Raw genomic sequence first — 115,343 nt, 5'->3', positions numbered from 1 at the left:
GAATTCACGGATTTCTCCTGTTCGCCAGCCCTCAGTTTTTAACAATGGTATTATTTCTGTACGCTTAAATGCTTGAATAATTGTTGGTAAATTTTCAATAATCTCGCCATCAATGTCAATATTGTTTTGTACATGCTGAAGGGCCGGTTGTGTCGCCGTACAAAGAACCGCCGTCGTATTACATGTTTGTGTTAAGAAATTCAGTGCCTCATTAAATAATGACACACAATGAGTAGGCACAGATTGAACCTCGTCAAAAATAACTATGCTATTGACTAAATTATGTAATCGCCGTGCATTACGCGATTTTCCACTATAAAATGTTTCTAAAAACTGCACCATTGTTGTAAAAATAATGGGAACATCCCAATCGTCCTTTGCTGCATTTAGCCTTCTTGCTGCTTGATACGCATTAAAAGATAAATTTTCATCATGCTCTGAATCCTCGATTAAATTACTGTGATGTTCAAGTAAGTAATCCTCGGCCTGTAAAACTTCTCGCACTTCTTGCGCATTTTGTTCAATAATAGTCGTGTACGGTACTATGTAAATAATGCGTTGCTTTTGATGAAACTGTGCATGTCGCAAAGCAAAACGCAGGCTCGCTAATGTTTTCCCTCCACCAGTTGGAATTGACAATGTATAAATGCCTGTTGGAACTGCCGCTTTATCGAAACAATTTGCTGACATTTGCTTACGTAGACGTGTTATTTCATTTGGCAATGCATCTTGCTGCTTATTCTCTAAATCCTGATTGAGACGCTGTTCAAATGTTTGCCAGAGTGGTTGCACCTCAAAATGTGTGATTTCTTCCTGTTCCTCAAAGGCGCGTGAATTGCGACGATCTGCATCAATTAGTGCACTGAAAATATACATCGTCACAAAGCTCGTTGCTTTTTGTATCGCAATAGCCGCTTCGCCATTTGTTTTCACACTTTTCAGTTTACTTTCGAGATATGTTTGCATTTCTGCTTCCGCTTGCTTCATATAGTCCGTCATATAAGTTAAATTATACATTTCTTGAAAAAAGCGTTGTTGCACTGCCACAAAGTCAATTTCCTTTTCTGATGTAGCTCGCCCCATAAATGGCGACTGCCCCTCTTTGTCCACCATATCAAGTAGCTGCCCATGATGTGAAAAAATCGAATTCGCTACACATTCCACTAAAAAAGGTGCAGTTGAACTAACTCGTTGAAACTGCTCCATCAAAAATCTCCCACCTGCTGTCGAATGATCGACACTACCACGTTTCGGTGGATCATCAGGATTTGCAACCGCCTCGCGGATGTATTCCTGAAAAGCATCACTGAATTTGCCCATATCATGTAGCATCCCCGCTAACCCAGTTACATGTTTCAACCCAATTTTCTCTCCAATTTCCTCCGCAATGTGTTGTACTTCTTTTAAATGCTCTACCAACAACTGCTCTGCTCCATCACTTGTACGAATATGTGCAATAAATTCCTTCTTCATTTTTCATATCTTTCCTTTCTAATTCTAACTACACTATCTACACTTCTAACACAATAAAAATTAATAGTCCTACAGTTCACTATTTCAATACCAAACCACTCTCCTCATACGAGAAGAGACCACACTACACATTTTTTATCGATTACGTATTACTATTTCAATCCACTCTCCTCATACGAGAAGAGACGCTAGATAACGACCTTCTTTGCCGCGATGCTTTAATTTCAATCCACTCTCCTCATACGAGAAGAGACCATACGCTAAGTTAGGTAAACTAAGGTATAGCAACATTTCAATCCACTCTCCTCATACGAGAAGAGACTCTCCCTTTAGATACATTTCATGGAACAGTTCTATTTCAATCCACTCTCCTCATACGAGAAGAGACACCGCTAACTAAAGTCGGTCGTATCCATAAACTATTTCAATCCACTCTCCTCATACGAGAAGAGACCCACCTCCTAAAGACGTAAAAAAGCGCCTATTCCATTTCAATCCACTCTCCTCATACGAGAAGAGACCGCACTTTGTAACTTTTCTCGGGCTAGATCCAGATTTCAATCCACTCTCCTCATACGAGAAGAGACTTAAATTTTATTTTCAAGTCTTATTAATACAAATTTCAATCCACTCTCCTCATACGAGAAGAGACGTTATGTATGGGGCGCTATGTCCGAATATGTCCTATTTCAATCCACTCTCCTCATACGAGAAGAGACCGCATTTTCCGATGAAATAATGACACTTATAAGTCATTATTAGTAAATTACTCATTCTTTATAGTCCTTAAGAAACAACTTACCATATTTTATACTATCAAAATACACAAAATCTGGTGCGAATCGATTAACGAAATTATGTTTGCTTACGATTCGCACTTTTCCTATATTATAACAAACCCTATATATGATTAGTTCAATTATTTTACAAATTTTGAGTGAAATCTACATTTAAAACCATTTATTAATTTCCATTTCTTTTTTCACCAAATCATCGAATCATTGCTTTCTGGGTCAGTTTCTATATAATTACTCTATGTGAGTATATTTCGATATAGATTTTTCCATATTAATATATAAGAATGATGTTTTATCATTAATCATCGTAAGATAGATTATTTCCGCCGGTAGCAGTGGAATTACGCCACTACATATCGCCGATGGAGTCTACAGTTGCGCCGATAGAATAACAATTGTCGCTTATATTTCTTTAATATTGGTTCTATTTTAAAGTGAATTGGCTCATTATAAAGAGAGAACACGAAATAAGGCGCATTCTGCTACAAGGAATTATGTCCGTTATTACAAAGGAGCACATATGAAAATTCAAACTGAGTTACCCGAAAACTACCTAGATTTAAAAAAAGCTGCCAACTATACATCAAGCTGGCGTGAACGCTTGGCTGCTGTGCAGACACTAAGTAGCTATAAACATGAAAAAGTCATTGACTTATTACACAATCGTGTAAAGGCAGATACGGTGTTTGCTGTTCAGCAAGCGGCATTTGAAGCATTAACGAAATTTGGTGAAGATGTAACACAGCCTGTCCGCCGTAAATTCGAGCTGATCAAAGGTGCTGAAAAAGTATTTATACGCGTAAAGAAAAGCTTACCCGCAGACCATACATTGTCAGACTTCGCTGATAAGTTAAAGCGTACACGACTCGATGTCTACGATGCCTACGAAGGTGATCAAGGTGAGAGCTTCCTTTCATGGCTAGAAGCGAAATGGCAAACTGTCTAAGTAAGGGAATTAAATAAAAATTTCCATTGAAAAAACCAGCAATATTTACGATTTCCTCGTAAATTGCTGGTTTTTATATCGTCACTATTATTTTTTTCGCTTCCAGAAAGCAATGCCCATAATAACGGCTAGTAATGCACCAACTGCGACCATCCATAAAGTGCTTGAGCTTGACGATGTTGTGTCAGCCGCTTCACTTGATAGCTGTTGATCTCTGGGTGTAGCGTTTGCAATTGGCTGTTCTTGTTTGGTTTCTTCTGTCGCTGCCTGTGTAGTCGTTCCAAGTTGAATGTATTGTAACGTAGGCGCAGTCGTCGTCGTTGTCTGTGTTTCATGACCATGATGATGACCAGCACTTGTAGTTAAAATGGACTGTTCTAATTTTTGACCAACCCAGCTTTGTGCCTCGTTAGAATCTGCAAAAATTCGTGGATGACCTGAAAGCATATATGTTTTACCATCAATAACAAGACCTGTTTCATCACCTGTTACAACATCTTCAATTGTACCTGTTGGGCCATATGAAAATCCACCCATTTGAAGTAGTGTATGACCACCCATATCGACATCTATGTTTTCTGTTAAAAAGGAAATATATTCGTCCTTTGTTAACGTTGCGTCTGGTTTATCAAATTCCAGTTTATTATGAAATAACGCCGTATTGATTTCTTTATACGTAATATCGCCTTCTAATGTAGATACATAATCCTCATTTTTTGCAGCTTGAGCCAGTTCATCAACTGTTGAACCTTCAAGTCCGAAGAAGCCTCCTACCCAGCCTGCAAAATCCTGACGTGATAAATTTTCAGTTGGATTTAATGCCATATCAGTACCATTATAGCCAATAAGCCCGATACTATGGAGTACCATGATTTCCTGTAAATCTGGCGTTGTTGCAGGAACATCCGTATAGAGCATACTTTTATCCATTGTATGCGCATAAGCCTTTGGCGCAAGAAGTAGTGTACTCATCAGTACCATTAGTATATATTTTCTCAAAATTATCCCACCTTCTAATGCACTAGTATACCTGCTAAATGTGATGGAAGTATGAAATGCGCTAGGTTAAATTCGTTCGTCTATAATTTAAATTTACGGATTTGTTCGTTTAAATTTTCTGCCATTTCTGCCAAATTGACCGAACTATTGTTGATTTCGTCCATCGAGCTTGCCGCTTGTTCGATTGTAGCAGACGTTTCTTGAATGCCTGCAGCAGATTGTTCGGAAACAGCTGCGATTTCGTCGACAGATTTATTGATATTGAGGGTATTTTGGACGACTTCCTCTAGTTTCGAAGACATCGTTACAATGCTAGTTGACATCGACTGAACTGCATCTGCAATATGATTAAATGTTTCATTTGTAGAAGCAATCTGCGTGGTACCTTTTTCAACCTCACCGTATCCACTTTCGAGTGATGTTGTAACCATCACCGAATCATGTTGAATTTTTTGAACGATGCTTGTAATATCATCAACGGATACGGATACTTGTTCTGCAAGTTTACGCACTTCATCTGCTACAACAGCAAAACCTTTACCTTGCTCACCAGCACGTGCTGCTTCAATGGCTGCGTTGAGTGCCAATAAGTTCGTTTGATCTGCAATAGCATGAATGGCAGCCACTATTTTAGAAATTTCTTGTGTTTGTTTACTTAAGTTATCCACTTTATTAACCGCATCTTTAACTATATGGTCAATTGTAGTCATTTGCTGTGTGGAAGCTTCCATTAACTCCTTCCCCTCTTTGGTTAAGAGCATCACTTCTTGTGAATATTGATTGACTTCCTTACTGCTCATATTTACGTCTGTCACCTGTGTTGTAAATTCTGACATTGTTGTAGCCACATCAGAAGCGTTACTTGCCTGAATTTCTGTACCACTCGCTATTTCAGCTACGGTGTCTACAATTTGCTCTGTGCCAACCTTAACTTCTGTAGCGGACTGCATCAATTCCTCACTATGTGAGGCAACATCATTTGCAACTGTTTGAATATGCTTTAACAAACGATTTAAGATTTCAGCCATCTTATTTGTCGCTGTTGTCAATTGTCCAAGCTCATCTCTCGTTCTCACATCGAGCGCAGGCTCACTTAAATCACCATCAGTTATTCGCTGCATGCGTTTTGTCAAGATAATGATTGGTTTTGAAATCCTTCTCGCACAAATTAAAGCCGTAATAATGGCAATTACAACGATAACTATTCCAACGATGATACTTGTTATTTGCTTACTTTCGCCTGCTGAAATCATATCTGTGCCAATAGCATTAATAGATTGTTTACGATGTTCTGCCAAGCCTTCATAGCCCGCACGAATTTCAGTAGCTTTATCATCCATCGCAGCTAGATTTTTCGTTGCCAATTCGACATTGCCCTGATCGTATATATCAAACACATCTTTTTGAACATAGCTACTCCATTCTTTCGCCATCTCCGAATACTTCTGAAATTCTGTTGAATGAGAAATCGCTAAACGTTTCTTCTCATTGTCAAGAGCCCGTTCCACGTTATGCGCATAAATGTCCTTATATTTTTCTTCTCCAGATAATACATAACCCCTAGCAGCCGCAATTCTTACTGCAATTGTTGAGGCTAGTTCGTAATCTGTAATTAATAATTGCAATTCTTCATCAACAATTTGTTCTGTCGCTCTGTTACTTTGAGTAACCGCATACACATTGTACCCGATATATAAAACGATGACTGCCACGACGATACTAAATGCAAAAATGATTCTCGTGCTGATTGATTTAAAGTTCATTTCTCAGATTCTCCTTATTTCCCTTATAAAATTCGAATTCCTACTTACAAAATCCCTAAATTATGTCTCAACCTATTTCCTACATATAATCTCATTCATTTCAAAAGAATTTTATTTTTAACCATGAAAAACAGCAGCAAAACTGCAAAAAATTTAACTATATTGTACAATATTAGTAATTTACCATTTATAAATCTATTTAGGATGATTAAAAAATTTAATCTATATTTAGATTAATAATTAAGTGTTTTTTGTGTGTTTATAAGCTATTTTTGTTTTTAAAGTGCATTAGATTTATGGAGCATCATGCAAAGGATAGGTCGTAGGCTTCAAAAAGGTTTTTAAACAAAGGAAGATAGACAAGGTATTTTTGCTGAAATTTAAAATCTTACAAAAGGCTAAGTATTATTTGCTAGAATACTACTCTGAAAGAAAAAGAGATGACAAGCCTTCCATGTTTACACAATAAGAAAATCTCCAATTTCGTCTAAATAACGGAATTGGAGATTTTTAGCTACAAAGAGTGGAAAGCATAGGCTTAAAAGGTGCGTCTTTCGCAACTGCTAGTGAAATTAATCCCAATAATTAAACATAACATCCCCTAATGTCTCACTTTTAAAATAGGCTGCATAGTTCCATTCCACATCAGATAAGCTATGCAGCACCCTATCTTGTGTAAGCAAACTGTTTAACACTTCAGCCTCTAGGCATTTGCGCATTGGGAAGTATTTATGTAGGTTGGGTTTTGTTAAAAATCGAAAAGTCAGTTCTTTATCGCTCATGGCAAATGCCACATACGGCATGAGTCGATGATGAAGAATTGTCAATTGCTCATTGTCTAGCTGGATGTCTGCCTGCATATAAACAAAATGAGGATCATCCATAAATTGCAAAACTTTCGAACGTTGTTCACTCGTTACAAGATGATAGACCATAGATTGAAATGACCGCATATCCTGTTCAATCAAATGCTCTGCGTCAAAGCCTGAAATTCCTTTTGTTAAACGCAACTAATCACCCCTTTTATATCTTTCTATCTATGTCTTTCGCTATCATGCTGGCATAGTCCTGCAGTCATTTATTAATTGTTCGTTCTATTTGATAGTCAATTTGCAAAAATGGCATTCCAAAAATGCGTATCGTATGAACGGCTGTTAAATTTCTATCATTTGTTGCCGTAATAATGAAATGCTCATGCAATGGTAGCTTAAACATATAATCTTTGAATGCTAAATAGATTCCGGCATCCCCTTCATGGGCACTCGTTAAATGCAATTGACCATGTTCTTCATATAAATATAAAACCCCTATCATTGTAGAAAAAGGTAGCGGTAGCGCAATATTCATATACGTAGTTTGAGCTGTAGTATGCTTGGCATAAATCGCTACAAAGGTCGTTTGCTGACCAATTTTACGTATCCATGCCCTTGGTGCATGACGCCCATCTTGTTCGGCATCTACTTTGGCAATGATACCTGTCATCTCGATTTGTTTACTAGTGAAGGGCAAATTCAGTTGTTGCATCCAACGACTTATGCCCTGATATAGGAACGCAAAAGGTTTAAACCATGTACGCCATTGCACAGATGCCAGCAATCGATAAGCATTTGTTTGCTCATAGAAATGGGAAATGGCCGATGGTAGCTTTGTTGTATTTGTAAAATCACTTAGTGCATCAACTAAGCCAGGATGTGCATCTCCTGACCCATGTAATTTCCCTCGAATTCGACTAATTGGAAATGTGAATTTGTGATGTGTAGTTTTTGGAACTTCTATTGCCCAAGCTACCACGCCAATCCCCCCAAAAATGAGAGAATTCATCAATCCATGAAATTTCAACATTTCAGGTATCCCCAGCTCCCATAAAATTACCTAATGCGTAAAGTAAGACCATAAAATCGTTATACGCTTTGCCAAGGAACATCAATTGTCTATTGGGGATACATTAATGGCTGGTACATATGATGTACCCCTTCAACAAGCAGTACCGATTGGTGAAGTACAAGTTATTGGTATCGCTCCTAATCATTATTTTAATATTGATTTTTATGTAGATTGGTCATCTTTCGTAGTAGCTTTAGATTCACCTGTTATAACTGACATTATGTTAGAAGCAACGGATTCGGAGCAGGCTTTAGCGGAGCTTGCATATTTAGAGGAACGATGGCCAGCTCTAAAATTTACCGATAAAGCAACAATTATTGAACAGTCCAAAGAAATGACCTTCCAGCGTTGGAGCCTATTTGTAGGTGTATTTGTCATACTAATCGCCGCTACTTGCCTAGGCGCTTTACAAACACTACTTCACTCGATTTACGCAAAACGTGGCGATTACGCGATCCAACGACTAATTGGTCTTTCACCAAATGGATTGATGAAACTCATTTTGACGCAAGTATTGTCATTTGTTCTTTACGGACTGACTGTTGGCACTCTCCTTGGTATTCTTCTAACAAGAATGCTTGGCTTTATTGACGAGGGCTCACCAATGGTTTATGATTCCTTCACGTTAGGCATCACTAGTCTCGTCTTTTTAGTCGCAACACTCGTAGTGTTCACATTACAAGGTTACTGGATTAGTCGTAAAAAATTAGCAAACGAAATTGTAGATATGTAAGTAGAAAAGTTTCATTAGACCCTCTTTAACGAGGGTCTTTTTTAGTTATCGAATATGTTTTCAAATTTATCGCTACATTTTCTATATTTATCACTCAACTTTTATTATTTATCACCCAACTTCTGCGATTTATCGTCTATCATGCGCCTACAAATAACACAGCCTGTCCAATGGCAATAAAAAAGGCTTCATGCTGAATTGGACTAGCTTCTTCAATCTGAAGCGTAATATCGAAATGGGTATCCCGAAAAATTGCTTGCCAGCGGGCGATTGGTTGTTCATTTAGTGAAAAGACTGACCAGTCCTCCATCTCTTTATTAAGTGTTATTTTTTGCTCACCGTCGGTAATGATTAAATCCGGAATCATAATTTGCCAGCCATCATAGGCAATCATGTAGTCCTTTCCAGTTACTAGATCCTTTCCTCGAAAATGTACACGTCCACGACGAGACATTTTTTTACATGTAAAAAGAGGCTGTCCATCGACTGAACTTGCATCAAAACGCACAAAATATCGGTAATCCATCGTACGATCAAATGCTTTTTTTAGAACATTAGAGTAAATCCGTTGAACAGTGGACGATACAGCACCCGCTTCATTTAAAATCTGTATAGCCTCTAAAGATTCAATTGCTGTAGGTTGTTTGTATGTAAAAGTTTTCAATACTTTCGCTCCTTCAAAAACACTTGCTTCTAGTTATAGTTACCTCTTTTAAACTAACACAAAATAAACGCCAAATACAATTCGCCCCTACGAAAGATTATTGGGATATCCTTAGTAGCAGTTGTATTTGACGCTATATTATGCCGATTTAATGATTAACATGCGATGGCACTTCGACTGTAAATGGTTGGAATTTAACCTCTTTCAGAGTTGTTTTATCAAATGGAATTTTCGTTTCTTCCCCATTCGGTTGAACTTGCATACCAGATCCATCTGTTGGGAGCATTAAATAAGGTGTAATAATTAATTTTGAAACATCTGCTGAAATTGGGTCAAAGGTGTTATTACCACCGAAGACCCATACACCGTCATAGAATTGCCCTGCTGTGCCTCCTGAATGTGAGGGTATTTCCTTACCAGATTGATCCGTTATACGGAATTCAATATTAGAAGCCCCTATTTGAGGATTTTCAATATTTCCAGTTTCAGACGCCTCAAATGAAAGTCCTACACCAGAAGGACTTAATGATACTCTTGAAACATTAAGCTGAATCCCTTCCGCTTGCTGTTGATGATTCACTGGTAGATGTACGATATCGACAATCTTTTTAATAGGTGTTGAGAACTCCCATTTCTCGCCCTCTTGGCCTTCTAAAGTTAAGCCCAATTCAAAAGAACTTGGCATATTGTCCGTGACATTATAAGTTGTAATACCTGTACGAACTGTCGGGCTTAAATTCTCTTCACCATAGCTTCCCGATCCGCTAAGAAATTTTCCATTCATCTTCAAATCCATGCCTGCACCGAAGTACTCATTGCTTAATTCTTTGTCCGATTCAATTTTAAAACCAACAGTAATATTTGTGTCATCATAAAGTACTTCATCGACAGTAACAGAAATACCATTGATTGTTTGCTTTTCTCCAACCGTTTTTGTTAATCCTTGTTCACTAGCCTGTTTTAGCCCAAGCAAGCCAGAGTCACCAAACACGGACCCCACTATCGGCAGTTGTGCCAAAGTGCTAGCAAATGTTGGCGATACATATGCTGAGCCTATCATAATCCCACACGCTGCTACCGCACTAGCCACATATACTAATGGCTTTCGTTTACTTTTTCGTGTTATTTGTAATGGTGCATTGTTCATATTTGCTTGCTCCTCTGCTTGTTGAATACCTTTTGCAATAGCTTTTCGTACCTCGTCTCTCGGGAATTCTGGAAGGCTACTATTGTGATTAAATGACTTTTTCATTGTACGTTGCACTCCTTTCTAATTCTCGTTTTAAATGTTTCTTTCCACGATGTAAATACGTTTTGATTGTGCTCGAAGGCTTATCCATCAATTGTGAAATTTGTTTAATGGGTAAATCATGATAATAATATAAAATAAGTGCCATTTGATGGTCGTGGCTCAACTGCTGTAAGGCTTCCGATAGATCAATGGGGTTCTCGATTTCATTGGGCTGATGATTTACCCGCTTTAATAGTTCACTTTCTTCATAAGGAACGATTCTTTGCCCTTTTTTCAGCAAACGATAACACTCATGTATTAATATACGAAACAACCATGTCGAAAAAAATTCTGGATGCTTTAGCTGTTTAACAGTTAAATAAGCCTTACATGCTGTTTCTTGAATAGCATCTAGTGCATCCTCTTTTTGCCCTACATAAGAAAGTGCTGTATAGTATAACTTTTCTTCCTCTAAACGAAGGAGCTGTTCAAAAGCTTCCTTGTTTCCTGCAATCGCTTGATGCACGATAGATAAATCATGTTCCATGCTGTGTTCCCCCCCTCCTTTCAATACTTAGAGTCTTTAACCCAAGCAAAAGGTTTCACTTTGCATTTTTTCTTTTTGCCATATCGTTGTGAAACAGAAAAGTAGACTACTGCTTTAACAGTAGCCTACTAAATTTCACTTTACCTCGCATTAACGGTCAGAACGCTCACCCTAGATGAAAGATGACAACAGGTAGGTGGCGCGATCCACTGACCGTAAAAGCCGATTGGTTCGGGGCAACAGATGTTTTATGTGCGAAAGCGAAGCGGCAGCAACAGGATGTTTTATGTGCGAAAGCGAAGCGGCAGCAACAGGATGTTTTATGTGCGAAAGCGAAGCGGCAGCGACAGGATGTTGGTCACACAAGCTTTTTCACAGGATGTGAAGGTTTTAGCTTTTGTTCCTCTATTTATTGTGGGGGATGAAGTAAACCCCACTGATTGAAGTTTCACTTTATTTATCTAATTTAAAGGTAACATCGCCAAGGCCCATTTCTGAATTTACCTCTAGCACAACATCTGCATTGTCATATGCCTCATTTACATAAATGCCTTTCCCTTTTGAAATAAAGCCTTCTATATTCGAAGACCCTATTCCTTTTTCAGTTGTAAGCTTTACGCCTACTTTTGATGGTAATATGACCGTTGTTTGGCCAACACCCGTTTCAATGTTCGTTTCAAAGCTTTTTTTCCAATCTCCACCCAAATTTACAGTAAGTTCGCCTACACCTGTTTCAATATCTAATTTTTCAAGATTCAATCCCTGTAAATTAAGATTTGCCATTGATGCACCTGTTTCAACGGAAAGATTCATTGGAATATCGTCATTAAGCTCTATATTCCATTCATTTTTTATATTCGAAATACCAAGTTTAGTGGAGCCTTTATGTTCAATCGTCACTTCTCCAGTTTGCCCATGCAGTTCGTAGCTCACTTTTGGTGCCAATTTTTTATTGTTAAACTGTGCATTCCCCTCTACCCATTCCTTCGCTCCTTTTGAAACCGTTATTTCCCCTATGCCAAGATTTAATTCCACATCTAATTCCTCTGCTTTGTCCTTTTCTACTAAAATTGTTTCATCTTTGATTTTACTTGGGATGACTGAGTAACACCCCGATAGTACAAGCAATGATGTACTCATAACCAAACCAATACCAATAAATTTCTTCAAATTAATTCCCTCCAAATATATAATCTTCCAATAAATCCATTTTATCGAAATATCAAATTAATTAAAACGACCCTCCGCTTTAATTTCATCTAAGACCTCAGACGTAGTAAGTGCATGTTTTAGATTTAATCTTTATATTCATCCTTTCATTGATATGCAATCATACAAAAAAACTGAACCCCCAACGATTGGCGTTCAGTGATAGTTGCTGTTTTCAATTATCAGGATAAGTGAAAATGTTTGACGGTTCATAAAGCTTGAAGACATTCCCTTCATGATCAGCAGCTTGAACGGTAATTTCCAAATCATTCGCTTCTGTCTCATAAGGTACTACCACTAATTGTGCACGATTAGCATCAATTGCTACCTCAATACACTCTGTATTAATCTGTATCATCAGTTTCTCATAAGCATGTTCGACAAGTAGTGGAATAATAATCCGCCGAATATCAGGTACATGAATGGATTGTATATTATGCTGTGTGCTAAGATCAGCGTGCTCTAATTTAAAGCCTTTACCATCATGTTGAAATATAGCAATACCTCGAATGTCACCGGTTGTAAAATAACTCATTCGGTATTGATGGATAGTGATTGTGTCGTTTAAAAGAATATCGTCAGCGTTTCCTATTGGTAATACACCAGACTGCATTGTCTTAATTATGTCGGCTTCATTCTTTACGTAAAAATGATAACCGATTCGTTCAGACATATTGCCTAAAATTGCAATAATGATGATACCACACAGCAATATACGCCACAACCACTTCTTCGTCAAAGCATATAGTGCGAAGACAAATAACACAACTGGAATACCTATTATCCCTACAATCATCCATGGTTGCATAAGCACTGAAAAATCTTTTACCTTTCCAGATTTTTCAGGATAAAGATCTGAATCTACCACAGTAGCTGTATGTAATTGAAAGATGTTGTCAATGTCATGTTGAAAAAGAAGCATATTTAGTCCTAATAGCAAACACGCTGATAATAATACAGTTAGTAGGATAGGTGTTAAGGGAGGTTTTCTTTTTTGTTGAATATTTTGAAAGACCTTCGCTCGATTTTCATCTGAAAATTTGCCCGTTTTATAGATATTATTGATAGCATTACGAATCTGATCCATATTCAAATCCCTCCTCCTGAAGTGTTACACCAATCATTTGACGTGCTCGTCTTAACCTTGTTTTAACCGTGTTTTCTGGCATCTTTAACGTTTCTGAAACTTCCTTTAACGATAACTCCGCAAAGTGGTATAGAAGTAATACATCCTTGTACTTCGTTGGAAGCTTTTCAATAGCCAAAACCAACATGACATCAGACTCGCTTGCAATCACTTTATGAACTGGATCAACAGCATGGCCGATTAATTTGTGCCAGTAATCAATTACTTGCAGCTTTTTATATCGCCAACTTGCCAGATAGCTATGGCAGTTATTTATCGCTATTCGATACAAATATGTTTTTACGGATGATTGTTCACGAAATTGCTCCATTTTTTCATAGTACTTTACGAATGTATCTTGCACCATATCTTCGGCTATGGCCCAGTCTTGCACATATGTGTAACAAACACGCACTAAATAATCTCCATAAAGTGCCATTGCGTTTGATAAGCAAGCATCCTTGTGCTCTTTCATCAATTTGCTCGCCTCCTTATTAATTCCCTCGGCGTAATACTGATTCAGTCGACATCCACAGCCAACTGAATAAACTGCTTGTGCTTTCTTCTTCGACTAAAACCCTTTTACCAAAATCAAACCAATGACAAAGCATTTGTAGTTAGACCAATAAACAATAAAAAAGTTTCATGAAAAAATAAACATTTTCCCATGAAACTTAAATTGTTGAACGAATATACTATTATTCACGATTTTTCATTACACATAAGGTATTTCATTTCCCTCTAACAAAGCCTTTAAATTGGCGAGCGATGCCTCATAACCGCCCATGTTAAAAGCCACTGTTGTGCCATCCATTTCCTCTACCAAAGAAATGGCTATTAGGGTTTCTGGTATTTCTAAGTAAAGTGAAAACTCCTGATGAAAATTTACATTTTTTATCGTTAAGGTCATCGGTAATTTTTCAGTCAATTGATTATGAACATTCGGCATTAACGTAAAAATAATCTGTTCACCTGCTTCTAAACGAGGGATTTCCCATGTTGAACCTGGTGTATACCACTTCGTTAGCTGCTGGGCATCCGTGATAGCGTGCCAAACCGTTTCAAGACTTGCATCAATCCAAATTGAACTGTTATCTTCTTGGTACTCCATCATTGATTCCTCCGTTAGCGAGAATACACGCTGTTTCAGATTAATGGTCATGTACATTTATATTATAAGCATATTCTGACAAAAACCCAATAACATCCTAAATTGCACCTAAAACAAAATGTGCTTGTTATTAATTTTTGTAGCTCTGTATAAATTCAGCGCCCCTAGTGCTACAGCGATTGCAACAATATCCAGTGCCAGCTGATAGCTATGTGATACATTGACCATGAAACCATAAAAAGTTGGTGCAATAACAATAAAAATTTGATTTAAAGTTAAAGCAGCACTTACTGTTAAGCCTACGTAACTGGGGTTGGATTGCTCAGTTACACAAGCTATAAACAATGAATACCAGCCAATTACGACGAAGCCTAAGAAGAAACAAAATAAGAGCATCACCATCTCCAGTTGCATGACAAATGGCAACATTATGGTAAAAATAACTGTCAAAATCATTACAACGAACAATAATTTTTCCCTATCGTGCTCAAAGAATTGATCACTCACCCATGCAATGACTACTCTTCCTATCATACCGCCAATTAATACTAAGCTTAAATACATACCTGCATCAGTTAATGAATAACCACCTTCTTGATGCAAATAACTCATGAAATGAGCAATGAGGATCATTTGTAATGACATCATTGTGATGCCTACTATATATATTGGGTACAATCCTTTATTATTTTTGATGGATGTCATTTTCTCTTTAAATGACACTGTTTTAGATTCGATAGCCTTGCTACGCTGTGGTTCTTGATACGCTAATAAGAAAAGTACGCCTCCTGCTATGGCAACAATGCCTTGTACAAGATGTACTGACGACAACTCAAAATGATGATACGTATAAGTGAGGATGACCGAGGCTAAAGCCCCTCCTATTGGAATTCCCGTCTGTCGGATGCCCATAGCAAGCCCTCGATGTTTGTCTGGAAACCATTTTACGATGGCCGTACTTCCACCAGTTTGCGCGCTTCCATACCAGATTCCTACGACTAATAATAAAAATAACAACATTGAATAATTATTTACCATCATAAGTGTTAATGCCGAGATCCCTAATAGAATAGACCCCCAACCGATAATTTGTTTTTCTCCTCTTTTATCCATTAGATGACCAAACACTAGCATGGAAAACAGCGGTCCAATATTCACAGCTGAAACGATAAATCCACTTTGTAATGAAGTTAAATTCCATTCAATTTGATAAAATGTGGCGATTGGTCCCATCCCATAAGTAACAAAAGTTGCTGCTGTTTGAGAAAGTGTAGCTACCAATACGATTAACCATCTATAATAAGTATTCATCCAAGCTCCTCCAGTATCTATCCACTACACCGATTTATTTGTTCGGTATAATTTAAGTTAACTAGAGTTTACGCTGGCTACGACAAAGCGTAAAATGGAGGAAAATGATAGGACCCATAGAAAATTTTAATAGGGTGTGTGACATACTAAATGAACATCGAAGAAATTGCATTAAAAATCGAATTATTACAACGTCAAAATTTAAGTAAATCCGCTGAAATCACTAATTATACGCAATCTGCCCTTACATCTAAAGTGAAAAAAATGGAGGCAGAAATCGGCCAAGCTGTTTTTAAACGTACACCCCAAGGCTTAAAAATTACTGACGTTGGCATGCAATATAAAAACTTTTTACAGCTTATTACGCAGGAGTATGAAGACTTTTTACAAACCATTAGTTTAGAGGAATTGACAACAAAAGTGAACTGTGGAACATCCCATACAACTATCAAGATTTACGGTGCGTCCATCGTCCATGCCTTGAATATGAATAACATTCCATTGGATGTTGATTTCACTGTTGAATCTAGTAATTCTTTAAATGAAAAAGTACATAATGCAGAAATGAATTGTGCACTCACTAGTAAGCCGATTAAAATCTATCCTGATCTTAACTATGACAATATAGCTACTGAAACGTTCGAAGTGATTTCAAACGACAAACATATTATTAATTTTGATGAGCGTCCAATGATTACGCTGCTTGTATTGAGTAAAGGCTGTATGTATACGCGTACAATCGTCGAATGGCTAAAAAATAACCAAATTCCTTATAACATGAAAGAAATAAAATCCGTTAGTAGTATTCTAGATTTTCTGCAAATAGACAATTCCCTTGCTGTGTTAAATACAAAGCTAATTGACCTTTATAATTATTCAAATATACATTCTTACAGATTGCAACAGTTAGAAAATGTCATTAACACCGTTTTCATTTACAAAAAGAACGAAAGTGATGATCCAACTATTTTGCAACTAAAAAAGGTCATTGAATCGATTCTTGAACCCACTAGAGAAGTACGATGATCGATGATCGAATAGTTGCTATGGAAGACATAACGACAAAGGAAAAGTGTGTTTTGAAAGAAAAACAATCAAAACACACTTTTGTTAGATTGGATTATATAAACAACTTTTCACTTACATTGTTTGGGGATTGCTATTCTAACAACGCCAAAAATTAGATGAAAAAAACCAACGGTGTTGTATGCATGCCGTTGGTAACTGCTATTAACCACATCGTCATTTTCTTTACGACTTTGAAGATTTTTTTCATAGAATTCTCCTTTCAACTTATAACGAAAGGATAAACGATAAAAATAAATTTCTAATTAATTTTTCTGTATTTGAAGAAATCGTACTCACAAGTATACGTAATTTAAGCCCATGATCAGAAAAAGCCGACACCAAAATCGTGGCAGCTTACTTGATGTTCCTGAATCATTGGGGTTCACTAGGAATCAAATTACTTTGATGCTAGATAAACTTCTGCTTACTAGAGGTCTTACCTGATTTATTTTATATAGGGCCATCTTAGTAATCATAGATTTCGACATAGTAACTTTTTCTCCGCCATACACTTAGTGCGAGGCCCTTTCAATCATTAGACGAGTTCCAAATGTAAGAAGTTTGCAAATAAAAACAACCACTCATCAATTTTTGATAAATGATTGTTCTTTTGCACTTATGCGCGTTCTATAAGCTGTTGAATTTGATTTAATATTAACAATTTTTCTATGTTCTATTTTTTAAATTCAGCCACTCTACTCAGCCATTCGCTAATATGAGCATTTAGCAAATCAGCTTGCTCAATTTGCAAGTTATGACCGGCCCGATCTAGCACCGCAAATGTCGCACGTGGAAATTTGTCTAGAATGGCAAAAGCATCTTTATATCCAACGATTGAATCTTGTTTTCCTAGCAAAAATACACAAGGTTTATCGAACACCAATTCATCGATGCTAAAAGAAAAACCATAATGTTTCTGAACCTTATCTAAAAATTGATGATTGGCTACTTTACAGCCTGCTAACACTTCATGCAAGTAGCGATTCCAGTTATATTCATCAAGCACTACTTGATTTGAAGTGAAATCATCTCGTTCCTCTTTTGTTAGTTTAGTCAAAAATTCATCATCAGAAAATATATTTGTATGCTTAGGAAGTGTCCTATGTTGTTTTTCTGGAATAATCATAGGACAAATAAATGCAGCACCCATCACTTGATCTTTCTGTTGCTTGATGACACCTCTTGTGATGTAACCACCATAAGATTCCCCCACCATTAAATAAGGTTGATTTGGAATGATAGCGTTTATGAAATCTACAACTGCTTCTAACATTTCATCGGAATTACTTATTTGTTCATAGTCCTTTGTTTGACCCATTCCTGGAAGATCGATATAGATTCGTCTCCACCCAGCTTGCTCTACAAAAATAGGCTCCATACAGCCTTTCATTAGTCGATGGTCTGGAGAAAAACCATGAAGTATAATTATTGGGATCCCTACACCTATGTCCTCATAGTAAATATTTGCTTTATTAACGTTACAATATGGCATATTCATTACCTCCAGCTTGGATTTATAGCTATGACACGCTTTGTTGAATAAAAGTTCAGCCTAAAAAACTAATTCAAGCCTATTTTGTAAATCACAATTCCACACTCTCTAGCAGCAATTTCTGTTGTAAGTTACTATATATCCCTTGTTTTTGCATCAGCTGTTGATGGTTGCCTTGTTCCGCAATTTCACCCTGCTGAATGACGAGAATTTGATCAGCATTCTCGATTGTTTTCAAACGGTGTGCGATGACAAAACTTGTGCGTCCTTGCATTAAATGCAGGAGCCCTTTTTGTATATCGACTTCCGTTTGTGTATCAACACTAGATGTGGCCTCATCTAAAATTAAAATATCCGCATTTTCTAAAATTGCGCGTGCAATGGCCAGTAACTGACGTTGGCCCTGACTTAAATTTGCTCCGCCTGCTTGTACAAGTGTATCGTATTGCGCTGGCAAATACTTAATAAAGTTATGGGCATTGGCAATTTTCGCGGCTTCTTCCACCTCTGCATCTGTAGCATCTAGCTTGCCAAAACGAATATTTTCACGAATTGTCCCTGAAAATAAATACGTATCCTGCAAAACAACACCAACTCTTTGACGAATTGTCGCCATTTTGTAATCCTCTATATTATGGCCATCGATTAAAATTTCACCTGTATCCACATCGTAAAAACGAGTGAGTAAATTAATAATCGTCGTTTTTCCTGAACCCGTCGGTCCGACAAGTGCAATTGTGTCTCCAGCCTTTGCTTGGAAGCTTAAGTTTTTTAGTACTTGCTTATCAGCCGTATAGCTAAATGACACCTGATTAAATGTCACATCACCTATTAATCGCTCACAGTCGAGTGCATTCTTTTTGTCAGCCACTTCTGACGGTTCATCTACTATTTCAAAAACACGTTCCGCTCCGGCAATGGCTGACTGAAGTGTATTCAATAAATTCGATAGCTGATTGAGTGGACGGAAAAATTGCCGTGTGTACGTAACAAATGCGGCGATAATGCCGACAGAAACAAGTCCTTTCACTGCCAAAAATGCACCTGTCCCTATTACAACAGCCAATCCTAAATTATTCATAAAGTTATTGATTGGACCAAGCAAACCTGATGTAATCTCCGCACGCTGAGCTGAACTGCGTAGTTGCTCGTTTTGTTGATGGAATGATTCAATTGTCTGCTGTTCTCTGCCAAAAAGTGTGACAACCTCTGCTCCTGTAATCATTTCCTCAATATACCCGTTGAGATTCCCTAAATCACGCTGACGTGCCGCATAGTTTTTTCCACTTCGTTTGACAATTTGTTTCGTTGTATAAACGATTAGCGGAATAATAATAAGGGTCACAATCGCTAGCTGCCAACTAAGTGAGAACATTGCTATGCTGACACCAATAACGGTTAAAATCGAAGATACAATTTGTGTGACACTTTGTGCCAGTGCTGTATTTAAATTATCAATATCATTGGTTACACGGCTCATTAAATCACCGAGTGCACGCTGATCGAAAAATTTCAGTGTACATGATTGAAGTTTTTTAAAGAGCTCTAGTCGTAATGTACGTATCGTTTTCATAGCCACATGGATCATGACATACGTTTGTAACCATGTAAAAATAGACGCTACAGTAAAAATAACTGCGAGCACAATACCTAGACGAATTGTGCCTTCAATGTCTTTTTTCATGATATATTCATCAACGATATGACCGATAAGATAGGGGCCAGCTAAGCTTAATATCGTGGAGGCAATGACAAAAAATATCGAAAAAAACAGCCCTACTTTTTGCTGCTTCACATATTGCCAAACACGTAAAATCGTTGCTTGTTGATTGGCTGCTTTTTCAACTGGACCACCTGTACGTGGTCCACGTCCAAAATTCATTTGCTTTGGTTGACTTTGACTCATTGTTGTTCACCAACCTTTTGTTGCGAAGCGTAAATCGCTTGATAGTGTTTATTTTCCTGTAATAATTGTTGGTGTGTGCCTTGACCGACAATTTCGCCATCCTCCAACACTAAAATGAGATCCGCCTGTTGAATGGAGGTAATCTTAGACGCAACAATAAATGTTGTTGTATCTTGGTAATTGTCGTTAATCGCCTGTTGTACATGCTTTTCAGAAGCACTATCGAGGGCAGATGTTGTATCATCTAATACTAAAATGGATGGCTGTCGTACGAACGCACGCGTCAACGCTAATCGTTGTTTTTGCCCTCCAGATAAATTCGTCGCTCCTTGTGAAAGTTGGTGAGCCATGCCTTTTTCAAGTTTGTCCACAAACTCGGACGCACAAGCAGCATTGAGTGCTAACTGTAAGTCATCTGGCGTCGCTTGCTCTTTACCTAGACGTATGTTTTTTTCAATTGCTCCTGAAAAGAGCACTGCTTTTTGAGAGGTAAAACCTATATGTTCACGTAAAGCGGTCAACGCATAATTTTTTAACGGTTGGCCATCTACTAATATTTGCCCACCAGTAGGGTCAAAAAGCCGTGGAAGTAGTTTTACTAAGGTTGATTTACCGCTCCCCGTTTTACCGATTATACCTACCATTTGCCCAGCCTTCACAGAAAACGTGATGTTTTTCAGTACATCCTCTGCTGTTTCATAATAACGATAGCTTACATTTTCGAAAGCAATTTCCCCATGAATATGTGTATTCAGTGCTAGTTCCACTTCCTTAACCGCTACCTCTTTATTCAACACATCCACAATGCGCTCGCCAGATGGAAGTGCACGTGCAATTTGCATAAGCACCATACTCGATGACATGAGTCCATTTAAGATGATTGTCAAATAGTTAATAAAAGCCAGAATGACACCTACTTGCAATGTGCCCGCTTCGACTTTTATAGCCCCAAGCCAAAGTGCTGCTACAATTCCCAAGTTAACGACGAACATCGTAAGCGGCACAAGTACACCAACAATTTGTTCCGCTGTAATAAAGCGCTTTGTAAGCGTATCATTCAGCACGCCGAACTGCGCAACCTGTTGCTGCTCACGACGAAACGCCTTGACCACGCGTATCCCCGCTAAATTCTCTTGAAGTTTTGTATTGACACCGTCAATGGCCTCTTGTACCTTACGATATAACACGCCTGAATATTTTGTAAAAAAATACATGGCAACGATTAAAATAGGCACAATCACAAGTAAGATTGAAAAAAGCTCGCGTGCTGTCACGAAAACGATAACAATCGCACCTATAAACAATAACGGTCCCCGCACAAAAATACGCAACGTCATCATAAATGCACGCTGCACGCTTTCCACATCACTCGTTAAAATCGTAATAAGTTTACCAGTCGAAAACGCATCCCGTTCTTTCGCTGAATAGGTCATCATCTTTTCATATAGCTTCTCTCGTACATCCGATGCAAAGTTAATGGCTGCCTTTGAGCTATAGTAAGAACAACCAATCCCCCCAACAAGCCCTAGTACAGCACTCATAATCATCCAAACGAACATCTTTAGTACGTACGGATTGTCGCCATTCGCAATACCTGTATCAATCATATGTTGCATGATTGTCGGCTGAATTAAATCCATTGTCACTTCAAGCACCATTAATAGTGGTGCAATGAGCGTAAAAAATTTATAAGGCGCCAAAAACTGCCCTAATTGTTTAACTGCTTGCATATATTCGTCTCCGTTCCTTATGTATCCATTCGGTGTTAATTATAACTGAAAATCATTCCCATTTGCGAAAGTTTTTTCGTGACACGTAATATATAAGAATACCTAATAAATTTTTTAGGCGAGCAGTAAGTTATTTGCTTATGGGAAATGATACTGGGCTGAGCGTTTCTTTGGCTAACCCGAGCGTTTCCTCGGCTGACCCGAGCGTTTCTTTGCCTAACCCGAGCGTTTCTTGGCCTAACCCGAGCGTTTCTTTACCTAACCCGAGCGTTTCTTTACCTAACCCGAGCGTTTCTTGGCCTAACCCGAGCGTTTCTTGGCCTAACCCGAGCGTTTCTTGGCCTAACCCGAGCGTTTCTTGGCCTAACCCGAGCGTTTACACGGCTAATCTGAGCCTTTCTATTATTCATCTAGCTAAGCTGAAGTCATGAAAAAACCACGCAAGCTGTTGCCTGCGTGGTAGCCTTTTACAAATCATCAAAGCCATTATCTTCTACATTGACCTTCACATATTGGCGTGAACGTTGCTCAAAGAAATCAGTTTTACCTAAATCAACATCCTCATAAGCCTTGATCCATTTCAATGGATTTTTGCGATAACCCTCGAATGGACGCTCCACGCCTAGCTGATTGCAACGTACATTGGCATAGAAATGAACATAGTCATGGACATCATCCACGTCAAGACCTTCAATCTTATCACCAATTACTTCATTGGCCCAATCGATTTCAAGTTGCACCGCCTCGCGGAAAATAGCTTGCACACGCGCTGCTCTTTCTGGCGTATCATATGCAGGATATTCTTCTAATAATTCCTGATAAATTTTCACGAAAAGATCAACGTGAAGCTGTTCATCACGGTTAATATAATTAATCATCGTCGATGAAGCGACCATTTTTTGATTGCGTGCTAAATGATAGAAGAATGCAAAGCCTGAGTAGAAGAAGAGTCCTTCTAAAATCACATCATAGACAATTGCTTCAAGCATATTTTCAACGGTTGCTTCCTCAGAAAAGGCTTGGTAGCCCTTAATGACAAAATCATTGCGGCGTTCCAGTACGGGCTCTGTGCGCCAAAAGTCGAATGTGCGATCCTGTTCATCTTTATTTACGATACTTGAAAGCACATATGAATAGGAATGATTATGAATAACCTCCTGTTGCGCTAAAATAATCATCAGGGCATTCAGACTTGAATCCGTTAAATAATCTGCTACTTTGCCTGCAAAATCTGTTTGCACACTGTCTAAAAGAGCAAGTAAACCGATAATTTTCAGAAATGACTCCTGCTCATCCACAGACAACGCAGGAAATTGTTTCACATCATTACTCATATTGATTTCAAATGGTGTCCAAAAGTTGCCCAGCATTTTTTTATATTTTGGGTACGCCCAATTAAAGCGTACGTCATCCCAGTTTAAAATGTTTGAAGAACGCCCGTTAACAATCGCTGTCGAACGGTTTGGCGCCTCTTTATCCATAATTTGTCGTTTAGTAATTGTTGTCATCTATTATTCCTCCTAGCTTGCACAAGACTCACATTCTAGCAACTCTACAGATGTCGAGCGCACATAATAAGTAGTTTTCACGCCACTTGCCCAAGCATTTAAATGCAATGCGAGTAAATCTTTCGCTTTAATGGTATTTTGAACATATAAATTAAGAGAAATCCCTTGGTCAATATGACGCGCTCGCGCAGCATTTTGCTTAATTGTCCAATTTTGGTCAATAAAATAAGCAGACTTGTAATACCAAGTTGTTACTGGCGTTAAATCTGGTACGGTTACAGGGATTTTGTAGTCTTTTTTCTCCTCTGAGTAACTCTTTTGGAAAATAGGATCAATGGTTGCGGTACTACCAGCTAATATTGATGTCGATGAATTAGGTGCAACCGCCATCACATAGCCATTACGCATACCAGTCGTTGCCACATCTGCACGTAATGCTTGCCACTTGTCACTACTATAACCACGTTTCTCAAAGTACGCCCCCGTTTGCCAGTCCGAGCCTTCAAACAATGGATATGCTCCTTTTTCACGTGCCAATTCATTGGATGCACGTATCGTTAAATAGGCAATTTGTTCATAAAGCTTGTCTGCATAATCGACTGCCTTGTCTGATTCCCATTGAATTTCCTTCAAAGCAAGTAAATGATGCCAGCCAAATGTACCGAGCCCAATTCCACGATAACGTGCATTTGTACGCTCTGCTTGTTTAACTGGAATCGTATTTAATGCGATGACATTATCGAGCATACGGACTTGAATTGGAATCAAACGTTCTAATACTTCAGCCGGTACAGCCTTGCCTAAATTCACAGAAGATAAATTGCACACCACGAAATCCCCAGGCTTTCGACGTGTAACGATGACATCATCCTCTAATGTAATCGACTCAAATTCAGTAGCAGACATATTTTGGAATATCTCCGTACACAGATTCGAACTATAAATCATCCCTTCATGCTTATTTGGGTTCATACGATTCACTTCATCACGGTAAAACATAAACGGCACACCTGTTTCCAACTGCGAACGCATAATACGTTTCATAATATCGATTGCTTGCACAACTTCACGGCTCAGTAGCGGATTCGCTATACATGCCGCATATTTCTCTCGGAACGAGCCATCGCCCTTCTTCTCATCATAAAAATCTTCTAAGGAGAAGCCCATTACTTCACGTACTTCATGTGGGTCAAATAAATGCCAATCCTCTCGTGCCTCAACCGCTTCCATAAATAAATCTGGTAAACAAAGCCCCGTGAAAATATCATGTGCTCGCAGTCGCTCATCTCCGTTATTCAAGCGCAAATCTAAAAACGTAAAGACATCCTTATGCCAAACATCTAAATACACCGCAATTGCTCCTTGTCGTTGTCCTAACTGATCTACCGACACAGCTGTATTATTGAGCTGTTTAATCCAAGGCAACACGCCACTTGAAGCACCTTTAAATCCTTTAATGGATGAGCCACGACTACGGATTTTACCCATATAGACGCCAATACCTCCACCATACTTCGATAATGTTGCGACATCTGTATTCGTATCATAAATACTTTGCAAGCTATCATCTACCGTATCGATAAAGCAACTAGAAAGTTGACCATGTGTTTTCCCGGCGTTGGATAAAGTAGGCGTTGCAACGGTCATATATAAATTACTCATTGCCCAATAGGCTTCACGAACCTTATCTAAGCGATTTTCAGTTTCATCTTGCATGAGCGTCATCGCGATGACCATCCATCGCTCCTGCGGTAGCTCCACTGGTGTTTTCGTATAATCACGTACGACATAGCGATCCATTAATGTCTTTAACCCGATGTACGTAAACAACTCATCTCGGCTTTGTTGTAAATAGGACGCTAGTTCAATTAGCTCCTGCTCACTATACTTCGTTGTTAAACATTGGTGATAAAGTCCAGCTTCTGTATATCTTGCGAGCTGTGCTGGAAATACCTGATAGACATCTTCCACAGCAACGCCGCGACGCATGGCAAATTGATCGTATAATTTCTCCAAATATATTTGCGCAGCAACAAATGTCCAGAAGGGCTCTTCTTCGTCAATAAGACTAAGCGTTTGTAAAATCATCGCATCCGCCCATGCTTCAAACGTGGCACTTTCGTTTTTGCGTAGCCATCGATCCGATAACCTTACAAAACTTTCTAGTTCATCCTCCGAATAATTAAACTTTAACTTAGCTATTTGCTGTTCGATTTGAATTGTCATTTATACATTCTCTCCCTTTCACCTTCAGCCAACACAAAAAGCGATCCTACAACATGTATCTGTTGCGGGATCGCTGTAAAATCGGAAATGGAAATGAAGGACATGTACACATCAAAGTGGACAAATCTCTCGCCTCCACTTCTCAATCCCCGAAGAATGTGTTGCTGTCTTGAACAAATCGGCAGGTCTCCTGGCTCATGCTTCCTCCAAATGATTGCCTTCCCATCAGTTACAGTGGCATTTTAATCATTTGTCAGCACTTACAGTTGCGGGGACAGCTTCGGCTTAAGATTGCTCTATTTCCGAATTCCCTTTTAAACCAATATGGTACCGTTCGTCCAAATACTATATATAGTGTTTTAACTCCTAAACAAATCTAACATATTGTGTTTCTTGTTGCAATAGGCGTTTTGAATCTTGCATTTAATAAATCTATATTTTTGCTGGAAGCAAGCCCTATTACCAAGCAGTTCTACGCAGTTTTTCAAAATTTCTAGTGAAATTTTTTTGTGCAAGTTGCTCTTTTTCAGGATGTACACCGAGTAAAATAACGGCACATGGACCTGCAGTTTTCTCAACATCTAACGAACTTTGCACCCGCTGATCTCCAAAAAGTCGGGTGAATTCTACTTGTAGACCCTTTGACCCTACTGGCCAAACTTGCTGCACAATTTCATCGCGCCAAGCATTAAAAATGGGCTGAAGTTGCGCAACATCGTCAGGCTGAGCAAGCACTTCATTTCCAACAAGTGGCAGGCCGTATGTGTACCAAATAAGCTTGTCACGCTCATACAGCGTACGACTTTGTTGCGCGCCTAGCATTGTCAAAGATAAAGCTGATTGTAAAGTTGGCATATTGGATTCTGAGCTACCGCCTATCTGTGGGCAAACAAGACCAATTTCATCAAATACCTGCTGAATGCCAGAGACATAGCGAGACCAAGCAGCATCCCCTGAAAAATTAGCAAGTATTATATGCACAGGTATCGCATTCGCCGCAAGCTGTTCTAAAAAAGTAACACGAGCTGTTAAGTATGCGGTTAGATGATCTGACGTAGCCACAACATCTTGTGATTTCTCGCCAATCGCCGCGGCATTATCGGTTGTGGCAATCAAATCACCAACTTTTACTGCATTTCTCAATGCGCTCGCCCTTCTTTACGTACAAACACTTTTGAAAGAATCGGCATTACAACAGCGACGATTACTAAGTTAATAACGGTTGCCATGAAAATACTTACTAATGTTCCCCAATAAAATGCAGGGCTAATGATAAAGTAAAACGGCAGAGGTGCAACAACACCGTTTAAAACAAGCGCTACTGGCCATTTCCAGAAATGTAGGCCTTTTTTATGCATAACACCGAATACCCAAACTACAATAAACATTTCGACTGCGATAATAATATGCAGAGGTCCAAGTGGAAAACCAGATGTTAATGCTGTTATAAAATGTCCTATTAAACCCGCCGCACCTGCTAAGACAGGTGATAAAAACACAACACTTAAAAATGCAGGTGCTGAGTCGAGTGCCGCCGTCGATACAAACGATGGGATTTTAATGACTGCCCCAACTGCACAAATAGCCGCAACCATCGCAGTTAACGACAAGCTCATTAATTTTTGTCGATCCATTCCATTTCCTCTTTTCTTTTCATGTTTTGATATGCTTACAGGTAAATCCGCAAAGACTGTACAATGCATACCCAGTGACACAACACTTCCTAAATCATTTGATCTGTTCAGCGATGCCGTACCAAATACGAACGACTCGTTCAGCTTCAGTAAATAACGCCTGGTACAAACGTCCGCATGTGTCACGTAATAATCGTGCCTGTTTTTCCATCGGCACAACGCCACGCCCCATATCGGTCACAATTATAAACAATGCGCAATTTTCTTCAAGGGCCTTTAGTCGTGTCAAAAGTTGAGCGACAATCATGTCATCTGCCTCAAGATTTTGTGTCACAAGCCATTTTTCTAAGTTTTTTATAACGACTACATCACAACTCGGTGCATAATCAGGGAAAACTCCATCCACAACAGCAACCTTTTGTCCTTCAAGCTCACGCATTACATAGTCGGTTTTTCCGTTATAGGCACCTCCGATAAAGACATGCATCTCGCCCCCTCCTTCCATGCATCTTGCGCAAACCTTAAAGTAAACATTTTGTCGTGTGGCACATTATACGTCCAAAAGGGTTTTTCTATTGGCGCAAATGCCACTAGTAAAGCTCGAATCACCCCACCGTGCACGACAAGAACCGTTTCCTCCACCTCTTTTGGCAACGCTTTGAAGCCTTCAATGACACGTGCACAAAATATGTCAAAGCCTTCCCCGTTTGGCGGCGTAGTTTGAATTGGATCATCTAGCCATGCACAATAACGACTATCCGACTTTAATTCATCGTAGGTTTTTCCTTCAAAGTCTCCAAAATTAGACTCTCGAAATCGTACATCCGCACTATAGCTTGCTTGTGGAAAATAGCGTGCAGCCGTTTCTCTACAACGCAGTAAATCACTACCATACACTTTTTCTACAGCTGTATCTACAGTTGGAAGCACTGAAGGATCTGCCAAGGACGAATCTGTCCAGCCAATATAGCGCTTCTCTAGATTTTCCCTTGTCGGCGCATGTCGCATTAAGCGCACAGTAACAACGTCACCCATAGCACGACCTCCATTCCTTCAATTGATGCCCCCAACAAATCACCCGATACGCCGCCGAAATTGCGCAAGGTAAACTGTCGAAACACCACAAACGCAATGGCCAATACAGCAACAAGTATAAGCGGGACAAGTGAAAAGCCTGTCACATAGAATATCCCACTAAGCGCAATTGCTAGCGTTACAAACATTAAGCAAGTTAACACCCCATGCTTAATACGCGTTTTGAAAAAGTACGCAAGCCCTTTTTCCTTTGAACAGTTCAGAGACATAAAGTAAAAGCTCATACCTACCCTTGTCAATAATGGAATAAAAACGAGCATCCAAAGCGATAGCTTTTCTTGCAAAAATAGTTCATGGAGCACAACGATTTTCCCGAGTATTAAAAACAGAATCGATAGGACACCAAACGCCCCAACACGTGGATCATCCAAAATTTCAAGCCGCTTCTCACGATCTCGATACGAAAAATAAGCATCCCCCATATCAATAAAACCGTCTAAATGTAATCCTCCAGTAAATAACGCGAATAATCCGACAATGACAAAGGCGAGTAACACATCACTACTTGCCGTCCACTGCGTTAAACTATAAATAGTTGCTGCCACCACGGTTCCCATGAGCGCCCCTATCCATGGTAAACAGGCAAACATGCCTGTAATTGTCACTTTTGACAATGGAATTTCTTTATGTACAGGCAAAACTGTAAAAAATTGAAATGCGAGCAGTATGCTGTGCCATATATTTTTCATCGCCTTGCCTTCTTTCTTTTTTGATTCAAATAACGTTTGCTTTCATTAAAAAGCCACTTTATCATTTCCATTTCTTTACGATACCATAATTAATTTCATATGCCTCATTTGCGACAGAAACGAACCATTGATGTAATTTCCCGAGCATTTGTCGATACAATTCGACCTCCTCACTGGTATACGGAGGCTCATCAAATAGTTCATTGGACACGACAAAAAGCGTCACCCTTTTGTCAAGTAACGTCAATACTGCCTTCTTCAAGGATTGTAGCTTTTTTTCTAAACAACCAGGCTTTTCCACACACATTCTCCCCGAGTCAAAGCCCTCATAAAATGCATTTGTCAGCCATGTCGTTACACAGTCCCAAAGTACCACATCTCCATCACACAGCCCGTCGAAAGCTTCCACTATCTGATAAGGTGCTTCTATAGTGTGCCATACAGTATCTTGAGCTTGTCGGTCTACCTGATGCCGCAAAATACGTTTCTCCATTTCGCTATCCATCGCTACACCAGATGCAATATATATGAGCCGTCTAGCCATTAACGACTCGTTTTGATAGTGACGAATTGCAGCTTTTTCAGCAAAATGTGACTTACCACTGCGTACTCCACCTGTTATGAACATAAGTGGCATGGAATCGCCTCCCTATCGTAAATGTTTCGTACTGCCAATATCCTTTACCACCCATTGCCGATCAAGTCGTTCAATAATTGTCACACTTGTCCCCTCAATAATAGGTGCTGACCAAAGCTGATTCATGCCGCGTTCTAGTATTACATTGATGATGCACTTAATTGTTACACCATGCGACACAATTAAAATATTATCATGTGGATACTTTTCTGCAATATTTTTAAGTGTGTACATCGCACGTTCCGTTACCGCACCAAAACTTTCAGTATGGGTTGCAATGAATTGTGCAGGATAGTCAGTATACAGCTCATAGTCGAAACGATTTGTTACGAGGATATCTTCTATCGTTTTCCCTTGCCACTTCCCTAAAAAAATCTCCCGTAGATCATCCTCAAAATAACGATCGAGTTCTCTATTTGTTATTAAAAACTGCAATGTTTCTTTGGCACGACCACTTGAGCTACTATAAGCGGCAGCAAATTGAATGTCCTTTAATTGTTCCCCTAGCTTTTTAGCATGTTGAATGCCCTGTTCTGATAAGGGGGAATCAAGCCATCCTTGTAATCGTTGTTCCTTATTCCATACTGTCTCACCATGTCTAACTAGAAAAAAAGTTGTCATTTTTCTCACCCCTTATACATTTTAAACCACGCTTGTAAACAGTTTTGTAAGTAGGTCATAGCCGACATATCCTTTATGCCAATTCGGAACCATTCGCCATTTAAACCCAAGAAATTTTTCGTATGGCGTAGTACTACACCCTTTGCTAGACAATGAGAGAAAAATAATTCTGCTTGCTGATTTTGGGGCAATGCAAAACAGACATAATTTGTCACGCTATTCGTCACCTGACAGCCATTTTTTCGTAAAAAACTTTGCAGCCACTCCCGCTGAGTTTGTGCATAAGCTATTGCCTGCTGGCAATATTCCTGTTCATCTAAACAATCGGCGCCAATAACAAGCGCAAAAGCATTAAGATTCCAATGAGATAGCATGGTCTTAAGCACAGAGACGATGGTGTCACTTGCTACTAAGTAGCCTAGTCGCAGTCCCGGGATTGCATACATTTTTGTCATGGACCGAACGACGATGACATGTGGATGTGAAGAGACATAACCGATCAATGAGTAGTCTTCACTTACCCAGTCTATAAACGCTTCGTCTAATACTAGCTCACAGTTTACTTGCGCTCCATAAGCCATTATTTGTAGAAGCTCCTCTTTCTTTGGTAACACACCCGTTGGATTATTGGGTGTGCACATATAAAGGGCATCTGCGTTAGTCATTTCTCGTAGCAAATGATCCATTGGCAACGTGTACTGGACAATATCCTCCACAATAATTGGGACAATGACCGCACCCGCTGCTTGTAACGTCCGTTCGTATTCAGAAAATGTAGGATGCACGATAATCACACGCTTATTTACATAACGTCTTGCAAGGACACTCAATAACTCGGACGCTCCGTTTCCAAGAAGCACTGCATTTTTCTCAACTTGATGAAACTTTGCCACCTTTGATAAAAATGGCTCTCCATCTGGATCAGGATAGCGTTGAATTAACGGATAATACGTCTGCCAGCGCGCCTCTACAAACAGAGGAGGCCCAGCAGCGTTGACGTTTTCACTAAAATCATATACTTCCGCGGGCATCGTAAGCCCTAATTGATGGTAGACATTTTGCGGATTTGCTCCATGATTAGGCAATTGCAAAAATCAACACCTCCATAGCTAACATGACAAGTGTAAAGAGCAACGTGGCAATACGCATATGAATAACCGACGTTGCGATATGTTCCTTCGTTAATGGAACTAACTTCTCACCCATCGTCGCTCGAAATGAAGGTACACCTTGATATGTATTTTTCCCACCCAGCTGTACACCAAGCTGAACGGCTGTTGCCGCTTCCAAATAACCACTATTTGGACTTGGATGCTTTTTAGCATCCTGTGCCCAACGTTTTAAACGCTGTCCAAGTGACACAGTCGTTTCATTTTTCGTCCCGAGTACCATCAGTAAACCTGTTAAACGACTTGGAATAAAATTCACGACATCATCAAGTTTTGCCGCAAACATGCCAAAGTCTTGGTACTTATCGTTTTTATAGCCAATCATTGAGTCAAGCGTATTAACCGCCTTATAGCCCCATAAACCGACAGCTCCAAATAAAAAGGCATAAAATAGCGGGGCGGTTACCCCATCGCTTGTATTTTCAGAAACTGTTTCTACGACCCCACGTACAATCTCGTCTTCATCTAGCTTTTCTGTATCACGTCCGACAATCCATGATAGTTTAACACGAGCCTCTGCAAAATCTCCTTTTACAAGTGGTTCATATACGGCCATCGCTGCTTCTTTCAAGCTTCGTTGTGCAAGCCCAATACCAATCAATAGACCTTCTACGAGTATGCCGAATATTAAACTAACCTGATAGCAAAGTAGTAAAATAGCCGTGACAACAAACATGGTCGTGCCCACAACAGCTAGTGACATCACCATACCACGCGTTTTGCGCATTTTGCCTTTATTCCATAATGCTGTTTGAGATTGAATAAGCTTTCCTATCCAGCGAACAGGATGTGGCATTTTAGGAGGATCCCCTACAGCTAAATCAAATACGAGCCCGATGATACAGGCAATAATCAGTACAATCATAGCGGATTCTCCTCTTTATCTTTTTTATATTTTTGAATGGCCTCACGCATCGTTTCGTAGACGCCATGTCCAATCACTTTACCAAGCATTGTAATTGGCCCCGCATATTGATGGTAGTCTCCTTCTTCTGTCGATGCAATCAACAAGCTATCCGTAGAAGTACCTGTTGCCTGTGTGCCTGTTGTAGGGTCTGTAATATTTTCATCAATGAGTGCCTTCACCTTTGCTTCCGTTGTTGAAATCATTGCTTGAAACAATGCCTCGTCCGACAATTTGCCGTTTATTAGCACCCAGGTATTAATCGTTCCAGCGTGATACTGCTCCTGACGATGAAAGGCGCGGGTAATATCGACGGCATTACCTAGTCCTGCTGTTATCATGATAACAAGATGTATGCCTTCATATGTAAACTCACGTATCGTTGCATAGCGTGCATATACAGCAGTCATCATAGCCACAGTATTCGCAGCAGGAAAGCCCTCAGACTCTAAAAACCGCTGTAATTCGTGGTGTGGTTGTCGTTCATCATAGGTATAGGGTACCGAGCGATTCATGACATGTGTATAATAGCCAAAACCCGGATTATGCATAGCTGAAGAAACAACCTTCATAGGTGATGCTGTCTGAATGGCAACATAATGTTCGAATATCTGAATATCTTCCTTGCGTAACACTGCCAACATCTCGCCCCCAATAAATTGAACCTAACTTTACGTCGTTGTGAACTTCCATTTTTGTTGAATGTGAAGTTTTTGCACTCGTTCGTCCAAGTTAAATAAAAAAACAAATTCTTACAAAGAAGAATTTGTACTGTTCATTCTTTAATTATGAATACACTGCAAATTTGAACCTTCTGAATTTTTTTATAGTACAGAGCAACAACTTCACAATACTCTAATAATTTATTTTCTTTGAAATTGTATCATAATTTTGCGTTTTATAATACTTCAATTTCATGGATAGTTCTTTATTATTTCTGTTTTAGATTTTTAAAGCGAACGATAGAACCTGCAATAATAAATACCCAACCAATACCAATATAGACAAACTTTGAAGTTTTTGTTGATGACGGTAAAATATCCATAATTGTTAAGCATACAAATAATATTCCAATGACTGAAAGCAACATACCTATTGATAGATTTTTCAAGATAAATTCCTCCTAACTATGTACGTCCTCGATTTTACCGCATTCTAGCAAAAAAGAAAACACTAATCCAAGCAGCAATCGCTTGAATTAGTGTTCGTCACTTACGCTTGCACATGGGCAAAGAATTCTCCATAAAGTGCTTGTAAAATTTGGTTTTCAAAGTCTTGTAAAACACCAAATACTAGACTTACCTCAGAGGAACCTTGGTTAATCATTTCAATGTTCGCACCTGTTTTTGAAATCGCTGTTGCTGCACGAGCCGCAAGACCCGTGTTATTACGCATCCCTTCCCCTACAATAACAATCATAGAGAAACCATGACGCATTTGTACATCATCTGCAAATAATTCGTTTTTCACACGAGCTAGAATACGCGCTTCATTTTCTGCTGTTAGTTGATTTGAACGCATGATAACCGAAATATCATCTAATCCAGATGGTGTGTGTTCATATGAAATATTTTCATCTTCTAAAATCTGTAGAAGCTTACGACCAAACCCTACTTCACGATTCATTAAATATTTAGATACATATAAAGTTGAAAAGCCACTGTCTGCCGAGATACCTGTTACCGGACGACCTGTTGCAGGACGATTCGGTACAATACGAGTACCTGGGGCTGTTGGATTATTTGTATTTTTTATGTTAACTGGCACCCCAATCTTATAAACAGGCATTAACGCTTCATCGTGGAACACTGAAAAGCCTGCATAGGATAATTCGCGCATTTCGCGATACGTAATTTCTTTAATTTCGACAGGATCATTCACGACTTTCGGATTCGCAGAGAACACACAATCTACATCCGTAAAGTTTTCATAAAGCTCGGCTTCAACAGCTGCTGCTAAAATAGAGCCTGTAATATCAGAGCCACCGCGATCAAAGGTACGCAGTATGCCCGCTTTAGTGTAACCGAAGAAACCTGGGAACACAATAATTTCTTTAGTGTCTTTTAGTGGAGCTAAATTGGCATATGCTTCGGGCAAAGCGAATGTACGTTCCGGTAAATCATTTACGACCAATCCTTCTTTTGGACTTACATAACGGGCCGGCATATCGATTGAGTTGAAATAGGCTGCAATTAGCTTTGCATTATTATCCTCACCAGATGCTTTTAAGTTATCGATAAATAATTCTTCGTTGGATTTATCGCCCTGTAGACGTTCACGCAAGTCGTCAGCTATGACATCACAAATCGTATAATCCAACTCTAAACCATCTGCAATCGCCTGATAGCGATTCACGACTTTTTGTAATTTTTCTTCTATGTCATCATTATTTAATGCTGCATTCGATAAATCAATTAGTAAATCAGTTACTTTAATATCATCACTAGAGCGTTTCCCTGGAGCTGATACGGCTACGATTTTACGTGCCGGATGAGATTTTACAATATTTGCCACTTTTCGAATTTGTTCAGCGCTTGCTACAGATGTTCCACCAAATTTACATACGATCATATCCATCAAATCCTAACTTTTTAAATTAAATGTATTCCTCCAAAAAACAATTGAATGTACACAGTGTACAAATTATCATTCACCACGTCAATACAATTTAAAAAATTCACGCAATTTAGTGATGGAATATGGACAATTTTCGCACTGTTTGATTTATTATACGGATTTCGAAGCAAATAGTTAAGGTTTTTGCAAATTTTTTTCGTCTAGTTTACATATTCGGGCAAAACTTCGCCTGAACTAGCAATACCGATTATGGATAGCTGCAATAATTTCTATATTGCGCATAAAAAAAAACGAGCCTGCTTAGCCCGCCTCCAGCGCTAAATGGCTTAGCATCAACCATTTAATTCTTTTTTACTTACATTTAGAAACCGTTACTCGTGATTTCCTTCTATTAATAATAAAGAAAACGCTTACTTTCATTATTATGATATGCACAAAAAATCGGTGTGTTTGTACTATAGGATGAATCACAGTTGTCACATCATGCATAAGCATAATGAATTATACAAGTATAATGATTTTACTAAAAGCAAAATTTTAAGCGCTAGTGAAAGTTATTAACGTTTAGAATAGGATAAAGGTCTTTTGTTTGTGCTGGAGCTGTTTAAACAAGGCTTATGTGTAAATTCTTTGTCATTTACAGCGGTTTTACATGCACGTCAGGCACTGGTCTTGGCGAACCACTTGAGCAATCTTCATCATTTCAAGTGAATATTGCTTGTACCTGAGCGAGTAATAGCCGAGCTTTATCGCGGTTGACTTGAGCGAATGTTGCTTGAAGCCGAGCGTTCCTGCCGTTGACCCGAGCGATTATTACTTGAAGCCGAGCGTTCCTGCCGTTGACCCGAGCGATTGTTGCTTGAAGCTGAGCGTTCCTGCGGTTGACCCGAGCGGTTGTTACTTGAAGCCGAGCGTTCCTGCGGTTGACCCGAGCGATTATTGCTTGAAGCCGAGCGTTCCTGTGGTTGACCCGAGCGAATGTTGGTTGAAGCTGAGCGTTCCTGCGGTTGACTTGAGCGAATGTTGGTTGCAGCTGAGCGTTCCTGCGGTTGACCCGAGCGGTTGTTACTTGAAGCCGAGCGTTTCTGCGGTTGACCCGAGCGATTGTTGCTTGAAGCTGAGCGTTCCTGCGGCTGACCCGAGCGGTTGTTGCTTGAACCTGAAACATTATGGCGGTTGACCCGAACAAAGCGAGGGAAGCAGCTCGACACCGCCCGCGAAAAGCGTCCGCCGTAGCAGAAATCAACGGGGTCATATAGATACCTCTATTTTAAAAGAAATAAACTGTAAACAAACCAATTTTTTGAGTTTGTCTACAGTCTGAAACGAGCCTCATTAGCTCGCTTGTTCTTTTAATAATTGTTTGATCAGTTTTTCAACCCTTCTTTGCTCACTTCTTGACAGTGCCTGACCATGTCTTTCTTCTATATAATAAAGCAAGCGCTTACTTCCGTTGTCTTTGACCGAAAAAATGGGTGTCGATGAATGGGGAGCGACATCAATCCTTACTGCATTATTGGCAAAATAAACAGCACCTTGTATCCAGTAATCTACACCATGTTGGTATAAATAACGGTGCAAGCGATATGTATGTGTGGCAACCTGCTTTACAGGATTATAAATCGTTTTCTTGTGCCCGTCATGCTTGATTTGCAGTAGTTCTCGCTCATTCACATTCCCCTCAATTACGCCAGAATGATTTTTCACTTCTACTACATAAATACCAGTCGGTCCAACAATAATTGTGTCTAATTGACTTGTCCGTCCATCAACCACAATCTGTATATCAGGAAAAATCGAATAACTTGCGGGAAGATCACTTAGCACGTGAAGAGCCCTATCTTCTCCAGCAAGACCAGCTGCCACCTTCCCAAGCTTATTACTTAAAGAGCTTTGACTTATGATATATAGCCCTACAATTGCCACAGCAACAAGTATCAGTACTAACAGTTGATACTGCCAAACGATAAGAATAATAACACATAGACCAACTGTACTTAACAGTCGGTATAAAACTTTTCTTTGCTTTAAATGCTGTAAATCTCTTTCTAGTTGTCGTTCATGATGATAAATTTTAGCCATTTAAGCCCTTTCCATTCGGCATTGTCTTAGCAAAGACAAATGATATCTTGCCGTTTTCTAATTTTAATTTTGCCTTGCCCTTCTTCCCGCTTTTCCATGTAAAGCGAATGTCACGCGTTTCCTTCCCTTGCAATAATTTTTTCTTGTCTGTCGGCGTGATCTTGTCCATCATAATAGACTGCAATAAAAAACTTACATGTCTTATTCGTGCAACTATAGCTTTTAAAACCTTCCACAACATCATGACCACATTACACGCAACGACCAACCTTGATAATTTCCTTATCCGCTACAGTTGGGTCTCATATAAAGAGGTGAACCCCTTCTCTATGACCATATTGCCGCTTGCCTTTAACCACTCACCGTTCGAGGATAAAAACATCACCGATTTATCTAATACATAAGGCGGCAAGAAAAGGCTAGTAGCCTCTTCACTATTAAATGATAAATTTTCTGTTCAACAGCCGAAAGTTTTTCAAGCTTTGGAACCGTATGTGTCACCGTAATGGCATGGTGATCCGTCAATTTTTTATCATCTACGTAGCGCTTAGCGTGCATGATTTTTTGAATATGTGCACATTCAAGCTGTGTATAGTTAGGTATTGATGAAAGTGCCTGCAAATGCTGTTGAATACCTGCAGAAAAATTTGTTGGCAAGTGCTTTGACTCTGTACGTTATCTAAATAAAAATGGACTTAATTATTTTGGACATAATTAAAACATATAAAAGCTCAGTTTATAAGTCAACAAAAATAGATTTCCTAAAAATAGATGGACATAATTATTGGTATAACCGTTATACTGAAAATTAATTTATAATCATTAAATAAGAAGTTGTAATTATTATTAATAGGAGAAGGATATATGAAAATAGTAATCGCAGAAAAACCAGACCAAGCAGCAAAATTAGCTGCTCCCTTTTCTTTTACTAAAAAAGCAGGTTATTTTGAAGTAAAACCAAACACATACTTTCCAGATGGGGCACTTATCACATGGGCGATAGGACATCTATGTGAATTAAAAGCTCCAGAAGAATATAATCCCAAGTGGAAAAAATGGACGTTAGAAACATTGCCGATTATTCCAGATCGATTCGAATATAAAGTTACGAAATCAAAATATAAACAATTCAATGTAATCAAAGGTTTAGTAAAAAGATCTGATATTCGAGAAATCATAATTGGTGGGGATGCGGGTCGTGAAGGTGAATTAATAATTCGCACCATTTTAAAAGTATGCGGAGTTAATAAACCAATGAAACGTTTATGGATATCATCTTTAACTGAAAACGCTGTAAAAAACGGTTTTTCTAACTTACTTCCAGAAGATAAAACGAGAGATATTTATTTCGAAGCATTAAGTCGTTCTTGTGCTGACTGGTTAATTGGCATTAATACATCTAGACTATATACTGTTCTACTCAAACAAAATGGTGTAAAAGATGTGTTTTCAATTGGTCGTGTGCAAACACCTACACTTGCGCTAATCGTTAAACGCGAGCATGAAATAGCAAATTTTAAGTCTGAACCTTTTTGGGAAGTTGATGCAGAATTTAATTTTGATGGGAAAATGTTAAAAGCGAAATGGCATAAAAATAATATTTCAAGAGTTCAAGAGGAAAAACAAGCAATTGCAATCGCTAATTTCTGTATCAATAAAAATGTAGAAATTACTAATATAAAAAAAGAAACAAAGGAATACGCTCCTCCTTTGTTGTTCAACCTATCTGCATTACAAGCAACTGCAAATAAGGCATATAAATTCTCACCACAAAATACGCTAGATATTTTGCAAAAACTCTATTTGAAGGGCTTGGTTTCATATCCAAGATCTGATTCACAATTTTTGACGATCGAAGAAGCAAAAACACTACCAATTATATTAGAAAATTTGAGTAAAATTGATAAGTATAAAAACCTTCTTCCACCGCCAAAAAATTCAATTATGAATAATAAAAGATTTGTAAACGAAAAAAAAGTTACCGATCACCATGCGATTATTATTACTGAGCAGTTACCTAAATTTTCTAAGCTTAGCTCGGAAGAAGAAAAAATATATGATTTAGTCGTTCGACAAGTCATTGCAGCTCATTATAACAATGCAATTTTTTCTTACACGACAATTCATTCACTTGTAGAAAAACGTGCAGAGTTCATTTCTAAGGGCAAAGTGCAAATTGAAGAAGGTTGGCGTAAAGTAATTTATCATTCTAAAGACACTTTATCTACAGAAGAAGATGAATTGCTTCCCCTACTTTCAGAAAATGAACTTGGGATAGTTGCAAAAACTAAAGTGAAAAAAGGTGAAACACAGCCACCCAATCGATATTCTGAAGGAAATTTAATTACAGTAATGAAAACAGCTGGTAAACATTTAGAAGATGCTAAATTAGAAAAGGTTTTATCTAAAACTGAAGGTTTAGGTACTGAAGCCACACGCGCTGGAATTATTGGCACACTTAAAGATCGAAACTATATCGAAGTTAAGAAAAACCAAGTCTTTGCAACAACTAAAGGCATGTTACTTATCGAGGCACTAGGTGAAAGCATATTAACGTCTCCTTCAATGACAGGTAAATGGGAGCAACGACTAACTGAAATCGGTGAAGGCAACGCTTCTCCAAAAGCATTTATGGAACAAGTAAAAAAGCTTGCTGACAAATTGATTTCAGATGCTAACGAGCGTGAAAAGGAATGGGCATTTAATCAAAATGCAGTCGATAAAATCACTGCAAATAATCCGTATAATAAAAAATATAAAAAAGAAAAAACAGTTGTTGGGAAATGTATCCTTTGCGAGGGGTCAATCATAGATCATGGCACTTTTTACGGTTGCTCAAATTATAAAGCTGCTAACTGTAAATTCTCTGTTTCTAAGAAAATCCTGAGAAGAACCATTACACAAGCTAATATAAAAAAGCTCCTAGCCTCTGGTGAAACGGATTTGATTAAAGGGTTTAAAAAAGGCGAGAAAACTTTTAATGCTCACCTTATTTGGGATGAAAAAGAGCGTAAAATTAATTTTAAATTCCCGCAATAATCATTAACATTCAAAGTAGTGTTTCCATTTAAGTTCACTTCTTATAATATTAAATTTTCCCTACATTGGATGGTTATCCAACTAAAGCATTTGCATAAAAAAAAACGGATTTGGAAGATAAACAGTTCCAAATCCGTTTCATTGTTTATAAAAGGTTCTTTTGATGGCAATCGGTATACCGAAAGCTCTTTATTACATACGTAAGTACTAATAATATATGTGCATGTATTGGACGCAATGAATAATCCATATTTCCACTCATTTTCGACCCTAAAAATATACCGATTATTCCAAAAATAGCTGCAAAACGAATTAATCGGATTGATCATTTCTTTTCCATAATGTTAGCTCCTTCTAATTGGTAATTTAATTTCAAATGTACTTCCTTTCCCGATTTTACTTGTTACATTTACTTGTCCACCATGTAACTCCACAACTTTCTTGCAATAAAAAGCTGTGTAGACAATATTCAAAGGAAAATCCAAGAAATGTTGGTTTAACAGCATTTCTTGGATTTCGGTTTCATTCCAAACTTTCATTTGAGAACGGTATTAACGTTTACTAGTGTATAAAAATAATTAATTTTGAGATAGGTGGAACCAATTGAGTTAACCAAAGGGACTTTTTAACATATGTCTTCGTTGAAGAAGTATCAGTTAAATGAAATGATTTAACTACTTTTTAACATTTATCACTTTGTATCCAACAAATAAGATTAAAAACCAAACTGGTGCGACATATAGGGCAACACGCATATCTGGAATAAACGCCATTAACACAATAACCATTAATAAGAATGCAATGGCAATGTACGTAGAAAGTGGATAAAGCGGAATTTTGAATTTCAGTTCGGCTACTTCCTCTTTCGTTTTTGACTTTCTAAATTTCAATTGTGCTAATAAAATAATCATCCAGCTTGTAATGACTGCAACAGTCGCAACAGCAGAAATATAGATGAACACTTTTTCAGGTACTACATAATTTAAGACAACCGCAATTAATAACACCGCTGAAGAAAATAAAATCCCTCTACGCGGACTACCGTTTTTACTTACTGTTTTAAAATATTTTGGAGCATTTTTTTGTACCGATAAGTTGTGTAGCATACGTCCTGAACCGTATAAACCACTATTAAACGCAGACATAGCTGCTGTAATTACAACAAAGTTAATAATGTGAGCCGCAGCAGGGATGCCGACGTAATCGAAAATTTGAACGAACGGGCTACCTTCTGAACCAACTTCGTTCCAAGGATAAATAACCATCATAACGCCTAATGCACCAATGTAGAAAATTAAAATACGCCAAACGATGTTGTTAATAGCTGAAGGAATTGACTTGCTAGGATTTTTTGCTTCTCCTGCAGAAATACCAACTAATTCAACCCCACCGAATGAGAACATAACTAATACTAGTGACATTAAAATACCATGGAAACCGTTTGGCATGAAGCCACCGTGTGCCCATAAATTATCTAAGCCAATTGCTTCACCGTGGTTGCCAACACCGAAGAAAATAATGGCTAATCCTAGAACGATCATACCGATAATCGCAACAACTTTAATCATCGCAAACCAGAATTCGAATTCTCCGTAAGCTTTTACATTTGCTAAGTTTACAAGCATCATCATAACAAGTACTACAAGGGCAGTTACCCATTGTGGAATATCAGGGAACCAGTAGTTAATATATACACCGACTACTGTTAATTCTGCCATGCCAACGACAATCCACATGAACCAATACGTCCAACCAGATAAGAACCCAGCAAAGCGTCCTAAATATTTATTCGCGTACGTACTGAACGAGCCTGATACAGGTTCCTCTACTGCCATTTCGCCTAATGCACGCATAATTGTGAAAATAACTAATCCGCCAATTAAATAAGCTAGTAAAATAGATGGCCCAGCCATTTGAATTGTTGAACTAGAGCCATAAAATAAACCGACCCCAATGGATCCGCCAAGTGCAATTAGTTGCATGTGACGAGTACTTAATCCGCGCTTTAGCTGTGAATCTTGATGATTGTCTTTCATAATGTCTTACTCCTAATACGTTTAGATTTTCAAATACTTTGCTCAAAAAAGGAATAAAAAAAAACGCCCTTTTGGACTAACCAAAAGGACGATTCAACTCGTGTTACCACCTTTAATTTATAAGCAATTCACATTACTTACCTTAAGAAGTACGGTCATTTGACGATACTCTCGCACATGATTACGGGTGCTTACCGGTGTAGCCTACTTAGAATGATCTTTTCGGTACACGGCTCCAAGATGAATTCTCAATCGTTTTACATGCACCTCTCATCAATCGGTAACTTTCTGTTCGTAAAAATAATTGATACTATTTCTTTTCATAGCCTTTGTTCTATACAAATATTTTTGAATTGTTTTTCATTTTACAGAAAAAAATTATTTTGTCAATATAATTTTCAAATTTTCTTCATAACCCACTTAATTTATATATGACAACACGCGTGTTGATTAACCAAAATCATCCAGTATTCTCTTCGTGAAGCTTCCGGTAAAACGCCAAAGTTTTGTTAATGTACAAGCGCCATTCAAAAGGCAAGGCAGCACAAAGAAACAGGCGTGTAAAACCTGCGAATGACAGGGATTTTGGGCCTTTTTTCTTTTGACCTTGCTTGTGTAAAAAATTCAATAAAACATACGCAATCAATGCAGCGAATAGTTGATTAAATACCGCATTGGGCGTTGTGCCGAAAAAAGTCGGCACGTTCAAATTTTGTTTAATCCAGCGGAAAAATGATTCGATTGCCCAGCGTGATTTGTATATGTCCGCAATCTCTTCTGGTGTGATGTTCCTCAAACTAGTCACGACACGCATCGATTTGCCTTCGTAATCGATAAATTCCACGACCCGATGGCGTTTTTCCGTTTGTTTTTGCGAGGTACCCATTGTACACGTGAAATCAGCTGTAACGTGGGAATCCTTACTTGGCGTATATTTCAATGTTTTTTTCTGATTCAAGTGAAGGTTATCTTTTAAACGAATGACAAAATCCTGTTTTTCTTTCACATAGCGATCGACTTTATCAATCGAAAAATACGCACGGTCACCAATCAGAATAAATCGTTTGTCTTCTAGGCTTTCGCCGATTGGACCATCATGTTTTAAGCCAGTTGTTTCCACGACTTTTAAAGGCATGGCGCTTTCATTAGTGAAACTGACATGGAGTTTGATTCCTGAACGCTCGCCGTGATAAAGTGCCCAGGGTAATCGATTTTTCCCCACCGTAATCGTTGTCGAATCGACAGCTAACAGTTCTTTTTTCATGGAAAGAGAACGTTTCGCAGACCGATTGAGCTTGCCACTGACCACATCGAAAATGCGTTTCATGATGTGGTAATCCAGGTCTTTAAATCGTTTCGATAGCGAAGAATGATCGACCGAAACGAGCCCAATACTCGGTGCGACATCCGCTGCGTGACGCAAGCTTTTCCATTCGTGGGTCGCAGCGCCAACTAAATAGGAAATGAGTGTCGAAACGGTACATTTTCGCGCCGTATTAACGAAACCGAACTCCGCTAAAATCGCTTGAAGCTCGGTTTCCGGAAGAAAGTTTTGAAGTAGCGTAAAAATCGTGTTATTCTTGGGCAAGAGAGATTCCTCATTTCGTAAACAGTTGTTGTGGTGACTACTATTTTACATGAGAATCTCTCTTTTTCTATGCGATTTTATTGGAAGAAACTAGATAATCAACAGGCGTGGCTTTTTAACTTTCTTTTATCTTCTTCTGAGTCCAAAGAATGCATTTTATCCTCCAGCGAAGTGAATAGATTCATAATGATAACTGAGCCATAATCTAATTTGGCAAGATTGTTTATGACGTACATTGTTGTTTGGTCTTGCACAATTTCATCTGTCTGACCCCCTCCAATCACTCCTTTTACTGCCCTCCTAATTTTCTATAAGCAACTACACCACCGACTGTATCTATAACTGCTGCCTTGATAGGATTAATTGAAAAAATTAATGAATTACTGTAAGTCATTTCTCGTTTGAAAGTTCTACTTTTTTATTCAATTACTAGGAATATAGATTTAATCTATATTTCATAAATTGATACTAATTATCAATATTTCAGAATATTTAAATATTCCGATTCTCGAATTAGTTCCATTGTGTTAAATTGGAAATATCACACTAAACTGAAAAAGTGTGACAATTAAAGAAAGAGGAGGAAATGAGATTTGAAAAATTTTAAGTTTATGAAGTTCTTAAGTAGTATTCTAGTTTTCGTTATGGTGCTTTCTCTATTGGTTCCATTGTCGAGTGCTAGTGCTGAAGAATCGAAACCATTCAAGCAGGATAGTCAAAGCGAAAGTATAATTCAACTAAAGGCGGATATTGCTGAACAGCTAAGTTTGTCTAAAGATGGTCCAACTCTCCACGAAAGCTTACAAAATGTATCAGGCAATCAAGAGAATGGCAACGGTAACGGTAATGGCAACGATAATGGTAATGGCAATGGCAATGGCAATGGCAATGGTAATGGTAATGGTAATGGTAATGGCAACGGTAATGGCAACGATAATGGCAATGGTAATGGCAACGGTAATGGTAACGGTAATGGCAACGGTAATGGCAACGGTAATGGTAATGGTAACGGTAATGGTAATGGTAATGGTAATGGCAATGGCAACGGTAATGGCAACGGCAATGGCAACGGTAACGGTAACGGTAATGGCAACGGTAATGGCAATGGCAACGGTAATGGCAACGGTAATGGCAATGGCAACGGTAATGGCAATGGCAATGGCAATGGCAATGGCAATGGCAACGGTAATGGTAACGGTAATGGTAATGGTAATGGCAATGGCAATGGCAATGGCAATGGCAATGGCAATGGCAATGGTAATGGTAATGGCAATGGCAACGGTAATGGCAACGGAAACGGAAACGGTAATGGCAATGGCAACGGTAATGGCAATGGCAATGGCAACGGTAATGGTAATGGCAATGGCAACGGGCAATGGCAATGGCAATGGCAACGGGCAATGGCAATGAAATAATAATGAAGTTACCGAGGATGATTTATAATTAATTTCAGTTCAAGCAAAAAGAGAAATTGCACAGCGCAATTTCTCTTTTTGGTATTTATTATAAAGCAATCCCTTTAAAAAGATTATCTCCTACTTAACTAACTGTGACATATACTTACTGATTTTCTTGCCATATTTGATACAAATCAGTTCCTCTCTATCTCTCCCAAATCAACGTCATTTGGTGTAAAAGCGCTTCCCATGTTTGCTTTTTTTCTTTCGTTACTTTGTCAAAAAGATGCATAATAAAACCGCACTTACTTATGATAAGGTTCACCTTTATTTGTCTAAGTGCGGTTTCCCAGGATTTGCTGTGAGAAGCTTTAAAATTTTATACTGCACTGGTGTCAAATGAACCTCTTGTTTATCAACGGTAATGACTTTCTGTTCATCATCAATCATGAGCCCGCCCGTTTGCAATACATAACTACTCACCTCAAGACTCCCAAATGTCGTATACCTTCTTAGCTGCGATTTCACTCTAGCCACAAGTTCTAATGGATTAAACGGCTTGGCCATATAATCATCTGCTCCGATATTTAATCCGAGTATTTTGTCATAATCCTCCGACTTAGCAGAAAGCATAATTAACGGAATCATATTATCTTGCCGAATCTTCATCGTCGCCGTAATCCCATTCATTTTTGGCATCATAATATCCATAATAATTAGGTGAATAACGTGATCTCGAATAAGATCGATTGCCTCTATACCATTGAAAGCTTTGAATACTTGATATCCCTCATTTTCTAAATAAATGCTAATCGCCCTTACAATTTCTTTATCATCATCACAAATCAAAATGTTCATGTTGCTTTGAAATAAAGTTTGAGCAAAAATACCTCGCAAACCCTCATTTTACGATAAATAAGAAGAATCCCTTTTGAAAAAAGATTGATCAAAAGGGATTCCTCTTTAGCAGTTTTAAGTTAGGTTATTATAAAAAAGTTTGATTATTTTCGACCTGTGTTGCTCCACAATCGCGCCCGATTGCTGAAGATTTCTATTAGCTACTTTTTCGAGGTTATCTAGAAAACAAGTCACATCCATGAATTATTTCATCAGTGGTAGCCAAAGTTGCTTCATATATCGTCTTATTATGCCTTTTCATATAGGACTGAACAGCCTTGTATCCTACTGCATAACCAGCACAGAAAGGAAGCCCTACAGGTTGATACCCTTCTTGTGCAGCAATTTCATCACCAAACATATAGCTACTCACTTCAGCAAACCCTTTAACGTCAAGGGCTTCTCCTATAACTTCGGTTGAGTACTCTAATTCTTCTTTATCCATGCTAGTAACCCAAGGTCCTAATTGCTCTATTCCGTATAATTCTTTTGCAAATGAATCAGCCAAACCTTCTATAACAAGATAGTCTCCTACTGTTACATTACCATGATCCCAATCAAAATAAGAAAAACGAATGTTGTGATGAAACTCATGAGCAATGACTGCGGGAAGTTTCGGTAAATTATAATCATTGGGATAGATATTCACAGTAATAAACCCAGGAATACCTCCAAACCCTGAAAATCCTTTATGTAGCTTCAATTTATCAGGATCTGCAACATACAATCCAAACTTTATTTCATCAGCATTTACTTTCACCCCCGACTTACCAGCGTTTTCTATACAGTTTTTAATTGTATTTACGACTACGTTATATACGTTATTTTCTTCTAAGATGTATAACCCCTGTTGGATTTGTTTACCGTTAGAAACATCTGCATACCCAAGCATTTTTGTAGCCATTAAAACATCATAACCATTTTCTTGTTTCGCTTTTATAGGAACATTGATTAAATTCCACATTTCTTCAAATGGTTTCATCATTGTATAACGGAAATAATTTTTTCTTTCTTCTAAATTTGTAATCGCAAGTAACTCTTGATATTGATCTAATGTGTTGATTACTTTATAAGTCATACCCATTTAATCACCTTTTTCGCAAATATTTAACATTATAGTTTTGAAGCAACTTTATGCTCTCCATAAGATTCTCCTCAGAATTGGTAAGATCTAAATGAATTGATATGTTTTCTAAGTTTGCAATCATTTGTGTTAGGTCATTTTTAATAAAGCCTAATGAAGGCTGTCGGTCAATTAAATCTTTAAGTTTATGACCTGTTATCTTCGCTGAAAGAATTAGTACAATTTTTTCTATGTCTGATTTTAATAAAACTAACTGGCCGTTATCATTCTTCTCTGCTTTTAATAAACCCAAATTAGAATAATATCGTATAGAGCGTTCAGTAATCCCTGTTCTTTTGTAAAGCTCTCCCGTTGTAAACAGCGTAATTCACCTCCATTTATTAAAACTAAGGTATTACGCTACGTTAGTGTCAATAGTATTTACGAAAAAGAAAACTGAAATTTATTTTATTCCTCGGCTTAAACTGCTACTTATTCAACAATCTGGCCCTATAACAAAAGACACCCAGTTTCTACATGAGTGTCTTAATTGAAACTAAAGTTTATTTATTTAAATTCAAAAGTATTTACTGTAAAAATCATGTCTTAGCTTTCCGCTTAGCTGAGCGTATATCTTTGTAGTCTCACTCTTTTCATGACCCAGTAAACTTTGAATGACATCAATTGGCGCACCGTTATTAATCATATGCGTTGCATAGCTGTGTCGTAATTGATGCGGATGTATATTCTTTTTTATACCAGCTCGATTTGATATGCGCTTGATAATATATCTTAAATTATCAATGCTCATCCGCCTTTTCGGCCTTCTGTCCGTAATAAACAAACAAGGTTCCTTATCCTCTCGTTCATCTAAATACCTTTTTAACCAAATGGAACAGCGGGTATTAAAGTACACTTCCCTTTCTTTATCACCTTGCCCTTGTACAATAACTGAATGCGTTTGAAAATCGATATCTTCGCGATTTAATTTTACAACTTCACCAATACGGCAGCCGGTTGAATACATAAACTCAAATAGTGCATTCTCCATCGTTGTTTGACAAGCCTTCCCTTAAATGTTCTATCTCTAATTCTGAGGGAAACTTAGGAATCCTTTTACCTAATTTCGGCTCTTTTAATTTAGCTGCAGGATTTTTTTGAATATAGCCCTCTTCATGTGACCATCTAAATAGTGATTAGGCTTTAAGTGATCTCCTGATCGTATTAAATATTCTTTTAATTTATCTGTATTAAATTCGTTCATATCAATATCACAAAAAAATCGTAATAATAGATTATATTGAAACCAATATGTTTTTAATGTAAGTGATGAATATCCCTCGATTTTTTTATCCTGTTGATACTTTTTCCACGCTTCGGATATAATAACATGTGTCTTTCACTCTCCCACCTATAAATCTATTAATTCTAAATTCTATTATGTTCAATGAAAGACTTTTTCATACGAGGATATTCAAAAACCTAAAAATATTGATAGTTTCAAACTCTAATTAATCTAAAAAGGCACTTCCCGTGTTTCCAGGAAAGTGTGCCTGATTGCGGTATAAATATTATATTTTTGCTAGAACAGAGCTAACAAAATCGGTGTTTCTTCTGGATATTTGTGTTTATTATGGGTCAAGACGTAATAGCTTACATTTCTTTCTGAGAGATCCTATTCTACTAAGGATTTTGTTATTTTCCCATCTAGATTTTTAATCGCCAACATCGAGTTATCCTGAATGATGCCTGTATCTACAAAACCAAATGAAGCGTATAATGTTTTAGCTTTGACATTACTTGTATGATAAAAGAGGGTTACATATTCTGCTTCCCCATATGGCATATTTTCAATATCCATCAACATTTTTTCAAAAGTAAGTTTGCCATATCCTTTTCCTTGGTAACTTTTATCAATCATATTATGCCAAATAAAATAACTCTTCTTGCCATAGAAAACTTCATTTTCAAATGATTCATGATCCATCGTATCGTAAATATACATCAAAAACCCAACCATAGTATCATCAGCATAAATGGCTAGTGGAGTCGCTGGTATACCATCTGTGTTCAACATGTGAGCATCTGCAAAGCATCTGAGGTTAGTAGTTTCTAATATAAATTCTTTCTGGTTTTCTTCAACTTCAAGTGCTATTAATTCATCTATGTTATCCCCGGTTATCTTTCGTAATTCAATCATTTTTTATCTCCTCTCCTAAGACAAGCCACTTCCACACCTAGTCTAGAACATTATAAACACAATTTCCATAATTATCAAAATAGGGTATATAAATATTCACCCATGCTAACTCTTTTTCCCCTGTGATTTCTAATCCTTGTTCCGCAAAATGGCCCTTTCCATGAATAAAGACTCTTTCCTTATTATGGAAAAACACCCTATAATGGAATAACTGAAACATGATATCAATCTCAAAATTAATTAATTCTTCTTTCTCTAAAGCTCTCTTTAGTTGAAGAAGAATCACTATTTAGTTAGAGGGAAGATATTTCCTCCATTCTTTCCAGGCTTCCATATAATCATTTAAATCATGCGGATGAACTTTAATACATACTCCAATACGTGTATATAACTGAAAAAGAACTTCATCCATAAGCCGTTCCTTATTAAAAGAATCATTATCCCACAACGAAAATAATGACAAAAGCGTACTTAAATTTAGACTATCAGGCGAAGAACAAAAAGAATAAGTAAAATCGTATATTTTCGGACCGATTAATGGCGATGGGTCGATGACTCCTGTTAATTTGTTGTCCAAATATACAAAATTATGTACACCAGTATCTCCATGTAGATAATACTTCTCTTCTTGATCATGATATGATTTTAATTTATTTACCAAAATCTCTATCCTTTTATGGTCTTCACTTGGAAATAAATCTCCTATATTCCTTAGGGCAGACTCCAAACTACTTTGGTTAAATTCTGACCAAGAATTTCTATGTATTCCATCGATTCTACCCCAAGGTGTGTCTTTATCCACTTTTTTGTACTTATTGAATAACTCTTTAATTAAAAGTGTCATCCATTCTATTTTAGAACCTCTATTAAAATGGGTCTCTCCAGAAATATAAGAGTAGGCAATAAATTCTTTTTCATCGTCTGTATAAAGAACATCTGGAAACAACCCTACATCATTATATGCCACAAGAAAATCCTTAGTTGCAGTGATAATCTCAGGGGTATCTATTTTCATCACATAGGTCGGTATCTCATTATAATGGAGAGTATATAAAACACCATTAGTTGTACCACTTTTTAACCTCTTCACTTCCAAACCATCATTTATTATCAAACCTTTATTAATTAGAATATCAATATTTTCATTAATTTTTTTCATCTGTTAATCCTCGCCGTGCTGGTGTAATAGCTGCTCGACCTCTGCTCTTACATTTGTTTTTATTTTCGCTTTTCCTTTTTATACGCCATTTTGCGCCTTGAATACCCCTTCAATCTCGTAAAAGTTTTCGGGCTTAAAGTTTTCAATTTCTTGCAGTCTTTTATAAATTAAGTAAACCGTTGGTGATTGCACACGACCTATTGAAATACTACCTTTAAAGCCTTTTTGTTGTAGCAGTAACGTATATAATCGGCTGCAGTTCATCCCGACGAGCCAGTTACTATTTTGACGCGTGTTTGCTTCTTGATACATAAGCAAGTCTCGTTCATTGCTTTGCATATTATTAAAGCCTTTTCGAATTTCATCAATCTCTAATGAATTGATCCATAAGCGTTTTACAGGCTTCTTTACTTTCGTCATTTTTAAAAAGTGAGTACAAGATATTTGAGCCCTCACGTTCACTATCGCAGCAGTTATAAATCATTGTTACTTGCGGATCACTAAAAATTTTTTTCACTGCATTAAATTGTGAATACATTTTAGAGACAACTTTATCTTCAAATTTTTTTGTGGAATGATAGGTAATGAACCAAGCGACCATTTCTCCCATTCCTTTTGATATTCTTTAGGTTCCTTTAATTCTACAAGATGGCCAACAGCCCATGTAATAATTGCTCCTTCGGGAAATGTAGAACAAGGCTCTATTTCAATAAATGTCTTCTGTTTTTGTTTAATTTTATATGCTTCTGCATAAGCTCTTGCCTGAGATGGTTTTTCAGCAAAAATAGCGATTTTCCCCATAAAATTCATCACATCTTTATAAAATATTTTATTACCTTAAAAACGCAAAACTCAACTAATCATATTAGTTGAGTTTATTATGAAATACTTAATTCTATTTTACTTTATACAATTTAAAATATCACGTACTAAAATCTTTGTGCCCGCTGCGCCCTTTAAGTATTTCAATTCCTCTATAGCAAGCCAATCGATTTCGTCTAGATTCATTAAAATTTGAGCAATTTTGACTGAATCAGGTTGTTGAGATTTAACTAAGTAATTATCATTTATTACCTTGTTACCAACAATCGCTAATGCATGTAATATAAATGATTCGATAAAGTTTTGGGCTGTTGGATACGCTAATAGACCTTTCTACCATTTTCCCATTCATTGTTTGTTAATAAAAAGAACCTTCTACTAGTTGATAGTAGAGATAGTTTTAATTTAGGTTGAATCAAATGCTCTCATATATGTTTCAAACAACCTTACATTATATTTGCACCAACTGCAACGCCTTCTTAACCTCCTGAACATCTTTTGCTAATACGCGCTTCACATTCGATCCGAACCATTCCAATGACGCATCTACCTCCGCGATTGAAAGTACTCCTGCTAGGAATTCATCATAATCAATTGCACCTTCAAACAATGGAACCATCCCCTCTCTAGACCCTGATGCAGCATAAACATTGTTTGGAGAAAAAACACCAAGTTGTGCACGTGAGGCAATATTTTTAAAGTGAAAATGTGAGATATAAGGACGAAGTTGCTTCATGGCGACAAGAGGGTTTATCCCTGATTCCCATATATGCAAAACGTCAAAGTTCACTCGTAGGCTTGAGTGATTCGTTTCTTCGAGTAACTGCATCGTTGAAGGTAGATTATCTGTCAATGTGTTCGGATGAGTTTCAACAAGCAAATATTGTCCTTTTGACTCAAGATAATCACAGAGCATTCTAAGCCTGGAAATAAGTTCTTCCCTTTCTTTCTTACTCGTGTCTGAACTGCCCTGTTTTCCTACAAATGTACGAATCTTATTCGTTCCCCAGCGCTTTGCAAGTGAGGATAACTTCTCTGTTTCAGCCATCATCTCAGAAACTGGTGCTTCTAATGGCAAATAATCACTAAGCATGCTCGTTTCCAAACCGTAGGAGCTTAACCAATCTGCTCCATAATGAAGTTCATCTGCTAAGTTCTTTGCATGAACACCCCATAGCTCGATACCTTGAAAACCTTGCGTTTTTGCAAAGTGAGCTAATTGATCAATCGAGTGGAGATGGTGCCGAAACGAGATTGTACAGATAGATAGTTTCATAACATGACCTCTTTCTTGTGCTGTAATGTTAACCATGCTTGAAAACATTCTTGTAATCCTTGCTTAATCTTGAACTCAAGGAGATTTTGTTCTTCTAACTTCACAAAAATATCTTCAGCTAATAACAAATCTTGCGTCATCGCAAGCTTCATCGCTCGATACTGAATCGTTGTATAACCATTCACTAGACGCTCAATTTCATCACACCATGTTTCAAAGCCTTTCTCATCGCGGCCAAGAGCTTCCCAAAAAAATGCAAACGCATGTTCATATGCATACTTTCTAATCGCTATAACCGGCAATTGTTTTAATGCAGTCGGAAGTTTTGACATACGTTCTTTTTCTTTTCCTTCAATATACTCTTTTATAATTTCGGTAATTGCATCTGTTAACGGATTACAATGAAGCTTTATACATGTATTAAAATAGGCTTCAACCGTCTCTGTAGTTGGCGCAATAATCGTCTCAGAATCAAAGTAATAGCCACCTCCGACAGTTGGCTCTTGGATTGCAACTAAAATCCTCTCCTTCGGCAAAATCCCTTCCCAGCGAAAATCAGGGTCATACATAAACCACTCTGCTTCATTTTCTGTCGATTCAAGCATCACATAATGTGGAAATGGACGTTGATGAAATTTATTCTCTCGCTCTGGAAGCATCGATAAATCCAGCATCACCATCACATGTTGATGTGGAGATTTATTTTCTAATAACCTTAGCAGCTTGTTTATATTTTCTTGTTTTGATTGTTCTTCGTCATACCATTTGTAAAGCTTGATTCCATAGAGCATTTCATACCATGTTTGAAAGAAATGATGATCAATTCGATCTGAGTGGTATGCTAGCACGCCATTATCGAGCACATCAAAATCTGCGTCCCATACCCCAAAATAGTAGGGCCTATGATCAACGCCTTTCGTTTTCTTAATAACTTCACAAACACAGCTTACAAAGCAATGAACTTTTATCATTTTCCCCCTCCGATTTCTACTTTTTGCTGTTTTTCTAAAAAGCTTGCTAGTGTTCCTACTGTTTTGAAATCTTTAGGAACGAGAATTTCATCGGGAATGGAAATGCCAAGATCCAACTCTACATGAAGAATCAGTTGAAGGACCATAATTGAATCCATATACAAATCCTCATTTAACCGGGCATCTTCACTAAAAGAAGACAGTGTCTGCAACTCTAATGAATTTTCCATAATATCATAGATGCTCTTGATTAATTGTTGTCTCGTCATACTGGTATGCCTCCAAGTTTTTTTCTACTTACTTTTCCATTTGGCAGCTTCTCAATTTCATGAACAAACACAAACTCCATCGGAATTTGATGTGGCGCGAGGAATTTCCGGCACCATTCTCTAAGCTCCATATGATCGATCGGTTCAGTAGACACGTATAGTGCGCATACTCGCTCTCCTGATAGGTTGTCTTGTTTTTTATAGACGACTGCTTCGACGATTCTTGGGTCATCCATTAACACGGTTTCAACTTCTTGCGGATACACATTCAAGCCTGCTACATTAATCGTGTCATCCATTCTTGCAAGAAAAGAAAGAACATTATCTTCTATATAGCCAAGATCTTTTGTGTAAATCGTTTGTGTAGACAATTCAATGATAATTTCGCTCGGTGTTTGTTTGTCACCAGCTGTCACCTTCACATGAGGAAGAGGGTAGCCCATTTCTTTCGGATCTTCCACATTAGGGTGAATCGCAACACACCCGGATTCAGAGCATCCATACTGCTGTAATACTTGGCGAGATTTCTCTCTTAATAATGTCAACCAGCTATGCGGCATTACAGTTCCTGACGTCATCACACGATCAAATTGTTGATCAATAGGCAATAATCGACTTAATGTATAAAGTAACGCTGGGGCCGAATAGAGTATGTGCTTAGGATATTCTTTTAGCTTTTTCAAAATATATTTAGGATTACTATTCGTAAGAATAACCGGCTTTGCTCCCCTTCTTATGCAAGCCAAGACACCACAAATGAATCCATAAGAATGAGTAACCGGACAAGCGACAACAGAATTTGTCAAGGAATCGACAGGTAACGTCTTCACATAGCTTTCAATCTCTTCTTCCACTGAACTCCACGTTCGTTCAATACATTTCGGAGCTCCTGTTGTACCTGAACTCATTTGAACTAATACTCCTTCTTGGTGATTGGCATGATTTGATAGTTCGATGAAAGAATCGATCGATTGGAACAACAAAAGATGACTACCTGCAGTAGAAGCAAGCCGCACAGATCCCTCTTTTGGCGTCGCTGGATGGATCGGGACGACTGATCCACCTTTTTGGCGAATATATAAACAAAGAGCTATATATTGAAAAATATCATCCGTACAAATAGCTAGTCTGCGATTGTTACATTCTCTTAGATGAGATAAGCTTTCATATATTTCATATTGCTTCTCGATATCTTCTACTGTATAAAATTGATCATTGACATAAAACATCATCATTTCCCCTTTTCATCCGCTTGCGCCAACGTATTGCTGACGATATGTCGAAAATTACCTTCTTCTTGATTTTGAAGTTTCTTTGTTAGCAAAGATTCAACATAAATATGTGTGCTAGTATGATGAAGCTGTTCATTTCTTGAGCATAATGATGGAAAACGTTCAAAGTGCTTCTGTATTCCGTCCCTAATTTGACGCCAAAAACGTGTTTCTGCAAATCCATACTGCTCTTCTAGCAAATAAGATAGTTCACTTAAATGAAACACGAATAATGTATCCATAACTAACTCTCGTAAAGCCTCTACAGAAGACATCCAATAATAATGATCGACAGGTGCATCTTTAAAACGTTCGTGTATCGTTTCAAAGTCTGGAACGAGGCTTCTGTCTGCAATAAATTCTTCAATATATTCGATACTGTCATGGAAATCCCTCAGTACAACCCGAGTCGGCCAGCCATTTTGATGTAATAAAATCATATTCTGCGCATGGGCCTCAACAGCAATACCGTGAGCGACAAGCAAGTGCCACACAGGAATAACACTCACTTCGATCAAGCGCTTTACCCACTCCTCCGTTCCATATCGAATAAGCCAATCATCTATAAACGGGCGCCCATCTTTCTCCATCATCATTAGCACCGTAAACGGTACCGCTTCCTCATCATCCTTCATATACGAGCGCACACTTTCTCGCCATATTGAACCAAGCTGACCTTCTAGTTTTCTGCTATGCTTTTTTGCATTCGGTTCAAAAATAATCCCTGCATATTCTTCCAGTACAATAAGAGACGCTTCCTTTTGTAAATAGGAGTCTAATTGAATCACCTGTTTAAGCCATGCTGAAATACGAGGAGCGGCACAAACAGCATGACAATGTAACTTTCGTAATGAAGAGGTATTCACCATATTCATCGAGCATTTTAATTGCGCCTTTTCAGGATTTGAAAAATTCCATAATGTTCGCACCGATTGGGTTGCCCGATAGTCATCTCCTTTCACATCTAGAGGAATTAGATCTTTTTGCTCCATTAATCCAGCTAGTTCATGTTTCATGTTATGCCACTGCCAAGGATGAACTGGTAAAAACGTATATTCTTCATATGTTCCATCTAATATCGCAAGCTTTGCAAGAAGGTCTCCCCACATCAAATGCCCTAGCTCTCTTTTCCAAAAGCTCTCTTCCTCTTCAAGAACAGTGATTCGTACGTAGCTTCTTCTCACTGCAACCCATTGAAGGGTAAATGATTGCTTTGCCTCAGGGCCATAGTCTTTATGGTCGTCGATCGTAAAACCGGTTCTTGATTTAAAACAAGGGTGATATGGATGTCCTTCAACGATTTCTGATTCTAATTCTTCATAACTCGAATTTCTTCTCGACATTGGCATTTGGAGATAACGATCATTCCATTCACAAAGCTCACTCGTTAAATGAAGTTCTTCCAGTAATCGAACTTTGTCTCTAACAGTCGAAAGTAATTCATCTACTAGACCCTCAAGTGTTGCCTCTAGTAACGTTTCATCTTTTCCTACTAGAAAAATACTATCTCCCTTTATTCGGATGCGATCAAATGCCATTCTTGTCCCTTCACAACGATAGGTGCACTTCTGTCCAACAAGAGTAAGGATTGAAGTCCATTTATCTAGACGAGTTTCTTCATATTTGATTAGTCCTTCAAAAATCATTGCTTCCACAAGCTGCCGCCTTACACGTAGCTCTCCTTGTTTAGAAGCTAAAGGCTGTAGCTGCTGCATATTTTGCCTCCTCATACTGAAGAACAAACGGATTTGGAATTTTCGTGTATACCGCTTGCTCAAGTTCGGCTTCTAGTTCATCTACATCATGAAACCTTGTTAATAAATTTGCTTTGAACGCAAGCTTTTCTTGTTTTAGAATGTTACGAACAAATGCCTTCCCGAGACCTGTAAATTCTTTTTCTAATAAGTGCAGTTGATCGATAGACCACTTCAAAAGAATTTTTTCATCGATGAGCTGATCTGCTCCAAATCGGGAAATAACGGGAAACAATTGATTCACAAACAAATAATATGTAAATCTATCATGAATAAGGGCATCTTCGTAAAAAAGCTCTTCTGTTTCATGTAAAGAAGGCTCTATTGAAAGAAGTTCTTCTTTATATGTTTTTGATAAGTAATAACCTTGGTTATCACGATAATAATAAGTAGTTGGATAACCTGAAGAAATGTTTAACACACTATTTTGCTGATGTGCTTCGAGAGCTATCCCATACTCATCGTATAACCTTAATAATGATTCAATAGCACATTTCCAATAGACTTTAAACCAATCTAAACTTACGCTTTCTAATGAGCGGCATTCTGATTGAGAGATTTTCATGATGAGCTGACACAGTCTCGATTTTTCTTTTGGCAGAGGCTCTTGAACAAGAGCAGCGATCATGCAAATTCCTTCATCATGTCCTTTAGGAAATACGTTTGAGCGAAAAATAACCTCAAACCCTGTTTCCGTCTGATTTGGAAACTCTACAGTCATATAGGCAGGGTCATCAATCATCCGAAAAGATGAATGGTTCTGTAAGAAATCAATCTTATTCATTAACCGAGCCATAACAATTCCAGCTTTTAGTTCATGCGTTCGATTTACCCTCAATGAATTCGTTATTTGGACTGGAATTGAAAACTTATACATCATTTCTTCATTTGCGCTATATACCGTTCTTATCGAAGAGGTTGCTGTATAAAATGCCCCAAGCGCACCTTCGTATTTTATCAATCCTTCAGCAAGCGCCTGTTTTACATACTGTTGCTGTAAAAGCCACTGTGCTTGAAGCGGGTGCATCGGAATGAAGCAATCCTTCTCTGACATAACAAAATCAGGTTGTGATTTTGTTAAAGACTGAGAAATGAGTTCACTCGCACTTTTTTCTAATACAGAGGACTCTTTCACAATTTTTCGGTCGACACGAAAATAGTGAAGTTGGAAAGAACCTTGTAGCTCTGGAGCAAAACTCGTTTGTTGCCAATTTGCCATCCCTTGTCTGCTTTTAGGTGTCGGATGAAGCCAATGTCCAAATAAGAGAGACTGCTCAGCTTCAATAAACGTATCGTTAGCTCCATTTTGTTTCTTATCTTCCAAACTCTTTTCAATATAATTTGCCATCGTTTGATAGCTCTCAATTATGCGAAGAATGAGTTCATCAAAATGAGAAGAAAGTCCAGGACATCCATCCGCCTTAGCCATTAAATGTAGTTCTTGAATGAGCGTGATGAGTATCGTTAGTTTATCTTCAGGAAGCCATTGTTTTTGATTCGTACAGTACTTCAGCGAGACACCAAATAAATGTCTTCCAACATGAGATTTGTACTCCACACCAAATGCAAAACGGGTGTTTAGTATGGGCAACTCAAGCTCTATCATATGTGCCTCTGTAATCAGGATAGATAGTCGCTGTTCTTTTATCCACTCCTCCTTTTTGACCCAATGTCCGCTACTCACTTCTCGGATATAACAATTCATAAACGCCTGAAACGTTGCATTTTCTGCAATCTGTTTAGCAATCTGTTGCATGTAATTAACCATCCTTTCACAGAGCCTCCCTCTCATTAAGTGATAATGATTATCATTTAATGTTAAAAAAATTAGTCTTCCTAATTAGAAAGACTCATAATAAGAAGTAAATGGAAACAAATGTCTTGCAGACAAATGAAATAATACACCTCCCTGGTAATTAAAAGAAAATTGAAAATTTATAGGATGGTAGTAGATTAATAGCTATACATTTCAGTTGATAATGATTATCATTTTCAACCATAATTACATATTACAGTAAAAATGGAAATGGCTCAACTGGTCTAAGGACCTATTGAACCATGAACAGATCACTTACCTTTAAAGTTTTTTATCAATAATTAATAAAAAAATGTTGCGTGATGGTTCATCTAACTTGTCACCAAATATATTATTTTGGTATTCAATTGCTTTTCTAATATCCGAAAAATCTATATCTGTAGTTCGCTCAGATTTTTCTATATATACTTATCGCAGCTAAAAGGTTATCTTGCATTTTCCTTTTATTCACAAACTCGAAGCGCTGTGGCACCATTGGTAATAAGGCTAAATCCCATTTTTTCCACTAAAAAAGTCAGCAGGAAATGACTCCCTACTGACTCTAGTAAATAATTATTTTTCTGTACTATATTGTGGTACGCCTTGTGCCACTTTTGCACGTTTAAACATTTTATTATTTAAACGGAACATTAGCTCGATTCCTTTCAATTGACTAATGACAAATGGAATCATAATGAGGAAGTGAGCAATTGAATACTTTTCAACAATACCTGTTTGTACAAGCCCCCAACCAATAAAGAACATACCTAATACAGTGAAGGCTACAAACGGACAAATGAGCGTGAAGCTTGCAGCACTTTTTTCATTTCCATATACATAATCTTTGAAATAATCAATCTTTTTCATAACCGAATAACCCACAACCCCAAAAACAATTTGGAGTGATAAGAATGCAGCTAATACTAAGAAAATAATGAATGGATTTGCCTTTGTACTGAAAAAGTTATGACTGACTCCATTAAATAATCGAACAAATGTTATGCCTAAAAGCGTTAAGATCGGAATCATAATCCATAAGCTTGGTGCAGTTTCTTTCGCAATTCCATTTTGGAACATCGAATATAATCCAAATATCGTTTTAATCATAATTAATGTCACAGCAATGATGCCGAAGAAAATGGATAGAAACATCGCAACACTTGAAGTATAAATAATTTCACTCAATGCTGCTGGCGCTGCTAATCCTACTGCAACCATAGCAAATGCAAAGACGGCAATTAGCTGACTTAAGTTATTATTTTTAATGAAATCAAAATCGCCCTTAATAATGAAACGAGAAAAATAACTTACGAAAATTTTAAGTGCCAGTAAACCAACTGCAAGGAATGCTAAAATAGCGAACGGGAATAAATACTCTATCACACTTCTTAAATTCGGAACAAATATCATCCCTAAAATGAATAATCCGTTAATACTCATCCCTAATGTTAAAGGGATTGCCATTAATGTTACTTCCGCATTACTATTTCGTAATTGTACATAGGCATTCGTCTCTTTAAACTTATAAAACTCACTAATATTCCAAAGTAACAAACGGAAATGCTTAAAAATAAAATACACAATTATTAATAATACAAGAATTACTAAGCCAGCGACAAATAAATTATCTCCCACAATATACGGATAAATATGTTCAAATGCAGACATACCGAAATCTGGGTGAGGAATTAAAAACATTAAGTACATAAAGAACGAAACACCCATCCCACCGGCACCTAAAGAAGCTAGAAAGTATAACGGACTATATTTATCTTTTAGATTTTTAACCATCTTCATCAAACTCCTACTTTTTTATTTTTTAATCTCATTAGTAAAAACTGTCGTTAACTTTTGATTAAAAAACGAACTGTATCCACTACAAATTTTACCTTAGTACTATTAATTTCTTAGCATTCATAATTCGATTCGGATTGAAACCAAGAATCCACTGACCATTAACTTCTGTTTGAGGAACACCCTAATTGCCCCGTTTTGTTAACAAGTTGTATCATCATTTCTGGATGTGCCCCTACGTCTACCTCTATCAATTATGCCTCGGCATAATTGCGTCCGGATTCGGCTTTGTGCTTGCACAAAGAACTCCTTTCCGATTCCGTGACATCCGCCGGAGGCTTTAACTTCTTTCAGCGGATGCTTGGACACCCGCTGAAAAGTGACTTAAACTCGCATTCATCTCACCACCTATAGAGGTGGGAGACTTCTGTATCTGCCGCTACGCTTTCGATACAAAAAACATTTGCTGAAAGAAGTTAAAAGGTACATTTTTTTTCACTAAGAAATTTTTCAACATCACACCATACGAGCCGCTCAATGTTGTATATACTGTTCCTGATTTCTTAACCATCTCTCCGCTAATTATCCATACCCTATACCGTATATGGTATATCGATATAAAAATGTCAACAAATTAATTAACCATCTTCATCAAACTTATTACTTTATTGTTTTTTAATCTCATTAGCGAAAACTGTCGTTTGCCTTTAATTAAAAAACGAACAGTATCCATCGACCATTAACTTCTGTTTAAAATCACCTAATTGCCCCGTTTTGTTGACAAGTTGCATCATCATTTCTTAACGCGCCCCTACGTCTACCTCTTTAAAAGGTACATTGTTTTGCACTAAGAGATTTTTCAACATCACACAATACGACAGCTCAATGTTGTATACACTGTTACTAATTTCTGAACCACCTCTCCGTTAATTATATATACCCCATACCGTATATTATATGAGCAATTTAAAAAATGTCAACAAATTAATTTTTTTGACATCCTAGAATTATTGGAAATGGAGAGTTTCCATCATTTCAGCTGAATCCCTCTCATTTTATAAGGTTTAAATTCCTCTTTGTAATAAAGAACACATAATTGATAGGCTCGAACGCGTCGATCTTCACCTTTCTTAAACTTGACTTCTTTGCTTGGTAAGAGATGATTGGATTTAACAAAATATACAGTATTTCATTTTCTTCTAAGCATTGAATAATTGGTGTATGATAATGACTTGTTGATTCCAAAATCACAACAGGTATACTCTCTGTTATCGATTTAATCTCCGCAATACCCCTGATACGCAAACCTTCCCCCTTTACAGAACAAACGTTACCTTTGCTATAGCTTAAAGTGCTACAGTATTCTATCTAACAAAATAAAAGTCCAAAATAGAAAATATTATATTAAGCTAGCAAAAATCAGGTTAATGATGATAATATATTGTTATAAAGGGGGATGAATACATGGGGAAACTAAGCAAACGTAATATACTATGGATTATACCAATTGGCATATTAGGGGTGTTTTGGTATTTTTACGGTCCACAAAAGGATATTACGGATAATGAATATATTACATATGTTAAAAGCTATTCTATCGAAAATAGTAACCAAACATTCGATACAGCCTTTTCCTCAGCATGTAAAAATCCATATTGGGTCTATTTCGAAACTCAAAAGGGACAAGATGTTGTTGAATTCGAAGGGGAATGTCCAGTCAATAACAAAGAATCTAAAGTAAACGTCCAATTTTTAGTTAATCGTGACATGACAAATGTGCAGTATGGCGCTATGCTTGTGGATAGTAAAATGCAAGAGGAAGCCGATCGAGATAAGCTTCTTCTTGCATTAGCTAACGACTAAAAATACGTCATTACCTCGACAATAAAAAATCATGCACTGAACAAAAAAATTTGTTCAGTGCATGATTTTTTTATATTATTTTGTAGTAACAGTATTGTTTGGGATACTGCCCGATGGATCTACGGCCAATAGTATATTGCGTTCAAGAACACGAATTTCCTTATTCAATTTACGAATTGCCACTTCCAGTTGTTCATAGTTACCCAGTTGGCTTTCGTTAATAGTATGTCTTGGCATTGTTTTTTTAAGCGCTTCCTGCCCAGCATATAAACTTGCTAGTAAATCAAGCTTCTGAAAGTAAACTGTACTATTCAGAATTTCCATTTTCTCGATACCTCCAAACCATTACTTTTTAATCATCAACACGATGAAAATTTTCCTCTAGCACTATAACCGGAATGTACAATCCTAAAACTTTATCTAAATAATCACTTATTATCCATATATAGGGATTACTTGGGTACAGAAAGAAATACCGTATGCTTCCAGTGCTGTACCTCAATTATATCCCTAATCTTCAGGACTATATGCATGTGATATTATTCACTTCTACATTCCATGTATGAAAAATACAACTTCTATAAATTGTATATCTTATAAGAATTACAAACTTAATCTTTTATAAATTGGTAAAAAATCTTATAATTAGATTATCTATGCACTCCTACTGAAAGTTAAAAAAGGTAAATTACTCATGACACCCTATCAACGTATACTTATAATGGTCCCGCCGTTTCCCTAGCTAGGGTCTAATTATTTTTAGTAATTAGACCATGCTTGTAGGAGGGCAAAGAAATTGAATAAATATACTGCACCATCTTTACTTTTAATGATTGTTCTTGTCGCTTTTCCACAAATTAGCGAGACAATCTATACACCATCATTACCAGATATAGCTGTTGCACTCGGTACTTCAAACAGTTCCGTACAGTTAACCTTAAGTATTTATTTTATTGGGTTCGCGCTTGGGGTTTTTTGCTGGGGCTGGCTTTCTGATTTCATCGGAAGAAGACCTGCAATGTTAGGCGGCTTACTATTTTACGGAATTGGCAGTTTAATGTGTTTTTACGCTGAATCTATTACTTTCCTGCTAGTGAGCAGGTTCATTCAAGCTTTTGGCGCTGCTACTGGTTCCGTCATTACACAAACTATTTTGCGTGAAAGTCTAACAGGCACTAAAAGACATGCCATGTTTGCACAAATATCAGCAGTGATTGCCTTTACCCCTGCTGTAGGTCCACTTATTGGCGGTTGGGTCGATCAAGTCCTTGGTTTCAAAGCTGTTTTCTGTGTACTGATAATCATGAGTATGTTGTTGTTTATATATACTTATTGCAAGTTGCCTGAAACGACAAACGTTTCAACTAGAAAACGAATTGCTATTTTACCAGTAATGAAGCGAATAATTTCATCCCCACGGGTTGTCGTTTTTGGACTACTCATTGGAGGAATAAATGGGATTTTATTCAGTTATTACGCTGAGGCACCCTTTATATTTATAGAACACTTTCATATTTCTCCAGGGCTCTATGGTTTCTTAGGAATCGTTGTGGCACTGGCATCTATTTTTGGTGCTATGATTTCTAAAAAACTCGTATCTTTATGGCAACCAGAAAAAGTTATTCACCTTGGCTGTTGCGTGATGTTTGGTGGCTCTTTCTTACTAACACTAGTAAGTACTGTTGCAATACTGCCAAATATTGTGTTAATAATGAGTATATTAACGTCAATGTTTATCCTGTTATTGGGGGCTGGCATTGCTTTGCCAAACTGTTTAAGTCTTGCTCTTGTAAATTTTCAAGATGTAATCGGAACAGCTGGTGCTATTTTCAGTTTAGGTTATTACTTGTTAGTAAGTTTAGTCACATTAGGTATGAGTTTTCTTCATAATGGTACATTGAACACAATGCCACTGTATTTCTTGCTATTGACCATCAGCATGTGGGCATTTGGGAAAAAATATATTTTAACATAAACTATACCCTTTACTAACTACACGCCACCCTATTTTTTAAAAATGGGGTGGCTTTCCATTGTATCGAATTTCTGATATAAGCATAAATTCGAGGATTCAACATATCGATTCCTTCATCATGCTATATTTGTGCATAAAAAAACCTCCACATCGATGCTATGGGAGGTATAGGATTAATTAAAATAATAGTTCACGACTTCTTCTGCTGAATAGAAAGTCACATTATTTTGGCTCTTATAAATAAGATTTGCTATGCGACTCGCATCCTGAAGATTCTTAGCATTATTCAACTTTTCACTCATTTGCTGTAAAAATTCAGAAAAACCATCTTCATGATTTGCATTTTTTTGTGCATTGTTATTGTGTTTGATCTCTAGAATAATTGAAAGTCTATCTTCCGCATAATTATTAAAATTTATAAAAAAACATTCTTCCAAGTCTTTTGAATGTTTGTCGATATTGACAACAGCCTCTTTATAATTTGCCAATAAACCGGTAGGCGTCACTGTAACAGTAAAGCCCTGTTCAACTAAACGCTTATTTATAGCATCAAATAACTTTTCCACTTCCGCATTCATTTTAGGCGTAACAATCGTCTTATTTAACTCTTTGCAGTTTTGATAAATTGCATCAATTTCCTCTTGTTTATCAATCAGTAATTTTAAATTTGAAACTGTATACACAGTAAATCTCCCCTTTTTAATAAGTTCGACAAAAGGAAAGATTTTTAATCAAAAAAGAGTGAAACCTTATCATTAGACTGCTTCTCTCCCCGACTTTCTCACTTGTTCTTTTCAGTAAAAATCTGTTTTCGTAAGTGGTGTTCCATATGTTCAAGATAATCTTGAACAAGCCACTCGACTGTCTTGTATTGATTATCACCAATATCACATAAATACTGTAGTTTTTCATCGGGTATCCTTGCAATAACAGCTATCATTTTTTTATTGAGGTGACACCATAAATTTACTATTTCTTGAATTGAAATGTCTTGATATCCCTGAATTTCTACCCATTGAACTTGATTATATGGCGTTAGTACAAATGGTTGTTTTTCATATTGTACTTTAATAAATCTTTCCAGATTATTAATAGCAGAATCACATAAATGCCCTAATATTTCTTTTTTTGACCACTTTTCAGGCAAAGGTTTTTGAGAAACTTCTAATTCAGACATAAGCGTGAACTCTTCAGGGACCTTCATGATCCAATAAGTTAAATTATCAATGACATTTTGCATAGTTTACCCCTCTCGGCTATCAGCTACCACTCACTTTATGCATTTAGATCCGTGATTGCTGGTACGTGAATCTCTTTGACGCAAGACACTTTGGACAAATTCACAATGCATTTGACGATGGCAACAATATCTTGAACTGGAATACGGGTACCATTATATTCAGTTATGGCTTTTTCAGGACCCTCCTCATATGGAATTTCTGCTGCTAGTTCACCCGGATTAATACAAGTAACAGCGATTTTATCTTTTCGAACATGTTCTCGTAAAGCATTTGTAATCCCGCGAATGCCAAATTTCGATGCCACAAAAGATACTTGATTGTTATTCGTATGATCCAATCCTGCAGTTGACCCTATCAAAATTATTTTACCATTTTCCGACCTTCTTAGATTTGGTAGTAACGCCTGAATATAAGTGATCGTAGATGTAATATTAATATTAATGATATTAGCGATATCTGCTGGGTCATCCTGTTCGAAGTCATAGTCATCTTCAAAGCCTTTTTCCTCCCACACACCAACGTTATAAATCAAGACATCCACACATTCATTTTTTAGCTGTTCACTAATTTTATTATTTTGTTGTGATAAGTCCGCTTCTAGCCATACTCTTTGAACACCATCGTTTAAATCTAAGCTTTTTGGTCTACTTCTAGAGACAATCCACACTTTGTCCCCTGTTTCAGGTAACCCCTTAACAAAAGCATCACCCAACCCTTTGCTAGCACCAAAGATCATATAATTTTTTACCATATGTATGACACCTCTTCTTTCTAATTCTTACAACCAAATGTTACCATTTATCGCAAATAAATTACAATTTATCTGTTTCTCTACGCATAGCTAGTGAAGATGAAATCTAATAACAGCGATAAAAAGGCAATGAGAAAAGCGACCAGGTTCACATGTACCTGGTCATCTCTATTTCTTTATAAAAATTACAAAACAAAGCAGGGTGCACTTATTTTTTCAACATTGTTATAAATCGTGTTGCTTGGTGTTTGAATTCTAGTTTTTTTTCAAAGTCTAATTTTTCATATAGATGAATAGCTCTTGCATTAAATGTTGCAACTGTTAAGCGAAGAGGTGCATGCTCTTCTCGTTGCAACTGGCTTAGAATAAATGAAAAGAACACTGTACCGAAACCTTTTCCTGTGAGGTCCGGTTTCATGCCAATTCCGATATCAATACAATTGTCCAAATACGCACTAACAGTATGTCCACTCGGTACTTGAGCCGATATTCCAGTACAGAAATAACCGACTAACTGTTCATTGTCATTGACAATTGCCTGATAGGGATTGTCGAGTATTTCTTTTAGGGTTTCAGTAGTGAACTCGTTATTATAAAAATCATATGGCGCATTATACGTCCACTGTAGCAGCTCAGTTGCAAATCTTTTATTCATCTCTCTAACAAATAATTGCAATTTCCAACCCTCCATACCTATGAATGCGATGTTATTGGCAAGAAAAAATGTCTTGTTTCCATATTTACTAACGGACGAACAAACAATGGATCATCACTATTTGTGATAATTCTGTCTGGATGTTTGTACAATCAAAATCGGGTGTAAAATAAAAATTAATGATCTTTAGGATTGTTATTGTATTTTTATTTCGTCTCAGCACACTTAATCCTTAAATGATAGTCCCTTTTCAGCTAACGAAGCCCTAAGATTAGGCAAAGAAGCTGGTCCGATACCATGCAATTGCAAAATTTCTTTTTCACTATACATTGAAAGCTGTTCTACAGTAATTATTCCGTTATGTTCTAATGCTCTTCTGGCAGGGGCAGAAAGCTGTGAAAGAAATCCATTTTCAGGTTTACGCTCTTGCTCACACTTTGGGCAACTTGGACAATCACTACTCTTATAGTATTCGTGTCCTTTGTCACATACCCTTAAATTTCTTCTCGAAGTTGTCATTTGATAGTGATTCCCCTCTTTCAATGCAAATCGTTACCTTCATTTTACTACCTTTCGATAATCTAAGAAATCAATTTGTTTAAGCGGGAATGACTACCGCTTGGAAACATATATATATTTTATATAAATTAATAAGTATTTATATATTATGCATATTAATAAGCGATATTTATAATGAAAATATCACTTTTTGAAGGAGGCAATAGCAATGGAGTTTAGGAAACTTGGCAATAGTGGATTAGCGGTCAGTAAAATTGCCTATGGTAACTGGATTAATCATGGAGGAAAAGTGGATGAGAATACCGCAATAGCATGTGTAAAAACAGCATTGGATGTTGGCATAACAACATTTGATACTGCCGATGTGTATTCAGAAACTAAAGCTGAGGAAATACTTGGCCGATCTTTGCAGGGTGTAAGACGGGAGAGTATTGAGTTATGTACAAAGGTGTGTCATCCTACTGGGAACGGCCAAAATGATAGGGGTTTATCACGTAAGCATATTTTCGAAAATTGTCATGCATCGTTACGGCGATTACAAACTGATTATATCGATGTTTATTATGCCCACCGATTTGACCCATCTACCCCGCTTGAAGAAACAATGTTAGCTTTTGCAGACCTTGTTCGACAAGGTAAAGTCTTATATTTAGGTGTAAGTGAGTGGACAGCAGAACAAATCACCCGTGGGGCTGCGCTAGCACGTGAATTAAAAATCCCACTCATCGCTAGTCAACCTCAGTACTCGATGTTATGGCGTGTTATCGAAACTGACGTAATACCAACATGTCAACGTGAAGGACTTGGACAGGTTGTTTGGTCACCTGTCGCACAAGGTATTCTTACTGGTAAATATTTACCCGGCAAACCACTACCAGCTCAATCACGTGCTAATTCCGCTGCTGGCAAACCATTTTTTAATAATCTAGTGCGTCGTTGGATGAACGACGATGTACTTACTTCTATACAGAAGCTAGAACCGATTGCACGTGATAATGACCTTACTTTAGCTCAACTCGCAGTAGCATGGGTATTGCAAAATGACAATGTTTCTTCAGCAATTATAGGTGCCTCAAATCCGCAACAGGTAAGAGAAAATGTATACGCTGCTGACGTCAAATTGCAACCTGAAATAATGAATCAAATTGATGAAGTATTACATGGTTTCATTGAATACGATCCTAGCAAAACAGGTTAAGTTTTTAATTCACTGTGAAATTTCAATCAGTGGGGGGTTTTCCTAATCCCCCACTTCAGGTGGTCGTCTTACTGACCGTAGATGCGGGATCAAAAATCTTCATAGTTTTAAGTTAGAAAGATTAGAATTTACTACCAATTCGTTAATGAATGGGTAGTATTACTTTAATCAGATTGATAGGTCGCATATACTTCTCGAACTATCGTTAAAAAATGGTTTATCACTGTAGATTTTTCATCCTGCCTCCATCCAACATATAGATTTATCTTAGGAGAGGTTTCTTTAAAATTTTTAAAGATAACTCCATTTTGTTTATAAGTTTCAACCGAGGATGGAACAACAGAAATCCCCATTCCTATTGCAACTAAATTAACAATAGTTTGCATTTGTATGGCTTCCTGAACAACATTTAAACTGATACCTTGTTCGCTAAAGTAGCTAGTAATAAAATCATAAAAATTTGGACCTAAATGACGCGGAAACAAAATAAATGGCTCGTCAACTAATAATTGAAGGGGAACTTCAGGTAAAGAGGCAAGCGGATGATTTTGAGGTAAAGCCAATTTTAGAGTTTCCTCAGAACAAATTTCAGAAGCTAATATGCCATTATTTTGTTTAGTACGAAAAAATCCAATCTGTAATTGTTTCTCATGAAGGGCTGTTATCTGTTGCTCGGTGGTCATTTCATGTAATACAAGTTGAATTTTAGGAAATCGCTCTCTAAAATTTTTTAAAATCTCGATAACAATTTCAGTAGAATCGACAAAACCGACTGTTAATTGTCCTATTTTCCCTTCATTTGCAAGTTGTGTTTCTCTAATAGTTTTATCAACTTGAAACATAATTTGCTGAACTCCATCAAGAAATATTTTTCCGGCGTTTGTAAGCTCTACCTTCCTTTTTGTACGATGGAAAAGTTGAACGCCCAATTCTTCTTCTAGTTTACGGATTTCTTGGCTTAAAGGCGGTTGTGCCATTCTTAATCGTTCCGCTGCTCGACTAAAATTCAACTCTTCTGCCACTGTTATGAAATAGCGCATTTTTCGAATATCTAACATCATAACCTTCCCTTCTATTTACTTAGGAGAAGTTTCTATCGTGTCGCCATAACACCCCTAGACATTTTTTACAAAAATTGAATATTCACTAGGATTATCAAAACCCAATTTTTCAGCTAGCCTTATTGATGACGCATTACTGATGTCACAATCCCAGCGAGGCTTAATACCATTTTCAAGACAGTGATTTATAAACGCTTTGGCCACAATTAAACCTAGCCCTTGTCCTCGATAATCTTTGTGGGTTTCAATATCAATTTCTGAAAATTGAAGTGAAGCAAAAATCGAAGTGCATTCACAAATCACTTCCCCTCTATGTAGCATACAGTAACCGAAACCCTTTGCTGTAAAATTGGCAACAGAGCCCCAATACTCATTGTAATAATCTTCATTAAATTCCGAGCTACTTGCTATTAATTCTTCACTTATTTTTCTTATAGAATATTCGTTTGCAATTAGTTTCTTGTCATGTGATTGTTTCTTATCATATATATAAGAATACCTGTTTATCTGCTTTAAATTATCTTTAAATAGCTCATGAATGATACGATCCCAGTACTCATTTGAAGAAAATAAAGTAAATCTTAGCTCCTTGTTTTTTCTTTGATTGTATAATTCACAAAGAAATTCGTTAAATTCTTGATTATTTTCTTTTCCTGCTACGAAATAAATACCCGATTCAGTTCCAATGAGAATTGTTTCAGGATTTTTAGAATCCGCATAAACAACGCCACTCATGTAATTATTCAACACTGAATAGGCAAAGGTAGGAACTGTTTTCACGTTATTCTCTATTAAATTTATTGTTTTATCAAAATCATTTTTACTAAGTATTATCATTATAGTAGCCCTCTCCCTATTTACTGTATAGAATACTTGAACATTCCGTTGCAATTACTGTCTGATTGCATGTGGTGATAGGATATTAAAAGTGAATGCATTAAATCATTTGTACCCCTCGCCCTCACACTTTACAAATGCGGGATATACAGCTTTGTCAAATTCCCTATCATTAGTCCCTTTTCTTTGTAAAACCTATCCAATATCAAATACTATTTTTTAGTATACATGACATTTTATGAAATTACTTTTTGAATCTGATCATTAATATTTTCCTTACTTAATCCTCCGTGGTAACAAACCACCGATTCAATGTCGAGGTCTAGGTATTTCTTTAATGAAAGGTGAGCTTCATTAATATCCAGTACTGTCGGAGCATGAATTCCCTTTATTATTCCATTTTCACTGTACATGGAGTCACCCGCAATCAGTATTTTACTTTTTTTCAAATAAAGGCTGATATGACCAGGGGTATGCCCTGGCGTATGGATGATACAAATTCCACCACAATACGGCAATTCTTGACCGTCTTTCAAGGTTTCGTCCACTTTACCCTTCGGAGGATTCTCTAGGTGCCCGTCTTTCAAAAGAGTTAAATTCCCTTGTATATAAGGTTTATCCAGATCGTGCGCATATACTTTAATAGTACTCCCACACACCTGTAATATCTCCGGAAGACTCCCTATATGATCTATATCCTGATGCGTTAAAATGAGTACTTTTAGTTTGTCGAACGACACCCCTACCTTTTCCATTGCCACACGTAAATCTTCAAACTGTCCAGGGAATCCTGCGTCTATTAAAACAGCCATTTCTTGATTCCATAAAAGAGTTGGATGAATAATATTCCCATGAAATTCAAGTTGGAGCATTTCTACGCCTTTTGATATTTCCATAACTTTGGTCTCCTTCATAATTAAATTTTATTTGTTGGATAAATAGCTTTGGTTACACAAGAAGTTTTGAAAGGATAAAGCTAGTTTTGTAACTATAATAATATGATTACAGCGTATAAATAATTATTTTCTATCACAATAACCTACAAATTCATTGAATAACACAAACTTACTATTCATTTCAGCTTACTTCTCAAAAATCCCTGCTAATCTTCAACAATATGTAAACTCACATTCACAATCTCCTTTATTTCTTTTTCAAATATTCTGTCCCTTGATTAAGGACTACGCCTTAAATTTTGCCAAACATAAGCTATCATAAGTATATCCTTTATGCTTTCACAACATGAATGGGTCTTTCCAAAATTGACTCAGCAGCTTCCATTGTAATCTCACCTAATGTGGGGTGGGCATGGATTGTTAATGCGATATCTTCTGCAGTCATACCCGCCTCGATTGCAAGACCCATTTCAGCAATCATATCAGAGGCACCTACACCTACGATTTGAGCACCGATTAATATGCCATCTATTTTACGTACAACAAGTTTCACAAAACCTTCTGCTGCGTTTAAAGTTAATGTACGTCCGTTTGCTGCGAATGGGAATTTCGCTACTTTCACCTCGATACCTTCTGCTTTAGCTTGCTCTTCATTGTAACCAACAGTCGCAAGTTCCGGATCTGTGAAGCATACAGCTGGGATTGCTAAGTAATCAACGATGGATTTTTCACCAGCGATTGCTTGTGCAGCTACTTTACCTTCATAAGATGCTTTATGTGCAAGTTGTGGACCAGATACGATATCACCAATTGCATAAATATTTGGGACTGACGTACGGCATTGTTTGTCTACTTTTAGTAAACCTCGTTCTTCGAATTCAATACCTACTGCTTCAAGGCCCATTTCATCTGTATTGGGACGACGACCTACAGTGACTAAGACATAGTTTGCTTCAACTGTTTTTTCTTCTCCACTAGCTTCATACGTTACAACTACGCCGTTTTCATGTTCTTTCACACCTTTAGCGGATGCGCCTACTATAACTTCTACCCCTTTTTTCTTTAAGCTTTTTTTCACAAGTTGTGTCATTTGCTTTTCGAAACCAGCTAAAATGTCTGTGCCGCCTTCAATGATTGTTACTTGAGCACCTAAGCTAGCATAAGCAGAACCTAACTCCGTACCGATGTAACCACCACCAATGACAACTAATTTTTCCGGTACACCAGGTAAAGAAAGCGCACCAGTTGAGTTGATGACACGGTCAGTGAATTTGAATGTCGGAATTTCAATTGGCCGAGAACCTGTTGCAAGGATTGCATTTTTGAATGTGTAAGATTGTACGTTGTCGCCATCGATTACACGTACAGTATGTGCATCTACGAAGTAGGCTTCACCATTCACGATGTCGATTTTGTTGCCTTTTAATAGACCTTCAACACCGCCTACTAATTTAGAAACTACGCCTTTTTTAAATTCTTGCACTCTTGCCCAGTCAAGCTTTACTTCTTGTACAACAACACCCATATCATCTGAATACTTTGCTTGCTCGAAACGGTGACCTACTGAAATCAGCACTTTTGATGGAATACAACCGACGTTTGAGCAAACTCCACCTAAAAACGCTCTTTCTACAATCGTTACGTTTTGCCCCATTTGACTAGCACGAATAGCCGCCACATATCCTCCTGGACCTGCACCAATCACAAGCGTATCAATATTCTTCATCTACTATTTCCCCCTTATTATTTGCTATAAAATGAAAAACGTTATCCCAAAAAAATTTATCTTTTACACAATTATGGTGACCCTTTGTGACAACTTTAATGACTTGTTTAAAGTTGCTATCATTTTGTAGGACCTCCACATTTGAAATCGGTACTTTTTTATCCTGAATAGAGTGTATAGCTAGAGCTGGGGACTGTTGGTTTTTTAATATTTTTTCTAGACGCCATTCTCTTCTAGCTTTAATAAAAACACCTCCTCGTAATAAAAACCAACTAACAAATAGCCAGCCAAAAGGAATATATGGAATTGTTACTTTGTCAGTCATAGATTCACTAATACTTTTTAATGATGTAGGCATTGAATCGGTAATAAGTGCTTGGAGCCTCAAATCTGTGGCATTGACTATACTTGCAGCTATCCCTCCCATTGAATGCCCTAAAACATAGATTGCATTACTATTAACATCTTGCCTCTCACATACATAATCAATTGTTGATGTTATACTTTGGACAAACGAAGCAATACTCACTTGTTTTTGTGTAGACGCACTTTGTCCATGACCAAGAACATCCACCATAATCACATCATAGCCGTTAGCCAATAGGGGATCGGCATATCGTAACATGTCTGGTTTATTAGAGCCCCACCCATGTATCAGTAGAAAGCAACCTCTAGCCTGCTCACTTTTAATAAGCCATCCTTGAATAGTCCCAGTTTCCACCTCTATTTCAATGTTTTCATAAGTCGAATTGGGATATTTTTTTCCCTCTTTCATTTTCGGTGTAAAAATATGAAGTATGATATAGCTCCTCAAAAATAAAATAATTGCTATGAAAGCAACAAATAATAAATATTTCATCATAACTCCCCCTCGAAAGATACCAAACAGTCTCTTTTTAACTGTAAAAAAGACGGCTTTACTGCCGCTCAGTTGCAATCATTGAAATATATTGTCTCAAATTTTTTATGAGGATTTCCGTTAATTGCCCATCTTTCTTTAATCGATCTAATACGAGTCCGCCTTCGAGTGTTGACACAATATATATGGCCGTGTCGTATGGCTGTACGGACTGCTTCAATTCCTGTTGCCTAATTCCATCCTCTATAATTTTTACCAACCATTTTATCATCATATCCATTGCTTCATTAATGGAAGGGAGTAACGCATTTTCTTCTAAATCATCCATTTCTATGGCCGCGTTAAAAATCGGACACCCACCTACTATCGGTTTTCCTTCACTTAATTGTAAAAAGGCCTCCACAAATGCGATTAATTTATCCTTTGCATGCCCGTGTTGTGAAACACTCGTCATTAAATGATTTTGCATTATTTCGGTAGAAAAATGAAAAGACTCGACCATCAGTTGCTCCTTATCCTTAAAGTGACGATATATCCCTCCTTTTTGAATATTCGTTTCTTGAATAATGTCGCTCATCGTTGTAGTCATATAACCTTTTCTGTTAAAAATTGCAGCCGATTTTCGAATAATATTACGTCTTGTTAATTCGCCTTTTTTCATTTTAACCTCCACAAAAAGATACCTTTCAGTCTCTTTTAATATAAAGGAAATTGGATACAAACTCAAGTGCTATTTAACAGAAATTTATTTCAAGGCTAAAGCCGAACAGACAAGTCTGCATTACAAATATTGTAGAGTACTGCTTGATACTAGGCGGTGCAATATTATTAATGACTTATTTTTACATTGAACTATCAATTGTGGACAACCATCACCTTCTCTAAGTCTATGTAGAAAGGCACTGGATGCTATCTGTAAATTTTGTCCTCTACAAATGTAAATGAATATCTTCATACACTTAGACTACATAAGTAAAACCACCCATCATCGGAGTGGTCCTCTTATGGTTTATTCAACTAAAGCACTCGTAATTTAAGTTCATTTAATCACATTTATAAATAAATAATACACCCTTTTTCTTCTAATTCACCTAACCACTTTGGTATGTTTAATTGGTGGTTCCATCTGAGATCCAGACGTTCTAACCCCTCAATTTCTAGCAATGATTTTGGTAATTCCGTTAGAAGATTACTTCTTAGATCAATTTCTAATAAATTCTTCAATTGTCCAATCTCTTCAGGCAATGTGGTCAATTGATTATGTCTCAAATTTAATCGTCTCAACCTTAAACATTTATGTAACGATTGAGGTATATCTTTTAATTGATTATCTTCCATATCTAAAACACGTAATAATGACAATTCCCCTATATTTACTGGCAGAGTTGTGATTTGATTATTTTTTAAATGTAATTCCTTCAAGTTTCTTAATCCACTAATACTGGACGGCAACTCTTTTAATTGATTATTCATTACACGCAGTTCTACAATATTGGTCAAATGTCCAAGTTCATCAGGTAATTTTATTAATCGATTATCACTTAGATTTAAATATTTCACTTTGACCAGCTTAGAGATTTCAGGTGGAATGGATTGTAATTTATTATTATGAAGGTATAAATAATCCTCCATATTATGAAGAGAGCCAATTTCAGGAGGAATAACGTCAATTTCATTATGCCCTGCATCTAACATTCTAAGTTCTGTTAAATTCTCTATCTCAGCAGGCATTTTACTGATCTTATTAACAGATATATTCAAAATTTTTAATCTGTTCATTTTATAAATTTCTGAAGGTATCGTTGTTAATTTATTATCAAAAAGGTTTAAATTTGTTATTTCTTTTATGGGTACATCTAAGTTAGGTAAAGAGTCTAATTTCATATGAGGAAAATTTAATTTCATCTGTCTGCCTCCTTTTTTGAAAATACAATCTTAACATAATTCAATGCTCTTTACACAATTTTAATATCTTTGCAGCTCTGTAAGCTTAAAAATACATCATAAAAAAGTTATATGATTTTTGGTCACTTGCTCCATTATTCAACTTAAAATCGAGAGCACAATTCTTTATAATTACAGCCCTTACATCGCCATTCGTCTAAGGTTTTCTCAAAGTCCTCAGAATCAACTGGCTCGTTGGTGAAAATATCAGCTTGGTACTTTTTCATTTCCAGCACACTCCGTTGAAAAGTGTGCAAGATATTATCGATATCAAACGTTGTATAGGTATATTTTTTTCGTTGTCCCGTCAATAAGTATTCATTGTAAACATCAATTTGTTCAAGAGCTACACCATATTTTTGTTGAATATAATAGGCATAGAGCGCTAATTGTTGGCGGTCATCCTCTGATTCCCCACCGGTTTTCCAGTCAATTATGACCCACTTATCTTCCATATCGTCATAATAGTGAAAGTCCATCACGACAAAAACTTGTGTCTCCTCGATCTTCATGGAACGAAATTGTTCAGGTTCACCAATTCGTAAAGAGCCTATGTCTGCAGTGATTTGCTGCAACGTCTCACTTTGTAGAAAGTTTTCAAATACTGCTTCCAAGCGTTCCTTATAGTCATGTACTAGCTCTGGATTAAGTCTTCCATCATAATAGATTTCCTGCATCATATAAAATTTATTAGGCTTTTGTCTCCATAAATCTACATGCCTTGTAGAATCGATAAATGCTGCATTAAGCTGACCGCGAGCACGGTTTACTAGTTCAGCAACAGACGCGACCTGACCAGTTTGGATATAACTAGTGATCGTCTGTTCAATCAAATGGTGGACAATTTGCCCAAATAAAATCGGCATCGACTGTAGTTTTTTTAAACGGTAGACATGCTGATGGAACGGCTCCACGTTATAGCTTAGCCAACCATTATGTGCAAAGTAATATTCATAGCCATATTTTTTCTTACAGCTCGTTAACGTTTTATGACGTGAAAACGACCACGAAAAAGATGGATACGGTGACATTTCAAACATACTACCCCTCCTATAACTGTGTAAAGAAATCATAAACAAGCTGTAGAATAAGCACAATTGTCACAACGCGCAGTAGGATTTTTACTTGGTTTGCTTTTACCTTCCTTGCAAGGACAATGCCAATTTGTGCACCAATAATAGACCCGACCATTAACACAAGTGTCAGTGACCATTCAATTTTACCCGTCGCAATATAGGTAATCGCTGCACCTGAGCACATGGCAAAAACGCCAACACGAGATAAGCCAACCGCTTTCATGTACGTAACTTTTTGATGTGCATATGTATACAGCGCCAAGGTACTACTACCAGGACCAAATAGTCCATCGTAGAAGCCAACACCTAGCAGTATGGGGCCATTTATTCGATTCATCGTAAAGTTTTCCTTATCTCCAAAATCAGCCCCACCAATAAAGGACATAACAAGCGCAAAGCCAAGCAGAACAATCGCAATCAGTGTCAATGTTTGACTACTCATAAACGAAGCAAATACACCACCTAGTGAGCCTCCGACTAATGACACTAGTAACACGGAACGCATCTCCGCCCATGATAATTCCTTTCTTCTAAAAATCGTATAAAAGCTAGAAAATGCACTGACCATATTGGACACCTTATTTGCACCAATCGCTGAGTGCACCGGTACCCCCATCAGCATCATAGTTGGTAATGTAATTAATCCACCACCTCCGACTAATGTGCCAATCACGTTACCCGCAATGCCAATCAATAAAAATAACAAGTATTCCATGTAATCCTTCTTCCTGCTACGCACATGATGTAAATCTTATGTTACAGTATAACAGAATGCTATTTTAAAAGACGAGATTTACGAGGTGACATCATGCACAAACAACAAAAAACACCTACACCACGTTTCTGTAACCAGCTGACCTTGATTGTCACAACTATTTTTATCGCTGGCCTTACAGCAACGCTATTTCAATATGGTAAACTGCCCACTTCTATTCCAATTTTACAAAGCTTTACGAGTAATCAAGCACAGTTTGGACCGAAAATTGCTATCTTTTACTTACCATTTGTAGCTTTGATGCTGTTTTTACTTTTACACTATTTAGAAGTAAAAGCTGCTTATCCTGTGCAACGTAAAAATAAGCCTGTGCTTTCTCATGTACAGAGACAAAATGGCATTCTCACATTCTGCTTAATAAAAAATAGTATACTGCTCTATTTTACGTATTCACTCTTGAATGACTTAATGATTGCTTTTGGGCACAACCGTATTTTGCAACAATGGCAAGCCTATGTTTTCCTTGTTCTGTTATTTATTATTTTTATTTCGGGCATCTTTCGTGGACTTTTACTCGATAAAAAAGTAAAAAGCTAGTGGTACAGAGGTTCTGCACACTAGCTTTTTGTTATATCCGTTTTCATTTGCTCAAAGGTATGTATTAAGGCATATTTTTGTACACCACGTGCGGCATCAATACTGTATCCAGCGAATCGTTCGAATTCACGCTGATCTTTTTGCTGATGCGCATAAGCTGCTTCAATCGCTGGCTGCATCCACATTTGCGTTAGCTTATCACTATGCATATTTGCAGTCCGCCCCTCAAGTGCAGCAATATAACAGGCACTATAGGTTTTAAAAGGTTCCTTAACAATATGCTTTGCCGCTTCCTTTGCAGCTTCTAAATTGTCCTCCAACAGAGCCTTATTAAACAAATAATTATATTTTATCGTTGGCTGTTTAAATTTTCCTGCCACTTCTCCCAGTACACTTATTTGATCTGCTCTCGTCCCATAGGCAATCGCATAAATATGAGCAAAAAATGGCTGCTTTTGACGGTCCCTTACAAATTTATCTACCTGCTGCATATTATTCGTTCGATATAAAATATGTATATGTCTGTATATCATTGCTGCTATAATCAGTGCAAAAAAAACGAGTGCCACTGACATGCGCACACCTGCCAGAGATAATGCCATCGCTAAAGCGATAATGACAAGATAAAATACAGTTAACTTAACAATTCTCATAAAAACCTCCTACTGTAACTTCTTGCGCATTTTCCGTGAGAAAATATAGCCTGCCCCAATAAAGAAAACGAGTGCCATAAACTTCATAAGGGGAATCACAAATAACTTGCTTATTACAAAAACAACAATGATATAATAGACCACCATTGCGAGTAAAAATAAGGACAGTTTATTCACTAGCATTCCTACTTTCTTTCAGTTCCTTCTCAATCGCAGCTAACGCTTTAGGCCCCATCCCATGTAAATCCTTTAATGTTGTTAAATCGACCTGTTCAAGCTGCTTCAATTCTGTATAACCCGCCGCATTTAAAGCTCGTATTGCTGGCTTTGCTACACCCTTCGGCCATTCTGTCATTTACGCTCTTCCCTTCTTTTTTCGAACATTTAATAGCTCAGTTCCAATTATGCCGATTATTAGTATAACGAGGGAGACGACATGATAATCTGTAAAAAATGTCGGGAAATCAACTTCAAAGTACGTGCAGATTGTTGTTACTAGACGTCCTGCCAACATGACGAAACCAACAATCAAGCATCCTGTTATTGCTTTCTCTATAAAATTCACTGCTAAACACCTCTCGCTTTATTATGCAAGGGAGAATGATGAAATGCAAATCGGGCTATTACAACCACAATGAAATTAGTAAAAGATATTAAACATTGCCATAAAAGAAGCAGTAATATTTGCAATGCTATGTATCATCCAACTTGAGATAATGGATCCATTTGATTTTTGCTCATTGATCCAGCCCATTAAATAACCTGCAACTGAAGTAGCAATGACGATTAATAGCACACCTACTACATGAGTTGAAGAAAAAAACATGAACCCATGAATGCTACCAAACATTAAGCTTTGCATGACATTCCCTTGATAAAAACCAAATTTATTTATCAATCTTTTCGTTAAAAACCCTCTAAAAAATAGCTCCTCAGACAAACCTGTTTGAAGAATTGCATAGATTAGCGCAGGAATCATCGCAGAAAAACCAAGATCCGTAAAACGATTTGAAGCTAATAATGAGCTATCCACAAAATAGTAGATAATCATATTGATAGGCACAACTAATAAGACAATCGTCACTAGAAATATTCCGTAATAATTCCGTTTGTTTTCAATAATTGGCTTTTTCAAACCAATCCATGCTAAAAATGAGCGTTCCTTTCTTGCCGAGAAGACCCACCAAACAAACGGTATTGCTGAAAATATTACTACCTGAACCACTGCATTTATTAAACTTTCCATCATTTTCGAATTCCCCCTACGTTGAAATTTCCCCTACAACTTCTGCTCTATTATTGGCTGTATCGCCGGTAGTATCGTGAATATCGCCGGTAGAATTAATATTATCGCTGGTTGCACTCCCAACATCACCGGTTGAATACCACCCCTCATTAATTTGGCATCACAAGTTACAATTAGCATATTAAACACCCGCTTTAAAAGCAAGAGATTTTTAATGATTATCATTAAAAATATATTATTATTCATTAATTATTATATGTTTCACAATCGTTATTTAACATCAAAAAAGCGACTAGTTATAAACTAGCCGCTTTACATTTTTCATGTTCGATTCGGATTTCGTTCAATAAATTCGGTAATGTCTTCTTTTAATCTATACACCAAATCAAAATAGTGGTGTTCGTTCATAGCACCCTTCTCTCGCCACTTTTGCATTTCTTGATAATGGAATGATACGAAATGCGCTTCTAAATCGTGTCTTGCTATGCCCTGCTTCTCTGCCATTTCAGCAATTGAAAGTCCATTTCCCCAATATTGATCATAGATTTTTTGATCAATGCCTAGCAACTTGTAAATGGCATCATAATTGTATTTAATATGATATACGAGCTGTCCTTCCTGTCCATTTGTATGCTCCTGAATTACATTATTTGCATAAGTGATCGATGAAAAACTCAACATAAAAATACTTAAGAGAAACAATCTTTTCACTGTTGAATTCAACCAAGTACCTCCTTTTTATTTCCCTTAGTGTGTGAGGTTTTCCTATCGTTATGTCCATGAATGCAAAATTTGAAATGCGCGGAAAAAGCAACTCTGTAGTTCACGCCGTTATTGATCTATTAGCAATGATTTTCGAAAAGAATAGCACCATTTTTCATATCCTAGTCTTTCTTCATAAAAGCGATGGGCATCGCTTCTTTGGATGCCAGATTCTAAAGAAATATAATGAGCCCCATTTTCTTTCCCCAACTGTTGAATAGCTGTTAATAATTTTTCACCATAGCCGCAGGAACGATACGTTTCATCGGTTACTAAATCATAGACAAAAATATGACGTTCACTATAAAAATTCACCCGCCAACTTATACCTGCTACTGCAACAATTTGCTTGTTCTTAAAGAAGGCATATAGGGTATAACCATCTTTTCTCATATCCGCAAGTAATATCAGATACCTCTCAAGCGTTAATTCTGGTCGTAGCTGATGCATGATAGGAAATGCTTCTACCCATTCCTCATAAGTTGTTAATTCCTGTATCTTTTCTGTCATCATCATCACCGTCTTTTCGTATCACTATCATGTCCAATACTTGATGTAATGAAGCACTTCGTTATCTATTCTCATCCCGATCTTGTCATATAATTTTTGTGCCCGTAAGTTGCTCGTAGCTGTTTCTAAAGAGATATAACGCGCATCATGTTGTTCGCAATAAGCATAACACTGCTCGATTAAACACTGTGCTACACCTCGTTTTCGTGCATGTTCCGCTACATATAAATCGTTTAAAATAAATGCTTTTTTCATTACAACGGATGAAAATGTAGGATAAAGCTGTACAAAGCCTACAGCTTGCTCATCCAAATAGGCTAAAAATAAAATAGATTCTTTTTTAGTAAAGCGCTCTGTTAAAAATCGTTCAGCTTCTTGGTCATTTTTTTGCTGTCCATAAAACAGGCGATATGCACTAAATAAAGGCACAGCATCCACAATTGTTTCTGGTGTTAAGAGACAAATTTTCATCATCATTTCCTCATTCCCTTTCATCTGTTATTCATGTACTATAATAAAAAAGAATCTGACATATAGAAAGTAACAATTCCAAACTTTCTAACATGTCAAAGGGGTGTTTTAATGAATGACTTTATCTTTCCATTTACAAATGAAGAAGCAAAATATAAACAGATTTATCAGCAAATCAAGGCGTTAATCGAGCAAGGAAACTTGAAATCCAACGATTCTCTCCCCTCTATTCGAAAACTAGCCGAAACCCTACAAGTTAGTCGGAATACCACATTAACTGCGTATGAACAGCTAGTTGCTGAGGGCTATATCCGTGGTGAAGGACGGAAAGGCTATTTTGTAAATGCCTTTGAGCGGGTCTTTTTGCAGGAAGAAGCGATGCCCTATCAAACAGGAAAAAAAGTGCAACAAGCAGTCATCGTAGATTTTCGAGCAGGCGCTGTCGATCAACAATATTTTCCCTTGAAAACTTGGCGACAGATAGCCAATCAAATATTACAACTGCCGGAAAGTTATGTTTATGGAAATCCTTTTGGGGAACCACGATTAAAAGAGCAGCTCGTTCATTACTTGCTGCAAGCACGTGGGGTAAAGATCAATGAGGAAGATATTATTATCGGTAGTAGTACACAGCAATTACTCGTTTATCTTGGTTTTCTACTAAAACAAGATTTTGACAGCATGATTGTGGAGAATCCAGGTTATATCGGTGCCCGGGAAGCATTTAAGCTTCACGATTTCACTATAGTGCCATTAGCTGTTCACGCAACTGGCACGCAACTTCAACAATTAGATCACCTGCAATCTCGCTTAATGTATGTCACACCCTCCCATCATTTCCCTTATGGTGTATCCATGTCGATTCAACAACGACAATCCTTAATCCATTGGGCAAAGAAAGTAGATGGCTATATTATTGAGGATGATTACGACAGTGAATTTCGTTATGCACAGCAACCGTTTCCTGCTCTCGCTTCTATTGAAAAATCGCGTGTCATATATGTCGGGACATTTTCAAAGTCTTTTTTACCAGGCATTCGTTTAAGCTATATGGTACTACCGCAATCACTTATTGCCCGTTATAAGACACATTTTGCTCATTTTGAACAGAATGCTTCGTCCCTTCATCAGTTAACGATGGCGACATTCATGGAAAAAGGGGAATGGACACGTCATATTAAAAGAATGCGCATCATTTATAAACATAAAATAAGCTATTTGATAGAAACGTTAAAAATACATTTCGGTGACCACATCACGATAATAGGCGAGCATTCAGGACTTTATGTATTGATTAAGTTACATACACATCTTACAGAACAGCAACTTATTCATTCTGCCCTCGAATATGGCGTAAAAGTATATCCTACAAGCCCATACTTTCTACAACAGCCAAGTCATGAACCAATCATACAATTAGGTTTTAGTAATTTAAAGATGGATGAAATTCAACTTGGCGTACAGCTTTTAAAAAATGCTTGGTATAAAATATAACAATTTATCAACGAAATGGAGGTATTTGGTATTCCCTCATTTTCCTCGAATGTAAGGCATAGCGAAAATGAGGCGATAATTTACTTGTGAAATAGTTTTTATGTATGCAGATACTTTCTCGCCACAAACCAATTGATTTGATTATAAATAATGAAAGCCTTCACCCATAACAATGTGAAGGCCTTTATATGTATTATTTTCGTGCGTATTTTTGCATATGCTCTGGTACTGCTCGTAAATCCATTAAAAAGTAAATAGCCACCCCTCTTGCTACTGAAGAACTCTTCACTTCATCATCAAAAACATATGGCATTGTGATAGACGGAATCAATCCATTCACTAATTGTGTCCTCATTACTAGCAGTGAAACGCTTATTTTATGGCACATAAAAAAGGAACCTACACATGAACCTTGTTGTGCAAATTCCTTCCATAATGTACCACCCATTAAAAATAATCGATAAACGTTGGAATCCCTACAGGTAGCACAGCCTCGAGCAACGCTATTTCAACTGCATTACCGTGTAAACGTTCGATTTTTTCCAAATAGTAAGGTCGTTTATAACCTAACAGCATTGTTGCAAGGGTTTGTACCGTTAGTTGAACTGCATTTTCGGACAATAGCTCACTCAACTTTTCAACCGATACTTCGCCATCCTTTACCGTTACAATAAACGTTCCATTGTTCCAAGCCACAATGCGATCACTTACGGCTAAGCGAAGCTGAAAGTTATTACCTATAAATGGATATCGTAGTAAAAACTCCTTTACATCCACTATACGAGCCATAAAATACGGTGATACTTTTTGAATAATCTCGCTATCCTCTAGTAAAAAAGCTACTGCTTCGTTCCCCGTCGTTTTGCCGTATACATTGTAAACCATCGAGCTGTGAGCAGAGACAAAATTCCATAAACCTTTACGGGCCTCTTCCTGCAAATATACGATTTCGTCAATATAATAATTTTCTTCCATGATGCGGTAAAACAAATACCCTTGTGGATCATCGTCTTCATCGTAATAGACGGCAGCCTGTAGTTTCACATCACTATCAATGAACTTTTCCTCCCAGAAATCCTCTTGGAATTTTTCATTCCAAGCAATACTATTACGTACCATTACACCATGTGTTTTTTTCGCATAGCGAGCATAAATCGTTACGACATCTTCATGTTTTGGGTCGACACGACGAATTTTACCATTTAGCCCTGGATAATGTGGTAGCTGCGTGTCCTTCACTTGAAATTCCACAATATCGCTCATAATTTCCCAGCCCTTTTTACGATAATACGGTATAGAATATGGAAATAAATAGGATACATATCGTTGTTCATTACGCATTTGTTGTAGGCACTCCATAATGAGACTTTCCATTAAACCATGTCCCGAATACTCTGGATACGTTCCAACCGCTGTAATACCGCCCATTTCATAAAGCTTGCCATGAACATTTACTTGAAATGGTAGATTTAATATTTGTGACACTAGCTGGGTGCCATCAAACCAACCAATTGCATGCCCTTCATCGAACTGCTTACTTTTCGCATTCACAAAACGACGATCCTTATTAATAGACATTGACATTTGAAACACATAATTAAGTAAATCAATCGACTGTGCCATTTCATCTACACGAATTTCTCTCATGACTAAGCCTTTACGTTGATTCATGATTCTCTCTCCTCATCAAATAACTCAGCAAATATTGTTTCTGGAGCATTTAAAAACCGCTTCGTTACAACATAATGAATCGTGTCTTCGTAGCGAATCGATTCAATTCCCCCATCATCAAAACTATAGATTGTAGCATTTGGATAGCCTAATAAAATCGGTGAATGTGTGGCAATAATAAACTGTGCCTTATTTTCTAAATCCTTCATAATTTTAAGTAGACTCAGCTGCCTTGTCGGTGACAATGCGGCTTCCGGCTCATCCAGTAAATAAATGGATTTATCTTTGAATCGGTTCATAAACAAGGATAAAAACGACTCGCCGTGTGACTGATGGTGTAAAGACTTGCCGCCGTATGCAGCATATTTATTCGGGTGTTCTAACAAATCAATATGACTAGCAAATTGATAAAACGTCTCTGCTCTTAAGAAAAAACCGTTTGAAACTTTTGGCAACCAAGATAAACGAATGTATTCCCCAAGTGCCGATTCTGCCTTATGTACATCATACAAATTCTGTCGTCCGCCACCAGCTGTATTAAAATCACAACGGTCCGCTATAGCTTCCAGTAAAGTTGATTTGCCAGAGCCATTTTCCCCAACAAAGAACGTCACATTCGTCGGAAACTCTAGCTCTTGTAAATCCTGCAAACTCGGTATATTAAACGGATATCCATGTTTTCCATCCATTTCATCTTTTAATACTTTACAAGATTTTAAATACATCCAGTTTTCACTCCCCTTGCTTCTATTATAACGCTCGCACACGCTCTGAAACCGTTCATTTCTCCAAATTCAAAGTAAATGCTTCGAAAATCAATAAAGGCTAATGCCGATAAGCGAAATATGCGACCAAGTAAGTCTTACAATGAGAAACCGAATTAAAAGTAAGAATATTACGACAACGCATAAAATCATCATCATTCTAAATATCGAGCAATACTGAATGCCTAAGCTCAAATAATTCTTTAAAAGCACAAATACTACCACCACAACAGCTATTATCTACTTAATATTTCCCGAGAAATAACCTTAAAAACACAAGTGATTTCTAAAATCAACCATAAAATTATGCTATAATAACGATGCATCAAAATCATAGGTGTCTTCCCTTGCGCTTCTCTTTCTTCTTTGAATATCTCATGTAAGGAACTGTCTCAATTCCGCACTACCACATACACCTAAACAGTGTACGAAGGTTAATTCCTCATCAATTTGTCTAAAAAAGTTCTCACTAAGAATCGCCCTTATTAAAATTATTCATGCAAATTATGCACCATTTGCCACATAATCCAGCTTACACACAGTATCGATTTCTTGGAAATGACTACGAAAATAAACTCAAAACAGCACTAATTGCCAACTCGAGTAAGCTTACAATCGCAGCTCTACTTATTTTAACGCGAAATAAAGCCCATAAATGCAACATCCATTTGCCAACAAGCACAAATATTCCTTGCCACTGCTTCCTCTGTTTAGATTTACGTGCAATACAAGAAACAGAGACAGCTGATTAAAAAACAAATGCCCCGTAAATCATACTGTCGGAGCCTACTACATCTGTTTCACCGAAAGATCATAATTGTAGTCTTAGGTAAAAAACAGAACTGCCTATACAAATGCACAGAATCGTTCTATTTCAACTAACTTCTACTTACCATATTAAACTGTTTCTTACTAGAAATCTTTCATTGAAGCGGATCGGCACACCCGCTCTCACGTTATTCTTAAAAGCTAAAAATATCGGTTACGCATGAATAATGCCTTGCCACTCCGTGTTTAACTCTTATACGAATGGAATAGAAAAAAGTTCCTGAAAATAAATCTGCTTCGATTTACAAGAAACTCAACAAAAAGAGCGTTAATCCTTTTAGATCAACGCACTTGATTTACGCTATTAGAAAAAGTGAAAACTCTTGTTTGCTGGCTTCTCTACTGTCGAGAAATAATCGAAGATAGAAACCAATGCATTTGTCGGAAACAAATAATACCAACTGAAAACAAAGTATAAGTTCGTTTTTAGTTGATATTATTTAATGTATCATTTTTAATTATTCACTATATTTAGGCACCAAGCGAAATTATCCCAAGCTGAATACCAACCGTTGAAAATTTCGGACGAATCATCCCAACGGACTTCGAATTTCTTCTGACCGTTTACATCCACTAAATATAAAACAAGGGTCTCATCCGCCTTAGAGACAACTAACTTCATACCGTTTTGAAGTTCTTCTTCCGTGAATGGAACGTCTGAAACCGAACGTACCTGTGCCTGTTCAAATACTTGTTTGTTAATAATTTTATAATTCATAATAAACCTCCAATAAAACTTTCTATTAAATTAAGTTCCTACTTTATCTGCAAATATAGGACTATAAAAGTATATACTATATTCATTCATTAATGAAAACAAAAAAAAAATAAGCTGGGTTCTTTTCAATTAAACCAAACGAAAAGACGTATCTGTTTTAAAAAAACATCAAAAAATTACTACCTTCCTTAAACTGTCTATTGTATTAAACTTCACGTCAAAAGTATATCTATTAATCTTCTACTAACCTGACCTGCTCCATAAAAAAATTCCTCAAGGCAAACGTTAACCTTTATTGAATCAACGCCCTCTAATCGTTGAAGTACAAACGTCACAATTCTTTCATGTCTAGTTATTGATTAGTTCTGTACCATATGAGTTGTCAATTGCACACAGCCATTCCCCATGCAAATTTTTCTTAAATACATATGTTGCCCTTCTGTCCATAGCGTATTCAAGTTCCTCTTTATCTGCATGAAGTAACGTTTGAGAAATTACTAACGCCGTATCTCCCGCTTCTAAAATAATCATTTCTCCCTGAGTGGGTACAATACTGTTATTAAAGTATTTTGCAATGGCAATAAATGCGTTTTTGATTTCCTCTTTACCACGTGCAATCATTCCAGGTTTTACAACTAGTATTGCATCATCTGTATAATAATTCATTAATGTATCATAATCTTCTTGTTTTATTGCACGATCACACTTATTTATTAACGCTTTTAAGTCATGTTCCATTATATCTGCCTCCTAAAATGGTGTATTAGATATATTTTACACAATGAATATCGGTTGAATGTACATCTTTTTTAATGATTCTTCTTAAACTAAGCTTCAACGTTAACACAAGAAGCGACCACTCTACTTGAACAATCGCCCCTTTTCATTTAATAATAATTATAGTCATTTTCTTGAAACCGTGCAGGATTTTCACCATATTCCGCAAATGTTCTTGAAAGTAGCAACGTTTTAATTCGTTTCATTATTATTTAAAAAAACTTCAAGTTCCACTTCTTTTGACCAATTCGTTAACCCTATTTTTAATAATTTCTCCGCTGCTTCAGCTGGACTAATTGCAAAACCATCTTTTACCCAGAAACTTAAATAGCCTATTGTGCCGTAGCTTGCGAATATGGCATAGTCTTGGTCGCCAAATGCTTGCAATAAATAAACGGTTAGTTTGTTTGATAACTTTCGAGTAGCATTTGAATCTTCAAATTCCATTTCATAAAAAGAGCGATATTTAATAATATGTTCACACAAATGTAGAGGAATTGGCTTTTCCCAATTGGACTGTCCATGCTGGTAAAACGATAAAAAGCGATCATTCAATGTCTTTCTCACTTCTTCCATTAGCTCATATTTATCTGCAAAATGTAAATAAAACGTCGAGCGCGAAATTCTTGCCTTTTGAACAATTTCTTTCACCGTCAATTCTTCAAAGTTTTTTTCATTTAATAACTTTAAAAATACTTCAATGATTGTTTCTTTTGCAGTTTTCAAATTATGTCACTCCTCTAGACAATTCCGGTTAAAATGTCTCGTTCGTTTCAATATGTAGGCGTTTACAATAAAGTTATCACATATTTAGGGGGAATTTAAAATGACAAAAAACGTTTATGTTATTACGGGTGGTTCTGGTGGTATGGGCAAAGCAACCGCTGAATTAGTTGGTAAAAAAGGAACGGTACTATTAGCAGATGTTTCTGAAGAGCGTTTACTTCAAACAAAGGAAGAATTAGCTGCTAAAGGGATTACGGATGTATATTATCAAACAGTTGATATTACTTCAAAAGAAAACGTTGCTGCATTAGCAAAAAAAGCTTCTGAACTAGGCACACTAAAAGGTTTAGTACACACTGCGGGCCTATCACCAACAATGGCTGATTCTAAACGTATTACAGAAGTAAACTTAGTTGGTACAGGCATTGTTTTAGATGCATTTCTCGCCATTGCAACGCAAGGTACTGCTGTCGTATGTATCTCTTCAATGAGTGGCCATATGGCACCTCGTGTAGGCCCTTATTCTGAAGTTTTAAAACAACCTTTAGCTGAGAACGTTAGCGAATTAATGGAGCAATTTACGCAAGGTAATTCAGGTGCAGCATACAGTTTATCAAAATTAGGCGTACTGTTAATCGTTGAAGATCAAGCTTGGACATGGGGCGAAAAAGGAGCTCGTATTACATCTATCTCTCCTGGTACTATCAATACACCTATGGGCCGTCAAGAAGCTTCTCAACAAAAGGAAATGAAAACAATGCTTGATAACACACCTTTACATCGTGAAGGTGAAGCTTCTGAAATCGCAACAGCTATTGAATTCCTCCTTAGCGATGCAGCTTCCTATATTACAGGTATAGACTTACGAGTAGATGGTGGTACGATCGCTAACTTAAATCGACTTCAAGCATTACAAAAAAAATAAAAAACTCGAATTCTTCGAGTTTTTACAGCCTTAGAGTTGGTTCAGCATTCGTGCTGAACCAACTCTTTTTCAATTCTTATTAGCTGCTGTGAAATAGAAATAATGCTTGACTTTTCCTTTAGTTCAATAACTTCAACAAAAGCTCGTCAATCCTTCTTAAATCAACAAAAAAGCGCCAATTTCTCTTCAGGGAAATCAGCACTTCTTTTATTAGCCATACATTTAGCGTGACGCTTTTGGCGGTTGGCAGACGTCACATTTACGTTGATTTTTATTTTTAAATTTCGTAAATGTTTTTTCAAAGTTACTTCCACATGCACATTTTAATAGTAACTTTTGAGAAAAACCGTGATATTCCGTCGTTAGCAACTTACTTTCCGAATTGTTCTCAACAAATTCTTTAATTTTATCAATCGTCCATTGTTTATTCATTCTCTTACACCTCCATTTTTTATCGCTTTGCGGAGGCTTTTCTTGGCATCCGTTCAATTATAAATAAAAGTCTTAATTATCTTAAGCGCCTCATTATATCATGTGCAGGCACACAATTAAACACATGGCGTATAAAAAGTGCCTCATTGATTCCTATCTCAACCTGAACTCACCTTAAAATGTCATAGCTATTCTGTTAAGGTAACAACTACTTTTATCCCTATTAAACATATCAAAGATCGCTAACCTTTTTTCCTTATATTGTATATAATAGGTAGAGAATAACTATTTAATACTTGCTTTATTATTGTAAATGCTTTACTGGAGGTGTTTGAATGAAAAATAGGAAAAGTTGGTATCGAATGTGGAAGATTCTTTCTTTTGCATTTTCTATGTTTCTTCGAGTTTATTGGTTTCGTATTCGCAAAAAATCTGATAAGGAATGGGAAGTACTGTGGGAAAAGCTTGGACGACAATTTCGTCAAATTCTTTTTGAGCTAGAAGGAGTACTAATTAAAGTAGGGCAATTTATAAGTATTCGCAAAGATTTGCTGCCTAGTAGTTTTATCGATCAAATACAAGACCTAGTGGATCAAGTACCGCCATCCTCTTGGGAGGACATAAAAAGTGTATTGGAAAAAGAATGGGGAGCACCAATTGAAAATTTTCTTCTTTCAATTGAAACAAAAGCAGTTGCTTCAGCATCCATCGGAGAGGTTTATCGTGGGAAATTAATGGATGGAACAGACGTTGCTATTAAAGTTCAACGACCATCAATCCCTTCGATTATGCGAACTGATTTTCGTTCATTAGCTATTATTATTTGGTTCACTCAACACTTTGCACCTATTCCTAAAGAATTTATCAACTTTAAAATGCTATTCAAAGAACTAAAATTCGTCATTGAAAGAGAACTAGATTTCAAAAAAGAATTGGAAACCATTAGTCATTTTCGTGACCGCTTTGCAGCCCATCACCAATTTACTATCCCAGACACTTACCCCCAAATTTGCACATCTAAAGTACTGGTGATGGAATGGATAGATGGCGTAAGAATAACAGATATAGATTTTTTAGATAGGTCTCAAATCAATCGAGAGGAACTAGCTCAGCGTTTAATTCGAATTTTTCTTCCACAATGGTTAGAGGCTGGAGTTTTTCATGCCGATCCACATGCAGGTAATGTCTTGATACAATCGAACGGTACAATCGTTCTTCTTGATTTTGGCATGGTAGGTGAAATATCTAAAAAAGATGCTACAAATTTTCAAAATTTAATGCAAGCCATCTTATTAAAGAATTATGCCCAAGCATCCGTAATACTAAAGGATTTGGGGTTTTTACTTCCGGGAGCCAATCTCAACATCATTGAAAATCTATTAAAAGAAGTTTTAACGTTGGATCTAAATCAGATGAAAGAGATGGATTTATTTGCTGTCAAAAAAGAAATGAATGACATAGTAAAATCACTTCCTATACAAGTGCCCACTCGATTTATCTTTCTGGGGCGCTCCTTCGTTACAATTGAAGGAATGCTGCAAACAATTAATCCAAATAATGAGATGATAGATATAATAAAACCTGCATTTTCAGACTGGTTAAAACAAGGAAACTCAAATACTTGGAAGTTAGTTTTACAGTGGATAAATGCCTTACCCATCTTTAGAATATTTCATTCCCTGAAAGATTTAATAGAATCTCCTCAGCGATTAGTCGTTCAAAAAGAAGTGCTACAACAAAGGGATTTTTATTTTTTAATCTATGAAAATCAAAAAAAGCAGACGTTTATTTTAAGCGTACTAGGATTTATAGGGACCTTTACAGGTATTTACTTGCATTTTTCTATACTTTGGAAATTTTCAATCGGTGTGTTAGCTGTTGCTTCATTTTTTTATCTCATAAGTAGTTGGAGACAACGAAAATGGTTAAAACTTATGAACCGAAAAACTATGTACTGACTCTAAAAGAACTTATTTCAAATGTTCTACATCCAAGGCACTCCTCATAAATTGACTAAAATAAGCAATAAGGAGACCATAGAACATGAATGTTGTACATTATTATGAAAATAAGACCGACGTTTTAAATCAGCTGTTAGTGCGAATTCCCGATATTGATGAGCAAGTCCATATTAAAGGTCGTAAAGCAAAAGTTGTAGAGATTATTAAAATGGATGACCACAAATATCATGTACATGTGATTTTTGAAAAAATAACGAAAAAACAACCATTAACCAAAGATCTCGGCAAGAAAAAAAGATAACTACCTCCCTCCCCTCTTAAAATTACTGGAGGCATATACAAACTAAATGCCAATGCTATCGTTTCATCCTTAAATGAGATGGTAGCGTTTTTGATGGTTTACATGCTCTTTCCATACTCTTTTAGTCAGAGATAGAACTGTATCTGGCGAAGTGGTTTACAGAGTTCCAATGAGGGGTAATACATGGACGAAGGCAAGTAATATTAGAATATCTTGTAAGTATAATTTATGTTGCACAACATCTTGGACATTCATTCTAGCATTCGAGTTTATCAGCGGTTGCAAACTATTCTCAATTAATTTAAATTTCTTCAAGTAAAGTTATTGACTTTTTAATTGATAACAATTATCATTATCAATAGATTATTTCTTTTCTCCAAATGCTTAATTCAGAATCCCCCTCTTTTTTGAATAAGCATGTATCAAACGGATATTCTTACATCAGACTAAGAATATCCGTTTTTTTTAATTATATTTTCTGGTTGCTGCTGTTCCTATTTTCTTCGCAAAACGAAACATCGGCGCTATAATTTACATAAACAAAGGAGCTGTTATTAATGGATTATCGTATTGAAAAAGATACTATGGGTGAAATTAAGGTACCTGCTGATAAAATTTGGGGCGCACAAACACAGCGCAGTAAAGAGAACTTCCAAATAGGCACAGAACACATGCCGATTGAGTTAGTGCAAGCAATGGCTATTTTAAAGAAAAGCGCAGCCATCACAAACAACAAGCTGGGCAAGCTGTCAGATATTAAAGCTCATGCGATTGTGCAAGCGGCTGACGAAGTTTTAAACGGTCAGTGGGATGACCAATTCCCACTTGTTGTGTGGCAAACGGGTAGTGGTACACAATCAAATATGAATGTGAACGAAGTCATTGCGCATCGTGCCAACCAAATTTTACAGGATGCTGGTGAGGCAGATCGCATTCATCCAAACGATGATGTCAACAAATCACAAAGCTCAAACGATACATTCCCAACAGCTTTGCATATTGCTGCTGTGCTAAAAGTAGAAGATTACTTACTTCCCCGCCTTCGTTTACTAAAAGCAACTTTTGACGACAAAGCGGCAAACTTTAAAGATATTATTAAAATCGGACGTACACATTTACAAGATGCTACTCCACTGACATTAGGTCAAGAGATTAGCGGATGGTCTGCGATGCTAGAAAAATCCGAACGAATGATTAAACACAATGTGGAATATATGAAAGAACTAGCTATTGGTGGAACTGCAGTTGGTACGGGCATTAATGCACATCCTGAATTCGGTGACCGTGTAGCTGCCGAAATTAGTGCGTTAACTGGTAAAAGCTTTACATCAGCAGCAAACAAATTCCATGCGCTCACAAGTCATGATGAAGCTGTAGTGGCACATGGTGCTTTAAAAGCACTCGCTGCAGACTTAATGAAAATTGCTAATGACGTGCGCTGGTTAGCAAGTGGCCCTCGTTCTGGTATCGGTGAAATAACAATTCCAGAAAATGAACCCGGTTCATCCATCATGCCAGGTAAAGTGAACCCTACTCAGAGTGAAGCCATGACAATGGTTGTGACACAAGTTGTTGGTAATGATGCAACGATTGCCTTTGCCGCTTCTCAAGGGAACTTTGAGCTTAACGTCTTTAAACCAGTAATTATTTATAACTTCTTACAATCCACTCGACTACTTGCTGATACTATGAAATCATTCAATGATCACTGTGCAGTTGGCATCGAGCCAAATAAAGAGGTTCTTGACCATAATCTTCAAAATTCATTAATGCTAGTTACAGCATTAAATCCATATATCGGTTATGAAAATGCAGCAAAAATTGCGAAAAAAGCCCACAATGAAGGCACAACATTAAAAGAAGCTGCAATTGCCTCAGGATTACTAACGGAAGAACAATTCGATGAATACGTTGATCCGGCTACGATGATTTATCCAAACGCAAAGTGACATAAAGTGCATGTTAGCCACACCAAGCTGACAGTACATTGCTATATCAATGTTTTAGATAATGCGTACCTTATTATTAGAATGTGTAAGCAAAAAAGATTGAAGCAATTCGCTTCAATCTTTTTTGGCTTTCCACTATAAAAAAAACAACCTCACCCTTTAGTTGCTTATAAAAAGCAAGTAATTATTTTACCAAATGCAAAATTTGTTGACGAAAAACCCAGCTAGCATTCTACTCACTTAGCTGGGTTTATTTTGACATTGCCGTACTAGTAAGATACTTTCTTGCATCTTCCCATTACAACTGTATTATAGTAATTACCGTCAGATAGTATTTTATCATTTTTCAATAGTCCTTCTATTTCAAAGCCTAGTTTTTCATAGAGCGCAATAGCTTTGTCATTCGTTTCTAATACGTTCAAAGCCATTTTTTTAATATCGTTGGCATCAGCCCAGGCAATTGATTGTTTCAAGAAATTCTTCCCTATGCCATATCCCCAAAATTCCTTTAAGACACCTACACCAAATTCTACTTTATGCGAAAGTCTTTTTAACTCAAAACCTTCACATCTTGAAAACCCAATAATTTTGTTATTAACAATTGCCACTAAAAATAGGTTATGAGGATGCTCAGTATCCGCTTTTATCAACTGTTGAAATCCTTTTGTATCTATAAAGGCTTCACCTTTTTCTCGGTCTAGGTTTTCAGTCTCCCCGTCAATTTGTACCCTTAATGCGGATAATGCTCTCGCATCTGCTTCAATAGCAGACCTAATCGTATATTGTAGCCCTTTGATAAAAAATTCTTGTTGCTTGATGAGCATAGCGACTCCTTTCTTTGATAGGCCACTTACGCCTGATAGTTAGTACTTGGCTGAATGTTAACGAATCGATTATTCCATATACATTCATGATGCTTAATGATCTGTTCAGCATCCAAAACTTCACTATTTATGGTACTATGTGCACCTTCTATTAAAATATTATGATGGTATCCATTACTAAATGCACTGCGAATCGTAGTATCTAAACAAAATTCCGTTTGAGCTCCAACAAAAATGAGCTGTTCAATCATAGAATCCTGTAAATATTGTGCTAATTCTGTGCCATAAAATGCATCCCAAGTTGTTTTTTGTATAACTTTGTCTTCCAGCTGTTTAAGGAGTCCATTATGAAGCTCCCATCCAGGCTTGCCAAATGCCATATCATCATCTTGCCCTAAATCCGTATGCTGTATAAAAATTACCTGAATGTCGTTAGCTCTAGCCCATTTAATTAAATTATTAATATTTTCTACAACTCGCTCAGATTCAAATAAATAATTCTTCCTATCCATAAAGAAGACTTCTTGCATATCTATAATGACCAATGCCTGTTTCATATTATTCCCCCTGCAAGATTTTAGATTTTTCTATATTATTATTGTATGGAATTGTTTTCGATTTAAAGATAACGACTGCATTGCCCATCATTGAAGTAACTTCAATCCTTAATTACCTCATAATAACAAAAAATACCCCCCATTGCACAAGGCATGGAAGGTATGTAGGCATTTTATTTTAATAATTCTTCAACAAATTCAACAGGTACATATGTTTTTGTTGCTTCTAGTAAAGCTGGTGCGACTTTAAAGTAACGAAGTGCTTTGTTATAGCCGTATGCTTTTTCACCACGTGTAATCGTATACGATAATGCGCCTTTTGACACGATTGCACCTTTTCCTGTTGATTCTACATTAAAGCCAAGTTCTTCAGCAATTAATCGTAAAGGAACCATTGTCGTACCCTCTACTTCATAAAAATCACTTTTAATAATTTCATCTACAGCTGATTCTGATGGATCTACTTCTCCTGGGTCTACTTCTCCTGGCTCTTCAACGATAGTGTCTAAAACCACTACTTTTGATGGAGGCGTTTGTGCGGGGATACTCATTGTTGTAATGGTATAGAACACAAGTAAATGTTGTTCTGCTAAATCTTCAACAGTCACATCTTTGCCAGATAAACTTTGAACTGCAGTTTCTTTACCCACATTTAATTTTAACGTGTTATCTGCGTTCACTAAATCTTTATTGAAAAAGTCAACTGTTACACTGCCCATTTCTTCTGTTTCAACAATAAGTACTTCTGGGTTATATTGTGGTGGATAAATCATCAGCATCGGTTTTTTCGCATACGTGTAAGCCGTTACTTTATCACCCTTTTGAAGTTTTACTTCTTTACCAGTATTATCGAAAACAAGCGTGTCCTCATTCACAACAAATACGTTAATGTTTTCGCCTTCTTTAACCGTATAATATGTAGCATTGTCACGTACTTCCACATTATCAACTGTGCCTGCTACTTTAATAAAGATTGGCTGTACTTGAGGCTTTTGTGCTTCGTCATTTTGAGCGTTCGTCACTACTGCCTCTCCTCCGTTTGCTGATGCAGATGGTGCTACTATAGCGCCTCCGATTAATAATGCTGACATTGCAAATGGTACGACTTTTGTCATTTTCATAAAAAAGCATCTCCTTCATTTCACGAATTCATAGTAGTAGTCGTTTTAAAATGAAAAAGGTTACAACATTACCATATAATTTTTATCATTCACCATTTTAAGATAATATACTACATGAAACAGCTAAAAAACGAATTGCAATCGATGTAATACTCGTTGTAAAAAGTATTGATGTTCACTTTGCTTTGTCCTAATATCCAATGCTATATCTGGATGATCCGTAATAACCCCTGCAACATTTTTTCCAATAAACTCTTGTAGAGAACGATCTTTGTTTAAAGTCCAAACGAATAAATCCATATTGCTTTGCTGTAATTCAGCTATTAAGTTATCTGATACCCAAGATTCTTCTAATGCTATAAAATCTACAGTCGCATCACTCATTGAACCAACAGTGAGCGCATAGACAATGCCAACACGTAAGTTAGGGGCTAATTTCTTTAACTGTGTCATCAATTGGGAGCTCGCTGACTGGACATAGTACGTATCAAGTACCTGATGATCCTTTAGCTTTTTCACTAAGCTTGGCAACAAGTCCTCTGATTCATTCCCTTGCACTTTTAACTCAATCAGTAATGCAACATCAAGAGCTTTCGCCATCTCAATAAAATCATCAAGAGAAGAAATTTTATCGCTATAACCATCTGAGTGGACTGAAATTGTCTTTAATTCACTTAGGGTCATATTCGTTACTACGCCATTTTTACCCGCTAATCTCCTTAATGTACGGTCATGAAACACGACAAATTCTCCGTCTTCGGTTTGCTGAATATCTAATTCTACCAAGTCTGCACCTGCAGCGGCGGCCCTAACAAGCCCACCAATCGTATTTTCTACAGCTTCTGCCGTGTAACCTCGGTGTGCGATAATTTTCGTATCAGGTGCATAAACACTTTTCTCCAAAGAATTAATATTGATTACACTTAATACGATAAATACGATGCAAACTAGAATTGATAATCGTTTGTAACGCTTTTTCAAATTTGGTGAAATTTTAGTTTTCGATATGAGAGGCGTATTGTAGGTAATTGCTACCATCACCTGTGAAAACATGGCCTGTAACAAACTAAATAACACGACAAAGGCGATTTCTAAAAATGCTAATGTCATACCGGCTGTTAATAGTGCAGTACTTGGCCATACACGTTCTAAGATAAATAGTGGTAATGTACTCACAACGGTAATACCTACTAATAACAGTAAGTGACTCGTTAAAATCATAGCCAGTAACACGAGTAATTCAAACAAACCTCTTCTTGAAAAGCGCCAACTTTGTACGAACGATTGGCGAATTGAAATCCTTGGTTGAATCGTAAAAATCGGCAATGTCAGGATACTTCGTACGCCAATAATACCTAATACACTTGCGATTGCAGCATACAGTAACTTTCCTGATCGACTCAGCATTAATTCATCGGTCATAAAATGTGGAATGGCAATGGCTTGGGTTAACGTCAGAGGTAGCATAAATGAAGCTAGAGGTAATAACAAGGCAATATAAACAATTAAATAGATTACCTGAACGCTATAAAAATAGACGACTTTACGATTGAGTTGCTGCCAAATTGTTAAAAATCGATAACGAATACCGCGCTGCTGATTAAAAGCCATTAAAAATAAAAAGCCCATCTCATAATAAATAAATAGTAGCACGACCATTACCCAAATAAGGATCATACCTATAACGAAGGGATGCGCTAAAAAGCTTTGAATATTTTCCTCTGTAATATGTGTGTAGCCGGTTACGCGCAGCATTAGCTTAAAAACAACCGTTGTGACTGGTACAATCAATAAAAACTGAAATAGCCGAATCAGTGCAAAAACCTGTATATAATCAATGCGGTACATATAAATATTGTAGATAGCTAGTCGTATAATTTGACCTGCCTTGTGCATTCATTCACCCCCAGTCGCATACTAACTTATTTCCCCAATAAAGTACTTACTACATTTTTCCCTCAATATCTTTCTATAAGATATGAAACGAAATATACTTTCAATTCCTTCCAAGATAAAAATCCTTATCTGTAGAAGGATTTGTCCATTATAGTATGTCATTCCACATCTCGAGATTTATGCTTTAGCACAAACTGATAAATTTTTTGAAACTTATTACCAGCTGAAACGGTAAATAGAGATAGCAAAACTTATAAACGGGGGTATACATATGGAGAACTTTAATATTGGTGACATTATTAGTACAATTATAATGCTACTGATTTTCATAGCCATTTTTTACGTTATGATAAAAATGATAAAAAAATTAAAACCATTGGCAACTTTGCCACCTCAAGACACACTTCTGCAAAAAGTTGATGGACTCACTACGCGCGTGGATAATTTGGAGCTACAAGTGAAAAAATTGTCCGAAAGACACAACTCAAAATAAAATAGGTAGCATCGTTGACTATTTTTATATTTATCCCGCAATTTATCTATTCCGAGAGCGAAGCCGTCAGGTACAAGACGCCCACTTCAAGTGGAAAGAGGAGAATGAGTCACTAAGTGGGCGATCAACTGACCGTAAAAGCCCGATTGGTTCGGGGCAACAAATGTTTTATGTGCGAAAGCGCAGCGGAAGCGACAGGATGTTGGTCACACAAGCTTTTTCACAGGATGTGAAGGTTTTAGCATGTGTTCCTCTATTTATTGTGGGGGATGAAGAAAACCCCTACTGATTGAAGTTTCACTTTATGGACTCTTTAGACAAAAAAATCGCCGTGAAGATTATTCTTCACAGCGATTTTTTGTTTTTTTATAGACAATTTGTCCATCAATAACTGTATACATAACCTCAATATCTGGAACTTTTTCGATGTCTACGCTAAAAATATCTTCATCAAACACCGTAAAATCCGCAGTATATCCTGCTTCAATCTTCCCTCTAACATGTTGCTGTCCGATAATCTCTGATGCTCCTACTGTATACAAACGTACAGCCTCGAAGCGCGAAATTTTCTCGCGCGCACCATAACCTTCATGGATCTCACCAAAATTTCGTCTGGTCACAGCAGCGTAAATTCCGTGTAATGGGTTAGGCTCTTCAATGGGCGCATCACTACCTCCTGCTACAATAAGCCCTTGACCCAGGAGCGATTTCAATGGATGTAAGCCTTCTACCCGCTGCTTACCTAACCTTGCAAGCTCCGCTTCATATTCGCCTTGAATAAACTGTGGTTGCATATCCACTGCTATAGGCAACGCTACAAGTTTTTCCAAGATGCCCTTATCAACCAAGCTACAATGAATAACGCGGTCTAATTGTCCTTCTCGAGGTGGATATTTGGCAAACACCTCTAAAATTGTAGTAATCGCCAAATCACCAATCGCATGGACAGCTACCGTTTGTCCATACCTTCTTGCAAGCTGCACATACACCGCTAACTGCTCTGTTGCATGCACAAGCATCCCACTATTGTTAGGCTCATCACTATAAGGTTTTCGGAGAGCCGCCGTTCGCCCACCAAAAGCGCCATCGATGAAGATCTTCATCGCCCCAAACTCTAAAAAAATTGATTGTTCTTGAGGTAGTTGAACAACTTCCTCAAAAACAGTGTGATGTTGTAGTAAGTGCACTTTAAAAGATTTCTGTTCTTCAACGATTTTTCGAAAAGCAGCTATTGGCTGACTTGGCGATCCGTAGTAGCTTAAATCTTCAGAATGTCCTCCAACAAGACCGTATGATTGTAGTGAAGTCACAGCTTTTGCAAGGGCATCCTCAATATAAGCAGGCGTAATATGTGGCATATGATTGACAATCAAATAGAGCGCTGCATCCTTTAGGACACCTGTGACTTGTCCATTCACTTTGTCAATAATACCGCCCTCAGGTGATGGTGTATCATTTGTAATCTCTGCAAAAGCAAGAGCCTTTGAATTCGCTACTATTAAGTGATGGCAGCTCCGCTTGATAATAAGATGGGCCTCACCGAGTGCATCAAGCTCCGCTAATGTCGGGAAAACGGGAACTATAAATTGCGTTTCATTGAGCCCAATGGCCATGATCCATTCTTCCGGCGTAGCATATTCCATCCGTTCACGAATAATGGTAAGGAGTTCGTCCTTACTTCTCACCTTAGATACATCAATATGCTTTAATTTCTCACCATAACCAATGATATGTAAATGACTATCGACAAACCCTGGGTACATCACACTTCCATGTAATTGTTGGATAGAAGCAGCTTGTGGCAACAAGCTCTCTACTGAGCCTGTTGCCACTATTTTTCCGTCTTGTTCAAGCACAGCTTCAACCGTTTCGCCAACTTTTGTCATCGTGTAAATCGTTCCACCTGTCCATAACGTGGCCAAAACAATTCTCCTCCTATGCTATTGCTTCAATTAGATGCGCTTGCTCTAAGCGGCGACGCACAACAACACCAAGCCATGCCGCTATTACTGCTTTCAAAATACCGACAACGATAAACGGAGCAACGCCGCCCATAAATGCAGCCGTCCAAGATAAATCCGCTAAAATTTTTAACCACACTGTACCGAATGTCAATGTCACAGCCATTCCAATTATATTAGCAATGACCGCATGTACAATAGTAATGCCGAATTTATCTAAGTATAACCCCATAATAATAGCTGTTACGAGGAAGCCAACAATATACCCGCCTGTCGGCCCTACTAATATTGCAAATCCTCCTGACATCCCACTAAACACTGGCATACCGGCAGCACCTAATAAAATATATAAAAATACCGATATTGTGCCAAGCTTCGTGCCTAAAATTGTGACGATTAAACCGACTGCTAATGTTTGTCCTGTAATTGGAATAAGTGGTAGTGGAATCGTTACTTGCGCGAGTACAGCAATAATTGCTGCACCAAATGCCGCTAACACATAATTATATGTATGACTCTTCTTCAAACTAAATTGCCTCCCTTTGTACGTTAACTAATTAATAAATTAAGTTAACACAAAGATAAAACAAAAGAAATCTGTTGTCAATGTATTTTGAAATATTGCTAGAAAAAGAAATTGCTATCGAACTAGCAATTCCCTTCTCTTCATCAATCTTTCTTACCAAAGAGGCTCATTCATAGGATCATCTTCTTGTAGATCAAAGATATAAGGCGCTAATTGATAATAATAAATAAAGACACCTGCGAAAAAAAAGCCAATTCCAATAAAAAAGTTATCGAAAAAATGATTCACGAATACCATCATAGGAATCGGAATATTGAGTATTCCGGCTAATTGGACTGATTTTTTCGTCCGATATTGCTTTTTCCCGCAATATGGACATGCCATTTGTCCGTTTTTACGATAAAATTTACGCGCTTGTTTGTGTGTCCAAGTTTCTGCACACTCGACACAGACAGGTAAACCATAGCCCTTTTTTAGCAATAAGCGTTTTACCAGAAATGTGACACCTATGAACAGAATAAAGAGTAGTATTCCTCGCACTAAGTCATAGTCAAAAAATGTCCAAAAACTCCACGTATCCGTGTCCTGCTGTTTGGCTGCCGCCTGCTGACTCCCCGCCGTACGGTCATCTTTGCCCTGCGATAATACGTAAGTAAAAGTAAGGACAAACACGGTGAAAGTTGCAAGCACGATTCGATACTGCCACTGACTACTACTTCTCGGTTTGCTTTTCCCACGCACTTTTTGAACGATTGCTTGCTTTTTTTCGGCTGAAAGCTTAATATCCTGTAGCTCTGTTAACACATCTTCCTTAAATTGATTCATGGCGTAACACCTCCCAGTCATAGTCACCGATTGCTGTTGCTAGCTGTTTTCTAGCACGCTGTAATCTCGTTCGTACCGTTGCTTCTGGGCAACGAACAAGCTGTGCAATTTCTACTGTGGTCATATCTTCGAAATAATAAAGAATGAGCACCTCTCTGTATGGCACAGATAATGTAAATAAAGCATCCACTAACTCACGCTTTGTAGACTTAGCAAGTAACTCTTTTTCAGGAGTGACCGTTGTCGTGCGCCCCGTTATTTTTTCGAATAGTGACAGCCGTTTACTTTTCCAGCTGCGTAAATAGTCGTGGCTTCGGTTAACGGTCATTTTCACTAAATATGTACGGTATGATGATTCTTGCCGAAACTGCTCTTGTTTTTGATAAAAGGCGATAAACACATCCTGCACAATGTCCTCAGCGGTCGCTTCATTTTTTACATATAAATAAGCAACCTTTAGTAAATAATCACTGTGCTCTGTTATAATTTGTTCGATTTCCATCGCTGTCCTCACCTTCTTTCTAAACTACTGACGGATGCAAATCGAATTTCGATTCATTTTTCATCAAATTATTTTTCGTGAATCTTTTTGAAAATAAAGCTTTATTCTGATAAAGTGAAAAAGTGACGAATTTTGTACGAGGAGTTGTCAAAAAATGACCGTGAAACACCAATTAAAGGCTATATCGAGGGAGCCGGACATGCACGTTGAAAATCGTGCACGTTTATTAGTCAAATGCCCTGACCAACCAGGAATCGTAGCTGTATTATCTTCATTTTTATTTAATTACCATGCAAATATTATCGAATCGAGCCAATATTCAAGTGATCCTGAGGATGGTACGTTCTTTATCCGAATCGAATTCCATTGCGACAATCTGCAGGAAAAATCAACGAAAATGGAAGAAGAATTTACATATATAGCGAATGACTATGGCATGGAAGCGAAATTCTGTTATTTAAATAAACGGGAACGTACAGCAATTTTCGTATCAAAAGAGCTACACTGTTTGCAAGAGTTATTATGGGAATGGCAAAATGGTGATTTAGATACGGATATTGCCGTTGTTATTAGCAATCATGAGGACGCACGCGCGATTGTTGAGTCATTCAATCTCCCGTTCCATTATATCCCTGCGAATAAAGAGATTCGTCTACAAGTGGAGCAAGCACAAATTCGCTTAATGGAAGCATATGAAGTTGACCTACTGATTCTAGCACGTTATATGCAAATATTAACGCCTGATTTTGTGAATCATTTCAAAAATTGTATCATCAATATACATCATTCCTTCTTACCCGCGTTCATCGGTGCAAATCCATACGAGCGTGCACATACGAGAGGTGTCAAACTGATTGGTGCTACTTCACATTACGTAACTAATGATTTAGATGAAGGACCGATTATTGAGCAAGATGTAGAACGTGTGGACCATCGTGATACGATAACGGATTTAAAAAAAATTGGCCGTCAAATCGAACGTCGCGTGCTGACTAAAGCCGTAAAATGGCACTTAGAAAACCGTATTATCGTAGAGGGCAACAAGACCATCGTTTTCCATTAATCGTTTTGATTGTAATTTTCGAAACGCAAAAAGAGGGGCTTCCATGGCCCCTTTTCCATACCTATTATTTACCATTCCCAACATCGCTATATTGGTTATAGAGTGTAATTTGATTACGACCATTGCGTTTTGATGTGTAGAGCGCACTGTCCGCATGCTGTATTAATGGTTCAACTTGATCGAACTGCCCGTACTCATTCGTACTAACCCCTATACTAAATTCTAAATGCACAACTTCATCGTTTATCGTCAATGATAATGAAGTTAATGTATCATATAAGTTTTGTGCTATGGCTTGAACAGACTCACCTTCTTTTAAATGGGTGAGAATAATAAACTCATCCCCCCCAAAGCGTGCAACTATGGATTCATATGGTTGAAAATAATTGTGCAGTGTAGTGGCTGTTATTGTCAGTGCATCATCCCCAAATAAATGACCATTTGAATCATTAATGGATTTAAAATGGTCTAAATCAACCATCATTAAAGCCAGTTGATGATTTTCCCTAGCTGCATTTTCCACCATCTTCTCCGCATGCTCATCAAAATAGCGACGATTATAAATATTTGTTAGTGGATCAATATACGAATTTCTTTCAAATTGTTTTTTCTGCGCATTATACTCCATTTCAAATAACACCTGCGTGTAATTCTCCCTCTGTATTTCCAATAAAATGTTTATATATTCCTTTTGAATAGCGCACAATATAATTTTATTTCCTTGATCTTCAATTAGCTTTACTAAAGAATTATAAATGACTTGAAGCAAAGCTAAATCATTATTTTGCATGGCAAAATGTTTCGATTTTTGATACATATCAATCGCTTCGCTAACATGTCCCTGTTTTTCACAAAGTAAGGCATAGGCATTAAATACTTCTAATTGTACTTTACTATAAGGCGGTGTATGTATCGTCTCTAGTAAATTTTTTAATAGTTCCTGTGCTTCATTAAATTCTTCCAACCAAATATGAGCTATGGCTAAATTTGTCTTAGAATGTATAATACCTTTATAGGGTTGCACATGTTTCGTTTCATATTCGTTGGCATAATAGAGACTCTTTATGGCAAGTTCCTTTGCCTTATCATATTTTCCTAGCTCAATCTCTAAACCACTCAAATTATTATAAATTTTGCCCATGCTTTCCACATGTTGGATACGCTCCGCAATTTTGAGCCCCTTCATCATAAACTCTTCTGATTTTTTCAGGTGGCCAAATGTACCCCAGTAGATGGAGGCAAGTGAATAATATTGAATGACGTCGATATCATTACCATACAAAAAGGTAAGCTCGCGGTATTGCTCAAGTAAATTGATGGATATTTGTAAATCCCCCACTTGAAAATAGCTCATACAACGATATCGTAACAGATGCATTGCTTTATCATACAATGCCAACGTATAAGCACTATCTATTGCGGCACTACTTAATTCTATATATTCTAAATAGCGATTTGCACTATATAATTCATCTAGTGTAATCAATAATTCTTCAAATTCTTGTGTGTCCATACCGCACCTCCTTTTAATATACCTTATTTCTTTAATACTACCTTTCCTCTCAAAATATTACAATTCTTTATACTCATTTAATAAACAACAGGTGAGTAATTTAACCTAAAATGCCGATGTGAATTGAAAAAACAAGCCTCTGTGACAGAGGCTTGTGATGATTTATCAATATTTAATAATGCTTTTAATTCTTTCAATCTTTTCTGATTAAGAGCTGGAAATAACTATTCCATACACTCATTGTTAGTTCTACCGGCGATTTTGTTTGTTTTATCGGCGATTCGTGCCGTTCTACCAAAAACAAGTAATTCGTCACCTAAATCCACAATGCCCGCATTACTCCAAGCACCTTGCCCCGGTTTTGCGATAAGCTGCATGCACTCCGTCATATAAGGAATGCAACGTAAAATATTCTGTATCTATAATGACATCTATCATCCCTTACTCTATCATTTTTTTACATATTATAGCATTTGATAGATAATGAGAAATGCTGTGAGCCAAAAAATCCACTCTTTGTTGAGTGGATTTTCTCTTGGTTATATAAATCGTTTAAACATCTTCTCGTATAGTGCAACAATGAGCAGGCCACCCAGCAGCGGAATTAGTGAGCTGAAGCTGAAATAAAAGCCGTCCTCATTGAATTCTCCTAAAAATCGGAATTGCAACCAAGCAATGTTGTATGTTTCGCCCACCCCATATAAAAAACCTGTGCTAAATAAAAACAATACAAGACACTTTATAAATTCGTCTTTTCGCATATGGCTCACCTCACTGAACAATCGTCATTTGTTGTGCAGATGTTAAAATATCATCAATAGTTAGCTCAGGATTTTCAATGATAATTCCATATTGATAGCCATTTTCCTGCCAGCCAACATAACGGAATTTCTCGTCCTCCATGACTGTCCCTTTTTGCCCGCGCACTTCGATTTCTTTTTCACCTTGAATATTACCGATTTCTGCATGTTTTGCGTCCACTTTAAAAACTGAAACTGAAAATTGCTGTACCTCTTCCTTTACATATTCAAATGTAAACTCAGGGCGCTCCTCAAATCCTTTATCCAACGAAATTGTCTGCAATGTTAACCCATCCGCTTCTGGTACCATTAAAAATTCACCAAGCTGCGCTTTCGCAACATCCAATGTTACCGTCTCCGAAGCATAGTCTTCCTCGCTCATTTCCTCCACTGTTGCACCATCCGGGATGTCTAATGTAAATTGTGCATCATCAATTTTTGTGTCGACATCCAATTTTGAATACTCGGTTGTCATTTTGTTTCCAGCGTTGTTAGTGGTTGTTTTTAACGTCAGCCACGTTTTTTTATCAATCCATACTTCCATATCTCCAAGTAATGTATCTGCTTTTTTAGACTTTGCTACAATGCGATACGTATCTCTTCCTGCGATTTTTTCTTCACCTGCAACCGTAATATCATGTGTATCCTTCATCATTTTGAACAAGATTTCTGCCTGATCCCTTGGTGATTGAAGCCCATCGAATGCACCCTCAGAATAATTCATTTTATGAACAGTATTCCCTACTACATCATACGTAATTAGCTGTGAGCCATTATTAACTGAAATAAAATGCTCGCCATTTTCACTTGTCATCTCAATACGTCGTTTACCTTCCTTGGCCCATTCTTTCACTTGTGCTTTCCCACCAAGCTCGCCCATATCCATTGTATATTCCCCGTAATACGTAGTTGTTTCTGTTGTTTCCTGTAATGCTTGATCGATAATCTCCTGGGGTGAATAGGATCCTTGCGTATTACAGCCAACCAAGCTTAATGTCAGTGCAGTAACTAACCCCGCCATACGTAATGATTTTTTCCAATTCATTATCAATTCTCTCCCTTAGATCGTGGTAACCAGCACAGTACCGCTGTTCCATAACCTTCTTGCGATACCAGCTCTACAGTCCCACCATGTTTTTCTATTATTTGTTTTGCAATATTTAAGCCCAGACCAGTACCACGTTGCCCCACTTTAGTACGAGCATTATCTACTTGGTACATCGGTTCGAATAATTTTTTTAAATCTTCTTCGTTCACACCTTGCCCGCAATTTTGCACAATTATATACATGCCCTCTTGCTTAGTAAGAGCAGGTTTTACAAAATCAAAGCACCATGCAGGATATATTCCAGCATTTACAGAAGCCAAACCAATTGTGCTACCTATTTCACCATAGCGCCAAGCATTGCTCATTAAATTGTCTAACACACGCTGTAATTGCTTCGGATGGACGGCAAATATGCCATCTACCTCACATATAACGTCAAGCGTAAAGCCTTTATCCTTACAAAGTGTTTCATAATCTGACAGCGCCATTTCAAAAAACTCTGCCCCATCGACCTCAACAAGTTCTAAATCATAGCTTGTCGATTGTAATAATGTATACATGAGTAAATCCTCTAGCATATGCTTCATCGTTTCAGCCTTAGATAAAATGACCTCTTGATATTCGCCTTGCTGTTCTTCAGTCAATGCCTTGTTTTGCAAAGACTCAGCGTATGCCTGTATAGATGTAAGCGGTGTTTTCAAATCATGTGAAATACTCGCAATCATTAGTTCCTTTTGCTGTTGTTCATCTTTTAAATGAATACGTGCTAGCTCGATTTCATTTTGCATGGCAAGAAATGTGTTAGCAAGTTCACCAATTTCATCTTTTCTAAAGCTTAATGCAGTTTCCACATGTTCTCCTTTTGCAAAGGTACGCATTTGTTGCATTAGCTCCCGCAAAGGTCGATTTAATTTACGGTTAAGCAGCACAATAACAGCTGTATAGATTGCAAGAAAAAGTGAAATAGTGCTAGCTATTACAAGCCATGAGCGTCTTTCCACTCCTTGTACCCAGTCCGTTCTTACTAATTGAATTTCATAAATCCCTACTAAGTCACCTTTGTGATAAACAGGTTCTTTATACGTAAAGGCGTTGTATTTTTGCTGTAATTCGAATAAGTCCTTCAAAAAAGTATCTTTTGATATAAATCCTGAAGTCAATGGATTAGAGGAATAATTAACAAAACCAGATTTTGAGTATAGCGTAATGGCAAGTTGGTCATTAACAAGAGCTTTAACCTCCTGCAAATCTGCTTTTTTATCGTACAGCGTTGGATCATCGAGTACAGACTTTACTTGATTGAGTTCAGTCCACTTTTCGATGTATTCACCGACATTTTTATCGTGATAATAAGCATTAATCCACACGTATAAGCCGTATGCCCCGCCAATCGGCACAATCATGACGATGAAGAACATGATGAACAGCCACGTTTTAATTTTCATAACGGTTCACCAACAAAGCGGTAGCCCTTGCCCCATACCGTTTGAACAAAATGTGGCGTTTTAACTGGGTCTTTTAGCTTTTCTCGTAGCGCCTTAATATGTACAGTTACTGTATGTGTTTCATCTACACTTGCCTGCTGCCAAATATGCTGATATAGCTCTTCTTTAGAAAATGTTTGGCTTGGATTTTTCGCAAGCAGTTTTAAGAGTGCAAATTCCTTTTGTGTTAAGGCCAGCTCTGTATCATCAAGGCTCGCAGTTTCCTTTTGCCAGTCAATCATCAAGCCATATTCAAATGAAGTTACATCTTCCGTTACCTCTTTTTTGTTATAACGTTGCCAGCGACGTAAGTGGGAGGCAACACGCGCCTTTAACTCCTCTAAACTAAATGGTTTCGCTATATAATCATCAGCGCCTTGCAAGCCCTCGACCTTATCGGCCTCTTCCTTTCGGGCGCTCATCATGATAATTGGCACATCACTGTCCCAGCGAATATTTTGGCAAACGGTCAGACCATCCATCTCGGGTAGCATCCAGTCCACCAATACTAAGTCAAAGGTATCTGTTTTAAAATCAGCTAGCCCCTCAAGACCTGTTGTCGCCCAAGTGACCAAATAGCCCTCATGTTCCAACGTATCCTTCACAATACGGCCAATTGCGGTATCATCCTCAATCAGTAATAGCTTTTCACTCATCTGTTTTCCTCCTGTACTCACCTTACTATGTGAACATGGTTTTTTTCCGAACTTTACACTTTCTTTATAATTACCATAGATGGACTTTCTTGTATGAACAAGTGCAAATTCATTCTTCCACTATTTCTTTGATGGCTCTATCCGCCGCTTAACCATTTTCTCAAACAAAAAAAGAATGCACGCAAATTGTGCATTCCTTCATTATATATTAGAAAAACAAGCTTAATACAAAGTAAATCGAGGCAGCCATTACTGCTGAGATTGGCATTGTGATGACCCAAGTCGTCACAATTTTACGTGCCATGCCCCATTTAACACCTTTCACACGATGTGCAGTACCTACACCCATAATAGAAGAAGAAATTACATGTGTTGTTGATACAGGTAAATGGATTAACGTTGCCCCGAAGATAATTGAAGCAGATGCTAAGTCCGCCGCCACACCATTCACCGGACGAATTTTCATAATCTTGCCACCAACGGTTTTGATGATTTTGTAACCACCCACTGATGTACCAAGACCCATCGCAGTAGCCGCTGCAAAACGTACCCAAAACGGAATGTCATCACCTTGGTGCAAGCCACCTGCGATTAATGCTAGTGTAATAATCCCCATCGCTTTTTGCGCATCGTTCGTACCATGTGTAAAGGATTGCAAAGCCGCTGTCCCGATTTGCATTGTGCGGAAACCCTTATTTGTACGGTATAAATTCATATCTTTGAATAACACTTTAAACAGTGACATCATTAAGAAACCACCAGCAAACGCAAGTAATGGTGAGAAAATAAGCGCTTGCAAAATTTTTATGAAGCCTGTGTAATTTAATATACTAAAGCCTGCCGCCGCAATCGCTGCACCTGCCACTGAACCGATTAATGTATGAGAAGAACTTGATGGTATCCCAAAGTACCACGTTAATAAGTTCCATGTTATAGCGGACAGTAAAGCCGCCAAAATAACGACTGATCCTGTAATATCCCCGTCATAGGCATTTAAAGTAAACGGGTCGACAATGTCCTTCGTTAAAGCTTTTGCAACACCAACGAACGTAATCGCCCCAACGAAGTTCATAACAGCAGCCATATAGACAGCCGTACGTGGCTTTAGCGCACGTGTGGATACAGAGGTTGCAATGGCGTTGGCTGTATCATGGAAGCCGTTAATAAAGTCAAAAATAAGCGCAAAAATAACGACTAATATTGTTATCAGTAATATCGTATCCATTTAGTAACACTCCATCTTATGCATTACGCATAATTATTGTTTCAATTGTATTTGCTACTGTTTGGCAGCAGTCTGCAATATCTTCAAATTGTTCGTAAATATCTTTGAACACGATGATGCGCAATGGATCTTTTTCTTGGATAAATAATTGCTTCATAGAAGAACGGAAAATTTCATCACATTCACGCTCATAATCTTTAATTTGAATAGCGTGTTTACGCATTTCCACAAGTTTTTTACTGTTTAATAATTCCATTGCTTGTACCATTTCATCAGTACTTTTCGCAATATATGTTAAGAACTGACGCATTGGCTCTGTTACTTCAGTTAAGTTATACATATTAAAGTGAGCGATACAGCCTTCCATACCATCAATGACGTCATCCAATTTATTGGCTAACGCTAAAATATCTTCACGTTCAATCGGCGTCATAAATGATTTATTTAGCATAACGATGAGCTCATGGATTAGTTTATCTCCACTTGTTTCATATTGTTTCATCGTATCGGCAATTTCTTTTAAGGCATCTATATCTTGAATGCGTGCATTATGTGCAAAGTAGATTCCTTCATTCACATTTTTAGAGATTTTTAATAACGCTTGAAAAAATGGATCTTGCTTATTTGAGTTGAACATGAAGTTCCTCCTGTTAAATATAGATTGTCGATTTCTGCATCATCATAACAAAACCTTTACACAATTCTACAGAACTTTAAACATAAAAGAATTGAATTTACAAAAATGTAATATAAAAATTGCCACATTTACATTCCAAGTACTTTCTCCTTTTTAAAAAGTGTTAAATTCTCTAACAAAAACACTGTTTTTGCTTTAAATATCACCGTTTTTTCTTTTATTTTTATAAAAATACTTGAAATAATTTTTTTCTTATTATTTTGGGATTGCACGAAATGTTAAGGAATTGTAAACGTCTTTTTTTAGCGAAAACTGTCGAAGATCCATTGTTATTTTTTAAAAATCACAGTACGCTTAATAGAAAGATGATATTTTTCTATCATGAGGTAATTAACCTTTACCTAAAAAAAGGGATGTGCGTCGATACATATGGACATCAATTTACTGTCTCTTGGTACACTATTATTGTTTGGATTTATTGCGTCCTTTTTGAATGCAATTGTCGGTGGAGGTGGTCTTATTTCATTGCCCGCATTAATGGCAGTTGGTTTACCACCGAGCACGGCGATTGCCACAAACAAACTAGCGAATACAATTAGCAATGGTACAAGCATGCTTACCTTTTTACGAGCTGGCAAAGTTGATTTTAAAAAAATCGGAAAAGTTCTGCCGTTTATTTTTATCGGCTCTTTGATTGGTGCGTATACGGTACATCTTGTCTCACCAGCTATCTTAAAGCCACTCATGCTTGTTATGCTCGTCCTCGTAGCTACTTATACAGTTTTAAAAAAAGATTGGGGACATCATGCTGAGCAAAAGCTTTTGACTACATCGAAGAAAATCGCCTTTGTTGTGGCCTTTGCTGTAGTTGGCTTTTATGATGGCTTTTTTGGCCCAGGCACAGGCTCATTTTTCATCTTCCTCCTATTAATGATGGGAAATGATTTCTTGCAAGCTGCAGGAAATGCTAAAGCTTTTAATTTCACATCTAATTTAGCCGCTCTTGCCATGTTTTTAGCATTAGGTGAGGTCAATTTTATATATGGCTTACCAATGGGCTTCGTGATGATTTTTGGTGCTATTTTAGGGTCAAAATTTGCGTTAAAACGCGATACTAAAATAATGCGCATTATTTTCATCGTTATGACATGTACTTTAATCGTGAAGAATGCTTGGCATTATTTCGGTCCAAATTAATCATTATGTATGACAAATCGGTAGCGAGAAATGGATTCGCTACCGATTTATTTTTCCCGCATTAACGGTCAGTAATTTATCTGTGCCGAGAGCGAAGCGTCAGGTACAAGACGTCCAACTCAAGTTGAAAGATGACAACGAGTCAACTAGGTGGCGATCAACTGACCGTAAAAGCCCGATTGGTTCAACTAACAATCAGTGGGGGATGAAGAAAACCTCCACTGATTGAAGTTTCACTTTATCCCGCATTAACGGTCAGTAATTTATCTGTTCCGAGAGCGGAGCGTCAGGTACAAGACGCCCAACTCAAGTTGAAAGATGACAACGAGTCAACTAGGTGGCGATCAACTGACCGTAAAAGCCCGATTGGTTCGGGGCAACAGGATGTTTTATGTGCGAAAGCGAAGCGGCAGCGACAGATGTTTTATGTGCGAAAGCGAAGCGGCAGCGACAGGATGTTGGTCACACAAGCTTTTTCACAGGATGTGAAGGTTTTAGCTTGTGTTCCTCTATTTATTGTGGGGGATGAAGAAAACCTCCACTGATTGAAGTTTCACTTTTGACAGAATTTTCAATCAATTGACAATATTTATTAGCGTGCTATAATACTTTTGGGCTTCACCGCATTGAAGCGCAGAAGTAATTATTAGGAGGATTAACATGTTTCGAATTGAAGCAAAAAGTAACCCTCGATTTTCGGAGGCAGGCTTCATTATACTATTAATTATCGCTACTATGTCTATTAGCATTGGAATTCTTCAAGCAACACCTCATATTCCAATTGTCCTTGTGATTTCAATATTGATTGCTTATGGACTAATAAAAAAAGTTCCATTTCGAGAGCTCGAATCTGGGATGATAGCTGGTGCAAGTGCCGGACTAGGCGCTGTTTTTATTTTCTTCTTCATTGGCATATTAATTTCAAGTTGGATCATGAGCGGTACAATTCCAACGCTCATATACTACGGCTTTCTAACTGTTTCACCTAGTTTTTTCTTTGCCATTGTTTTTTTTATTTGTAGCATCGTCGGAATTTCCGTTGGTAGCTCGTTAACAACAGTCGCAACAGTGGGCGTTGCCTTTATGGGGATTGCAGGTGCAATGGATATTTCACTGGCGATAACAGCTGGAGCAATTGTTTCTGGTGCGTTTTTCGGTGATAAAATGTCTCCCCTTTCTGATACAACAAATTTAGCATCAGGTACGGTTGGTGTAGACCTTTTCGAGCATATTAAAAATATGGGCTGGACGACGATTCCTGCCTTCATTATTTCATTCGTACTGTACGCCATTTTATCGCCATCTGGTGCCGATACTTCCTTTGAAAGGGTTGATCACTTTAAAGAAGGATTGCTTTCGACAGGACTTATTCATTGGTATACATTATTGCCAATCGCAGTTCTTGTTATAATGACGTTTTATAAAGCGCCTGCGCTCATTACGCTTGCCGTCGTTTCGATTGTCGGTGTTGGACTTGCCTACATACAAGAACCACTTGCCCTTTCAAATGTCTTCCAAATACTTTTTGAAGGTTATGTAGCTGAAACAGGTAATACGGAAGTAGATGCATTGCTTACTCGTGGTGGTATGAACAGTATGTTATTTACGATTGCTTTAGTGTTACTCGCCTTAACAATGGGTGGTTTATTGTTTACACTCGGCATTATTCAAAGTATTTTAGGAAAAGTCGAAAGCTTATTTAAAAGTGCAGGCTCAGTCATTACAGGTGCTGCACTTACGGGAATAGGAGTCAATACATTAATTGGTGAACAGTACTTATCTATTTTACTTACTGGTGAGGCATTTAAAGCACAATTTGCGAAGGTTGGCCTTGCGCCAAAGAACCTCTCGCGGGTGATGGAGGATGCTGGTACCGTCGTCAATCCGCTTGTACCTTGGAGTGTGTGCGGGATTTTCATCGCCAGTGTGCTAGATATCCCAACAACAACCTACTTACCTTTCGCCTTCTTCTGTTTACTCGGACCGATCCTAACAGTGGCATTCGGCTGGAGTGGCAAAACATTAACAAAACTTGAAAAATAACAGTGGTAGCTGAAGAATACTTCAGCTCAGATTGAAGACAAAAGGTTTCGGGAATGCCCAGTATTCCCGAAACCTTTTGATTTTTTATGTAAGTGTCATTCAGATGGCGTATACGTTTGTAAAGTCGATGGCCCTTACGAGCACTACATACACTGTATGTGTTTCTCGCCATGTCCAATTAGCTAGCTTCTTCAAATTCATGGCAGCAAAAGTAAGCATCGCTTGCATGGACAATTTTTTGAGACCTCGTAAGGTTGTCCAACGCATACCATGTTTTTCTTTTGCATCGGCAAAGACCCGTTCAATCGATTCTTTTCGACGTGCATAGATTTGTCAAATCGTATAGATATGACAAAGATGTTCGGCTTCTTCTACACAATCTTCCAGATATGTCGCGACTTTGCGTAC

General features: G+C 37.4%; 113 protein-coding genes, 4 pseudogenes, 1 CRISPR repeat array, 1 riboswitch and 1 other annotated feature (2 of these 120 only partly in view). Of the genes and pseudogenes, 18 read left to right on the top strand and 99 right to left on the bottom strand.

The window, feature by feature from the left end:
- Positions 1-1,473: the 5' portion of a CRISPR-associated helicase Cas3' gene (gene cas3, locus ACQKII_RS04120; RefSeq protein ID WP_427456591.1), read on the bottom strand. 963 nt of this gene lie to the left of the window's left edge; 1,473 of the gene's 2,436 nt are visible here — the first part of the coding sequence; its start codon is at positions 1,471-1,473; its stop codon lies beyond the left edge, outside the window.
- Between the two features lie 87 nt (positions 1,474-1,560).
- Positions 1,561-2,192: direct repeats of the CRISPR family, unit length 33 nt; unit sequence ATTTCAATCCACTCTCCTCATACGAGAAGAGAC.
- Positions 2,193-2,790: 598 nt separating this feature from the next.
- Here cas3 and ACQKII_RS04115 point away from each other — a divergent pair.
- Positions 2,791-3,216, top strand: a complete 426-nt coding sequence (locus ACQKII_RS04115; protein WP_427456589.1) for a HEAT repeat domain-containing protein — start codon at positions 2,791-2,793, stop codon at positions 3,214-3,216.
- An 87-nt stretch (positions 3,217-3,303) separates the two neighbouring features.
- On the opposite strand, the gene ACQKII_RS04110 is transcribed toward ACQKII_RS04115, so the two are convergent.
- The 4 genes from ACQKII_RS04110 to ACQKII_RS04095 form a co-directional block, all read right to left on the bottom strand.
- Positions 3,304-4,215: an LPXTG cell wall anchor domain-containing protein gene (locus tag ACQKII_RS04110; RefSeq protein WP_427456587.1), complete on the bottom strand. Its 912-nt coding sequence runs from the start codon at positions 4,213-4,215 to the stop codon at positions 3,304-3,306.
- 80 nt (positions 4,216-4,295) lie between these two features.
- Positions 4,296-5,978, bottom strand: coding sequence for a methyl-accepting chemotaxis protein (locus tag ACQKII_RS04105; protein WP_427456585.1), 1,683 nt, complete (start codon positions 5,976-5,978; stop codon positions 4,296-4,298).
- 572 nt (positions 5,979-6,550) lie between these two features.
- Complete coding sequence (locus ACQKII_RS04100; RefSeq protein ID WP_427456583.1) at positions 6,551-6,988, bottom strand: hypothetical protein; 438 nt, start codon at positions 6,986-6,988, stop codon at positions 6,551-6,553.
- A 64-nt stretch (positions 6,989-7,052) separates the two neighbouring features.
- Positions 7,053-7,820 carry a hypothetical protein gene (locus ACQKII_RS04095; protein ID WP_427456581.1) on the bottom strand — a complete coding sequence of 256 codons (768 nt, stop codon included), beginning with the start codon at positions 7,818-7,820 and terminating at the stop codon, positions 7,053-7,055.
- Positions 7,821-7,926: 106 nt separating this feature from the next.
- On the opposite strand from ACQKII_RS04095, the gene ACQKII_RS04090 reads away from it, so the two are divergent.
- Entirely contained in the window at positions 7,927-8,595 is a 669-nt protein-coding gene (locus ACQKII_RS04090) for an ABC transporter permease (protein ID WP_427456579.1), read from the top strand.
- Between the two features lie 139 nt (positions 8,596-8,734).
- On the opposite strand, the gene ACQKII_RS04085 is transcribed toward ACQKII_RS04090, so the two are convergent.
- The 3 genes from ACQKII_RS04085 to ACQKII_RS04075 form a co-directional block, all read right to left on the bottom strand.
- Positions 8,735-9,259 (bottom strand): tubby C-terminal domain-like protein, encoded by a 525-nt coding sequence (locus ACQKII_RS04085; protein ID WP_427456577.1) that lies wholly within the window; start codon positions 9,257-9,259, stop codon positions 8,735-8,737.
- Between the two features lie 148 nt (positions 9,260-9,407).
- On the bottom strand, positions 9,408-10,511 hold the full coding sequence (locus tag ACQKII_RS04080) for a DUF4179 domain-containing protein (RefSeq protein ID WP_427456575.1): 1,104 nt from the start codon (positions 10,509-10,511) through the stop codon (positions 9,408-9,410).
- Positions 10,495-11,037: a sigma-70 family RNA polymerase sigma factor gene (locus tag ACQKII_RS04075; protein ID WP_427456573.1), complete on the bottom strand. Its 543-nt coding sequence runs from the start codon at positions 11,035-11,037 to the stop codon at positions 10,495-10,497. Before ACQKII_RS04075 ends, ACQKII_RS04080 begins: the two co-directional genes overlap by 17 nt.
- A gap of 182 nt (positions 11,038-11,219) precedes the next feature.
- Between ACQKII_RS04075 and ACQKII_RS04070 the strand changes: the two genes are divergently transcribed.
- On the top strand, positions 11,220-11,462 hold the full coding sequence (locus ACQKII_RS04070; RefSeq protein WP_427456571.1) for a hypothetical protein: 243 nt from the start codon (positions 11,220-11,222) through the stop codon (positions 11,460-11,462).
- Positions 11,463-11,490: 28 nt separating this feature from the next.
- On the opposite strand, the gene ACQKII_RS04065 is transcribed toward ACQKII_RS04070, so the two are convergent.
- The 5 genes from ACQKII_RS04065 to ACQKII_RS04045 all read right to left on the bottom strand — a co-directional run bounded on the left by ACQKII_RS04065 (position 11,491) and on the right by ACQKII_RS04045 (position 15,794).
- On the bottom strand, positions 11,491-12,207 hold the full coding sequence (locus ACQKII_RS04065; RefSeq protein ID WP_427456569.1) for a toast rack family protein: 717 nt from the start codon (positions 12,205-12,207) through the stop codon (positions 11,491-11,493).
- Positions 12,208-12,421: 214 nt separating this feature from the next.
- A complete protein-coding gene (locus tag ACQKII_RS04060) occupies positions 12,422-13,333 on the bottom strand; it encodes a hypothetical protein (protein ID WP_427456567.1) in 912 nt (303 codons plus the stop codon).
- Complete coding sequence (locus ACQKII_RS04055; RefSeq protein WP_427456763.1) at positions 13,317-13,847, bottom strand: sigma-70 family RNA polymerase sigma factor; 531 nt, start codon at positions 13,845-13,847, stop codon at positions 13,317-13,319. Before ACQKII_RS04055 ends, ACQKII_RS04060 begins: the two co-directional genes overlap by 17 nt.
- Before the next feature lie 240 nt (positions 13,848-14,087).
- Complete coding sequence (locus ACQKII_RS04050; RefSeq protein WP_427456565.1) at positions 14,088-14,486, bottom strand: SRPBCC domain-containing protein; 399 nt, start codon at positions 14,484-14,486, stop codon at positions 14,088-14,090.
- A gap of 105 nt (positions 14,487-14,591) precedes the next feature.
- A complete protein-coding gene (locus tag ACQKII_RS04045; RefSeq protein ID WP_427456563.1) occupies positions 14,592-15,794 on the bottom strand; it encodes an MFS transporter in 1,203 nt (400 codons plus the stop codon).
- 150 nt (positions 15,795-15,944) lie between these two features.
- Here ACQKII_RS04045 and ACQKII_RS04040 point away from each other — a divergent pair, with 150 nt between their 5' ends.
- Positions 15,945-16,820 carry a LysR family transcriptional regulator gene (locus ACQKII_RS04040; protein WP_427456561.1) on the top strand — a complete coding sequence of 292 codons (876 nt, stop codon included), beginning with the start codon at positions 15,945-15,947 and terminating at the stop codon, positions 16,818-16,820.
- A gap of 715 nt (positions 16,821-17,535) precedes the next feature.
- On the opposite strand, the gene ACQKII_RS04035 is transcribed toward ACQKII_RS04040, so the two are convergent.
- From ACQKII_RS04035 to ACQKII_RS03940, 20 genes and pseudogenes are all read right to left on the bottom strand, one after another.
- A complete protein-coding gene (locus ACQKII_RS04035) occupies positions 17,536-18,354 on the bottom strand; it encodes an alpha/beta fold hydrolase (RefSeq protein WP_427456761.1) in 819 nt (272 codons plus the stop codon).
- A gap of 91 nt (positions 18,355-18,445) precedes the next feature.
- Positions 18,446-20,260 carry an ABC transporter ATP-binding protein gene (locus tag ACQKII_RS04030; protein WP_427456559.1) on the bottom strand — a complete coding sequence of 605 codons (1,815 nt, stop codon included), beginning with the start codon at positions 20,258-20,260 and terminating at the stop codon, positions 18,446-18,448.
- Positions 20,257-21,990 carry an ABC transporter ATP-binding protein gene (locus ACQKII_RS04025; protein WP_427456557.1) on the bottom strand — a complete coding sequence of 578 codons (1,734 nt, stop codon included), beginning with the start codon at positions 21,988-21,990 and terminating at the stop codon, positions 20,257-20,259. Before ACQKII_RS04025 ends, ACQKII_RS04030 begins: the two co-directional genes overlap by 4 nt.
- Positions 21,991-22,457: 467 nt before the next feature.
- Positions 22,458-23,498, bottom strand: a complete 1,041-nt coding sequence (locus tag ACQKII_RS04020) for a ribonucleotide-diphosphate reductase subunit beta (protein WP_427456555.1) — start codon at positions 23,496-23,498, stop codon at positions 22,458-22,460.
- A 12-nt stretch (positions 23,499-23,510) separates the two neighbouring features.
- The gene (locus ACQKII_RS04015; protein ID WP_427456553.1) at positions 23,511-25,724 is read right to left on the bottom strand and encodes a ribonucleoside-diphosphate reductase subunit alpha; all 2,214 of its coding nucleotides are present in this window, start codon (positions 25,722-25,724) and stop codon (positions 23,511-23,513) included.
- A gap of 162 nt (positions 25,725-25,886) precedes the next feature.
- A riboswitch (cobalamin riboswitch) is annotated at positions 25,887-26,074 on the bottom strand.
- Positions 26,075-26,183: 109 nt separating this feature from the next.
- Complete coding sequence (locus ACQKII_RS04010; protein ID WP_427456551.1) at positions 26,184-26,867, bottom strand: hypothetical protein; 684 nt, start codon at positions 26,865-26,867, stop codon at positions 26,184-26,186.
- Positions 26,864-27,358, bottom strand: coding sequence for an ECF transporter S component (locus ACQKII_RS04005; RefSeq protein ID WP_427456549.1), 495 nt, complete (start codon positions 27,356-27,358; stop codon positions 26,864-26,866). The genes ACQKII_RS04010 and ACQKII_RS04005 overlap by 4 nt, the downstream gene beginning before the upstream one ends.
- Positions 27,359-27,452: 94 nt before the next feature.
- Complete coding sequence (locus ACQKII_RS04000) at positions 27,453-27,845, bottom strand: bifunctional adenosylcobinamide kinase/adenosylcobinamide-phosphate guanylyltransferase (protein ID WP_427456547.1); 393 nt, start codon at positions 27,843-27,845, stop codon at positions 27,453-27,455.
- Positions 27,797-28,393, bottom strand: a complete 597-nt coding sequence (locus ACQKII_RS03995; RefSeq protein WP_427456545.1) for a histidine phosphatase family protein — start codon at positions 28,391-28,393, stop codon at positions 27,797-27,799. The genes ACQKII_RS04000 and ACQKII_RS03995 overlap by 49 nt, the downstream gene beginning before the upstream one ends.
- A complete protein-coding gene (gene cobS / locus ACQKII_RS03990; RefSeq protein WP_427456543.1) occupies positions 28,366-29,142 on the bottom strand; it encodes an adenosylcobinamide-GDP ribazoletransferase in 777 nt (258 codons plus the stop codon). The genes ACQKII_RS03995 and cobS overlap by 28 nt, the downstream gene beginning before the upstream one ends.
- Before the next feature lie 61 nt (positions 29,143-29,203).
- Complete coding sequence (locus ACQKII_RS03985; RefSeq protein ID WP_427456541.1) at positions 29,204-29,779, bottom strand: bifunctional adenosylcobinamide kinase/adenosylcobinamide-phosphate guanylyltransferase; 576 nt, start codon at positions 29,777-29,779, stop codon at positions 29,204-29,206.
- 12 nt (positions 29,780-29,791) lie between these two features.
- Positions 29,792-30,400, bottom strand: coding sequence for a histidine phosphatase family protein (locus ACQKII_RS03980; protein WP_427456539.1), 609 nt, complete (start codon positions 30,398-30,400; stop codon positions 29,792-29,794).
- A 5-nt stretch (positions 30,401-30,405) separates the two neighbouring features.
- Positions 30,406-31,491, bottom strand: coding sequence for a pyridoxal phosphate-dependent aminotransferase (locus ACQKII_RS03975; RefSeq protein ID WP_427456537.1), 1,086 nt, complete (start codon positions 31,489-31,491; stop codon positions 30,406-30,408).
- Complete coding sequence (gene cbiB / locus ACQKII_RS03970) at positions 31,478-32,434, bottom strand: adenosylcobinamide-phosphate synthase CbiB (RefSeq protein WP_427456535.1); 957 nt, start codon at positions 32,432-32,434, stop codon at positions 31,478-31,480. The genes ACQKII_RS03975 and cbiB overlap by 14 nt, the downstream gene beginning before the upstream one ends.
- Positions 32,431-33,108 carry an adenosylcobinamide amidohydrolase gene (locus tag ACQKII_RS03965; RefSeq protein WP_427456759.1) on the bottom strand — a complete coding sequence of 226 codons (678 nt, stop codon included), beginning with the start codon at positions 33,106-33,108 and terminating at the stop codon, positions 32,431-32,433. The genes cbiB and ACQKII_RS03965 overlap by 4 nt, the downstream gene beginning before the upstream one ends.
- Positions 33,109-33,404: 296 nt before the next feature.
- Positions 33,405-33,584: a hypothetical protein gene (locus ACQKII_RS03960; RefSeq protein WP_427456533.1), complete on the bottom strand. Its 180-nt coding sequence runs from the start codon at positions 33,582-33,584 to the stop codon at positions 33,405-33,407.
- A 101-nt stretch (positions 33,585-33,685) separates the two neighbouring features.
- Positions 33,686-35,044, bottom strand: a complete 1,359-nt coding sequence (locus tag ACQKII_RS03955; protein WP_427456531.1) for an aspartate kinase — start codon at positions 35,042-35,044, stop codon at positions 33,686-33,688.
- A gap of 1,341 nt (positions 35,045-36,385) precedes the next feature.
- Complete coding sequence (locus ACQKII_RS03950) at positions 36,386-37,132, bottom strand: nuclease-related domain-containing protein (protein WP_427456529.1); 747 nt, start codon at positions 37,130-37,132, stop codon at positions 36,386-36,388.
- Positions 37,125-37,370 carry a hypothetical protein gene (locus tag ACQKII_RS03945; protein ID WP_427456527.1) on the bottom strand — a complete coding sequence of 82 codons (246 nt, stop codon included), beginning with the start codon at positions 37,368-37,370 and terminating at the stop codon, positions 37,125-37,127. Before ACQKII_RS03945 ends, ACQKII_RS03950 begins: the two co-directional genes overlap by 8 nt.
- A 155-nt stretch (positions 37,371-37,525) precedes the next feature.
- Positions 37,526-37,795, bottom strand: a pseudogene (locus ACQKII_RS03940) (DNA topoisomerase); the annotation flags it as partial.
- A gap of 201 nt (positions 37,796-37,996) precedes the next feature.
- Here ACQKII_RS03940 and ACQKII_RS03935 point away from each other — a divergent pair.
- A complete protein-coding gene (locus tag ACQKII_RS03935; RefSeq protein ID WP_427456526.1) occupies positions 37,997-40,171 on the top strand; it encodes a DNA topoisomerase III in 2,175 nt (724 codons plus the stop codon).
- Positions 40,172-40,845: 674 nt separating this feature from the next.
- On the opposite strand, the gene ACQKII_RS03930 is transcribed toward ACQKII_RS03935, so the two are convergent.
- The 20 genes and pseudogenes from ACQKII_RS03930 to ACQKII_RS03835 form a co-directional block, all read right to left on the bottom strand.
- A complete protein-coding gene (locus tag ACQKII_RS03930) occupies positions 40,846-42,207 on the bottom strand; it encodes an amino acid permease (RefSeq protein WP_427456524.1) in 1,362 nt (453 codons plus the stop codon).
- 81 nt (positions 42,208-42,288) lie between these two features.
- Positions 42,289-42,540 (bottom strand) — a binding site (T-box leader).
- 127 nt (positions 42,541-42,667) lie between these two features.
- The gene (locus tag ACQKII_RS03925) at positions 42,668-43,795 is read right to left on the bottom strand and encodes an IS4 family transposase (protein WP_427456522.1); all 1,128 of its coding nucleotides are present in this window, start codon (positions 43,793-43,795) and stop codon (positions 42,668-42,670) included.
- Between the two features lie 98 nt (positions 43,796-43,893).
- Complete coding sequence (locus ACQKII_RS03920; protein WP_427456520.1) at positions 43,894-44,079, bottom strand: DUF1643 domain-containing protein; 186 nt, start codon at positions 44,077-44,079, stop codon at positions 43,894-43,896.
- 528 nt (positions 44,080-44,607) lie between these two features.
- On the bottom strand, positions 44,608-45,189 hold the full coding sequence (locus ACQKII_RS03915; protein ID WP_427456518.1) for a hypothetical protein: 582 nt from the start codon (positions 45,187-45,189) through the stop codon (positions 44,608-44,610).
- Between the two features lie 330 nt (positions 45,190-45,519).
- Positions 45,520-46,089, bottom strand: a complete 570-nt coding sequence (locus ACQKII_RS03910; protein WP_427456516.1) for a response regulator transcription factor — start codon at positions 46,087-46,089, stop codon at positions 45,520-45,522.
- 175 nt (positions 46,090-46,264) lie between these two features.
- Positions 46,265-47,173 (bottom strand): DUF2268 domain-containing protein, encoded by a 909-nt coding sequence (locus ACQKII_RS03905; protein ID WP_427456514.1) that lies wholly within the window; start codon positions 47,171-47,173, stop codon positions 46,265-46,267.
- 4 nt (positions 47,174-47,177) lie between these two features.
- The gene (locus ACQKII_RS03900) at positions 47,178-47,534 is read right to left on the bottom strand and encodes a MerR family transcriptional regulator (RefSeq protein ID WP_427456757.1); all 357 of its coding nucleotides are present in this window, start codon (positions 47,532-47,534) and stop codon (positions 47,178-47,180) included.
- Positions 47,535-47,729: 195 nt separating this feature from the next.
- Positions 47,730-48,416, bottom strand: a pseudogene (locus ACQKII_RS03895) (tyrosine-type recombinase/integrase).
- 411 nt (positions 48,417-48,827) lie between these two features.
- Positions 48,828-49,352 carry a GNAT family N-acetyltransferase gene (locus ACQKII_RS03890; protein WP_427456512.1) on the bottom strand — a complete coding sequence of 175 codons (525 nt, stop codon included), beginning with the start codon at positions 49,350-49,352 and terminating at the stop codon, positions 48,828-48,830.
- 289 nt (positions 49,353-49,641) lie between these two features.
- Complete coding sequence (locus ACQKII_RS03885) at positions 49,642-50,511, bottom strand: phosphotransferase (RefSeq protein WP_427456510.1); 870 nt, start codon at positions 50,509-50,511, stop codon at positions 49,642-49,644.
- A gap of 78 nt (positions 50,512-50,589) precedes the next feature.
- Positions 50,590-50,931: a DNA topoisomerase gene (locus ACQKII_RS03880; RefSeq protein WP_427456508.1), complete on the bottom strand. Its 342-nt coding sequence runs from the start codon at positions 50,929-50,931 to the stop codon at positions 50,590-50,592.
- 93 nt (positions 50,932-51,024) lie between these two features.
- Positions 51,025-51,312 (bottom strand): hypothetical protein, encoded by a 288-nt coding sequence (locus ACQKII_RS03875; protein WP_427456506.1) that lies wholly within the window; start codon positions 51,310-51,312, stop codon positions 51,025-51,027.
- 472 nt (positions 51,313-51,784) lie between these two features.
- Positions 51,785-52,609: a sugar phosphate isomerase/epimerase family protein gene (locus tag ACQKII_RS03870; protein ID WP_427456504.1), complete on the bottom strand. Its 825-nt coding sequence runs from the start codon at positions 52,607-52,609 to the stop codon at positions 51,785-51,787.
- Complete coding sequence (locus ACQKII_RS03865; protein ID WP_427456502.1) at positions 52,606-53,580, bottom strand: DUF6005 family protein; 975 nt, start codon at positions 53,578-53,580, stop codon at positions 52,606-52,608. The genes ACQKII_RS03870 and ACQKII_RS03865 overlap by 4 nt, the downstream gene beginning before the upstream one ends.
- Complete coding sequence (gene asbD / locus ACQKII_RS03860; RefSeq protein WP_427456500.1) at positions 53,577-53,849, bottom strand: petrobactin biosynthesis protein AsbD; 273 nt, start codon at positions 53,847-53,849, stop codon at positions 53,577-53,579. Before asbD ends, ACQKII_RS03865 begins: the two co-directional genes overlap by 4 nt.
- Positions 53,846-55,078, bottom strand: coding sequence for an AMP-binding protein (locus tag ACQKII_RS03855; RefSeq protein ID WP_427456498.1), 1,233 nt, complete (start codon positions 55,076-55,078; stop codon positions 53,846-53,848). Before ACQKII_RS03855 ends, asbD begins: the two co-directional genes overlap by 4 nt.
- A 2-nt stretch (positions 55,079-55,080) precedes the next feature.
- Positions 55,081-56,835: an IucA/IucC family protein gene (locus tag ACQKII_RS03850; protein WP_427456496.1), complete on the bottom strand. Its 1,755-nt coding sequence runs from the start codon at positions 56,833-56,835 to the stop codon at positions 55,081-55,083.
- On the bottom strand, positions 56,807-58,642 hold the full coding sequence (locus ACQKII_RS03845) for an IucA/IucC family protein (RefSeq protein ID WP_427456494.1): 1,836 nt from the start codon (positions 58,640-58,642) through the stop codon (positions 56,807-56,809). Before ACQKII_RS03845 ends, ACQKII_RS03850 begins: the two co-directional genes overlap by 29 nt.
- Positions 58,643-59,242: 600 nt before the next feature.
- Positions 59,243-60,460: a TsoY family (seleno)protein gene (locus ACQKII_RS03840; RefSeq protein WP_427456492.1), complete on the bottom strand. Its 1,218-nt coding sequence runs from the start codon at positions 60,458-60,460 to the stop codon at positions 59,243-59,245.
- A 1,039-nt stretch (positions 60,461-61,499) separates the two neighbouring features.
- Positions 61,500-61,720: pseudogene (locus ACQKII_RS03835) on the bottom strand (IS110 family transposase); the annotation flags it as partial.
- Between the two features lie 207 nt (positions 61,721-61,927).
- On the opposite strand from ACQKII_RS03835, the gene ACQKII_RS03830 reads away from it, so the two are divergent.
- Complete coding sequence (locus tag ACQKII_RS03830; protein WP_427456490.1) at positions 61,928-62,326, top strand: glucosamine 6-phosphate synthetase; 399 nt, start codon at positions 61,928-61,930, stop codon at positions 62,324-62,326.
- Between the two features lie 75 nt (positions 62,327-62,401).
- Here the strand turns inward: ACQKII_RS03830 and ACQKII_RS03825 are convergent, their stop codons facing one another.
- Positions 62,402-62,650: a hypothetical protein gene (locus ACQKII_RS03825; RefSeq protein WP_427456488.1), complete on the bottom strand. Its 249-nt coding sequence runs from the start codon at positions 62,648-62,650 to the stop codon at positions 62,402-62,404.
- 472 nt (positions 62,651-63,122) lie between these two features.
- On the opposite strand from ACQKII_RS03825, the gene ACQKII_RS03820 reads away from it, so the two are divergent.
- Positions 63,123-64,301 carry a multidrug effflux MFS transporter gene (locus ACQKII_RS03820; protein WP_427456486.1) on the top strand — a complete coding sequence of 393 codons (1,179 nt, stop codon included), beginning with the start codon at positions 63,123-63,125 and terminating at the stop codon, positions 64,299-64,301.
- 173 nt (positions 64,302-64,474) lie between these two features.
- On the opposite strand, the gene ACQKII_RS03815 is transcribed toward ACQKII_RS03820, so the two are convergent.
- The 5 genes from ACQKII_RS03815 to ACQKII_RS03795 all read right to left on the bottom strand — a co-directional run bounded on the left by ACQKII_RS03815 (position 64,475) and on the right by ACQKII_RS03795 (position 67,467).
- Entirely contained in the window at positions 64,475-64,984 is a 510-nt protein-coding gene (locus tag ACQKII_RS03815; RefSeq protein WP_427456484.1) for a hypothetical protein, read from the bottom strand.
- A 98-nt stretch (positions 64,985-65,082) separates the two neighbouring features.
- Entirely contained in the window at positions 65,083-65,541 is a 459-nt protein-coding gene (locus tag ACQKII_RS03810) for a DinB family protein (protein ID WP_427456482.1), read from the bottom strand.
- A gap of 35 nt (positions 65,542-65,576) precedes the next feature.
- Positions 65,577-66,293, bottom strand: coding sequence for an SDR family NAD(P)-dependent oxidoreductase (locus ACQKII_RS03805; RefSeq protein ID WP_427456480.1), 717 nt, complete (start codon positions 66,291-66,293; stop codon positions 65,577-65,579).
- 208 nt (positions 66,294-66,501) lie between these two features.
- Positions 66,502-66,969, bottom strand: a complete 468-nt coding sequence (locus ACQKII_RS03800; protein WP_427456478.1) for a GNAT family N-acetyltransferase — start codon at positions 66,967-66,969, stop codon at positions 66,502-66,504.
- 204 nt (positions 66,970-67,173) lie between these two features.
- Positions 67,174-67,467 (bottom strand): RNA polymerase alpha subunit C-terminal domain-containing protein, encoded by a 294-nt coding sequence (locus ACQKII_RS03795; RefSeq protein WP_427456476.1) that lies wholly within the window; start codon positions 67,465-67,467, stop codon positions 67,174-67,176.
- Between the two features lie 208 nt (positions 67,468-67,675).
- Between ACQKII_RS03795 and ACQKII_RS03790 the strand changes: the two genes are divergently transcribed.
- A complete protein-coding gene (locus tag ACQKII_RS03790) occupies positions 67,676-68,665 on the top strand; it encodes an aldo/keto reductase family protein (protein WP_427456474.1) in 990 nt (329 codons plus the stop codon).
- 164 nt (positions 68,666-68,829) lie between these two features.
- On the opposite strand, the gene ACQKII_RS03785 is transcribed toward ACQKII_RS03790, so the two are convergent.
- From ACQKII_RS03785 to ACQKII_RS03745, 9 genes are all read right to left on the bottom strand, one after another.
- Positions 68,830-69,723, bottom strand: a complete 894-nt coding sequence (locus ACQKII_RS03785) for a LysR family transcriptional regulator (RefSeq protein ID WP_427456755.1) — start codon at positions 69,721-69,723, stop codon at positions 68,830-68,832.
- Between the two features lie 57 nt (positions 69,724-69,780).
- The gene (locus tag ACQKII_RS03780; RefSeq protein ID WP_427456472.1) at positions 69,781-70,563 is read right to left on the bottom strand and encodes a GNAT family N-acetyltransferase; all 783 of its coding nucleotides are present in this window, start codon (positions 70,561-70,563) and stop codon (positions 69,781-69,783) included.
- A gap of 236 nt (positions 70,564-70,799) precedes the next feature.
- Positions 70,800-71,459, bottom strand: coding sequence for an MBL fold metallo-hydrolase (locus ACQKII_RS03775; protein WP_427456470.1), 660 nt, complete (start codon positions 71,457-71,459; stop codon positions 70,800-70,802).
- A 331-nt stretch (positions 71,460-71,790) separates the two neighbouring features.
- A complete protein-coding gene (gene lpdA / locus ACQKII_RS03770; RefSeq protein ID WP_427456468.1) occupies positions 71,791-73,185 on the bottom strand; it encodes a dihydrolipoyl dehydrogenase in 1,395 nt (464 codons plus the stop codon).
- Positions 73,172-74,044, bottom strand: a complete 873-nt coding sequence (locus ACQKII_RS03765) for an alpha/beta hydrolase (RefSeq protein WP_427456466.1) — start codon at positions 74,042-74,044, stop codon at positions 73,172-73,174. The genes lpdA and ACQKII_RS03765 overlap by 14 nt, the downstream gene beginning before the upstream one ends.
- Before the next feature lie 58 nt (positions 74,045-74,102).
- The gene (locus tag ACQKII_RS03760) at positions 74,103-74,705 is read right to left on the bottom strand and encodes a TetR/AcrR family transcriptional regulator (protein ID WP_427456464.1); all 603 of its coding nucleotides are present in this window, start codon (positions 74,703-74,705) and stop codon (positions 74,103-74,105) included.
- A 392-nt stretch (positions 74,706-75,097) separates the two neighbouring features.
- Positions 75,098-75,949, bottom strand: coding sequence for a leucine-rich repeat domain-containing protein (locus ACQKII_RS03755; protein ID WP_427456462.1), 852 nt, complete (start codon positions 75,947-75,949; stop codon positions 75,098-75,100).
- 143 nt (positions 75,950-76,092) lie between these two features.
- Positions 76,093-77,028, bottom strand: a complete 936-nt coding sequence (locus tag ACQKII_RS03750) for a PD-(D/E)XK nuclease family protein (protein ID WP_427456460.1) — start codon at positions 77,026-77,028, stop codon at positions 76,093-76,095.
- Between the two features lie 10 nt (positions 77,029-77,038).
- Positions 77,039-77,779: a sulfite exporter TauE/SafE family protein gene (locus tag ACQKII_RS03745; RefSeq protein ID WP_427456458.1), complete on the bottom strand. Its 741-nt coding sequence runs from the start codon at positions 77,777-77,779 to the stop codon at positions 77,039-77,041.
- Between the two features lie 93 nt (positions 77,780-77,872).
- Between ACQKII_RS03745 and ACQKII_RS03740 the strand changes: the two genes are divergently transcribed.
- Positions 77,873-78,376 (top strand): DUF1648 domain-containing protein, encoded by a 504-nt coding sequence (locus ACQKII_RS03740; protein WP_427456456.1) that lies wholly within the window; start codon positions 77,873-77,875, stop codon positions 78,374-78,376.
- 20 nt (positions 78,377-78,396) lie between these two features.
- Here ACQKII_RS03740 and ACQKII_RS03735 read toward each other — a convergent pair whose 3' ends face one another.
- The 8 genes from ACQKII_RS03735 to ACQKII_RS03700 all read right to left on the bottom strand — a co-directional run bounded on the left by ACQKII_RS03735 (position 78,397) and on the right by ACQKII_RS03700 (position 82,024).
- Entirely contained in the window at positions 78,397-79,029 is a 633-nt protein-coding gene (locus ACQKII_RS03735) for a hypothetical protein (RefSeq protein ID WP_427456454.1), read from the bottom strand.
- A gap of 9 nt (positions 79,030-79,038) precedes the next feature.
- Positions 79,039-79,206: a hypothetical protein gene (locus ACQKII_RS03730; RefSeq protein WP_427456770.1), complete on the bottom strand. Its 168-nt coding sequence runs from the start codon at positions 79,204-79,206 to the stop codon at positions 79,039-79,041.
- Positions 79,199-79,384, bottom strand: a complete 186-nt coding sequence (locus ACQKII_RS03725) for a hypothetical protein (protein ID WP_427456452.1) — start codon at positions 79,382-79,384, stop codon at positions 79,199-79,201. Before ACQKII_RS03725 ends, ACQKII_RS03730 begins: the two co-directional genes overlap by 8 nt.
- Positions 79,385-79,594, bottom strand: coding sequence for a hypothetical protein (locus ACQKII_RS03720; RefSeq protein ID WP_427456450.1), 210 nt, complete (start codon positions 79,592-79,594; stop codon positions 79,385-79,387). It abuts the gene before it with no gap.
- 75 nt (positions 79,595-79,669) lie between these two features.
- Positions 79,670-80,278 (bottom strand): CPBP family intramembrane glutamic endopeptidase, encoded by a 609-nt coding sequence (locus ACQKII_RS03715; RefSeq protein ID WP_427456448.1) that lies wholly within the window; start codon positions 80,276-80,278, stop codon positions 79,670-79,672.
- 318 nt (positions 80,279-80,596) lie between these two features.
- Entirely contained in the window at positions 80,597-80,998 is a 402-nt protein-coding gene (locus ACQKII_RS03710; protein ID WP_427456446.1) for a hypothetical protein, read from the bottom strand.
- 108 nt (positions 80,999-81,106) lie between these two features.
- Positions 81,107-81,547, bottom strand: coding sequence for a GNAT family N-acetyltransferase (locus ACQKII_RS03705; RefSeq protein WP_427456444.1), 441 nt, complete (start codon positions 81,545-81,547; stop codon positions 81,107-81,109).
- Positions 81,548-81,574: 27 nt separating this feature from the next.
- Positions 81,575-82,024 carry a GNAT family N-acetyltransferase gene (locus ACQKII_RS03700; protein ID WP_427456443.1) on the bottom strand — a complete coding sequence of 150 codons (450 nt, stop codon included), beginning with the start codon at positions 82,022-82,024 and terminating at the stop codon, positions 81,575-81,577.
- Positions 82,025-82,129: 105 nt separating this feature from the next.
- Between ACQKII_RS03700 and ACQKII_RS03695 the strand changes: the two genes are divergently transcribed.
- A complete protein-coding gene (locus tag ACQKII_RS03695; protein ID WP_427456441.1) occupies positions 82,130-83,512 on the top strand; it encodes a PLP-dependent aminotransferase family protein in 1,383 nt (460 codons plus the stop codon).
- Between the two features lie 193 nt (positions 83,513-83,705).
- On the opposite strand, the gene ACQKII_RS03690 is transcribed toward ACQKII_RS03695, so the two are convergent.
- From ACQKII_RS03690 to ACQKII_RS03665, 6 genes are all read right to left on the bottom strand, one after another.
- The gene (locus tag ACQKII_RS03690; RefSeq protein ID WP_427456439.1) at positions 83,706-83,852 is read right to left on the bottom strand and encodes a hypothetical protein; all 147 of its coding nucleotides are present in this window, start codon (positions 83,850-83,852) and stop codon (positions 83,706-83,708) included.
- Between the two features lie 107 nt (positions 83,853-83,959).
- Positions 83,960-85,183, bottom strand: coding sequence for a GNAT family N-acetyltransferase (locus ACQKII_RS03685; RefSeq protein ID WP_427456437.1), 1,224 nt, complete (start codon positions 85,181-85,183; stop codon positions 83,960-83,962).
- The gene (locus ACQKII_RS03680; protein WP_427456435.1) at positions 85,180-85,908 is read right to left on the bottom strand and encodes an AAA family ATPase; all 729 of its coding nucleotides are present in this window, start codon (positions 85,906-85,908) and stop codon (positions 85,180-85,182) included. The genes ACQKII_RS03685 and ACQKII_RS03680 overlap by 4 nt, the downstream gene beginning before the upstream one ends.
- A gap of 1,321 nt (positions 85,909-87,229) precedes the next feature.
- On the bottom strand, positions 87,230-87,493 hold the full coding sequence (locus ACQKII_RS03675; protein WP_427456433.1) for a hypothetical protein: 264 nt from the start codon (positions 87,491-87,493) through the stop codon (positions 87,230-87,232).
- A 348-nt stretch (positions 87,494-87,841) separates the two neighbouring features.
- Positions 87,842-88,231: a YybH family protein gene (locus ACQKII_RS03670; RefSeq protein WP_427456431.1), complete on the bottom strand. Its 390-nt coding sequence runs from the start codon at positions 88,229-88,231 to the stop codon at positions 87,842-87,844.
- Positions 88,232-88,462: 231 nt separating this feature from the next.
- Positions 88,463-88,996 (bottom strand): TetR/AcrR family transcriptional regulator, encoded by a 534-nt coding sequence (locus tag ACQKII_RS03665; protein WP_427456429.1) that lies wholly within the window; start codon positions 88,994-88,996, stop codon positions 88,463-88,465.
- Between the two features lie 100 nt (positions 88,997-89,096).
- On the opposite strand from ACQKII_RS03665, the gene ACQKII_RS03660 reads away from it, so the two are divergent.
- Positions 89,097-89,921 carry an SDR family oxidoreductase gene (locus ACQKII_RS03660; protein ID WP_427456427.1) on the top strand — a complete coding sequence of 275 codons (825 nt, stop codon included), beginning with the start codon at positions 89,097-89,099 and terminating at the stop codon, positions 89,919-89,921.
- A gap of 222 nt (positions 89,922-90,143) precedes the next feature.
- Here the strand turns inward: ACQKII_RS03660 and ACQKII_RS03655 are convergent, their stop codons facing one another.
- A complete protein-coding gene (locus ACQKII_RS03655) occupies positions 90,144-90,353 on the bottom strand; it encodes a hypothetical protein (protein ID WP_427456425.1) in 210 nt (69 codons plus the stop codon).
- 335 nt (positions 90,354-90,688) lie between these two features.
- On the opposite strand from ACQKII_RS03655, the gene ACQKII_RS03650 reads away from it, so the two are divergent.
- From ACQKII_RS03650 to fumC, 3 genes are all read left to right on the top strand, one after another.
- A complete protein-coding gene (locus ACQKII_RS03650; RefSeq protein WP_427456423.1) occupies positions 90,689-92,311 on the top strand; it encodes an ABC1 kinase family protein in 1,623 nt (540 codons plus the stop codon).
- An 85-nt stretch (positions 92,312-92,396) separates the two neighbouring features.
- On the top strand, positions 92,397-92,615 hold the full coding sequence (locus tag ACQKII_RS03645) for a hypothetical protein (RefSeq protein WP_427456421.1): 219 nt from the start codon (positions 92,397-92,399) through the stop codon (positions 92,613-92,615).
- 557 nt (positions 92,616-93,172) lie between these two features.
- A complete protein-coding gene (gene fumC / locus ACQKII_RS03640) occupies positions 93,173-94,564 on the top strand; it encodes a class II fumarate hydratase (RefSeq protein ID WP_427456419.1) in 1,392 nt (463 codons plus the stop codon).
- 269 nt (positions 94,565-94,833) lie between these two features.
- Here the strand turns inward: fumC and ACQKII_RS03635 are convergent, their stop codons facing one another.
- The 4 genes from ACQKII_RS03635 to ACQKII_RS03620 form a co-directional block, all read right to left on the bottom strand.
- Entirely contained in the window at positions 94,834-95,388 is a 555-nt protein-coding gene (locus ACQKII_RS03635; protein ID WP_427456417.1) for an N-acetyltransferase family protein, read from the bottom strand.
- Positions 95,389-95,414: 26 nt separating this feature from the next.
- A complete protein-coding gene (locus ACQKII_RS03630) occupies positions 95,415-95,945 on the bottom strand; it encodes a cysteine hydrolase family protein (protein ID WP_427456416.1) in 531 nt (176 codons plus the stop codon).
- A gap of 173 nt (positions 95,946-96,118) precedes the next feature.
- The gene (locus tag ACQKII_RS03625; protein ID WP_427456414.1) at positions 96,119-97,066 is read right to left on the bottom strand and encodes a stalk domain-containing protein; all 948 of its coding nucleotides are present in this window, start codon (positions 97,064-97,066) and stop codon (positions 96,119-96,121) included.
- 123 nt (positions 97,067-97,189) lie between these two features.
- Positions 97,190-98,962, bottom strand: coding sequence for a glycerophosphoryl diester phosphodiesterase membrane domain-containing protein (locus tag ACQKII_RS03620; protein WP_427456412.1), 1,773 nt, complete (start codon positions 98,960-98,962; stop codon positions 97,190-97,192).
- A 271-nt stretch (positions 98,963-99,233) separates the two neighbouring features.
- Between ACQKII_RS03620 and ACQKII_RS03615 the strand changes: the two genes are divergently transcribed.
- Positions 99,234-99,455 carry a hypothetical protein gene (locus tag ACQKII_RS03615; RefSeq protein WP_427456410.1) on the top strand — a complete coding sequence of 74 codons (222 nt, stop codon included), beginning with the start codon at positions 99,234-99,236 and terminating at the stop codon, positions 99,453-99,455.
- A gap of 338 nt (positions 99,456-99,793) precedes the next feature.
- On the opposite strand, the gene ACQKII_RS03610 is transcribed toward ACQKII_RS03615, so the two are convergent.
- From ACQKII_RS03610 to ACQKII_RS03595, 4 genes are all read right to left on the bottom strand, one after another.
- Entirely contained in the window at positions 99,794-101,377 is a 1,584-nt protein-coding gene (locus tag ACQKII_RS03610) for an amidohydrolase (protein ID WP_427456408.1), read from the bottom strand.
- A gap of 13 nt (positions 101,378-101,390) precedes the next feature.
- Positions 101,391-101,942, bottom strand: a complete 552-nt coding sequence (locus ACQKII_RS03605; protein ID WP_427456406.1) for a biotin transporter BioY — start codon at positions 101,940-101,942, stop codon at positions 101,391-101,393.
- A 153-nt stretch (positions 101,943-102,095) separates the two neighbouring features.
- Positions 102,096-102,767, bottom strand: a complete 672-nt coding sequence (locus ACQKII_RS03600) for a TIGR04104 family putative zinc finger protein (protein WP_427456404.1) — start codon at positions 102,765-102,767, stop codon at positions 102,096-102,098.
- Complete coding sequence (locus tag ACQKII_RS03595; RefSeq protein ID WP_427456402.1) at positions 102,754-103,269, bottom strand: RNA polymerase sigma factor; 516 nt, start codon at positions 103,267-103,269, stop codon at positions 102,754-102,756. Before ACQKII_RS03595 ends, ACQKII_RS03600 begins: the two co-directional genes overlap by 14 nt.
- 154 nt (positions 103,270-103,423) lie before the next feature.
- Here ACQKII_RS03595 and purU point away from each other — a divergent pair, with 154 nt between their 5' ends.
- The gene (gene purU / locus ACQKII_RS03590) at positions 103,424-104,332 is read left to right on the top strand and encodes a formyltetrahydrofolate deformylase (RefSeq protein ID WP_427456400.1); all 909 of its coding nucleotides are present in this window, start codon (positions 103,424-103,426) and stop codon (positions 104,330-104,332) included.
- A 64-nt stretch (positions 104,333-104,396) separates the two neighbouring features.
- Here the strand turns inward: purU and ACQKII_RS03585 are convergent, their stop codons facing one another.
- The 7 genes from ACQKII_RS03585 to ACQKII_RS03555 form a co-directional block, all read right to left on the bottom strand.
- The gene (locus tag ACQKII_RS03585; protein WP_427456398.1) at positions 104,397-105,845 is read right to left on the bottom strand and encodes a diguanylate cyclase; all 1,449 of its coding nucleotides are present in this window, start codon (positions 105,843-105,845) and stop codon (positions 104,397-104,399) included.
- A gap of 224 nt (positions 105,846-106,069) precedes the next feature.
- A complete protein-coding gene (locus tag ACQKII_RS03580; RefSeq protein WP_427456396.1) occupies positions 106,070-106,234 on the bottom strand; it encodes a hypothetical protein in 165 nt (54 codons plus the stop codon).
- Positions 106,235-106,616: 382 nt separating this feature from the next.
- On the bottom strand, positions 106,617-107,690 hold the full coding sequence (locus tag ACQKII_RS03575) for a LolA family protein (RefSeq protein ID WP_427456394.1): 1,074 nt from the start codon (positions 107,688-107,690) through the stop codon (positions 106,617-106,619).
- 2 nt (positions 107,691-107,692) lie between these two features.
- A complete protein-coding gene (locus tag ACQKII_RS03570) occupies positions 107,693-109,138 on the bottom strand; it encodes a sensor histidine kinase (RefSeq protein ID WP_427456392.1) in 1,446 nt (481 codons plus the stop codon).
- Positions 109,135-109,833, bottom strand: a complete 699-nt coding sequence (locus tag ACQKII_RS03565; protein WP_427456390.1) for a response regulator transcription factor — start codon at positions 109,831-109,833, stop codon at positions 109,135-109,137. The genes ACQKII_RS03570 and ACQKII_RS03565 overlap by 4 nt, the downstream gene beginning before the upstream one ends.
- A 208-nt stretch (positions 109,834-110,041) precedes the next feature.
- Complete coding sequence (locus ACQKII_RS03560; RefSeq protein WP_143998542.1) at positions 110,042-111,058, bottom strand: inorganic phosphate transporter; 1,017 nt, start codon at positions 111,056-111,058, stop codon at positions 110,042-110,044.
- 16 nt (positions 111,059-111,074) lie between these two features.
- A complete protein-coding gene (locus tag ACQKII_RS03555) occupies positions 111,075-111,695 on the bottom strand; it encodes a DUF47 domain-containing protein (protein ID WP_427456388.1) in 621 nt (206 codons plus the stop codon).
- Between the two features lie 429 nt (positions 111,696-112,124).
- Here ACQKII_RS03555 and ACQKII_RS03550 point away from each other — a divergent pair, with 429 nt between their 5' ends.
- Both ACQKII_RS03550 and nhaC read left to right on the top strand, forming a co-directional pair.
- Positions 112,125-112,892 (top strand): sulfite exporter TauE/SafE family protein, encoded by a 768-nt coding sequence (locus ACQKII_RS03550; protein ID WP_427456386.1) that lies wholly within the window; start codon positions 112,125-112,127, stop codon positions 112,890-112,892.
- A gap of 660 nt (positions 112,893-113,552) precedes the next feature.
- Entirely contained in the window at positions 113,553-114,935 is a 1,383-nt protein-coding gene (gene nhaC / locus ACQKII_RS03545) for a Na+/H+ antiporter NhaC (RefSeq protein ID WP_427456384.1), read from the top strand.
- Between the two features lie 99 nt (positions 114,936-115,034).
- Here the strand turns inward: nhaC and ACQKII_RS03540 are convergent.
- Positions 115,035-115,343, bottom strand: a pseudogene (locus tag ACQKII_RS03540) (transposase); its annotated part runs 85 nt beyond the window's last position; the annotation flags it as partial.

Origin of the sequence: Lysinibacillus sp. NPDC048646 (assembly GCF_050272295.1) — a bacterium.
GTDB lineage: Bacteria > Bacillota > Bacilli > Bacillales_A > Planococcaceae > Lysinibacillus.
This window is presented reverse-complemented; position numbering and strand designations above follow the sequence as displayed.

Bases quoted from the DNA above. Each gene is read 5' to 3' on its own strand.
- ACQKII_RS03880 (WP_427456508.1), bottom strand. From the start codon at position 50,931: ATGACGAAAGTAAAGAAGCCTGTAAAACGCTTATGGATCAATTCATTA.
- asbD (WP_427456500.1), bottom strand. From the start codon at position 53,849: ATGACGAGACAACAATTAATCAAGAGCATCTATGATATTATGGAAAAT.
- ACQKII_RS03755 (WP_427456462.1), bottom strand. From the start codon at position 75,949: ATGAAATTAAATTTTCCTCATATGAAATTAGACTCTTTACCTAACTTA.
- ACQKII_RS03885 (WP_427456510.1), bottom strand. From the start codon at position 50,511: ATGAAAAAAATTAATGAAAATATTGATATTCTAATTAATAAAGGTTTG.
- ACQKII_RS03735 (WP_427456454.1), bottom strand. From the start codon at position 79,029: ATGAGAATTGTTAAGTTAACTGTATTTTATCTTGTCATTATCGCTTTA.
- ACQKII_RS04105 (WP_427456585.1), bottom strand. From the start codon at position 5,978: ATGAACTTTAAATCAATCAGCACGAGAATCATTTTTGCATTTAGTATC.
- ACQKII_RS03550 (WP_427456386.1), top strand. From the start codon at position 112,125: ATGGACATCAATTTACTGTCTCTTGGTACACTATTATTGTTTGGATTT.
- ACQKII_RS03630 (WP_427456416.1), bottom strand. From the start codon at position 95,945: ATGAAACAGGCATTGGTCATTATAGATATGCAAGAAGTCTTCTTTATG.
- ACQKII_RS03995 (WP_427456545.1), bottom strand. From the start codon at position 28,393: ATGGGTGACGTTGTTACTGTGCGCTTAATGCGACATGCGCCGACAAGG.
- purU (WP_427456400.1), top strand. From the start codon at position 103,424: ATGACCGTGAAACACCAATTAAAGGCTATATCGAGGGAGCCGGACATG.
- ACQKII_RS03670 (WP_427456431.1), bottom strand. From the start codon at position 88,231: ATGGAACATGACTTAAAAGCGTTAATAAATAAGTGTGATCGTGCAATA.
- ACQKII_RS04045 (WP_427456563.1), bottom strand. From the start codon at position 15,794: ATGAATACTTATTATAGATGGTTAATCGTATTGGTAGCTACACTTTCT.
- ACQKII_RS03765 (WP_427456466.1), bottom strand. From the start codon at position 74,044: ATGAAATATTTATTATTTGTTGCTTTCATAGCAATTATTTTATTTTTG.
- ACQKII_RS04075 (WP_427456573.1), bottom strand. From the start codon at position 11,037: ATGGAACATGATTTATCTATCGTGCATCAAGCGATTGCAGGAAACAAG.
- ACQKII_RS03595 (WP_427456402.1), bottom strand. From the start codon at position 103,269: ATGGAAATCGAACAAATTATAACAGAGCACAGTGATTATTTACTAAAG.
- ACQKII_RS03985 (WP_427456541.1), bottom strand. From the start codon at position 29,779: ATGCCACTTATGTTCATAACAGGTGGAGTACGCAGTGGTAAGTCACAT.
- ACQKII_RS03635 (WP_427456417.1), bottom strand. From the start codon at position 95,388: ATGCTCATCAAGCAACAAGAATTTTTTATCAAAGGGCTACAATATACG.
- ACQKII_RS04070 (WP_427456571.1), top strand. From the start codon at position 11,220: ATGACAACAGGTAGGTGGCGCGATCCACTGACCGTAAAAGCCGATTGG.
- ACQKII_RS04090 (WP_427456579.1), top strand. From the start codon at position 7,927: ATGGCTGGTACATATGATGTACCCCTTCAACAAGCAGTACCGATTGGT.
- ACQKII_RS03625 (WP_427456414.1), bottom strand. From the start codon at position 97,066: ATGAAAATGACAAAAGTCGTACCATTTGCAATGTCAGCATTATTAATC.
- ACQKII_RS03935 (WP_427456526.1), top strand. From the start codon at position 37,997: ATGAAAATAGTAATCGCAGAAAAACCAGACCAAGCAGCAAAATTAGCT.
- ACQKII_RS03580 (WP_427456396.1), bottom strand. From the start codon at position 106,234: ATGACGGAGTGCATGCAGCTTATCGCAAAACCGGGGCAAGGTGCTTGG.
- ACQKII_RS03855 (WP_427456498.1), bottom strand. From the start codon at position 55,078: ATGTTTTATGTCAATGATCAATTTTATACAGTAGAAGATATCGAGAAG.
- ACQKII_RS03660 (WP_427456427.1), top strand. From the start codon at position 89,097: ATGACAAAAAACGTTTATGTTATTACGGGTGGTTCTGGTGGTATGGGC.
- ACQKII_RS03775 (WP_427456470.1), bottom strand. From the start codon at position 71,459: ATGGAAATATCAAAAGGCGTAGAAATGCTCCAACTTGAATTTCATGGG.
- ACQKII_RS03790 (WP_427456474.1), top strand. From the start codon at position 67,676: ATGGAGTTTAGGAAACTTGGCAATAGTGGATTAGCGGTCAGTAAAATT.
- ACQKII_RS03745 (WP_427456458.1), bottom strand. From the start codon at position 77,779: ATGGAATACTTGTTATTTTTATTGATTGGCATTGCGGGTAACGTGATT.
- ACQKII_RS04040 (WP_427456561.1), top strand. From the start codon at position 15,945: ATGAACATCGAAGAAATTGCATTAAAAATCGAATTATTACAACGTCAA.
- ACQKII_RS03555 (WP_427456388.1), bottom strand. From the start codon at position 111,695: ATGTTCAACTCAAATAAGCAAGATCCATTTTTTCAAGCGTTATTAAAA.
- ACQKII_RS04060 (WP_427456567.1), bottom strand. From the start codon at position 13,333: ATGGATCAGATTCGTAATGCTATCAATAATATCTATAAAACGGGCAAA.
- ACQKII_RS03845 (WP_427456494.1), bottom strand. From the start codon at position 58,642: ATGGTTAATTACATGCAACAGATTGCTAAACAGATTGCAGAAAATGCA.
- ACQKII_RS03875 (WP_427456506.1), bottom strand. From the start codon at position 51,312: ATGGGGAAAATCGCTATTTTTGCTGAAAAACCATCTCAGGCAAGAGCT.
- ACQKII_RS03740 (WP_427456456.1), top strand. From the start codon at position 77,873: ATGCACAAACAACAAAAAACACCTACACCACGTTTCTGTAACCAGCTG.
- ACQKII_RS03585 (WP_427456398.1), bottom strand. From the start codon at position 105,845: ATGGACACACAAGAATTTGAAGAATTATTGATTACACTAGATGAATTA.
- ACQKII_RS03620 (WP_427456412.1), bottom strand. From the start codon at position 98,962: ATGCACAAGGCAGGTCAAATTATACGACTAGCTATCTACAATATTTAT.
- ACQKII_RS03645 (WP_427456421.1), top strand. From the start codon at position 92,397: ATGAATGTTGTACATTATTATGAAAATAAGACCGACGTTTTAAATCAG.
- nhaC (WP_427456384.1), top strand. From the start codon at position 113,553: ATGTTTCGAATTGAAGCAAAAAGTAACCCTCGATTTTCGGAGGCAGGC.
- ACQKII_RS03870 (WP_427456504.1), bottom strand. From the start codon at position 52,609: ATGAAACTATCTATCTGTACAATCTCGTTTCGGCACCATCTCCACTCG.
- fumC (WP_427456419.1), top strand. From the start codon at position 93,173: ATGGATTATCGTATTGAAAAAGATACTATGGGTGAAATTAAGGTACCT.
- ACQKII_RS04015 (WP_427456553.1), bottom strand. From the start codon at position 25,724: ATGACAATTCAAATCGAACAGCAAATAGCTAAGTTAAAGTTTAATTAT.
- ACQKII_RS03785 (WP_427456755.1), bottom strand. From the start codon at position 69,723: ATGTTAGATATTCGAAAAATGCGCTATTTCATAACAGTGGCAGAAGAG.
- ACQKII_RS03700 (WP_427456443.1), bottom strand. From the start codon at position 82,024: ATGATGATGAAAATTTGTCTCTTAACACCAGAAACAATTGTGGATGCT.
- ACQKII_RS03560 (WP_143998542.1), bottom strand. From the start codon at position 111,058: ATGGATACGATATTACTGATAACAATATTAGTCGTTATTTTTGCGCTT.
- ACQKII_RS03655 (WP_427456425.1), bottom strand. From the start codon at position 90,353: ATGAATAAACAATGGACGATTGATAAAATTAAAGAATTTGTTGAGAAC.
- ACQKII_RS03685 (WP_427456437.1), bottom strand. From the start codon at position 85,183: ATGAATCAACGTAAAGGCTTAGTCATGAGAGAAATTCGTGTAGATGAA.
- ACQKII_RS04055 (WP_427456763.1), bottom strand. From the start codon at position 13,847: ATGAAAGAGCACAAGGATGCTTGCTTATCAAACGCAATGGCACTTTAT.
- ACQKII_RS03780 (WP_427456472.1), bottom strand. From the start codon at position 70,563: ATGATAATACTTAGTAAAAATGATTTTGATAAAACAATAAATTTAATA.
- ACQKII_RS03750 (WP_427456460.1), bottom strand. From the start codon at position 77,028: ATGTTTGAAATGTCACCGTATCCATCTTTTTCGTGGTCGTTTTCACGT.
- ACQKII_RS04035 (WP_427456761.1), bottom strand. From the start codon at position 18,354: ATGCCATATTGTAACGTTAATAAAGCAAATATTTACTATGAGGACATA.
- ACQKII_RS03650 (WP_427456423.1), top strand. From the start codon at position 90,689: ATGAAAAATAGGAAAAGTTGGTATCGAATGTGGAAGATTCTTTCTTTT.
- ACQKII_RS03725 (WP_427456452.1), bottom strand. From the start codon at position 79,384: ATGACAGAATGGCCGAAGGGTGTAGCAAAGCCAGCAATACGAGCTTTA.
- ACQKII_RS03695 (WP_427456441.1), top strand. From the start codon at position 82,130: ATGAATGACTTTATCTTTCCATTTACAAATGAAGAAGCAAAATATAAA.
- ACQKII_RS04115 (WP_427456589.1), top strand. From the start codon at position 2,791: ATGAAAATTCAAACTGAGTTACCCGAAAACTACCTAGATTTAAAAAAA.
- ACQKII_RS04000 (WP_427456547.1), bottom strand. From the start codon at position 27,845: ATGCATGTCTTTATCGGAGGTGCCTATAACGGAAAAACCGACTATGTA.
- lpdA (WP_427456468.1), bottom strand. From the start codon at position 73,185: ATGAAGAATATTGATACGCTTGTGATTGGTGCAGGTCCAGGAGGATAT.
- ACQKII_RS03930 (WP_427456524.1), bottom strand. From the start codon at position 42,207: ATGAAAGACAATCATCAAGATTCACAGCTAAAGCGCGGATTAAGTACT.
- ACQKII_RS03575 (WP_427456394.1), bottom strand. From the start codon at position 107,690: ATGAATTGGAAAAAATCATTACGTATGGCGGGGTTAGTTACTGCACTG.
- ACQKII_RS03890 (WP_427456512.1), bottom strand. From the start codon at position 49,352: ATGATTGAATTACGAAAGATAACCGGGGATAACATAGATGAATTAATA.
- ACQKII_RS03825 (WP_427456488.1), bottom strand. From the start codon at position 62,650: ATGGAAATTCTGAATAGTACAGTTTACTTTCAGAAGCTTGATTTACTA.
- ACQKII_RS03805 (WP_427456480.1), bottom strand. From the start codon at position 66,293: ATGGTAAAAAATTATATGATCTTTGGTGCTAGCAAAGGGTTGGGTGAT.
- ACQKII_RS04020 (WP_427456555.1), bottom strand. From the start codon at position 23,498: ATGACAACAATTACTAAACGACAAATTATGGATAAAGAGGCGCCAAAC.
- ACQKII_RS03850 (WP_427456496.1), bottom strand. From the start codon at position 56,835: ATGCAGCAGCTACAGCCTTTAGCTTCTAAACAAGGAGAGCTACGTGTA.
- ACQKII_RS03760 (WP_427456464.1), bottom strand. From the start codon at position 74,705: ATGAAAAAAGGCGAATTAACAAGACGTAATATTATTCGAAAATCGGCT.
- ACQKII_RS03715 (WP_427456448.1), bottom strand. From the start codon at position 80,278: ATGATGGAAAGTTTAATAAATGCAGTGGTTCAGGTAGTAATATTTTCA.
- ACQKII_RS03955 (WP_427456531.1), bottom strand. From the start codon at position 35,044: ATGATCGTATGTAAATTTGGTGGAACATCTGTAGCAAGCGCTGAACAA.
- ACQKII_RS03680 (WP_427456435.1), bottom strand. From the start codon at position 85,908: ATGTATTTAAAATCTTGTAAAGTATTAAAAGATGAAATGGATGGAAAA.
- ACQKII_RS03810 (WP_427456482.1), bottom strand. From the start codon at position 65,541: ATGCAAAATGTCATTGATAATTTAACTTATTGGATCATGAAGGTCCCT.
- ACQKII_RS04030 (WP_427456559.1), bottom strand. From the start codon at position 20,260: ATGAGTCAAAGTCAACCAAAGCAAATGAATTTTGGACGTGGACCACGT.
- ACQKII_RS04025 (WP_427456557.1), bottom strand. From the start codon at position 21,990: ATGCAAGCAGTTAAACAATTAGGGCAGTTTTTGGCGCCTTATAAATTT.
- ACQKII_RS03615 (WP_427456410.1), top strand. From the start codon at position 99,234: ATGGAGAACTTTAATATTGGTGACATTATTAGTACAATTATAATGCTA.
- ACQKII_RS03950 (WP_427456529.1), bottom strand. From the start codon at position 37,132: ATGGCTAAAATTTATCATCATGAACGACAACTAGAAAGAGATTTACAG.
- ACQKII_RS03830 (WP_427456490.1), top strand. From the start codon at position 61,928: ATGGGGAAACTAAGCAAACGTAATATACTATGGATTATACCAATTGGC.
- ACQKII_RS03865 (WP_427456502.1), bottom strand. From the start codon at position 53,580: ATGATAAAAGTTCATTGCTTTGTAAGCTGTGTTTGTGAAGTTATTAAG.
- ACQKII_RS03840 (WP_427456492.1), bottom strand. From the start codon at position 60,460: ATGGTTAAAAATCTAAAAGATAAATATAGTCCGTTATACTTTCTAGCT.
- ACQKII_RS03795 (WP_427456476.1), bottom strand. From the start codon at position 67,467: ATGACAACTTCGAGAAGAAATTTAAGGGTATGTGACAAAGGACACGAA.
- ACQKII_RS04080 (WP_427456575.1), bottom strand. From the start codon at position 10,511: ATGAAAAAGTCATTTAATCACAATAGTAGCCTTCCAGAATTCCCGAGA.
- cbiB (WP_427456535.1), bottom strand. From the start codon at position 32,434: ATGATTGTACTGATTATTGCCTGTATCATCGGGCTCGTATTTGATTTA.
- ACQKII_RS03570 (WP_427456392.1), bottom strand. From the start codon at position 109,138: ATGAAAATTAAAACGTGGCTGTTCATCATGTTCTTCATCGTCATGATT.
- ACQKII_RS03905 (WP_427456514.1), bottom strand. From the start codon at position 47,173: ATGGGTATGACTTATAAAGTAATCAACACATTAGATCAATATCAAGAG.
- ACQKII_RS04005 (WP_427456549.1), bottom strand. From the start codon at position 27,358: ATGGATCGACAAAAATTAATGAGCTTGTCGTTAACTGCGATGGTTGCG.
- ACQKII_RS04050 (WP_427456565.1), bottom strand. From the start codon at position 14,486: ATGATGGAGTACCAAGAAGATAACAGTTCAATTTGGATTGATGCAAGT.
- ACQKII_RS03705 (WP_427456444.1), bottom strand. From the start codon at position 81,547: ATGACAGAAAAGATACAGGAATTAACAACTTATGAGGAATGGGTAGAA.
- ACQKII_RS04095 (WP_427456581.1), bottom strand. From the start codon at position 7,820: ATGTTGAAATTTCATGGATTGATGAATTCTCTCATTTTTGGGGGGATT.
- ACQKII_RS03980 (WP_427456539.1), bottom strand. From the start codon at position 30,400: ATGACAACTTTTTTTCTAGTTAGACATGGTGAGACAGTATGGAATAAG.
- cobS (WP_427456543.1), bottom strand. From the start codon at position 29,142: ATGAAAAATATATGGCACAGCATACTGCTCGCATTTCAATTTTTTACA.
- ACQKII_RS03675 (WP_427456433.1), bottom strand. From the start codon at position 87,493: ATGAATTATAAAATTATTAACAAACAAGTATTTGAACAGGCACAGGTA.
- ACQKII_RS03600 (WP_427456404.1), bottom strand. From the start codon at position 102,767: ATGAATCAATTTAAGGAAGATGTGTTAACAGAGCTACAGGATATTAAG.
- ACQKII_RS03565 (WP_427456390.1), bottom strand. From the start codon at position 109,833: ATGAGTGAAAAGCTATTACTGATTGAGGATGATACCGCAATTGGCCGT.